Source organism: Clostridium gallinarum (assembly GCF_014836325.1).
Lineage (GTDB): Bacteria > Bacillota > Clostridia > Clostridiales > Clostridiaceae > Clostridium > Clostridium gallinarum.
In genome coordinates this window covers 1-91,813 of record NZ_JACSQZ010000006.1, presented here as the reverse complement: position 1 = coordinate 91,813, position 91,813 = coordinate 1, and the positions used below count along the sequence as shown (strand labels likewise).

The window sequence follows — 91,813 nt, the reverse complement described above, 5'->3', positions numbered from 1 at the left end:
TCTTTAATACTAATAAACTTGATAACACTCCTATTAATAATAAATTTTCTTTAACACCCATTAATGAACATATAAAAAAACCAAATAAACTCATATTATAAATATTAAATTTATTGTATTTACACATATATAAAAGAATTCCCATGCTAAAAAGAAAGCAGCTTATAGAAGTTCCTTCTTCATAAAAAGAATTATAATAAGACAAATAAGCTGTATCTGCAAATATAATATTTATAAATAAAATCATTAAAATTTTATACTTTGTATTAGAAATCTCCTTTGTAAGAGCCTTTGTTAAAAAATATATACCAAAACTAGAGATTATCATGTATATAAATCCTAATATCCTAATATCAAAAATATAATCCTTAGTTATAAGCTTATCTATAAATACTGCAATTCTTATAAATATTGATTGAGTTGATATTAAATTTTTTTCTATTTCATTATTATATTTAAATATTCCATAATCCTTATTAAAATATCCAAAATATATTTCATCTTCATTGTTAGATAAATAATATAAATCATTTTCACTAATTATATTATAAAACTCTCCATTATCAGCCATACCTATAATTGGAGGTATAAATAAAGTTGCTATACTTATTAACAAAAATAAACTTACTGATAATATATTATAATTAAAAATTTTAAATGCTTTTTTCATCATATTCCCCTAAAAAAAATTGTTTTTATTCTTTATTTTATTCAAAATACAATTATTATATACAATTTTCTTAATGATAAATATTCAATTGAAATTCTCTTAAATAAAGTATTAAATGTACTAATTAAAAATAAAATAGGAGTATCAATGATTATTATCATTGATACTCCTATTTCATATACTCTTTATTATTTTAATCTAGTTCCTTCTTTTTCTTGAACTATTATTCCTGCCTTCATTAATCCGCCTAAAGCCATTTTGAAGTAATTTTTACTTGTATTAAATGTTGCTTTAATATCCTCTGGCTTAGATTTATCATTAAAGTGCATAAATCCACCATTTTTCTTTAAATATTTTAATATATCTTCTTGAATTTTTTCTCTTTCATTTAATCTAGTTTTTCTAGGAGTTAATCCTACAATACCATCTTCATATAATCTTTTTACTCTAAGCTTCATTTCTGTTCCTGGATATATATCCATATAATATTCATTAGGTAAAATTAGTCCTTTATACATGCCATCAATTGCAACATGGACAGTTCCACCTTCTGTTCTACCATAAACTTGTGCTACTACTTCATCTCCAACTTTGTATTCTTTACCTTCTTCTAAAGCATTTAATATGTAATCATCTACTTCTGTAGTAGCTGCTAATCTATCAGTTTTATCTAAATATACATAAAATAAATATTTACTTCCTGTATGAAGTTTAAATCTTTGTTCTTTTATAGGTACAAATATATCTCTATCTAATCCAAAGTCAACAAATGCACCAAAATCTGTTTGGAAAACTACTTTTAAATATCCTACTTCTCCAACCTTTACTAAAGGCTTTTTAAAGGTTGCAATAGGTCTATCCTTTGAATCTCTGTAAACAAAGACTTCTAATTTATCACCTACACTTATGTTTTTACCTTCAGTCATGGATTTAGGTAGTAAAACGTCAAGCTTTCCACCATCACTTAAATAATATCCAAAATCCTTTTCTCTCTTTACTTCTAAAATGTTATAATTTCCTATGTTAATCATTATGCCTCCTGATTTTATAAATATTTTTTGCTAATTTCCACATAATTTTTTGAAGATTGTTCTATACTTTTAATTTCTTCCTCTGTAAGTTTTCTTACAATCTTAGCTGGACTACCCATAATAAGGACCCCATCTTCAAAGACTTTATTTTGAGTTACTAATGATCCGGCTCCTACAATACTATTTTCACCTATTTTAGCTCCATTTAATATTATTGAACCCATACCAATTAAAACATTATCTGAGATTTCGCATCCATGTATAATTGCTCTATGTCCTATAGTTACATTTTTTCCTATATTAGTTTCATAGTCAAAATCTACATGAACAACAGAATTTTCTTGAATATTAGTATTTTCTCCAATATGAATTTTACTCATATCTCCTCTTATAGTAGTTCCAAACCAAATATTAGCGTTTTTTTCAATAACAACGTCTCCTATTATATCAACACTTTCCGAAATATAGCAAGTTTTATCTATAGTTGGTTTAATTCCATTAAACTCTAAAATCATCTTAATACCCTCCAAATTAATTTACATCTAAAGTTATTTTATCACTCATTAATATTATTGTCATTATTTATACTTGTTAAATACTATATATAGATATGTAATAATTTATTAAGGAGCTTATTTTGGGTAGAAAAAGTATTAACAATATAACTAATTTTGATAAATCTAATCTAAAATATTATTATGGAATTTCTAATTATTCTACAACTTACTCTATTGGCAAAGTTTCTCCCATAGAGGCTTATGAATATGCTTATAAATCAGGATTAAATTTTTTATTTGCTACTGATTATAATTACTATCTTTCAGAAGAAATATATATTAAAGAAAATACTCATTCAAAATTTCAAGCTGAAAGAATTTATTCAGCAAGGATAAGGAAAAAATACAGTGATTTTATTCCTTTAGTTGGGTTTAAATGTAAAACAAATTATTATGGAGATTTAAACATAATAAATACAAACAATTTTTTCAGTAGCGAAATTAGAGATTTACGCATTTTAACTTTATGGATGCTTAATCATCCAGATTCTTTTATATCAATTACACATCCTCATAAAAATAAAAGCATTATACCCTATAATGAAATTTTAAATAAAATAATTACTTCAATAGAAGTAGGTGGATATTCTTATGATACTAAGAATGGAAATTACGATAAGTATTATTATAACTTACTTGATGAAGGTTGGCTTCTTGGAGCAATTAATGGAGAAAATCTAAATAAACTTGCAATTAACAATTCTGAAAATCTCACTGTATGTATTTGTAATAATCTTTCAACTGATAATATAATTTCAGCCTTTAGAGAAAGGCGTACTTACTCTACTGAATCTAGATACCTTAAATTTTATTTTACTATAAATGATGACTTTATGGGTGAAGAAATCAGTATACTATCTGATAAACTTAGATTTATGATTTTTGCTGAAGATATGAAATATAAAATAAGAGAAATCCAAATAATAAGTAATAAAGGTAAGATAATAAGAACTATTGAAAACATAAACTTAAATAGTATTAAATATTTATATGAGCATAAGAAAGATGATGATGAAAGTTGGTATACTATTAAGTTAATTCAAGATAACAACAAAATAACTTTTAGTTCTCCAATATTTATAAATCATAATCATTTTTAAAATTATATTTGCAATAAAGGGATGTCTAATGACACCCCTTTAAACATCTTTATTTCTTTTGATTTTGCATATGTTTTACTCTATTTGGTTTAGCCTTAGGTCTAATTTCAATTTTTTTCTCTTTTTTCTTAGGTCCACCTGTACTTTGAATATCAATAAACCACATAAAGAACCATACTGTAACTATTGGAAATATCATGTTTACAAGTACATTTTGACTTTTCACAATAACTTGTAGTATAAATAAAACAACTGCTATTGCTAGTGGTATCCATTTGTTTATCTTTACTTTAGAAAATATATATTTTCTACCTAATGTAAATGCAAAAAACATTACTGCTAATACTATTACAAAATATAAAATAATAGATAATATGTTGCCCATGGTACAATTCCTCCTTTTAAAGACTCTATATTATATATTAAAAGAAATAGTATATATTTTCAAGATATATAAATTTAATTATTTGTAACTTACTCTATAAACAAATTTTATTAATTCAATAGTTTAAAAATTAAAAAAACATTAATAATTTATAGTATTTTTATTAATTCTATTATATTTCCCTTCTATTTTAATTAATTATTTGATAGAATATAGTAAGAAATTATAAAATGTTAAAACGAGGTGGCCTTATGAGCTTAAATATAAGCTATCAATTAGATGAATTAGATTTACAAATATTAGAACTTTTAATAAAAGATTGTAGAACTCCTTACTTAGAAATAGCAAGAATATGCCATGTAAGTGGTGGAACTATACACGTTAGAATGAAAAAAATGGAAGAACTTGGTATAATAAAAGGCACAAGAATACTTTTAAATTTACCTAAGCTTGGTTATGATGTATGTTGCTTCGTTGGAATATATGTAGATAAAACTTCTTCCTTCGATTCAGTTTTTGAAGAATTATCAAAGATTAAAGAAGTTGTAGAAGTTCATTTAACTACTGGTAATTATTCAATTTTAGCTAAAGTTGTATGTAAAAATATTTCTAATCTTCAAGATATACTATTGAATAAAATCAATGTTATTAATGGTGTTCAAAGAACTGATACTATTATTTCTTTAGATCAACGTGTTGATAGAAATATTTCAATCTAATGAATAATTTATATCCCTTAGGTTAGACTATATTTAGAATCTTTTTTAAGGGAGGCTAAATTATGAAAGTATTAGATTCAATTGTTCTTATCTTAGTTATAGTTGGAGCTGTTAATTGGGGTTTAATTGGATTTTTCCAATACAACTTAGTTAACGGTTTATTTGGTTCTATGCCTGCACTAGAAAGAATCATTTATGCTCTAGTTGGTATAGCAGGATTATATTCAATTTCATTTTTTGCAAAAAGTAAATATGCTAGTTACAATGATTAATTTTATAGATTAACTATATTTACAATAAAAATGAAATGTGAATAATGTATAATTAATATAATTTAATTTATACATTATACAACTAAGGAGCTATTCACTAATTCTTTAGTGATGCAGCTCCTTTTAATATTTAAATATTTATTTCAAATTTTTAATTATATCAAACAATTCTATTGCTGCATTTCTAGGACCATCTTTTTCTTGTCCCTCTAACGCTAAGCAAGTTTTTATTTGTCCAACCTTCACAGTACCTTTAAACATAGCATCAAAATATCTTTCAATTAAAATATTAGTTTCTTCTTGTTTTTGAGCTGGTCCAAATGGATTTGCAAAGAAACTTTCAACTAATCCCTTTTCTGAAGTTGTACCCTTAGCCATTCTAGCTCCTGATTTAAACACTTTTATTGCATCTTTTGGATTTTTAAAGTATTCAATTGAGTTTTCACCATCTTTAACTTCAGTATAGTTATTAGCATATAAGAATAAATCAACTTCATATCCCTTAACAATTTCTTTATATGGTGCAACAGGCATAACTAATCTTGCATTTATCTTATCTGGATTCATAAATATACTTCTATCAATTTCCTTAAATGCATATCCTTGATCTAAGTCATCTAATCTTACAAAGGCACCTATTTCAGTTCCATATCCATATATTTTACCATCTACTTCTTTAAATGTACCCATATCATCAAAGATTATTGTCATATTGCTTATATAATCTTCACTTAAAGTTCTAAAGGCTTCTAAACTTTCAGATTTACCAGCACCACTATCTCCCATTATTACTACATTAGCAGTTTTTCCATCCTTAAGTTCTATATTAACCATGGCTCCATGAATAGGTAAATATCCTCTTTTTATCATAACTAAGTTATGAAGAGTTAATGTCATTTTCTTCATGTAACCAAAATAATCTATTTCCTCTGAATGATTTACATAACCAACCATTATATCATTATCTTTATCATCATAGAATACTGTCTTTTTATCTCCTTCAGAATCCTTTGCTCCAAATACATAAACTAAATCTGGTTTCTTGCCTCTATACTCTTCTAATCTTGCCATTTCAAATAAGTTACATAATGTTATTCCATGTTGCATAAAATCTCTATGGAAATAAATAAACGCAATTAATTCACCAACTTTTGCTGGATAACAGAACCAGTGATCTTTATTTAAAGATGCATGTGCTATTGGATTGCTAGTCACTTCACTAAACATACCACTTCTTGTATTCTTCTTAGGATAAGTTATAAATGGAGATTCTAATAAAATACTATCTATAAATTCTATGTCTTCTAAAGCTTCATATCCTTTTGGTAATGGCCATAAAACCTTATTAATTATTATAGAAGCATTTCCCCCAACAGGTATTTGTCTAAATACATTAGGCTTATATCCTAAAACATTCTTTTCTACTTTTCTATATAACTTTAATATTAAATTTGATAATGATGAATTTACTTGTGTAAAACTAACTGCTGATAATCCATCTTGAAGCTTATTACTATGAATAATAGTATATCTTTCTAATCTTCTCCAGAATAAATATAAATCTTCTATAAATGCAATAAACTTGTCCTTATCTGAGAATAAATCTTTATATGATGGATTAGCCTCAACAATTTCATCAACATTCATAACAGTACAATATTTAAATATTTTTGCCAATATATTTGCTATTTCATATATATCATCTGTTTTTAATTCAGCTCTTAAATATCTCCAACTTAAAGTAACTTTTCTTTTAGATTTTTTTAAGTAAGTTTGTAATACCCTTATAAATCCTTCACTCTCAACTAAAGCTTCAAATGTACTACAATATTTAGCTGTAAAATTTATTATTACCTTATCATTACTTATAGAAAATTCTTTTCTCATTAATTTGCCCCCTTTTTGAAATGCATGTTTATCAAAAATTTCATTTTCTCATATTTTTTTTATATTATAACACATATTATGCAAGTTTTTAAATAATGATTTTTCATTTTTTGCACTTTTTACAAATTCATAATATTCCCATTAAAAGTAAACGTAATCATTCTATTTTGGTTATAATATTTTACAAATTTAATAAATATATTAAATTTTATGATTTTATAAAACTAAAAAGGAATTGTAAAATATTTTTATGTTTTACAATTCCTTTTTCTTCTAATTTAAATTTTGGGCTACAATTCCTCTTATTTTTTCCATTAATTCTTTTTCTTCTTCTCTACTTAATTTATCGGTATAAATAGGTTCTCCAAATGTTACTGTTATATCTATTGGTTTAAACTTACCATCTATTTCATAGGCTCTATAAGCTCCATCTATTGAAACAGGAACTATTGGTGCCTTAGCCATAGTTGCCAGCTTTAAACTTCCTTTTTTAAAGTCTTTTATCTTTCCATCCTTGCTTCTAGTTCCTTCAGGAAAAATAGCCATACTATAACCTTTCTTTATATTTTCTGAACCTTCTCTTATAACCTTTATAGCTTCTCTTGCATTTTCCCTATCTAATGGAACACAATTATATTTTTTCATCCAATATCCTAAAATCGGAACCTTCACCATTTCCTTTTTAGCTACAAATCCCATACACTTTCCTACAGAATCTATTAATAATGGTATATCCAAAATACTTGTATGATTGCCTATATAACAACAAGGTTCATTAGGAATATTCTCTTTCCCAATTACAGTAACATTCATTTCTAAAGCTTTATGTATTGTATATCTAGCCCAATCTTCCCCAACCTTTCCACTATACTCTATAGCAGCTCTTTCACCTTTAGTTTTTTCTATATACCATCGCTTAATTGCTTTAAATTGCATGAATAACATATATAATCCATAATGAATTATTTTATAAATCTTCATACTTCTTCACCACCTATATTTATTTATATTATCTTATTATAAAGTTTATTATTTTTTTCTTCAATTATATTTTTATTATTTACTGTCTATAATTATATATATTAAATATATTTTAAGATATACTTTTAGTCTATAGGAGAGTTTATGATAAAGAAACATAAGTTAATAAAAAAACTTCAAAATTCACTTCTAATACTACTAACCTTAATCAGTATTTTTCTATTTAAATCACTTTTAAATTATAATAAATCCACTCCTAATCCAAGAGAAATAAACGTTCATTTTATAGATGTTGGCCAAGGTGATGCTATTCTAGTTCAAGTTAACTCGAAAAATTTACTTATTGATTCTGGTCCCAAAAGTGAAAAAGAAAAATTAACTGAGTATCTAGATTCATTATATATTCCACAATTTGATTATATAATTGCAACTCATCCTCATGAGGATCATATAGGAAACATGGATTATATAATCAATAATTATAAAGTATTAAGCTTTTATACTCCTAAAATTACTACTGATACCGTATCCTTTGAAAATATGGTAGAATCCCTTACAAGAAAAAACTTAAAACTAAAAATTTTAAAATCAAATAATAAAACTATAGACTTAGGGAGTAACACCTTAGTCGAAGTTTTTTCCCCTAATTTAGATAGTTATGATAATTTAAATAATTATTCACCCATAATTAAAATTACTTATGGGAATACTTCTTTTTTATTTACTGGAGATGCAGAAACGGAAATTGAAAAAGAAGTTATCTCTAGATATTCAAATTTAAAATCTGATGTATTAAAAGTAGGCCATCATGGTTCTTCCACTTCATCTAGCTTAGAATTTTTAAAGGCTGTAAATCCTAAAATTTCAGTAATTTCAGTAGGAAAAAATAATACTTATGGACATCCAACTAAAGATACATTAGAAAAATTGAAAAGTACTACCATATTTAGAACTGATAAAAATAAATCTATAATTATTTCATCAGATGGAACTTCTATAAAATATTCTAATAAATGATAGATGCTCCTAAATGATTTAGGAGCATCTATCATTTAAGAATATACTTCTTAAATTAATATAAATCTATTCAACTTCTTCTAGTAAATTTTCCTCATCATCCAAAACTATGCTATTTAACTCTTCTTTTTCAGAATTATCAGTGCTTATAAGTTCTTCATTTAACTTATCTTTTTTATTTCCTTCATGAGGTTTATTTAATCCATCCACTTCATACTTAATATATGCATTCCAAAGCATATATATATTATATAAATTTGTAACATCTTGTTCATTATATAATAATATAGTTTCTATCTTTTCTTTTGGCATTCTTAATATATAGTCTTTATCTTTTAATACTTTATTAAAGGTTTTAGCAAGATTAGATCCACTAATAACTTCACCTTCTCTATGAATATTAAAATCTTTTTCTAAATTTTTTAATCCTATTGAATGCTTCATTATTTTTTCATATTCTCTTTGAATGTCAATATCCTGAAATTCTCTTGAAAAATTAAAATCTATTCCATACTTTTTAAATAAATAATTAATTACAGTATAATCATTATTACCAGAAAAAGTAACAATAGCCTTTTTCCCCTTATTTTTCATTCTTAGAAAATACTTTTTAGCCAACTCCAATATTTGCACTGATTCATATTTATTTTCAATCATATATTGAGTTACAATTAATTTATTATTTTCAAAAATACAAGCTCCAAAAACACCTATGCATTTTGGCTTTTTATAAACATAATGTTCTAAGTCAAAAAATATAAGTTCTTCTGGTGGCCTGTTGATATCCTTGGTTTTTAACATAAATTCCCTATCTAAAGAATTTACTTCTATTATATTTTCTCTAATAATCACATTACCACTCTTTCTTCCTTATAATTATCACCTTTTAATTCCTAAAATTATCTTATAATATTATATCACCTTTTATACGAATATAGAAATAAATTAAAAATATAATTATATATACTTCTATAATATTATGTAATTATATTTATGTTCAATATTCAAAAAATTAAAATCATTGGTAATTATTCTCAACAACTCTATTGACTATTTTTTAACACTTTGTTATTATTAATATATGATAATGATTTTCAATACGAGGTGAATAAAATGAGTCTATGTGATTTAAATTTAGGTGAAAAAGCAATAATTAAAGAAATTAGTGGAGATGAAAAGCTTGCTAAAAGATTACTTGCACTTGGATGCATTGAAGGAACTGAAATAGAACTTAAAAGAGTAGCTCCTCTAGGTGATCCAATAATAATTAATCTAAGAGGATTTGATTTAGCTATTAGGAAAAAGGATGCTAAAAACATATTTTTAGCAGTTTAGGAGGAATTACAATGAAAACAGTAGCGTTACTCGGTAATCCGAATGTAGGAAAGACCACACTATTTAACTTACTAACAGGCTCCAATCAAAGAATTGGAAATTGGGCTGGGGTTACAGTTGATAAAAAAGAAGGTTTTTTTGAAGATGTAAAAATTGTTGATTTACCTGGAATATATGCAATGGATACTTTTTCTAACGAAGAAAAAATATCAAAATCATTTTTAGAAAATGAAGAAGTAGATATTATTTTAAATATAATAGACGCCTCTAATATAGATAGAAATTTATACTTAACAACTCAATTAAAACAATTTAATAAGCCTATAATTTTAGCCGTTAATATGATAGATGTAGCTGAAAAAAAAGGAATTAACTTAGATTTTAATAAACTTTCAAAACTTCTAAATGTAATTGTTATTCCAATTGTTGCATCTAAGGGTAAAGGAATAGATGAAATAAAAAATATATTAACGACTAATGAACAATTCCTAAAAGTAGATTCTAATAACTATAACTTTAAAAACGAAAAAGAAACTTACGAATATATAGAAGATATACTAAAAAAATGTAATAAGACTATGGATATTAATAAAAGTACTTTCAAAGATAAAATAGATAATATTCTTTTAAATCCTTGGTTAGCCTATCCATTATTCATATTAAGTATGGCTTTAATGTTTCAAATAACTTTTTCTTGGATAGGACAACCTATTTCTGATTGGTTAGATGGATTATTAAACGATAATTTACTACCTTTATTAACAAATTTATTATCAAATACATCACCATGGTTTCAATCACTTATTGTTGATGGTATTGTAGCAGGTGTAGGTGGAATTTTAGTACTGCTACCTATAATATTAGTACTATTTGCTTGTATATCAATTCTTGAAGATAGTGGTTACATGTCAAGAGTAGCTTTTATTATGGACAAACTAATGAGGAAAATGGGCCTTTCTGGTAAAGCCTTTATACCAATGATAGTTGGATTTGGATGTACAGTTCCTGCTATTATGTCTGCAAGAACATTAGAAAGTGAAAAAGATAGAAAGCTTACAGCTTTATTAGTTCCACTAATGAGTTGTAATGCAAGATTACCTGTTTATGCAATTTTTGCAGCAGTATTTTTTCCTAATTACACTGGACTAGTTGTTGCATTACTTTATTTACTTGGTGTAATATTAGCCTTTATTTTAGGAATAATATTTAAGAATACTTTATTTAAAAAGGATGAAGAGCCATTTATCATTGAACTTCCTGAATATAAGCTACCTTCATTTAAAAATGTATCAAAACAAATTTTAGAAAAAGCAAAAAGTTTTTTAATTAAAGCTGGAACAATTATATTTTCTATGAGCGTAGTTATTTGGTTCTTATCAAACTTTAGTTTTAGTGGAATGGTTGATGTAAATGATAGTATATTAGCTACAATAGGAAACTTTATAGCACCTATATTAAAACCATTAGGTTTTGGTAATTGGCAAAGTTCTGTTTCATTATTAACAGGTCTTTTAGCTAAAGAAACTGTTGTATCATCTATGGGAGTTATATTTGCTGGTGATCTAACTGCTACTCTTCCACTTTATTTTACAGCAGCATCTGCTATATCATTTTTAGTCTTTGTACTTTTATATACTCCTTGTATATCAGTTATTGGTGCAATGAAAAAAGAATATGGAACTAAATTCACTTTATTTTCAATAACTTATCAATTAATTTTAGCTTGGGTAGTTTCATTTGCTGTTTATCATATAGCTAATTTAATATTATAAAAAGAAGGTGTTATAATGGAAATATTAATTACACTTATTATAGTTGCTTTTGCAGCCTATGTAATTTTCAAAACTGTCCGTAAGTCTTCTAAAGGTGGCTGTAATTGCGGAAGTTGTTCTAACCATTGCCCAATGTATGAAGAAAAAGAAACTACACTTAAGATAGAAAAGAAATAAAATAAGAGATAAACATTATATTCCTTGCTCCGTCGCATGCGCTCCAAGTCGCCGTCATACAATGTTTATCTCTTTACAAACTAAAGGAAGGAAAGGATAAATAGTTAATAATAGGTGATAACTATTTATCCTTTCCTATATATTTAAAAATTAAGAAGGCTATTAAAGCCTTCTTAATTTTTTTCTGCGTTTTTTATAATATCATGATTTTTAATCATTAATCTTTCATAATATATTTTTATAGTTGCTGCTGTAGGAGAAGCTAATAGCATTCCAATTGGTCCAAAAAAACCTCCACCTATTATTACAGCTACTATTATTACTAATGCCCTAACTCCTACCTTATCCCCTATAAGTTTAGGATCTAAGTACCAACCATCAAATAATTGAAGAGCTAGTAAAACTAAAAAGACAATAATCCCCTTAGTTGGAGAAACAAAAACATTAAATAAAAATCCAATTATTTCACCTACTAACGGACCAAAGTAAGGTATCATATTAGTTACACCAACTATTATTGCTAGTAAAAAAGCATATTCAGATTTCACTATAGCTAATAATATTAATGCCATAGTTCCTATAATTGCTGAGTCTATAGCTTTTATTCCTATATATGCTCCAATCATACTATGATAAATTCTTACAGCTTCAATTATTTTTTTTGCCTTTTCTTCCTTAAGAATTAGAAAAGTTATTTTTTTACTTTCTCTTATAATTCTATCCTTGTCAATCAACACATAAATTGATATTAATAATCCTAAAAATATTTTTACTAATTGACTTGAAAAAGCAAATACATAACCTAATGCTCCTTCCAAAATGGTAACAGCCATACTTCCAAATTGGGTTATAAGCTCATTTACATTTTGCATAGTTCCTGTATTTATTATAATTTCATGAATAGCCTTATTGTTTAAAATATTATCTATCCAACCTTGAGCTTCCTTTATATAACTTGGAACATTTGATATGATATCTATGGAACTATTAATCATATTTGGCATTAAAAATATAAATGCTATTACTATTAGTGCAGTTAGTAATAAATATGAATATAAAATAGATATTCCTTCTTTAAGCTTAAACTTTTTCCTTATAAATTTCACTAACGGATTTAATATATATGCAATTACAAAACCATAAACTACAGGTAATAATAATGTCCATAATTTTTTTATAATATTAAAAAAATAATTATAATTTTCTATAAGTTTATATCCAATAATCCCAAATAAGATAACTAATAATAGAGTTATTAATATATCTTTATTTTTAATATTTTTAAAAATATTCTTCATCCTCCTTTACTTTAATCATAAAACTTTAATTTAGTAATTATAGTAAGAAAAGTATAAATAGTTAATGTAATTATAACTCTCTATACTTTCCTTTTTATTTTAATTATATTAATATTTTTATATTTTACATTTTTTCTACTACTTCAATTCCTATTAAAGATAATGAGTTCTTAATAACTTGACATGTAGCTTTTACTAAGTTAATTCTAGCTTCTTTTAAAGCTTCATCTTCTAAATTTAGAACAGAATGAGCATTGTAGAATTTATTAAATAATTTAGCTACTTCTATTGCATATCTTGTTATAATAGAAGGTTCTAACTTCTCTGTAGCTTGATGTATTTGCTTTCCAAATCCTTCTAAAGCTTTAATTAATTCAAATTCTTCTTTAGAATCTAGTTTAGAATAATCAGCAACTCCTTTTAACTCTCCTGCTCTATTTAAAATACTATTTGCTCTAGCATATGAGTATTGAACGTATGGACCTGTTTCTCCTTCAAATGAAAGCATTTCCTTCCAATCAAATACTATATCTTTTTCTCTTGAGTTCTTTAGATAAGTAAATACAATTGCACCTACGCCTATTTTCTTAGCAACTTCTTCTTTATTTTCTAATTCTGGATTCTTTTCATTTATTATTTCTAAAGTCTTATCTACAGATTCCTTTATTAAATCATCTAATAAGATAACTTCTCCCTTTCTTGTTGAAAGCTTTCTGTCTGCAAATTTAACTAATCCAAATCCTACGTGAACACAATCCTTTGCCCATTCATGTCCTGCAAGCTCTAATACCTTAAATACTTGTTTAAAATGTAGTGCTTGAGGAGTTCCAACAACATAAATGCTCTTATAGAAATCATAAGTTTTCTTTCTATACATAGCTGCTGCTAAATCTCTCGTAGCATATATAGATGCTCCATCACCTTTTAAAACTATACAAGGTGGCATATTGTATTCATCTAGCATAACAACTTGCGCACCATTACTTTCTACTAAAAGATTCTTTTCTTTTAATTCATTAACTACTACATCCATTTTATCATTGTAGAAAGCTTCTCCAGCATATGAGTCAAATTTAACATCAAATACTTCATATATTCTTTCAAATTCTTTTAAGCTTAGATCTCTAAATCTCTTCCATAAAGCCTCAACATCCTTATCGCCATCTTCTAAGGCTTTAAAGTATGCTCTTCCTTCATCTTCTAAGGCAGGATCTTTTTCTGCTTCATCATGGAATTTAACATATATTCTTAAAAGTTCATTAATAGCATTTTCTTCTAGAGCTTTTTCATTTCCCCATCTTTTATAAGCAGATATAAGCTTACCAAATTGAGTTCCCCAGTCACCTAAATGATTTATTCCTTCTACAGTATAACCTTCTTTTTTAAATAATTTATATAAAGAATTACCTATAGCAGTAGTAAATAAATGACCTACATGGAAAGGCTTTGCTATATTTGGAGATGAGTATTCTACACATACTGTTTTACCTTCTCCAATATTACTTGAGCCATAACTTTCTCCATCATTTAATACTTTTTCAATAGTATTTTTAGTAAATTCACTTTTATCAACAAAGAAATTCACATATGGTCCAACATTGATTATTTTTTCAAATCCTTCAGGATTTAATTTTCCTTTTAACTCCTCTGATATCATATTAGGGGCTTTTCTAAATGCTTTTGCTAATTGAAAGCATGGAAATGCAAAATCTCCCATTTCACTTTTAGGTGGAATTTCAATTAATTTTTCTATACTTTCAATATCCATATCAACATGTTGTTTTATTAATTCAGCAACTTTTTTCTTATAATCCATTTGTATCCTCCTCATTTATAATTTTTATATTTTTTTAATTAAATATAAAATATATTTTATTATTTTTTATAACAAAAAATCGCCTCTTAAATATAAGAGACGAATAAATCCGCGGTACCACTCTGATTGCAATAATGCCACTCAATGCTTTAACGCAGCAAACGAACTATCCTACTTAATTTCAGTAGCTATCTCCAAGGCTCTCTTCCTAATATTCTATCTTATAAGGCTCTCACCATCCCTTAATCGCTGAAAGAATCAAATACAGTACTCTTCTCTTCATAGATTTTATTTATTATTCTGTTACAATATCAACATTATACATAACTAGAAGATTTATTGTCAACCTTAAATATATAGTACAATCTATACATTATAAATTTAAATGTTATAATATTATTAATAATTATTTTTCACAAAATATATTTATTAAAGGAGTTATTATGGATAGGATTGGTGTCATTGATATAGGTCCAAGTTCCCTTAGGCTTATGTTAACTGAGGTTGATGAAAATGGATATTTTAAGATAATTGATGAATTAAAAACATCAATTAGATTATGTCACGATTTAGTTACTGATTATGGAATTTGTGATATAAACTTCAAAACTATACTTACTTCATTAAGGGCTTATAAATCTTTATGTACTGTGTCTGGAGCAAGTAAAATATTTGCTGTAGCAACAGAATCCTTAAGAGAAGCTAAAAATAAGGATTTACTTCTTCCTCTTATAAAAAAAGAACTTAATATAGATATAAGAGTTTTAAGCTGCGAAGAAGAAATATATTATAACTTCTTAGGAATAAGAAGAAGTATGTACGTAGAAAATTCCCTAATGGTAGAAGTTGCTGGAACTGATACACACTTAGCTTGGGTTCAAGGAGATAAAATAATTAAAAATGTAACTTTACCTTTAGGTAGCGTAAACTTTACATATAATTTTAATTTACAAGATAGAATATTACCTCAAGATTTAAATAACGCTTTTGATTCTCTATCATCTCTTTTAGATGATATTGACTGGCTTAAAGAAACAAAATTTGACTCTATAATAGGCATAGCTTCTATCATTAGAAATATAGGGAAAATTGATAGAGCTAGGAAAAGATATCCTTTTGAAATACCACATAACTATGAACTAACAGATATAGATGTTCAAGAAATATTTAATTTATTAAAATGTAAGAATTTTAAACAAAGAGAAAAATTAGAAGGAATTGAACCTGAAGTTTCTGATATAATAGTGGGTGGTACAGCAATATTTAAGAAAATAGTTAATACTGTTATGTGTAATAAAGTAATTATTTCATCAAGAGGATTAAGAGAAGGCTTAATATATGAATATATTAAAGAAAATCATAATATTCCTGAAGATATATTAGATTACAATATTGATGGTATACTGAATATTTTAAATTCAGATAAAAATCATGCTAAAAATGTATTTAATATCACATATAATTTATTTAATGCCTTAAAACCTCTTCATCACTTAGGAGATGAATTTTATAACATTATAAAAACATCTTCAATGTTGCACGACTGTGGTATTAGTATAAATTATTATAATCATCATAAACATTCTTTCTATGTGATTTTAAACTCAAATATAAATGGATTAACTCATAAAGAATTATTAATGAGTGCTTCTATAGCTGCCTCACATAGATTTAATAACTATCAAACTACAATAGCACCTTTTTCATCTATAATAAATCAGTTAGATTTAAAAACAATTAAGTATATTGGTGTTTTATTAAAAATAGCTGAAGGTCTAGATAGAAGTTTAGTTGGAGCTGTTAAAGATTTTAAAGTAACATTAGCTGATGAGACTGTAACTATAACGGTTTATTCTGACATAAATGTGGATTTCGAAATTAGTCAAGCTTTAAGAGCAAGTGAAAAATTCAAAGAAATCTATGGAAAAAATCTTATTATTAAATCAAATTAAAATACTTTACTATAAAGGGGATGTCTGCAGACATCCCCTTTAGCTTTTATTTACTGTATTTTTAAATAAATATTCCTAAAATTAATCCTGCTATCTTTGCAAATAAGCTAAAAATTAATACAACCGGATATTTTAATATATAACTTCCTAATAATACTATAGCTAAAAGTATTACTATTTGATATTCATATAACTTTGATCCATATCTATAAAAGTTCTTAGGACTAATTTCTCTAAATAAATCAAAACCTGCAAGACCTGGAATTGGTAATAAATTAAATACAAATAAATTTATGTTTATTAAACTAATATTCCATAACATCTCATATCCTATATTAGCAATAGAATATGGTAATACTCTAATTGAAAAGTTTCCCCATAATAAAAGTATGAACATTGTAATAAAAGCTACTAAAAGATTAACTAATATCCCAGCTAAAGTAACTTTTATTTCATCTTTATATCCTCTTTTAAAAGCACTTGGATTAGTTTCAACCGGCTTAGTCCATCCAAAACCAGTTAATATTATCATTAGAAATCCCATCAAATCTATATGATCTAATGGATTTAAACTTAATCTACCTTGAAACCTCGGTGTTTTATCTCCTAATTTATCTGCCATCTTAGCTCTTGCATACCCTTGTGCAACAAAGGCTATTAATATTGCAGGTATAATAATTATTTTCTGATATAAATATGATGACATATATATCCTCCTCTTTTCTTTTTTATGATTATATCATAACTTTCTATAAATAACTTACTTTATATTTATTTTCAAAAAAGTGGAATGCATTATACATTCCACTTTAAAACATAAAGACTTATATTTTATTACAAATTTTAAGGATTTGATGGTTTTTGAGTTGTTTGCCCTTCTTCTTTATGAACTTCAGAATTAGGATTCTGAGTTGAAGTGCTTCCATCTGTACCTGTTCCGTTAGTTTCTCCTCCATCAGTTCCGTCAGTTGCTCCATCCGGACTTGTTACTCCTTCATTTGATCCAGGTGTTGTTCCTTCTTGTTGCGTTCCTGAATTATTACTTCCACCATTATTGTTTCCACTATTAGTACCTCCATTATTTGGCGTACTGTTATTTACATCATTTTGATTATTAGAAGGTTTCTCTTCCTTAGGAGGAGTTGGTGTTATAGTTTCTTCTTGATTTTTATCATTGTAATCTTCTGGTTTTATATTATAAATCGAATTATATCTTGCTTCTTCTGCATCATACATAGCAGCAACATTTTCAACTGAAATCAAATCAAACTCCTCTGGATTTGGAAGCTTATCATTAAATATAAAATCATGCATGATTTTAGAATTTTGCTCTAAATCTATAAGTAAACACCAACCTCTATCCTTATAAAGATTATCTCTTGCTATAAGTTCAGTTTGTGGTATTTGTAATTGTTCAAAATCTAAACTCGGTAATTTGTATATAGTATAAGCTAAATTTAAAGCTTCTGGTATATCAATATTAGTTTTTACTTGTTTAGCTAAAGAATTTGCTATACTTACATATTTTAAAGGATTAACTTCCTTTAATTTTGTAGCTATTTGTAATAATACTTTATTTTGTCTTTCTCCTCTTTCAAATCCACCATTTCCAACATATCTAATTCTTGCATAGGAAAGAGCTTGTTGACCATTTAATGTTTGAAGACCAGTTTCAGTTATTGGCGGTGAATTAACACCTGTTGATTCACCAATATATTTATTAACTTCATCTATTTCATAATCTTTAATATCTGCTTCTATTCCACCAATTTCATCTATTATAGCTTCAAATCCCCAGAAATTAACTATTATATATTTATCTAAATGAATATTAAAATTTTCTTCAATAGTTTCCATAAGTAAAGAAGCTCCACCTTCTGCTCCCCTTAAGTTTCCTTTATCATCTAATTCTGAAGCGCCAAAAAAGAATGCGGAATTTATTTTATTTTCTCCATACTCCGGAATATCTACTAAAGTATCTCTAATTATAGATGTTAACTTAACCTTTTTATTATTATTATCTAAGGTAGCTATAATTATGGAATCAGATCTTGCTGGTTCATCATTAGTTCTTCCATCAGTGCCTATTAATAAAACATTGGTAATTCCTTCAACTTCTTTATAACTTACTTCTTTTTTAGTAGTTGATGGAGTTGGCTCAACATAAACTTGACTTCTTATGTAGTAATAATACCCCACTGGTATTGCAATTAATAAGGCTAGTATCCCCAAAATAGTAATTATTAAAATTTTATTTCTTTTTTTCTTCTTATTCTTTTTAGTCTTTCTCCCTTTTATTGATTGATTTTCATCCATTATAATTTTCTCCTTATCTAATAAACTATATAGATTTTTTATCTTCCATAATAATACTTATTTAATTATACACAATAATTTTGTCTTTTTCATTACAAAATTATAACATTATATATAATTTTCTTACTTTTTAATAAATTTTTAATTATATTTTATACTTCTTATGTTTTATTTGTTTATTTTCTGTAATTCTTGTCAAGAATGAAGGTAAGGAGTGATATATATGAAGAATTTTAAAAATGAGGAATCTACAAAAAGAAATTTAGTTACTAAACAAAGATTTGCTTTTTTACTATCATTAGCTACTTTATTAACAATTTCATTTTGTGCTAGTTATTTTATTACCGATTACCTTACTAATCCAACTAGAAAATCTTCTAAAGTTGATGATGAAAATAAAAATGTATATGCAGATAATAAATACTTAAGCGATGACCTTTTCATTACTTTAAAAACAAAGGATGAAGTTGATATAATTGATACACTATCTAACATAATCACAAAATATAATTTAAAAGAAAAACTTACAGAAGAAGAGCTATCAAATGAACTCTCAAAGAATGGATATAATTTATCAGAAAAAAATGAACAAAAGCTTACATTTACTAGAGAAAAAGAAGTTAATAGTACTAACCTATCTCCTAATAAATATTACCTTGGGGAAGAAAACGGATATATTTCTGTATTTAAAACCGATTCAAAGGGAGAAATTATTGAATCTGAAAAAAAAGTATATAGTGATTCTAAACCTATAAGTAATTTACCAGAAACAGATCAAAACTATATTAAGGAAAATAAATTTTCTTTTGATAGCAAAGATGAAGCATTACAAAAACTAAGTGAAATGATATCTTAAATTATACTTATAACTTTTAATAAAAGGGATTAAATAACCCTTTTATTTTTTATATTTTATCTTAAATTTTCTTTATTTTTATGGATTAATCCAAAAATACTTCATAGTACGACACCTTTTTATATAACTTAAATATAAATATAATGTAATATATTTAATTTTTATTAAATAAAAATTAAATTATAAATTTTCAAAAAAAATTTTTATTTTTTTATTTACATATTTAGTTTAACCTATTAATATATATTTATTGCCCTAATATTTAAATTAAAATTTGGAGGTTTGTTTTATGAAAATTAGTATTATAGATATGCCTTTATACTACGGATGCGATAATCCTGGAGTAGAAAAAGGTCCAAAAGTTTTAAGAGAGAACAACCTTCTAGATATCTTTAATAAAAGCCATGAAGTCTGTGATATGGGCGAAGTTCATGTAAAAAATGTTTCTTCAAATGATAAATACGCAGCAAACGCAAAAATGAAGTATTTAGATGAAGTTGTAAGATCAAATAATGGACTAGCTGATAAAGTTTATGAGTCCTTAAAAAATTCATCTCTTCCACTTATAATAGGTGGAGATCATGCATTAGCAATAGGAAGTATTGCTGGAAGTAGTAAGTTTTTTGAACAAGATCTTGCAGTTGTTTGGGTAGATGCTCACGGTGATATAAATACACCAGAGACCTCTCCATCAGGAAACATTCACGGTATGCCTTTAGCTAGTTCTATGGGAATTGGACATGAAATTTTAACAAATGTTTATTATTCTGGCCAAAAGGTTAAACCTGAAAATGTATTTTTATTAGGTTGTAGAGACTTAGATTTAGGTGAACTTGAAATAATTAAGGAATATAATCTAAATGTATGGACCATGAAAGATATTAAAACTAAGGGCATTAAAACTATATTAATAGAATTATTAGAAGCTATAAAAAAATCTAATGTTAAAAATATTCATTTTAGCTTTGACATAGACAGCTTAGACCCATCATATGTACCAGGAACAGGAACTCCTGTTGAAGATGGATTATCCTTTTCTGAAGGTAAAGAAGTTATTGAAACTATCATAAACACTTCTTTAGTAAGATCAATGGATTTTGTAGAATTTAACCCTACGTTAGATAATAATCAAAGAACTTTAGAAACTTGTCTTGAACTATTAAAAGTTGTTTCTAAGTCCTTTGAAGGCAAATAGAATTTTATAATATAAATTAAATATCTTAATATAAGGACTGTTTAAATGAAAACAGTCCTTATTTTTTAAAATCCTTTTAAATTTCCTTTCATTTTATGTTATTATATAATATATATTAATCTTAGGAGGATATAATGAAACTATTATTTTTTGATACAGAAACTACTAGTATAAAACCAGGCAACATATGTCAATTAAGTTATATAGTAATAGATGCTTCAACAAAGCCACAAAAAACTACTGGTAAAAACTTTTTCTTTACAGTCGATAGTATGGATGAAGGAGCTGAAGCTATTCATGGTTTTTCTTTGGAGAAACTTTATGAACTTTCTGATGGAAAGGAATTTTTAGAATTTGTTCATGAATTTATGCCAGACTTTTTTGATGCTGATTTTATAATTGGTCATAATGTACAATTTGATGTAAAATTCTTAAAACACGAATTACAACAATTATGGGAAGCAGGTCTTATAGATACTACTTGGGAGCCTAAACGTACTTTTTGTACAATGGCATACTATAAGCCAATCTGCAACATATTTAATCCATCTGGAACAGTTAAAAATCCTAAGCTTGCAGAGGTAATAGATTACTTAGGAATTACAGAAGAACAAATTGCTAATAAAGCAAATGAACTTTTTGAAGGTAGTGGTAATTATCACGATGCAAGATTCGATACAGCTGCAACATATCTAACAGTTATACAAGGTATGAAAAAAGGATTAATTCCAGCAGGATATTTTTCAAACTTACTTAAATAAAAAAGTGTTAAAGTATCATATCCAGGTTCCGTCGCAAGCTCCAAGTCACCTTGCTATGATACTTTAACACTTCCAAACTTAAGGATTGAAATTATAAAAATGGCTGCAATTGAATTTACAGCCATTTTTATATTATTTTTAAAACTTCCGCTAGGAGTTTATTAATAAAATTTTAATATTCTCCAAAATATTTTTCTTTTAACTTCTTACAAACTTCTTTATCCATAGCTGGAACTCCATCTAATCTATATTTCATTCCTAGATTTTCGTATTTATTTTTACCCAATAAATGGTATGGTAATAATTCTACCTTTTCAACATTATCTAAAGAGCCAACAAATTCCTTTAGTTTTTCCATATATTCATCACTATCTGTTTCTCCTGGTAAAACCACTTGTCTAATCCAAAGCTTAGTTTGATTTTTTCTCACAGCCTCTAAGAACTTATTAGTTTCATCAATTTTAAACCCAGTTAGTTCTAAATATCCTTTTTCAGTTAAGTGTTTAACATCATATAATACTAAATCAGTATATTTAAGTATTTCTTCATAATCTCCAAATCCAACACCTGATGTATCTAAGCAAGTATGTATCCCTTCAGATTTACAAGCTTTTAATACTTCTAGTAAAAATTCAGGTTGTCTAAGTGGATCTCCACCAGAAAAAGTAACTCCCCCTCCAGATGTTTGGAAATAACTTTTAAATCTTTTAATTTTACTTACTACTTCCTCAACAGTATATTCTGTACCAGTATTTTCATTCCATGTATCTGGATTATGACAATACGTACATCTTAATTTACAACCTTGAAAAAAAACTACTACTCTAATTCCTGGCCCATCTACAAGCCCCATAGTTTCAATTGAATGTATTCTACCTTTTATCATTTATTTTCACCTCTATTAATAAAACAAATTATCTAAAATTGCTTATAATAAAACAAATTATCTAAAATTGCTTAATAATTATAATTTTTATATTATAATTTGTCCACTCTCCAATATATTTTTAATATATACATCCTAGTGCCTTAGATAGTTTTATACTTATATCATCACCAGCTACTTTTTTAACTATATTTATACATAATTCAATATGACTTATTAAATTACTCGAAATCATTATTTTTCCATTATCAACAAAATTTTTATTTATTTTTATTACATTTTCTATTTCGTAATCACAGTTTGGTATAGATATTCCTTTTATATTATATAATCCATTTAAGAAGTATAATCCATTGGAAAATGTAGCTATATAATTACACTGACTATATACTTTTTCTATATATTTAAATAGAAGATTCTTATTTATAGCTTCTTTAACTCCTTCTCCTCCTGGAATAAATACTATATCTGGATAAAATTCTTCATTAATAAAATCACTTTCATCTGATACAGTATATAACTCAAAATATTTTTCATTTAAAATTTCATTTACTTTATTGAATATATAAAAAATAATAGAATATTCTGTTAAACTGATATTTTCATATTTTAAAATAGCTATGGTTTTTTTATCTTTTATTTTACAATTTAAAAATCTCTTTTTAGTTAATTTATAAGTCCCTTGATTTCTAAAATTATTTAGCTCTTCAAAGCCAATTTTCTTTAATAAAGCTTTTCCTGCACTTGTAGTTGTTGAGTCTATTATTGCCTCACCACCAAATTCAAAAAAATAATATTCTAAAAGTAATCTTAGCGCCTCTTCTCCATAACCATTACGCCTATTATCATAATGAATTTTGATATTTATCCTTGCTACCTTTGTTGCAGAATTATAACCATGAAAGCTAACTTCCCCTATGGGATTTTCATTTAAATCATAAACTAAACAATAAAAATTTTTGCCATCAGTTGGATTTATCATTTTTTTATAGAACATATCCCATTTATCCTTTGGAAAGAAATACCCCTCTCCCAAGTCATCCATATTTCTTTTATCCGCCCATAAATCTTTAACAAAAGATAATTCATTAAATTCTGGAGACTTTATATAAACCAATTGACCATTTCTTCTATATAAATTTAAATTTTTATTCATTATACCACCTATAAATATTTCCTTCTTTTAAAGTCAATATATAATTAACTATCTCATAAAATGAAAGTTTTATCAACAAGTATAAGCATTATCTAATATTTACCGTAAACAAATTACTATATTTTATTAATTATACTAATACTTATTAAAATATATCAATTTAATAAAATAAGATTATATCTACTTTCTAAAGATTCTTAATTTTTCTCATTTAATTATCTTCTTTTTAAATATTTAGTATTACTAAACTTTAAGTGTTGTTTTATTAAACAATCCAAAAACAAAATCCACCATACCTTAATAATACCAATGATTCTAAAGAATAATTTTTTTCATATTTTTTATAAAAAAACATTGATTTATTTATAATAAATCTATATAATTACTATTGTTTGTTTAGTAATTTTAAACCTAAGGTTTAGTATAAGAAAATATATAAGACGGAAGGTGTATTTGTGGAAATCGGTGAAAAGATACGTAGACTTCGTATCGAAAAACAATTAACTCAAGAGGAATTAGCTAATAGATGTGAATTATCTAAAGGCTTTATATCCCAAGTAGAAAATGATTTAACTTCCCCTTCAATAGCAACTTTAATAGATATATTAGAAATACTTGGAACCAATTTAACAGAGTTCTTTAGTGATGCTAGTGAAGAAAAGGTTACTTTTACATATGAAGATATGTTTGAAACAGAAAATGAAGACTTGAAGTATAAACTAATGTGGCTTATACCAAATGCTCAAAAAAATGAAATGGAACCTATTATGATAACTTTAGAACCTGAAGGGCAATATATAGAAGAAGAACCTCATCAAGGTGAAGAATTTGGATATGTATTATCTGGAACTATAATATTACACTTAGGAAATAAGAAATTTAAAGTTAAAAAAGGGGAAAGTTTTTATTTTAAACCTAAATCTAACCACTATATTTCAAATGCTGGGAAAACTCCAGCAAAAGTAATTTGGATTAGTACTCCACCATCATTTTAAATTTGTAGAAAGAGGTGTTTATTTTGAAACAAAATATTATAGAATTAAAAGGTGTCTCTAAAACTTTTGAAGATAACTGTGTTTTAGATAACCTTTCATTAAATATTAAAAAGAATGAATTTTTAACATTACTTGGACCTAGTGGATGTGGAAAAACCACAACACTAAAAATTATTGCTGGTTTTGAAGAAGCTGATACAGGAGAGGTTCTATTTAATGGAACTGATATCTCTTCTTTACCTCCATATAAGAGGCAAGTAAACACCGTATTCCAAAAATATGCTTTATTTCCTCATATGAATGTTTATGAAAATATAGCTTTTGGATTAAAAATAAAGAAAACCCCTAAAGATGAAATAGATAAAAAAGTAAAAGAAATGCTAAAACTAGTTGCTCTTGAAGGTTTTGAAAAAAGAAAAATTGACTCTTTAAGTGGTGGTCAACAACAAAGAGTAGCAATTGCTAGAGCTCTTGTTAATGAACCTGAAATTCTTCTACTTGATGAGCCACTTGGAGCATTAGATTTAAAACTTAGAAAAGAAATGCAAATAGAACTTAAAAGAATTCAACAAAGACTTGGAATAACTTTTATATTCGTAACTCACGATCAAGAAGAAGCATTAACTATGTCTGATACAATTATAGTTATGAATAAAGGAAAGATTCAACAAATGGGATCTCCAGAAGATATATATAACGAGCCTGCTAATGCTTTTGTAGCTGATTTTATAGGTGAAAGTAATATATTTGATGGAAAAATGCTTGATGATTTTAAAGTTGAATTTTCTAATAGAGTATTTGATTGCGTAGATAAAGGATTTAATAAAAACGAATTAATTGATGTAGTTATAAGACCTGAAGATATAAAAATGGTACCTGAAGATAAGGGTATGTTAAAAGGAATTGTAAAATCAATAATATTTAAAGGAGTTCACTACGAAATAGAAGTTGAAGAAGGAAATAATAAATGGATATTACACAATACTAAATTTGCAGAAGTTAATTCAGTAATTGGATTAGATATTTATCCAGAAGATATTCATATTATGAGAAAGGTATCTAACTAATGAATAAGTCAAAGGTATCTAGAAAGAATATTGCTTCATATCCATTTATCTTTTGGAGTATTTTATTTATTATAATTCCTTTATTAATAGTTTTATTTTTTGGTTTTACAGTATCTACCCCTGATGGCTATGCTTTTTCAGTTGAAAACTTTAAAAGATTAGTTCAACCTCAATATATTAAAGTTTTTGAAAGAAGTTTATGGCTTGCATTTTTATCTACATTTTGGTGTTTAATACTTGGTTATCCTGTAGCCTATATTATTTCTAAAATGAAACCATCAAAGGGTAATATTTTAATTATGTTATTTATAGTTCCGATGTGGATGAATTTCTTGCTTAGAACTTACGCTTGGTTACCTATACTAGGCAAAAATGGATTTATAAATAATCTTCTTGGTTATATTGGTCTTGGACCTTTTAACTTCCTATATAATGATGGTGCTGTAATCTTAGGTATGATATATAACTTTTTACCTTTTATGGTATTACCTATCTACACAGTATTAACTAAAATAGATACTAATCTATTAAATGCTGCTGCTGATTTAGGTGCAAATAGAAGTCAAATTTTCAGAAAAATAGTTTTACCTTTAAGTATGCCTGGAGTAATATCTGGAATTACAATGGTGTTTATGCCAGCTGTTTCTACTTTCGTAATTTCTAGATTATTAGGTGGTGGACAATATACACTTTTAGGAAACTTAATAGAACAACAATTCACTACTATGGGTGATTGGAACTTCGGTTCATCAATATCAATATTTATGATGGCAATTATTTTAATTTGTATGGCTATAATGAGTTTATTTGATAGCTCTGAAGCTAAAGAAGGAGGCGGACAATTATGGTAAAAGGATTTGAAAACTTTATTAAAAAGTTTTATTTAGTAATAATTTTCATATTTTTATATATGCCTATTGCTGCCTTAATAATTTTCTCATTTAATGATTCTAAAACTATGGGAAAATGGTCTGGTTTTACTTTAAGATGGTATGTTGAATTATTTAATAATGACACAATTTTAAAAGCATTATTTTATACTATTGTTATTGCAATAATTTCTTCATTAGTTGCAACAGTAATAGGAACCTTAGCTGCTATTGGCATTAATAAAATGAAGGGTCCTAAAAAAGCCCTACTATTAAATATAAATTATTTACCTGTTTTAAATCCTGATATAGTAACTGGTATTGCACTAATGAGTTTATTCATATTTATAAGACCTATTACTAAATTAGATTTTGGATTTACTACAATGTTGCTTGCTCATATTACATTTAATATTCCATATGTAATACTTGCAGTTTTACCTAAACTTAGACAACTTCCAGAAAATATAGAGGATGCTGCTCTAGACTTAGGTGCTACTCCATTTTATACTTTAAGAAAAATAATATTACCTCAAATTAAACCTGGTATTTTTGCTGGTATGCTTATGGCATTTACAATGTCTGTAGATGATTTTGTTATAAGCTTCTTTACAACAGGACCAGGAGTTACAAACCTATCAATAGAAATATTTGCAATGGCTAGAAGAGGTATTAAACCAGAAATAAATGCCCTTTCTACTCTAATGTTTGTAACAGTATTAACACTTCTATTAATAGCTAATAGAAAAGAATTTACAAGAGGTGATAAAGTTGAAAAAGCTTAAAAAATTTGTTGCTTTAATATCATCATTAGTTTTAATATCCTCATCTTTTGTTGGATGTAAAAACAATGAAGATAGCGGAAAAAGAACTTTAAATGTATTTAATTATGGTGACTATATAGATGAAGACTTAATAGATAAGTTTGAAGAAGAAACAGGTATAGAGGTTGTTTATGATACTTATGAATCAAATGAGATAATGTATCAAAAGGTAAAAAATAGTCCTGGTACCTATGATTTAATTTTCCCTTCCGACTATATGGTTGAGAAAATGTTAAAAGAAGATATGCTTGAAAAAATAGATTTTACTAATATACCCAACTATGCAAATATAGGAGAAGATTTTAAAAACTTACCTTATGACCCTAATAATGAATACTCTGTTCCATATATGTGGGGAACAATAGGAATAATATATGATGCTGATAAAGTTACTGAAAAAGTAGACAGCTGGGATATATTATGGAATTCTAAATATAAGGGTGAAATTTTTATGTTTGACTCAATAAGAGATACCTTAGCTATTTCCTTAGCAAGATTAGGTTACTCTATAAATTCTATTAATAAAGAAGAGTTAGATGAAGCAGCTAATGAGCTTATTAAACAAAAACCTTTAGTTCAATCTTATGTAATGGATGAAGTTAAAGATAAGATGATAAATGGTGAAGCTCTATTTGCTACTGTTTATTCTGGTGATGCAATCTTCATTCAAGAGGAAGCTTCTGATTTAAATCTTCAATATGTTGTTCCTAAAGAAGGTTCTAATAAATGGTTTGATGTTATGGTTATTCCAAAAGGAGCAAAACATAAAACTGAAGCAGAAGAATTTATAAATTTCTTATGCGATCCTGAAAATGCAAAACAAAATGTTGAGTATATAGGTTATGCAACACCTAATGCTGCTGCATATGAACTTTTAGATATAGAAACTCAAGAAGATGAAACAGTTTATCCATCAGAAGAAGTTTTAGATAAATGTGAAATCTTTAAGGATTTAGGAAGCGACATTAAACTATATGACGATTCCTGGTTAAAAGTAAAAATCAATTAAAAAAGGAGCTGTTAAAAACAGCTCCTTTTATTCATACGTATTAATAATTTTTCCTATTAAATTTTTATTAACTGCATATGGCTTTATAAGCACTAATGACTTTTCCATAATTGCCCTCTATTTAAAACTTTCCTTTAAATTATAGCATTGATTTATTATATTGAATAACTCTATTTAGAATATTCTTTATTTTAATACTCTATGGTATAATTTTATATATTTCTATATCCAAGGAGGATAATATGGTTAGATATTATATAGTAGTTTCTGGTAGAGTTCAAGGAGTTGGTTTTAGATACTTCTGTCAAATGAATGCTTTAAATATGAATTTAACTGGCTGGGTACATAATATGTCAAACGGTATGGTAGAAATGGAAGTTCAAGGAGATAAAAACTTAATACTAAAATTTATTAGTATTATAAATAAAGGAAACTTCTTTATTAGAGTAACCTCTATTTCGAAAAAAGAAATAAACATAATCCCAACGGAAAAGAAATTCACAATAAAATAAAAACACCTTTTATAATGAAAAATTAAGAATGAAGAATGTAGAATTTAGGAAAAAAAATCCTTCTGATTTTTACAAAAAGTGCTTCGCACCAATATATTTTAAGTTTTGCTGTGCAAAACATCCTTAATTTTACATTCTACATTATACATTATTCATTTAAAGATTGCTTCGCAATCTTATCGTAGAGCATTAAATTATTTTCTTGAATTACTCTTATAAGCTTATCTGCATATATTAAATTTCCTTCTTCATCCTTAGTTGTGCTATATCCTGCATCTTCCAAAGCTTGTGCTTGTTCCTTATAATTTTTACCTTCAAAAAGCCCATTATTTCTATATCTTTCGTTTTCGTATAAAAATTTACCGTGATCTCTAATTGATGATTTAAAGTTATCGTAAGCTCTAAATGCTCCAACTATTACATCATCATAGTTTTCTTTGGTTTCTATCTCTGCTGTATTCCCACTCCATCTATTATCAGCCTTTATTCCAAAAAGGTTGTTATATTCTTCAGATAAGGTAGAATCTCCCCACCCCGATTCTAAAATAGCTTGAGAAATAGTAATTGATGGTAAGATTCCGTAATCCTTATAATTATCAATTGCGACTTCATATATATTTTTTATGAACTCTATTTTTTCTTCATCCTTTGATAGTTTTTCATTGATATAATTATTTTCTAAAGCCTTTAAGTTATTATTTGCTAACTCTTCTTGATTAGAGTTAAATTTCAAATTTTTGATTGAAACTTTAAATGTATTTATACCAATTACCTTTCCATTTTTATCTTTCTTTATCAATGCTTCTCCTATTTTACTTATATTATCTTCTTTTATTTCAAAACTTTCATTATTTAAAACAGAATTAATTGCAGCAACTTCTTGCCAATTTATTTGATATCCTTCTTTGCTTAATTCATCTGCTAAATTTATATAACTTATAATTTGATCTTTTGATAAATGAATTTCATCCTTACTTTTCTCCTTTAAATTAAAGGTTGCTATAAAAGTTGTTCCTATAAGAACCATAATGAATATTAGAGATAAAAATAATTTATTTGTTTTACTATCTATATATGATTTTTTTATATCATTTAATCCTCTATAAGTCCCTCTATATTGCAAATTTTCACCCCACTTTACTTAATAATATCATCATATAATTCTATTCATAAATTTTATATCTTATTAATAAATTCCAATTAATATTTAATAAAATAAGAGATAAACATTATATTCCTTGCTCCGTCGCATGCGCTCCAAGTCAATCTCATACAATGTTTATCTCTTTGCAAACTGAAGGTTGGAAATTATAAAAATGTTATTCACAGGGTAACACTTTTATAATTTCCAAAAGAATAAAAAGTGTGTTATATAATTATTTTACATAACACACTAAATATTTAAATTTTAGATTCTATACAGAAATACATTCTTTATCTACTTCCTTTAATTCATAAAAATAATTTTCTGTTTCTTCTATAACTACTTTTCTTAATCCTATTAAAGCTACTAAATTTGGAATAGCCATTAATCCATTTACTATATCTGCTATAATAAAAATCATCTCTAAAGGCAAAAATGATCCTAATCCTACTAATAAAATAAATATAAATTTATATGGCTTTATTCCCTTTACTCCATATAAATATTCTATACATCTTTCACCATAATAATTCCATCCTAATATAGTTGTAAAAGCAAAAAATATAAGACCTATATTTACTATATATTTACCAATTATAGATATAGGAAGTCCTGCTTCAAAAGCTGCTGTTGTTAATGCTGCTCCTTCTAGATTTCCACTAAAACTACCTGTTATAACTATTACTATACCTGTCATTGAACAAATGATTATTGTATCTATAAAAGTTCCTGTCATTGAAATTAATCCTTGTCTTACTGGAGAATTTGTTTTAGCTGCAGCCGCTGCAATTGGAGCACTACCAAGACCTGCTTCATTAGAAAACACTCCTCTTCCAATTCCTCTTTGCATTGCTATTGATATAGTTATTCCAGCAGCACCACCTAAAGCTGCTTTAGGATTAAAAGCACTTTCTATAATAAGTGCAATAGATGATGGTATTTTATTAAAATTAAATATTAAAACTAGCATAACTCCTAATATATATAAAATTGCCATGAATGGCACTACTTTTTCTGATACCTTTGATATTCTTTGTATTCCTCCTAGCGTTACTAATGCTACTAACAATGTAACAACTATAGCTGTAACTATTATAGGTATATTAAACCCTATTTGTGCTGCATCTGCAATTGATTTTACTTGTCCAAAAGTTCCTATTCCAAGTAACGCAACTCCAACCCCAAATATTGCAAATAACTTAGCTAACCAATTTAATCCTAAACCATTTTTTATATAATACATTGGTCCACCAGACATTTGCCCATTTTCATCAACTTCTCTATATTTTATTGCAAGAACACCTTCTGCATATTTTGTTGCCATTCCAAAAAAAGCTGCAATCCACATCCAAAATAATGCTCCTGGACCTCCTGCTTTTATAGCTGTTGCTACACCTACTATATTTCCTGTTCCTATAGTTGCAGATAAAGCTGTACATAATGCTCCATAACTTGATACATCACCCTTAGCATCATCATCTTCTTCTTTTGAAAAGATATACTTAAAAGCTAATGGTAACCTAAAAATTTGAAGTAATTTAAGTCTTATGGTTAAATAAATACCTGTCCCAACCAATAATATTAATAATGGTGGTCCCCATATTATGCTGTCTACAGCACTTAGTAATAATTGAATTTTGTTTAACATAAAAAAATCCCCCTTAAAATTATTTTACGGAGGAGAATAGATAACACGAATAGGCTATATACTTATAACCTAAACTTTTACCCTATCCCCTGTCCTTTTACCTGAGAGTTTCAATAACTAAATTATTAGTTACCTTGCTCCTTCGGTGCTCTTTACGAGTCTCTCCAGAGGTTCGTCCAATAGCGGTCCTAATACCTGAAAGATTTACTTCTTCGGTGGATTTATAAAAATCACTCTCCCACTACCTTCAACCGAACGTTATTAAATTATAGAATTATTATATATTTATATTTTATTTATTTCAAGAATAATTTTAACAAAAGACTATATATAATATTATTAAATTATCAATATTAAGTATTTAATAATATTATATTTTTTCAATTCTTCATTTTTTGAATTAATTATTTCATTAATTATATTTTTTGCAAGAAATCATTGATTTTTTTCTTTATAAATATATACTATTATATATAATTAAACATAAAAAGGAGAACCATAAATGGATACTATATTAAGTAAGGAGTCTTTAAGAAAACTTTATGGTAGAATAAGCCCCTTCGAATTTAAAGATAATCTAATAAAATTAGCTAACCTAAATAAAGAACAATTTAACGGTACTGTTTTAGATGCAGGTAGAGGAAATCCTAATTGGACATCCTCAAAGCCTAGACAAGCTTTTTTTACCTTAGGACAATTTGCAGTTTCAGAATGTCAAAGAACATTTAGCATAGATAGCTTAGCTGGAATGCCAAAACAAGATGGAATTTATAATAGATTTGTAAACTACTATAACGAAAATACAACTGAGCCAGGGATAGAACTATTAAAAGATATAGTAGATTTTTGTATTGACGAGTTTAAATTTAATAAAGATAAATTCTTATTTGAATTATGTGATGGAATTATAGGTGATAACTATCCTTTTCCAGATAGGATGCTTTTACATATAGAAAAAATAGTAAACAGATACTTAATTAAAGAATTATGTGCAAATAATACATACGATAGTAGTTTTGATGTTTTTGCTGTAGAAGGCGGAACTGCTGCAATGTGTTATATTTTTGAATCATTAGTTGCGAATAATCTTCTTCATAAAGGTGATACTATTGCCCTAATGACTCCAATATTTACTCCATATTTAGAAATACCTCACTTACCTAATTATAATTTTAACGTAATTAGGATACATGCAAATGAAATAGATAACGAAAATAATCCAACTTATCAATATCCTATGGAAGAACTTGAAAAACTTAAGGATAAAAATATAAAAGCTTTATTTATTGTTAATCCAAATAATCCAGCTTCCATTGCGCTTAATGATAAATGTATAAATAATTTAGTAAATGTAGTTAAAAATTATAATCCTAATTTAATGATTATAACAGATGATGTTTATTGTACATTCATTAATGATTTTAAATCAGTAATTTCATATTTACCTTATAACACTATAGGAGTTTACTCTTTATCTAAATACTTTGGTGTTACAGGTTGGAGACTAGGAACTATATTATTAAACAAAAACAATATATTTGATGATTTAATTAAAAATCTTTCTGAGGAAGAAAAAATTAATTTAAATAATAGATATAAGCATATGAACTTAAATCCTGAGAATGTACCTTTTATTGATAGATTAGTTGCAGATAGTAGACAAGTTGCTCTAAATCATACAGCAGGCCTTTCTACTCCACAGCAAGTTCAAATGGCCTTATTCTGTGCTTCTGCTCTTGTAGATATAAATAACAATTATAAAGATTTAACAATAGAAATATGTAGAAGACGTAAGTCTCTTTTATTCCAAGGCTTAGAAATAAAACTTAAAGAAAATCCTATGGATGCTTCCTACTATACTGAAATTAATATAATTGAATGGGCTAAAAATAAATATAATGAAGATTTAGCTAACTTTATTTCTGAAAAATATACTCCATTTGATATATTATATGATTTAGCTAAAAACTATTCTGTAGTTCTACTAAATGGAGATGGCTTTGCTTCATCAGAATGGTCCTTTAGGGTTTCATTAGCAAACTTAAATGACAATTGTTATTACATTATAGGAAAAGCCCTAAAAAAGATATTAACAGATTTAATTAAAGAATACGAAAAAAATAAATTAACTCAAATAAATACTTCAAGAAAAGCACAGTAAAAGAGCTGTCATAAGACAGCTCTTTAAATGTAAAATGTAGAATTAAGAATGTAAAATTAAGGTTGTATTTCCTTCAGAAATACTTATTTTTTTATTTTCCAAAACTCCTTAAGGAGTTTTTTCCTAAATTCTTCATTCTTAATTTTTCATTCTTAATTCCCATAAAGTCTGTTTATAGCACTAAAGACGGCTTTTATTGATGCTACTGTTATATTACTATCTACACCTACTCCAAAGGTAGTTTTTTGTGTATCTACTCTCTTCATTTCAACATAGGCTGCAGCTTTTGCTTCTGAACCTTCTCCAAGTGAGTGTTCTATATAATCCATAATACTTGTTTCTACTAATTTACTCTTTACTAAGGCCTTCTTTAATGAGTCTATTGGTCCATTTCCTTTAGCCTCAACTGTTTTTTCTTCTCCATTATAGGAAATAGCAATTTTAATTTTAGTATTTTCTCTATTATCTTCTATACCATCATTATCTTCCACTTTAAATTTAATTAATTTAAATGGTCCCTTTACTTCTAAATATTCTTCAGTAAACTTGTCCATAATTACCTTTGGTGCTATTTCACCAACTTTTTCAGTTATACCTTGAATAATTTCACCAAATTCTTTATGCATTCTCTTTGGCATCTTGTAACCATAATGACTTTCTAGTACAAAGGCTACTCCGCCTTTTCCAGACTGGCTATTTATTCTAACTAAAGCTTCATATTCTCTTCCTAAATCTCTAGGGTCTATAGGTAAATACGGTACTTCCCAATGTTCACTACCTCTTTCCATATATTTTTTCATTCCCTTATTAATTGCATCTTGATGAGATCCAGAGAAAGCTGTAAATACTAATTCTCCTGCATATGGATGTCTTATATGAACTGGTATCTTACAACACCTTTCATATATATCTATAACCTTATTTATATCATCTAATTTAAGATTTGGATCTATTCCATGAGAAAACATGTTATAAGCTAAATTAATAATATCTACATTACCAGTTCTCTCACCATTTCCAAATAAAGTTCCTTCAATTCTATCTGCTCCTGCTAAAATAGCAAGTTCAGCAGTTGCTACTCCAGTTCCCCTATCATTATGTGGATGAACACTTAAAATAACTCTATTTCTATTAGAAAAATTTCTACTCATCCATTCTATTTGATCTGCAAATACATTAGGAGTATCCATTTCCACTGTAGAAGGTAAATTAATAATTGCTTTTTTATCTTCAGTTGCACCCCATGTATCTAAAACTGCTTCACATATTTCTAAAGCATATTCAACTTCAGTTCCTGTAAAACTTTCTGGAGAATATTCTAAATATATTTTCCCATTAAATTCTTCAGTATATTCCTTAACTAATTTAGTTCCCTCTACTGCAATGGCTTTAATTTCTTCCTTGCTCATATTAAATACTACATCTCTTTGTAATATAGATGTTGAATTATAAATATGAAGAACAGCTTCCTTAACACCTTCTAAAGCCTCAAAAGTTCTTTTTATTAAATGTTGTCTTGCCTGAGTTAATACTTGTATTTTAACTCCATCTGGAATTAAATTTTCATCAACTAATCTTCTTAAAAAATCAAATTCTATTTGTGAAGCTGAAGGAAATCCTACTTCTATTTCCTTAAAGCCTAATTCAACTAAAAGATTAAACATTTTAATTTTTTCATCTACTGTCATTGGATTAATTAAAGCTTGATTTCCATCTCTTAAATCCACACTACACCATATAGGTGCTTTTGCTATTTCCTTATCTGGCCAAGTTCTATCCTTTAATTTTATAGTTTGAAATTTTTTATACTTTTTATAATTCATTGTAAATGCCCCCTTTTAATTTAATAAAAAACCGCATAAACCCTCCTATATTTGGAGCGATTTACGCGGTACCATCCAAGTTTTAAACTTAATTTATTTAACGGTATAAATATACCGACAAGACCTACTTCCCCATTCAGTCTTATAGCTCCTGAGCAAGTTCAAAAGGGATTATATGTGAGCTCTCACCAAACCTCTACTCGCTTTGATTAATCTTACTTTTTACTACTCTCATTCTACGCTTTTATTTATTGATTTAATTAGTAATATACTATATTATTTATAATTTGTCAAACATTTCTAGGAATTCTTTATTAATTTTATAATTCTACTCTTCCTCTTATTTCACCATTATAAAAGGCTTTTATATTATTTATGACTTCTTTAAACAATCTATTTCTTGCTTCTACACTAGCCCAAGCAATATGAGGAGTTAAAACCAATCTATCCTTATTCTTAACTGAAACTAAAGGATTATCTAAAGCTATAGGTTCTACTTCAAAAACATCTAAAGCAGCTCCAGCAATAAGTTCTTCATCTATTGCCTTTGCAAGGTCTTTCTCCACAACTATAGGTCCTCTTCCCATATTAACTAGTATAGAATTTTTCTTCATTTTCTTAAGAGCCTCATAATTAATTAATCCCTTAGTATCATCATTTAATGGTGCATGAATAGAAATTATATCTGAAGTTTCTAAAAGCTCATTAAATTCAACTCTTTTATAGTCGCTATTTGAATTTTTTCCTGATGTAGAATAATAAATTACATTTACACCAAAAGCTTCTGCTATCTTAGCAACTCTTCTTCCAATAGCTCCAAGTCCAATTATTCCCCAAGTCTTACCTTCAAGTTCATAAAATGGATTACTTACATTTGTAAATAAAGTACTTTGTGCATATTCTCCTGATTTTACAAAATTATCATAATACGCAAGCTTATCATATAAAGATAAAACTGTAGCAAAAGTATGTTGTGCCACTGTATTAGTAGAATATCCAGCTACATTTGTTACTGCAATATTATTATTCTTTGCATAAACTATATCTATATTATTAAAGCCTGTTGCAGTTTCACATATAAGTTCTAAACTTTTAGCTTCTTTTAAGTTATTTTCATTTAATACTACCTTATTAGTTAATACTATATGAGCATCCTTAATTCTTTCTATTACTTCTTCTGGTTTTGTAGTATCATAATTAACTACATTTCCAAATTCCTTTAATGCATCAAAATCTAAATTACCTAGAGTTTGTCCATCTAAAATAACTATGTTTTTCATCTATTACCCTCCAAAATTACTATATTAATTTTAATATATCTTCTGGTCTATCTATTAAATAATCTGGCTCTGAAGCTTTTAAAGTATCTAATCCAATAAAAGTATAATTTACTCCACAAGTTTTACATCCAGCTGATTTTCCAGAATATATATCATAAATACTATCTCCAACCATCATTGCTTCATTAGGTTCTATACCTAAATCACTACAAGCCTTTAAACATGGATCTGGATTAGGCTTATGTAATTCTGTAGATTCTGGAGTAATAATTACATCCATATAATCATATATTCCAGCTACCTTCATTCCTCTAATTGCAAGCTCTGCTCTTTTTGAAGTAACTATTCCGATTTTTATATTTCTTTCCTTTAATCCATCTAATAGTTCTTTAACACCATCAAAGGCAAAACACATTGTGTCATGTATAGCTTCATTATATTCTCTATAATAAGCAACTAAATCATCAACATTATCTCTTTTAGCATATTTTTTAAAAGGCTCTCCTAATGGTCTACCAAAAAAATCTACTATTTCTTCTCTTGATAATTCCATTTGTAATTTATCCTTAAAAGTCTTTACAAAAGAACTATATATTAATTCATTTGTATCTAATAATGTTCCATCTAAATCAAATAATACTGCTTTTATCATATTTCCTCCAATTTATCTTACGCTTAAATTTTATTACTTTATTTAATAATAACATATTAAAATATACTTAGGCAAAATTACACATTCCTTCTTACAGGATGTCTAATTACAGTTTTCATTTTTTCTACACTACATCTCCTTGGATCTGATAAATATATTTCATGATGTCTTTTTATTTTTCCATCTTCATAAACTCCGCATATATCATCAATTAAGTTATTTTCTTTAATATACTCATCCATTTTAGCAGTAGTTTTATATTCCTCATCAAAAGAACCAATATGCATACATTGGACACATAATCCTTCGTTAAAAACTTCAAATCTTGCTTTACTTACATCTAAATTAGGCTTTTTCTTTTTAACTTCATTACAAGCAAGTTCAAAAATTTCCTTAGTAACGAATTCAGGTTGTCTTATCATAGATGTCCAAATATATTTATGTTTTTTACTAAAATCCATGTCATCATCTTCTAACCACCATAACCCTTCTAGAGGTGGAACAACATAATCAAAATATCCTTCTATTTCTTTTCTAATTTCCTTATTCATCTTTATTGTATATGATATAGCATATAACAACTCAATTGCCTTTGGATACTCCCCTTCTTTATCATTAGGATCTCCTTTTCCATCAACCATTATAAAGTTCATTTTAGGCACTAATATTTCCATAGGACTTGTTTTAGGTAAATATAACTCCTTATATTTCTTTTTATAATCTATTTTTTCCATAATAATTCTCCTATAACTTATTATAAATAATAATAAAAGTGTTAAAGCATCATATCCAGGATCTGCCTTCCAGCTCCAATTCACCTTACTATGATATTTCAATATTTACAACTAAATGTTGAAAATTATAAAAGTCAGAATAAAATATACTCTGACCTTTCTTTTTACTATCTATTAATTTATATTCTTAATCTAAAATCTATAAATTGGTGCAGATGGCGGGACTTGAACCCGCACGAGGATACCCCCGTCACCCCCTCAAGATGATGCGTCTGCCATTCCGCCACATCCGCATAATATAATTTTAATTTATTATAATATATTTTTCAATAATTATAAATATGTTATGATATAATCTTTAAGAAACTTATTAATATATATAAGTATTTTTATAATTTTAATATAAAAAAAGTGTTAAAGTATCATATCAGGTTCCGCCTTACAGCTCCAAGTCACCTTGCTATGATATTTTAACACTTCCAAACTGAAGGAAGGAAATTATAAGAACTCTAATTCTTACACTACGAATTTTACTATTCTGATAAAATTATCTACAATTTGTACATAGATATAATTTCCTAAGTAATAAAATAAGAGATAAACATTATATTCCTTGCTCCGTCGCATACGCTCCAAGTCAACCTCATACAATGTTTATCTCTTTGCTAACTGAAGGAATGAAATTAAAAATGTTATTCACTAGATAACATTTTTATAACTTTCTAAAAGTTATCTCATATATTATATGATGCCAAGGAGGACATATTAATGAAATGTATATCAATTTCTGGTGGTGCAGGACATGGTAAAGACACTCTTGCAAAAAAGCTTAAATTTATACTAGAAAGCAAAGGAAAAAAAGTTTTTATAATTCATTATGCTGATTACTTAAAAATGGTTGCAACTCAAGTCTATAATTGGAATGGAGTTAAAGATGATATTGGTAGAGATATTCTTCAAAAATTAGGAGATAAAATGAGAGAACAAGACGAGATGTTCTTGATTAATGAACTACTTCAAATACTGAACTTATCTAAAGATGATTTTGATATAGCTATAATACCAGATGCAAGATTTCCTAAGGAAATAGAATGTTTAAGAGCCATAGGGGAAACTATTTCTATACATATAACTAGATTAGATTATAAAAGTAATTTAACAACAGAACAAAATAACCATAAAACAGAAAGAGCATTAGACGATTACTCATATGACTATAAAATAGAAACTTACACAGACAAGGAAATAAAAGAAATAAACTCTATTATCGAACACATAATTTAAATGAAAAATTTAAAATTAAGAATGAAAAATTAAAGAAAAAAATCCTTCAGATTTTTGAAAAGAATGTGCTATGCACAATTGAAATTAAGTTTTGCTGTAGCAAAACCTCCTAAATTCTTCATTTTTCATTCTTAATTCTTAATTTATAAGATTGCTATGCAATCTTATATTAGTGTCCTATCAGTCCACTTTCATTTAATTTTTCTATAAATTTCTTACTTGCCTTATTAATAGGCCCTTTTAAGAATAATCCTATTATTATAAATATTACTCCATAGCTTAAAAGCATAAGTATATCTCTAGTTAGGTTTTCTTTAACTATACCTGCTACTGCTTCTCTCATTGCTGAAATTGCATAGGTAAAAGGTAGTAATGGATTTACTTTTTTAAAGAAACTTGGCATTACTTCTACTGGGAAGGTTCCTCCTGCTCCAGCTACTTGTATAACTAATAATATTACTGCTAGTGCCTTTCCTACATTTCCAAATATAGATACTAATGTATAGACTATAATAATAAATATTATACTACTTAATATACTGACGCCTATAAATAGCCATTTATTTAATACATAGCATTTTAATAAATACAAATCTCCTAAGGTAAGAATTATTGTTTGACACATTCCTATAACTCCAAAGGTTAATAACTTTCCAAAGTATTTTTCATAAGGTTTAAATTTAATTTTTTCTTTAAATCCATGGGGTTCAGTAGTTAAAAGTGAAACTAATATTAGGGATCCTACCCATAAAGCTAAAGTTGAATAAAATGGTGACATAGCTGATCCATAGTTAGGAATAGAAAATAATATTTCTTCTTCAATTTCTACAGGACTTGCTAAAAACTCACTTACAGCTTCCCAATCATTTTTTAAAAGAGATAATAATTTATCTATTTCACCTTCGTTATTTATTGTTGATAATTTCCTTGATATTTCTCCTAAGCTACTCTTTATAGTTGGCATTTCATTTCTTAGTTTTTCTATATCTTCCATTCCTAAATTTAATGCTTTATCTAAAGTATCAAGCAAACTATTTATATCTGGAATAGCTTCTCTTGCTTCTCCTATAAGCTTAATACTATTATCACTAATATTAGTTAGTTCATCTATTGCGTTATTTATAGCTGGAATATATGTAGAATCATAATTATTTAAAATATTGTTTATTATACTTTTATTACTTTCTATTAAAGTTTTAATTTCTTGAAGTTTAGTTTTATCTATAGGTTTTGCATTATTAATTTCACTTTGTATGTTTCCAATAATGTCTATTGCTGAATTTATTTTAGAACTTGCTAAATTTAAATCATTAACTATTTCTTTTATATTTTCATTAAACTTAGATAATGGCTCTAATGCTTTTAAAACACTATTAATCTTACTATTTATTTCTCCAAATTTAATACTAATATTATCAAGTCCATTTATAATAGCATTTTTATCTATAGTAGTATTTATAAGTGAGTTAATAATACCTTCTAAATTATTAAGTTCTCTATTTACTAATTCTAAATCAGATTTTACTACTGGTGCTACTTCTTTTAATGCTCCTTTTGACTTTTCTAAAGCATTTTTAGTATCAACTAATAAACTATCACTTGAAGACAAAGTCTCATCTAATAATGGAAGATTTTCTTTTGCTTTTTCTACTAAACCTTCTGCTTTTAAGCTTCCATCTGCTGCCTCATTTATTATATTTTCAATTTCAGGTATTCTTTCATTTAAGCTAATAATTCCATTCATAAGCTTTAATATTTTATCCTTAGACCCTTCTAAACTAACTCCTGCTTCATTTAGTATCTTAAATATTACCCCATCTACAGTTTCAATTATATTACTATCAACCTGCGACTTTATTGTAGTAACTCCCTTATCAGTTATTTTTGGTGCAATAGCATTGCTCTTTTCATTAACCTTATATATTAATATTGGCCTTTTAATTGGCCTATTAACTATTGATAAGGTTTCTTCTGTAAACTCTTCAGGAATTATTATAGTTGCATAATATTTTCCTCTTTCAACTCCAATATTCCCTTCTTCTTCAGAAACAAACTGCCATCCTAAACTCGTATTTTCTCTAAGTTTTTCTACAAGCTCATCTCCAATACTTATAAACTTATCTTGAAGATTTCCCCCCTTATCATTATTAACAATAGCAACCTTTATACCACCAGTATTCCCATAAGGGTCCCAACTTGCTCTTATATTAAACCAAGCATATAAAGACGGTAGTACAATAAGTCCTAATATAATTATTAATGCAACCCAATTTTTTAAAACACTTTTTAAATCTCTAATAAATATTTTAAATATATTTTTCATTTTTCCCTCCATATAAGGCTTATCTTTAGTAATAACTTTATTTTTCACCTAAATCAATAAAATTATTAAAACTTTTTAAATATACCTTACATAAAAAAGATAAACATTATATTCCTCGTTCCCTCCCATGCGCTCCAAGTCAACCTCACACAATGTTTATCCCTTTGCAAACTGAAGGATTTAAGTTATTTATTAAAATCTCTTCTAAAAGCTAATAATGCATTTAAATTATCATAAGAATACACTTCATTAGAAGTTTCATAGCCAAAAGCTCCATAAATATCACTTTCTATATTTAGAACTTGAAAGTTTTTCATTTTCTTTATTGATAAATCATACAGCTCTTTATCATTTATAACTTTTCCTATTAAAGCTAGGTTTGCATAAATAGATGTTGATTCTACTCTACTTTCTTCCATTGTATTAATATCATAAGTTGTTGAAATATAACCATACCATTTTAATCTACTTTTTAGCCAATTCACACTTTCACTTACATCTTCATGTACTTCTGCCTTATTTAAAATAACTAATATAGATAATAATGTATCTGCTTTTTCTTCATTATCATAAGCTTCCTTATCTCCATCATAGAACTTTCTATATAAAGGTAGCTCATTACTTATAAAACCATTATTAATAATTTCAAAAGATTTATTATATATATTCTTCCAATCTTCATCAAATAAAGATAGTATATCCATTGCATATAAATCTAAATAACATAAAGTAGTTACATTACTTTTGCCATATCCATCTTCAAAATCTATTAACCTATTATCTATAACTAAATTTTCCTTAATTCCATTTGCAATTTTAAGACCATAATATCTATATTTTAAACTATTAAATTCATTACTTGCTAAAATTAAAGATCTTGCTATTCTTAAATCATCTATAGTTGCTGAAACATTAGAAGGCTGATTTTCTTCAATCCTCCAACTTATTAGTCCATTTTTTAATATCATATTTTCTTTAATATATTTAAAAATATTTTCATATTCTATTTCATCATTATTATATAAATAGTAATTTAAGATAATACCTTGTGATTCAGATAGTATATCATGTCCCTTAGTTAAATCACCCTCTGTTTTTTTATTGCTATAGTTAGTATATATTCCCCCCTTATCATTCATTAATTTATTATTAATAAAATTTAATAATAAGCCCTCTTCTCTTGAAATTTCCTCAGTAGATATAACTGAAGGTAAATCCACCTTTTTTATATACTTATATAAATTTACATAACCTATGTATGATGCACTTAATATTATAATTAAGCCAATAACTATAATTTTAATTCTATTTTTCATAATATTTTATATTCTATCCTTTCTTATTTTCTCTTAAAACCCTTAAGGTTTTGTATATATTATCTAACTCTTCGTCTGAAATATTATCTAAATTATCTATTCTGTATTTAATAAATTCTATGGTTTCATCTCTAAAATTTCTTTTTTTATCCCTTCTTATATCTTTATTCACAATATAAGCAGCTATAGTGCTTGTTGTTATTCCTATAAAACCTATTCCAAAAATCATAAGAATTATAGCAACTAATCTTCCTAAACTAGTTGTCAATAATACATCCCCATATCCAACAGTAGTAAAAGTAACAAAGCTCCACCAAATTGCATCCCCAAAGGTCATATCCTCAAGTAATGAAATTATAACTGCTCCTAACACTATTATAATTGTCGTTACAATTAATAAGTAGTTAAATTTATTAACTTTGACTGTTTCTTTAATTTTATTCTTAAACTTAATAATTAAAATAATTAACAATATTACTTTTACTATTTCTATCCTTACTTTTAAATTTATAAAGTTTAATATATCTAATCTCAAAATTGCAATTCCAATAACTATAAAAGGAATTGTAGAAAGAAAATCTACAATGTTATTAATGATAAAATTTATCTTTTTCTTAGAAATAATTATTCTTATTATATAATCACATAAGAATAAGATACTTACAATAAAATTAATATAATAAAAGCTTTTTACAACCATTAAGGGAAGCTTATACATTAAATCTAAAATAAGCATAACAGAAAGCATTAATGCTAATAACCCTATAAACAATTCATATAAAGTTTTTCCTTTCATATAAGCACCTCTCAATTTATTATCTACTTATATTTTATATAGTAAATTCAATAAAAATGATAAAACCCTACGTTCTATATAAATATTTTATATTTTAGGTTGCAATATACAGTATAACTATATATAATAAAACTATACAGTTTAACTGTATAAAGTTTAACTATATAGAGGTGTATATGAAAAGAAATAAGAATTTACCACTTACTGAAACTACTTTCTATATTCTTCTTGCTTTACTAGAACCTGCTCACGGATACCTTATAATGCAAAAAGTCGAAGACTTAAGTAATGGTGAAGTAAGGCTAGCTGCTGGTACATTATATGGTGCTATAGAAAATTTAATTAAACTTAGTTTCATAAAGCCAGTTCCTAGTGATGATAAAAGAAGAAAAGTATATCAAATTACTGAAAAAGGTCGCGAAATATTAATACTTGACTTAGAAAGAATCAAGCATATGACAAGAATTACTGAAAAATCTTTAAATAATTAGGGGGATACATCTATGAAGGTTTTCAAATGCTTTATTGATTTTACTAAAGAAGAAAAATGGCTTAATGAAATGTCTCATAAAGGATATAAATTTACTAATAAATCTTTGGGATATAAGTTCAAAAGAATAACTCCTAAAGATGTTATTTATAAAATTGATTATAGAAACTTTAAATCTAATAAGGATTTTATTGATTATTGTACTTTATTTGAAGACTCTGGCTGGAAACATATTTATGGTTCCAAATCTAGCGGAAAGCAATATTTTGAAAAAACATCTCCTAATAGCCAAGAAGATATTTTTTCTGATAACTTATCAAAGGCTTCTAGATATAAAAGAGCCTCTAATATATGGCTTTCTTCTTCTATGAGCTATTTAGCACTATTATTTATATTTATTAATACGGGTGCTATAAATTTTGAAGCTTTTATAAACCCAAAATCTCTATACTATACTCCAGGATTATGGAATAAAACCGGAATAAATTTTTGGAAAAGCTTTTTGTTTGAAACTCCTTTTGCCTTATCAAGAGGTTTTATATGGCTTATTTTCCCTATATTTATATCATTTTATTTTTATTTTATATATAAATCAAATAAATTATATAAAAAAACTATAAATCAAAACTAAATTTTAAAAATAAAAGCCTCAGGAACTTCCTGAGGCTTTTTTCTTCTACTTTATTGTTGAAAATTTATATATGGTTTCCTTACTATATTCTTCTCCCTTTTTAAGAAGTGAATATTTTGCAAATACATTATCTCTACCAATTGGCGGACTTTGAGTTTCTATTGCTATAGCATCTCTTCTATTCGGCTTTTTATTACAATCTAAAAGTTCTTCATCTGGAAAGTTTTGAGTGTATAGTACAACACCATTTTGATTAGTATATACATCCATTTGTCTACCAGAATCTTTATGATAAAGTCTCATTTTAACATCATTTCCACTATTTAAAATCCAACAATGATCGTAGCCTTGTCCAATTTCCAATTGATAATCTTCTTCATTAATATCTCTACCAATAGTTTTAGGATTTGTAAAATCAAAAGGAGTTCCTCCAATTTCTATAATATTCCCAGTAGGCACTGAGTTTTCATTAAGCTCTACTAGAAAATCACTATCTATATATAAATGATGATTTAATATATTATCTTTACAATTACCACTTAAATTAAAGTAACTATGATTTGTTAAATTTACTAATGTATCTTCATCACTAATAGCTCTATAGGATATCTTTAATTCATTTTCTTCTGTTATTGTATATCTAACTTTAAGTTCTAAATTTCCTGGATAACCTTCTTCTCCTGATGGGCTTAAATAATCAAACTCAACATATGCTTCACTTTCATTTGCACTAGTTTTAGCATTTAAAAACTTTTTACTAAACCCTATATCTCCACCATGTCCTTGATTAACTCCATAATTTTTATTTAGCTTTAAAGTAGTATTGTTAACAGTCACTTCTCCATCAGCTATTCTTCCTGAAGTTCTACCAATTAAAGCTCCATAGTAAGAAGGATTTTCCTTATAAACATTAATATCCTTATACTTCATAACAACATTTTCTATTATTCCATTTTTATCTGGTACTAATACATCTGTTATTATTCCACCATAATTTAATACATTTATTCCAAAACCTTTTGAATTTCTTAAGCTATAACTTTCAACTTCTTTATTATTAAATTCTCCAATTAAAATTTTCAATATCTCCATAGTTTCACTCCTAAAATCTAATGTATGATAGTATATAAAACGTTACCATTATATTCATAATATATACTTTAAAAGTTAAAGAGTCAATTATTTTACTATAATTTTTAAAGGTTTTACTAAAATTTTATCAACGTATAAAAAAGATATGGAATTTATTGGTTGTTTGCACCAATAAACTTCATATCTTCTATAGCTAATAAAAATTTATATTACTAATTCAAATCTATATTTTTGTTCTATATCTGGATATTTTTCCTTATCTACTTCGCTTAGAAACATATCTATAGGTCTAGCATAGATTCCCTTGTCATCATATAAAGCTTTATATAAAACTAAAGTATCCTCTAAATTTTCATCATGATAATACAAATCACCTAATTTATAAATATCTATATTTCTATTTAGCTCTGTATGATATCCTTGCAATATTTTTGCTTCTTTATCAATATTTTCATCTCCATTAGCTTTACTTATAGACATTACAGCATAATACTTATCTTTAAAATGTTTATAAATAGCAGGATATTTTATATCTCTCATTTTTATAACTTACTCCTCCTGTATGCTTCTAGTAAATCCTCTTCCATATTGTTTTGGTACATGAGTTTTTTTATTTAATTTAGTTGCTGCTTCAAATGGCCAGTATGGATTTCTAAACATAGCTCTTCCTATAGCTACTAAATCAACCTCTTCATTTCCTATAATAGCATTTGCTAATTCTGGTTCATCTAGCTTACCTACAGCTATTACATCTACATCTAACTGTTCCTTTATTGCTCTTGCAAATGGAACTTGATATCCTGCATGAGATCCAATATTTCCACCTCCGGCAATTGGGCCTTCTCCTCCTGAACTAATATGGAATATATCTACTCCAGCTTCTTTATAAGCTCTTGCAAGTTCTATTCCTCTTTCTATTCCATATCCACCATCTACATATTCAGAAGCAGAAATTCTCATAATTAATGGCATATCTTCAGGCATTTCGCTTTTTGCAGCCCTTAAAACCTCTACTCCAAACTTAGTTAAATCTTTTCCATATTCATCATTTCTCTTATTCGTTAATGGTGAATGGAATTGATGAATTAAGTATCCATGAGCTCCATGTATTTCGATGGCATCAAATCCAGCCTTTACAGCACGTTTAACAGCTATTTTAAACTTATCAACCATTTCTTTAACTTCAGCTGTAGTTAATTCTCTTGGAGTCTTGCTATTTTTATCAAAGGCTATTGGTGAAGGTGCAACTGGCACTTCTGCATCTTCTGCCTTTCTTCCAGCATGGGCAATTTGTATTGCTACCTTTGCACCATATTTATGACATTCATCTACTATTCTTTTTAATGGTTCTATCTGCGCATCACACCATAGCCCCAAATCATAATCACTTATCCTACCATCTGGTTCAACATCTGTCATTTCAATAATAATTAAACCAGTTCCACCAACTGCTCTACTTACATAATGAACAAAATGCCAATCTGTAGCAATTCCATCCTTTTTCTCAACTGAGTATTGACACATTGGTGGTAAAACTATTCTATTCTTTAACTTAAGACCTTTTATCTCATATGTAGTAAATAAATCCTTCTTCATTATAAACCACCTTCCTTATATTGCTATTTATATTTAAGTATAAGTATTGTGATTTTATAAATCAAGTGCTATTGATTCTTAATTATAAAAATAAATTATATCAAAATTACCAAAATATTTATTTGACATAAAACTTGTCTTTACTTTATCATATATTTCAGTAGTTAATTATTTTGCTAGGTAGATATTATACATACTGCTTTTCTACCTAGCATTACTTTTTAAATAATATATTAAATTAATTATTTTTTAATATTAGTTGCTTTTAGGTTGTCCTAATTTCACTATTAAGTCATGTATAAAATTAGATCCTCTAGATATTAGTATGGCAGTTAACATTATTCCTACAAAAGGCCAGCTTGTATTAATTCCTAACAAGTTTAAAATATCCATTTCAACATCTATACAAATAACTAAAGATACAACCATTGCCCCTATCCTATCTATGGATATTCTTCCCTGTTGCCATACCATCTTTAATGTTTCCCAAACACTTTCAGATATTAAAGCTAAAACAAATATGCTAAATATTTTTTCCACAATCTCATCCTCCGTTTTATAAAATAACCTTATTACATCATATTTATCTTAGCTTTTAGTTGTACATTATTATTTTTATTATTTATCTTCTTCTCCTAAAAATTCTACTCCAATTTCCATATTATTTCCTTTTTCAGTTGCGCCTTTGAAAAATATTAATATTAAAACAATACTTATTAACCATATTGTTGCAATAAAAAATAGCATTTATATCACCTCTTCTATAAATGCTATTATCCCTAATTTTTTCAAATATATTTATGTTTTATTTAATAATTAATTTAGCTCCACCAAACATACCCGCTTCATTTCCTAGCTCCGCTAAAGCAAATTTAGTGTTTCTTGCTGCATGGAATGCATATTGTTTATAATATTTTGAAACTGTATTAATTATAATCTCTCCTGCTTTAGATACTCCACCACCTATTACTATTACTTCTGGATCACATACACAAGTAATGTAAGATAATGCTTTTCCTAATTTCTTTCCAAAGAATTCAATTATTTCTAAAGATAATAAATCTCCTTCTTTTGCTCCTTCAAAAATTGCTTTTGCTGATATATATTCAATTTTTCTAAGTACTGAAGGTGTATCTACTTCATCCATTAATTTATTAGCATACTTTACAATTCCTGTAGCTGATGCATATTGTTCAAGACATCCTCTTTTTCCACATCCACAAGTTTCTGATTCATCATCATTCATATGGATATGTCCAATTTCTCCTCCTGCACCATTTGCACCTGAAACTATTTTTTCATCAATAATAATTCCTCCGCCTACGCCAGTTCCTAAAGTAACCATTACAACATTTTTGTAACCTTTACCTCCACCTTTCCACATTTCACCTAATGCAGCAACATTAGCATCGTTTCCAGCCTTAACTTTTAATCCAGTAAGTTCTTCTAATTTTTTCTCTACATTTATAACTCCCCATCCTAGATTAACACATTTAAATACTGTTCCATCTTCACTAACAGGCCCTGGAACTCCAAGTCCAATTCCTTCTATTTCATCCTTTGATATTCCTTTTTCATTTAATTTATTAGATATCCCATTTGCAATATCAGTTAAAATTAAGCTTCCTCCATCTTGTGTTCTAGTTGGAATTTCCCATGTTTCTTCTAATATTCCCTCTGATTTAAATAACCCCATTTTAATAGTTGTCCCACCTATATCAATTCCAAATACATACTTCTTCATAACTTACTCTTCAACCTCTTTCTTTAAAAACTTTTTAAGTTTATAGTCTCTTAATATAAAATTTATTCTCTTTATAAATTTTATATTATTTTTTAATTGTGTTTTTTTTATTTGCTACAAATACTATTATATTTTATCATTTAATAAATTAAAATATAATACATAAAAAATAGTTAAAATTTATATATATAAGTTTTAACTATTTTTTCCCTTCTATTTTTACTATTTAATATAAATTTGTATTTTATCACATTAATCCATCTACTACATTATTAAGAATTAAAGAATACTTTTCATTTTTCACTCTAAAAACATGTAATAGTTTTTATTTTAATAAAATAAAAACACTAGACGTTAGCCTAGTGTTTTTCATGTACGAGATAAGCCGTAAGCGGAGTTCTGTATTAAGCAATCATCTATCTAGGCTTACTGTTACCAATAAGCTCAAGCGGTACACCCGGAAACGGAGCGGGCAACTCCAATATGTTTCCCTATTCGACCTTGCTCCAGGTGGGGTTTACATAGCCATCATGTCACCATGATGCTGGTGAGCTCTTACCTCGCCTTTCCACCCTTACCTAAGCAATATATCTTAATAAATTAAAATATATAATTACACATCTAAATCATACCTTTAGAGTGTCTTTTAACTTAGGCGGTATCTCTCTGTTGCACTTTCCTTCAAGTCGCCTTGACTGGACGTTATCCAGCACCCTGCCCTATGGAGCTCCGACTTTCCTCTCCTAGATCTAAGTCTAGCAGCGATTGCATGTCTTACTCGCAAAACTTATATTATCATAACTTCATAAATAATACAAATGAAAAATTTTACATTTTAAACAAATTGCAGTATTAAAATTAACATACACAATATTACCCAAGAGTAAAATCCTATACCAGAAAGTAATAAAGTAAGTATTATAAGAATAAAAATTACTAACCTAGCTGCAGGGTTAAGACATTTTCTGAAAAATATAGGACCTCCAGAACTAATATTTTTTCCTATTCCATCGAATATATCTTTAATACCATCTTGAAATACCTTTGACCATGAGTTTTTCTTTTTTTTATAATAAGACTTTCCCATACAATCTCTCCTAAATTGTTATCTTATTACTATACTATGCACAAAGATATAAAAATGCTTACATTTTCATAATGAAAAATTAAAAATTAAGAATGTAGAATTAAGGAAAAAAATCCTCCGGATTTTAAACAAATAGTACTTAGCACCAATATATTTCAAGTTTTGCTGTGCAAAACCTCCTTAATTTTACATTCTTCATTCTACATTATACATTCAAAGATTGCTTTGCAATCTTAAGCAAAAGTGTATGGGTCTTTACTGTGTTCTGAAATAATTACTTCCACATCTTCAAATTGATTTTTTATCTTATTTATAACTTGTAAAAATACTAACCATTCTGATAAGAAATGTCCTGTATCTATTATAGATACTCCCATTTCTTTATAATCGCTTGCAAAGTGATATGTTGTATCTCCTGTTATTATACAGTCAGCCCCTTTTCTATGTGCTATATCAAAGAAGCTACTTCCACTTCCGTTAATTACAGCTATATTTTGAACTTCTTCTGATGCTTTTACTACTTTTAAATTATCTATATTTAATTTTTCTTTAACTTCATTTATTAAAGTTTCTAATTTAATCTTCTTATCTAATCTAATAATTCTACCTAAACCTTCATTAGAATTTCTTGCATTTTTGTTTACTTCTATTAATTCCTTTGAATCATATCCTAGAATATTTACTATTGTTTCATTTAATCCGCCGCTAGCTGAATCTAAATTTGTATGACTAGAATAAAGGCTTATATCATTTTTTATAAGTTCTATTATCTTTTTACCAACTAATGTATCTGTTGTTATACTTTTGGGTTTTATAAAAAGTAATGGATGATGGGTAATTATTAGATTAGCACCTTTTTCTTTTGCTTCTTCAATTACTTCTAAAGTACAATCTAATGATAATAATATTTTTTTAACTTCATTATCTTTATTTCCAACCATTAATCCAACATTATCAAAATCTTCTTTTAATCTTATTGGAGCAAAGTCTTCCATTGCCTTAATTATATCTTTAATTTTTTTCATAACTATTCTTCCTTATAAAAAATTAATCATATTTGTTATTATATTTATTTTATCTTCAATTGCTGTTTTTCTTTCTTTAGCATTTATTGTACTATCTGTTATAAAACTAAGTATTTTTTTATAATTTTCTACTTTTGAATTTAAGAATTCCTTCATTAAAGGATGTCTTTGCATTAATAACTTAGGACTTACTTCATAATAAATAGAATCTAATTTAACTGACTCTCCAGACTTTTTTCTTACTTTAAATAATTCATAGTATATTCCATCTTCTTCACAAAGATCTTCACATATTATTTCATAATCATTATTATAAAGATACTCTCTTAAAACCTCTGGGTTTTGTGCAGGTACAAGTATTAAATATCCTATTGAACTTACTTTTTCTATATCATCCTCTAAGATATCTCTTATTAAATTTCCTCCCATTCCTGCAATAACTGCTACTTCAACTTCTCCATTTTCTAGAGGTTTAAGACCACTTCCTAATCTAAATTCTAATTCATCTCCAGCCCCTTCTAAAATAGCATTAAGCTTAGCCTTATCTAAAGGATCCTTATTTATATCAATTGCTATAGCCTTGCTACATAATCCGTTTTGAACAGCATATAAAGGAATGTAACCATGATCTGTTCCTATATCTGCTAAAACAGATGTATTATCAATATTTTCAATTATAAAATTTAATCTTTTGCTTAGTTCCATAAATTTCTTCTCCTTGCTAAATTAAAATTAGCACCAGTAGGTGCTAATCTAAATAATCTTTTAATTTTTTACTTCTTGAAGGGTGTCTTAGTTTTCTAAGGGCCTTTGCTTCAATTTGTCTTATTCTTTCTCTTGTTACATTAAACTCTTTTCCTACTTCTTCAAGAGTTCTTGCTCTACCATCATCTAATCCAAATCTTAGTCTTAATACTTTTTCTTCTCTTGGAGTTAAAGTATCTAAAACATTTATTAATTGCTCTTTAAGCATTGTAAATGCAGCTGCTTCTGCTGGAGCTAATGCATCATCATCTGGTATGAAATCACCTAAATGAGAATCTTCTTCTTCACCTATTGGAGTTTCTAATGACACTGGCTCTTGAGCAATTTTTTGAATTTCTCTAACTTTATCTACTGGTAAATCCATAACTTTTGAAATTTCTTCTGGGAAAGGATCTCTACCAAGTTCTTGTAATAATTGTCTTTGAACTCTTATTAACTTATTTATAGTTTCAACCATATGAACAGGTATTCTTATAGTTCTTGCTTGGTCAGCAATTGCTCTTGTAATCGCCTGTCTTATCCACCATGTAGCATAAGTTGAGAATTTAAAGCCTTTTCTATAATCAAATTTTTCAACTGCTTTAATAAGTCCTAAATTTCCTTCTTGTATAAGATCTAGAAATAACATTCCTCTACCAACATATCTTTTTGCAATACTTACAACAAGTCTTAGGTTAGCTTCTGCTAACTTCTTCTTAGCTCTTTGATCACCTTGTTCTATTCTATTTGCTAATTCTATTTCTTCTTCTGAAGATAATAGAGGAACTTTTCCTATTTCTTTTAAGTACATTCTAACTGGGTCATCAATAGCAATACCTTCTGGAATAGTTAAATCTAAGTCTAATTCTTCTTCTACTTCTTCTTCACCACTTGGTTCACCTATAACTTCTATTCCCATGGATTCTAATACTTCGTAAATTTTCTCTATTTGTTCAGGACTTAAGTCGATGTGCTCCACTTCATCCATTATATCTTTATATGTTAACGTACCATTTTTCTTTCCTTTATCAAGCAAGTTCTTAACGATAGCCATTTTATTAGATCTATCATCATTTTCCTTTTTACCTTGCTTAGCTTTTGTTTTTTCATCTAACATATTTTTACCTCCTTCCGTTATTGCCAACTGTACTTACACCTCTCTTTAGCTACTCATTAATTTTTTTAATTCAATTGCAATTTGTATAGATTCTTCAATTTTCCCCTGTGACTCCAAAATCTTTTGCTTTTGTTTTAACTCTTTTAGCTTTTCATTCAATTTATAGCTATCTATTTGTTTTATTAAATCCTGTATTAACTTTTTATTATCTTTTCCAATTAATACTTGTTGATCTTTTATTTTTACAATTTCCTCAATAGTTTTTAAATCTGTACATTTAGATTCTAAAAATGTGATTATATTATTTATATTACCCCTTTTAGCCTCTTTAATGATAGAAAATATCTCTTTATGTTCTGGAAGAATTAACTCTTCTTGGCTTATTAAATTAGAAATATAATTAAAGTATTCTTCTTCTAAACATAATTTCAATAAAGCTCTCTCTGCTTTCACATAAGCAGGTTCTTTATATAATTTTGTTCCATTATCTTCCTTGTTATTCATAAATTCTTCATTTTGTGTATTTTTTGTCATTTCTTTTGATAATAAATCATATAATGCTTGCTCTCTTATACCTGTATCTTCTGATATTTTCTTTATATAAATATCTTTTTCAATAGGATTTACTTTAGCTAATATTTCAGTAACTTTTTTTCCATACTTTATTAGATCATTATTATCTCTAAAGTTTAGGCCTTCTCCTGCCTTCTTAATCCTATATTCAACTAATCCTTCTGCCTGATTTATTAATTTTATAAATGCATCTTTACCATTCACTCTTACATACTCATCAGGATCTTTTCCTTGTGGAATACTTAATACTCTTACATCAAAACCTGCATCTTTTAATATTTCTAGTCCTCTCATAGTTGCTGTTTGACCAGCTACATCTGCATCATAAGAAATTATCACCTTATCTGCATATCTCTTTAGGAGTCTAGCTTGATTAACAGTTAATGCTGTTCCTAACGAAGCTACTACATTTGTAATTCCATACTGATGCAAAGTTATAAGATCCATGTATCCTTCAACAATAATGAAATATCTTTCCTTCATATTACTTTTTATTGCAAAATTTAACCCATATAAATTAGTTCCTTTTTGGAAGACTAAAGTTTCTGGAGAATTTAAATATTTAGGTTTAGAATCGTCTAAAACTCTACCTCCAAATCCTATTACCTTACCCCTATAATCAAAAACTGGAAACATAACTCTATTTCTAAACCTGTCATATTTATTTCCTGTTTTCTCTGAAGTTAGGACTAATCCCGCTTCTAAAAGTAAGTTCTCATTGAATCCTAATTTTCTTAAATGAAACAATAAACTGTTCCAACTATCCTTTGCATACCCTAAACCAAACCTATTTATAGTTTCCTGCCTTATTCCTCTGTTTATAAAGTAGTCCTTTGCTATTTTATTATTTTTTAAATTGGAATAAAAAAACCTACCTGCTTCTACATTTACTTTATAAAGTAATTCTTTTTTCTTTACAGTTGGATTTACTCTTTTATCCTCTTCTAAAATAATATTAGCTCGATCTGCTAGGTACTTTACAGCATCTATAAATGTCATGTTTTTATTTTTCATAACAAAAGTAATAACATTACCAGATTCTCCACAGCCAAAACACTTATATATTTGTTTTTCTTGAGAAACTGAAAATGAAGGAGATTTTTCATTATGAAATGGACATAATCCTGAAAAGCTTCTTCCGGCTTTTTTAAGCCTAACTGACTCAGATATTATATCTACTATGTCATTTTCTTCTTTAATTTTTTCTAGAATCTCTTCAGAAATCTGCAAGGAGATTCACCTCCTTACTATTAATTTTCGTCAACTTATATTGATTTCGACATTTTTTATAAAATTCCTTCTTAAATTTAAAAAAATTATGTTTTTTTATAAAATCTTCTTTATTTATATTCTTTATCAAGTCAAAAAATCCTTCATAATTTATATTTTATTTTACCTAAAATTTAATATATTACCATTTTAGGTACAAATAATGTATTAAACATATTTAAACAATAATCATCACTCATACCAGATATATAATCTGATACTGCTCTTTTTAATCCTTCTTCCTTTGCTATTTCCTTATATATTCCTGGAAGCTCATTTTCATGAGTATAAAAATAATTTATTAAGTTTTCCAATACAAATTTAGCCTTGTTTCTCTCTATCTTTAAAATATCTCCTAAATATACATTTTTAAACATAAATCTTCTAAGTTCAGTCATAGCCTCCCAAACTTCTTCACTAAATGCTATATCAAAGACTCCATTATTTAAAGTTTCAGTCGTATTTATAATTACATCTTTAACCAAAGTATCTATTCTTTGTGAGTGTGTTTTACCAAGTACTTTTATTACTTCCTTAGGTAATTCTTCTTCACTCAAAAGTCCAGCTCTTATTGAATCATCTATATCATGATTTAAGTAAGCTATTTTATCACTAACTTTAACTACTCTTCCTTCTAATGTTTTAGCTTTATTTTTACTATTTTTACTTAATCCACTATGATTTAAAATTCCATCTATAACTTCTTCTGATAAATTTAAGCCTCTACCATTTTTCTCAAGTTTTTCAACTACTCTAACACTTTGTTCATTATGCCTAAATCCTTCATCTAAAAACTTATTCAATACTTCTTCACCATTATGTGCAAAAGCTGCATGACCTAAATCATGGCCTAAGGATATAGCTTCTATTAATTGTTCATTTAAACCAATTCCAATTCCAATTGTTCTTGCTACTTGTGATACTTCCAATGTATGAGTTAATCTTGTTCTATAATGATCTCCAAATGTTTTTATATAAACTTGTGTTTTATGTTTTAAACGTCTAAAAGATTTACAATGTAGTATTCTATCTCTATCAATCATAAAACAAGTTCTCATAGAATCTTTTTCTTCATTATTTTTTCTCCCTAAGGTTTCACTACTAAATTGAGCTTGTTTAATCAATGTCAACCTTTCAAAACCTTCCATTTTTTCTCTTACATTCATATTTCACACCTCTATATAACATATTCTATATTTTTCTCTATTTTCCTCTATTTAAACATATTTTATAATAATATATTTAATACCTAGTATATTTTCTTTTTTTTACTAATATCCTAATAATAAGTAATTATTAAGGAGATAATAATGGAAAAATCATTGTCTAATTTAAAAGATGAACTTCTTCCTATAGAGGAAATTAAAAATAAAATTTTAATTCATTATAATTTAGAAAACGCTTCTATAATTAATATAAAATTTAAAGATACAGAAAAACAAAGAGCAGTATATAGAATAAATTCTTATAATGAAAGTTTCTGTTTGAAGAAGGTATATTATAACGAGGAAAATCTTTTATATGTATATTCAGCAATGGAATGGTGTTTTATAAGTGGAATAGATGTTCCAAAACTTTTGCCAACTATTAATGGAAATAGATATGTTAATTATAAAAAAATGCTATTTATCTTAACTCCTTGGCTTGATGGAGATAAATGTGATTTTGATAATCTACATCATGTTTTATTATCTTCTAGAACACTTGGAAAATTACATAGAACATCGACTAATTTTACACCTATAGAAGGAAGCTGTAAAAGAGAAGGATTTGAAAATTATAGTGATTCTATAGCTAAGCATTTTAATCAATTGTTAATAAGCATCAATAATGCTCATAAATATAATGATAGATTTTCTAAAATTTTTTTAGATAATCTAGATAAAAATTTAGAACTTGCAAAACTTTCCTTCGAGATATCTTCATCAATAAATTCTAATGAATTATCACGTTCTCTTTGTCACGGAGATTACGTGAATAAAAACATTTTAGTTAATGGAAATAAAATTTCATTAATAGATTTTGATAAATGTAAAGATGATTACTGCGCAAGAGATTTATCCTACTTTTTAAGAAGATTATTAAAAAGAGAAAACACTAATTGGCAAATTAATTTAACTATGAAAATATTAGATTCATACAAAGAAGAAAATAATTTGACAGACTCTGATTTAAAATATATTCTAGCTTATATCGCATTTCCACAAAAGTTTTGGAAATTATCTAGAGATTATTATAAAAATATAAGAAAGTGTAATAAAAACTCCTTTATTTCTTTATTAGAAAAAGGACTTAATAAAAGTGAAAATCAGTTAGACTTTACTTATGAACTCCTAAATACTTTTAGAAGACACTACAACGTTAAAATGTAAAATGAAGAAGGTAGAATGTAGAATTAAGGTTAAAACTCCTTCGGGAGTTTTTTTCATTAGATTTAAAATTAATAATGTTAAATAAAAAATCATCAAGGATTTTTTTAAATTGGGATTTAGTAATTTGGCACAAATTACATCAATAATTTTACATTTTTAATTCTTCATTTTACATTAAAATAAGGCTGCTTTTGGGCAGCCTTATTTATTATCTATCTTTTATTTTTTACTTGAGCTTGTGCAGCTGCTAACCTAGCAAGTGGCACTCTAAATGGTGAACATGAAACATAATCTAAACCAATATTATGGCAGAATTCTACCGATGATGGATCTCCACCATGTTCTCCACATATTCCAACCTTAAGATTACTCTTAACAGATCTACCCTTTTCAGTAGCTATCTTAACTAAAGCACCAACACCCTTTTGGTCAAGTTTAGCAAATGGATCTTGTTCGTAAATTTTCTTATCATAATAGCTAGTTAAGAATTTAGCAGCATCATCTCTTGAGAATCCAAATGTCATTTGAGTTAAATCATTTGTTCCAAATGAGAAGAAATCAGCTTCTTTAGCTATTTCATCCGCTGTTAATGTAGCTCTTGGAATTTCAATCATAGTACCTACTTTGTAGTCTAATTTAACTCCTTTTTCTTCCATTACAGCTTCTGCAGTATTCACAACTACATCTTTAACATATTTTAATTCTTTAATTTCTCCAATAAGTGGAATCATTATTTCTGGAACTATCTCATATCCTTTTCTTGTCTTAACATCTATAGCTGCTTCTATAACTGCTCTAGTTTGCATTTCAGCTATTTCAGGATAAGATACAGCTAATCTACATCCTCTATGTCCCATCATAGGATTAAACTCATGTAGTTCATTAATTGTCGCCTTTAATTCTTCAACAGTGATGTCTAAATCATTAGCTAACTCTTTAATATCTTCTTCATTATGTGGTAGGAATTCATGTAATGGTGGATCTAAGAATCTTATAGTTGCTGGCAGTCCTTCTAAAACTTCATAGATTCCAATAAAATCTTCTCTTTGCATCGGAAGTAATTTTTCAAGAGCTTTTCTTCTTTGTTCTTCATTTTTAGCAACTATCATTTCTCTAACTGCCATAATTCTATCTTCTGCAAAGAACATATGCTCAGTTCTACATAATCCGATACCTTCTGCACCAAATCCTAATGCTTGTTTAGCATCTCTTGGCGAGTCAGCATTAGCTCTAACCTTTAATGCTCTAATTTCATCTGCCCATGCCATAAATGTAGCAAAGTGACCTGATATTTCTGGTGTTACTGTATTTACAGCTTCGCCATATACATTACCAGTTGATCCATCTATAGAAATATAATCTTCAGCAGTATAAACTTTTCCATTAACCTCTACAGTCTTAGACTCTTCATTAACCTTTAAGGTTCCACATCCTGCTACACAGCAAGTCCCCATTCCTCTTGCAACAACTGCTGCGTGAGAAGTCATTCCTCCTCTTACAGTTAAAATCCCCTTGGCTGCTATCATACCTTCTATATCCTCTGGTGAAGTTTCAAGTCTTACTAAAACTACACTTTCACCTTTTTCATTTCTCTCCTTAGCTTCTTCAGCAGTAAATGCAATTTTACCACAAGCAGCTCCTGGTGATGCAGCAAGTCCTTTTGCTATTGGGTTAGCTTTCTTTAAATCATCTGAATGGAAAGTTGGATGAAGTAAAGAATCAAGTTGAGATGGTTCAACCTTTAAAATTGCTTGTTCCTTAGTTAACATACCATCTTCTACTAAATCAACCGCTATCTTTAATGCTGCTTGAGCAGTTCTCTTACCATTTCTTGTTTGTAAGAAGTATAACTTACCTTCTTCAATAGTTATTTCCATATCTTGCATATCTTTGTAGTGATTTTCTAATGTATGGACTATATCAGTAAATTGTTTATATATTACTGGATTTTGCTCTTCTAATTTTGAAATTGGAAGTGGTGTTCTAATTCCTGCAACAACATCTTCACCTTGAGCATTCATTAAATATTCACCGTATATTTTATTTTCACCAGTTGCAGGATCTCTTGAGAATACAACTCCTGTTCCTGAAGTTTCACCCTTATTACCAAATACCATTTCTTGAACGTTAACTGCAGTTCCCCATTCCCCAGGAATATCATTTAATCTTCTATACACAATAGCTCTTGGATTATTCCATGATCTAAATACAGCTGTTATAGACTCTATTAATTGAGTTTTAGGATCTTGAGGGAAATCTTCTCCTCTTTCCTTCTTGTAAAGTTCCTTATATCTACCAACTAATACTTTTAAATCCTCAGCAGTTAAATCAGTGTCAACTTCAACACCCTTTTCTTCTTTTATTTCATCTATTAGATTTTCAAATAATCTCTTTTCAATACCCATAACCACATCAGAGAACATTTGAATAAATCTTCTATATGAATCATATGCAAATCTTGGATTATTAGTTAAGTTTGCCATAGCAACTACTGATTCATCATTCAATCCAAGATTTAAAACTGTATCCATCATACCAGGCATAGAAACTCTAGCCCCTGATCTTACAGATACTAAAAGTGGCTTAGTTAAACTACCAAATTCTTTACCTGTTAGTTTTTCTAATTCAGATATTTTTTCATGAATTTCTTCAATAATTTCTGGTGCAATTACTTTACCATCCTCATAATATTTATTACAAGCTTCAGTAGTAACTGTGAATCCTTGTGGTACAGGAATTCCTAGTAGAATCATTTCTGATAAATTTGCCCCTTTACCTCCTAGAAGGTTTTTCATTGACCCATTCCCCTCATTAAAAAGGTAAACATACTTCTTTTTCTCCATCTCAATACTCCTCCGTTCAATCGATTTGTAATATATACTAACAGTACTTTAATACTGTAGATACCCTTTAAAAATTACCCTTATTTTTAATTTCCCTCACCCAATTTAACGAATAGTTTAGTTATGTTAGTTTTTGATATTTTACCAATAATTTTATATAACACTTTATCTTTTGGAGAATTTTCTATCTTTTCAACTATAGGAATACTGTCTATCTCATGCTCAATAATTTTTTTTGCTAAATCATAAGCACTATCTTCAGCATTACCACAAATTATATTAGGCATTCTTGTCATAATGACCCCAACTGGAACTTTATGAATATCCGTCCCACCTATAGCATTTTTTAAGAAGTCTTTTCTTGAAACAGCACCTACTAAAAATCCATCACTTTCTATAAATAATGTTCCTACATCATTTAAAAACAAGAATACGATTGCATCATATACTGTCGTTTCTTCACTTACTGTAACCGGTTTTGACATAATTTCACCAGCTAAAACTTTAGATATATTTTCCAAAACTCTTGTATTTTGAGCTTCTCCTAAATATACATAACCAACCTTAGGTCTAGCATCTAATATTCCTATCATAGTTAAAATAGCTAAATCAGCTCTTAAAGCAGCCCTAGTTACTCCTAGCTTTTCAGCTATAGCTTCACTAGTTACAGGCTGTCCTTTTTTAACTATCTTTGCTATTTCTTCTTGCCTTTGCGATAGTTTCAAATTTATCCCTCTTTCTAACTTAACAGAAATATTCAGATAATTTTGATTAGTCTGATATTTACATACTAATTATAACATTTTATATCCATTTGACTATACTTAATTTTCTGAAAAATAAACCATATTATCCGAATATTTCCATTTCCTTTATTTTATCTTATTGATTTCCTGTTTCTCTCTCTTTTACTCTTAATTACTCTTCGTCATCAAACTTAACAGTATATGTAAAAGAATTTTCATTTAACTCATCATCTTTGTTTACTTTCTTTTTATAAATCTTGTAATCATCTCCACCAAATTTATCATTTTTTACTTCATTAACTTTATTTTTTATTTTACTTGCAACATCAGTTGCTGTATCCTTAATATCTACAACTGTTTTACTTATATATTTGTTAACTACCTCAACACTTCCATCTGCCTTAGTTATTTCTATAGTTATTTGTGTAACTACTGCTGCAATTATAACAAAAGCTAAAACTGGAGGAATAATAATTGCAATTACACCAGCTGCTATTCCTGCATTAACAGGAACATCAACTATTTCTTTTCCATCTTTACTAATTCTTATTCTAGTAACATTTCCTTTATTTATTAATTCTTTAAGCCAACTTTTTAATTCATCAATACTTTCAGACTTAATTTGGCTATTTGCTTCTGCATCGGCTTCTTTTCTATTTTCAATATAGATAATAGCTTCTAAAACATCACCATTATTTATTTCTAGCGCACTTTTAGCTTCTGCATATGTTACACCTGTTCTCTCTATAACTTGATCTACTTTTTCTAAAGTTATTTCCATAAATAATCACTCCTTTATATAATTTAACATTTCTAAACTTTTTGGTTTTTTGGAATAATTTGAAGATATAATAAATGTAGTTATTTTTCTTATATCTCTTCTAACATCGTCATTTATATTCAACTTATATATTTTATCCATTGGTGTCTTAAGTAAAAACTTTATAGAATTATATGCTGGTTTAGAGATATAAATACCATGCTCTCTAGGACATTCTTCACATACTCCTCCATAATTAGAAAGAGAAATATAATTTGATACACCTATATTCTTTTTACATATAGAACAACTATCTAAATTTAATCCATATCCTGTTTCTTTTAGTAGTTTTATTTCAAAAGATCTTATTAGTAACTCATAATCAAGAGCATCAGTGTTAAGTAAATACATACAAGTTAAAAAACTCTTAAATAAATTTTGATTAGTTTCTCCTTCTTCTACACATATATCTATAAGCTCACATATATAAGATGAATAAGTTAATTTATCTAAGTTGTTTAATAATCCTTGAAATGAATTAATTATTTTTCCTTCTTGAAGGTTATATAAGTTTTTTCCCTTAAATAAAACATATTCTCCATAGCATAGAGGCAAAGTAATAGAAAGATATTTACTTTTACTTTTTCTAGCCCCTTTTGCTATAGCTGTTATTTTTCCAAACTTATCCGTATATAACCAAACCAATTTATCATTTTCTTTAAATTCCATAGTTTTAATAACTACAGCATTCACTTTATGTAATGACAGAAAAATCATCCCCTTATTTATTTACCTTTTTATATCCTAACTCCTTTAATAGGTTTTGATTATCTCTCCATTCTTTTCTAACCTTTACCCATATTTTAAGATTTACTTTAGCTTGTAAAAATCTTTCTATTTCATATCTAGCGCTTTCGCCTATTCTCTTTAAAGATTGACCATTTTTACCTATTATAATTCCTTTATGAGAGTCTTTTTCACAAAGCATATCTACTTCTATGTGCCAAGTTCCATTAGGACTTTGTTTCATTTGAATTATATCTACAGCTATCCCATGCGGAATTTCTTCTCTTAATGTTCTTAAAGCTTTTTCTCTTATTATTTCTGAAATAACAAATCTTTCTTGAACATCAGTTATCATATCATCTGGATAATATTTAGGACCTTCTGGCATAGCTTCTATCATAAGTTCTACTAATTTATCTACATTCTTTCCCTTTAAAGCAGATATTGGAATTATTTCTTTAAATTCTAACTCTTGTGAATACATTTGAAGAGTTTTTGCTACTCTTTCTTGAGTAAATTCATCTATTTTATTTACTACTAAGAATATAGGAGCCTTTTGATTCTTTAATGTTTCTATTATAAACTTATCTCCTCTTCCTATCTCTTCTTCAGGGTTTATTAAGAATAATACAAGATCAACTTCCTTTATAGAATCTTTTGCAGCGTTAACCATGTATTCTCCTAATTTATGCTTAGGTTTATGAATTCCTGGTGTATCTACGAATACAATTTGATGATTATCACCCGTTAATATTGTTTGTATATTATTTCTTGTTGTTTGTGGTTTATTTGATACTATTGAAAGTTTTTCTCCCATTATTTCATTTAATAAAGTAGACTTCCCAACATTTGGTCTACCTACTATCGTTACAAATCCTGATTTAAACATTTTTCCTCCTAATTTTAACCCAAAATAAATAATTTAACCTTAGGTTATATTTTAAATAACTCTTTTGTTATTATTGCTTTTTTAAATTATAGCATTCTTAAAGATTTTTATCATCTTTTTAAGTAAATTAAATTTTAAAAATAGTAAATATAAATAAAGTAAGTAAAGTCCCAAATAATGCACCTACTACAACTTCAAAAATAGAATGTACATTTGAGTCAACTCTACTTTGTGCAGTTATAAGAGCCATTAAATAACTTAGCATTATACATATTGGTTCTTCTGTTATTAATGATATTGCAGTAGCCAATGAAAAAGATAATGCACTATGTCCACTAGGCATTCCACCTCTTAAAGGTGTGCCTTCTCCATATATTGACTTTACTATTAATGTTGCAATTGTTACTACTACTAAGGCTATTAAAACCATATAAGGATCAGATTCCTTCATTTTATGAATTACATCATCAGAAATCAATGAAATCTTATCCCAAAATATAATATACCCTACTACTAAAGCATTTACTGCAGTAATTAAAACAGCTCCAGCAGCTGCATTCTTCGCAATTTTAGCTAATGGATGATAATGATTAGTAGACATATCTATAGTAGCCTCTATAGCTGTATTTATCACTTCCGCAGCTAGTACCATAGTAATTGTTATAGCTAAAATAAGAAATTCAGCTTTTGATATATCTATTACAAAACAAGCTAATAGAACACATAAAGATGCAAATAAATGAATTTTCATATTTCTTTGTGTTCTAACAGTTTGTATAATTCCTGTTATTGCATAATTAAAGCTCTCTACAAGCTTTTTTATTTTCATAAACTCCCCCCAAATATAGTATTATCTCGTAATATCTAATTTATTTAATATTTCTTCTTCTCTTTTTCTCATTATTATTTTATCTTCATCAATCATATGATCGTAACCAAGTAAATGTAAAATAGAGTGAACAACTAAATAACTTACCTCTCTTTCATATGAATGACCATATTCTATACTTTGTTCTTTAGCCTTTTCTAAAGATAAAACCATATCACCTAGTATTAATTCATCTCCATCTTTAAAAGTTTCATCAAAATCGAAATTTAAATACATATCCTTATAAACTTTACCTTCTTCAAAATCTAACATTGGAAATGATAATACGTCTGTTTCTCTATCAATATTTCTTGTTTCATTATTTATCTCTTTTATTTCTTCATTATCTACAAATAATAATGATATTTGGTAGTTTATATTTACTCCTTCTTCCTTTAGAGCAAATTCACATACTTTTGTTATTTTATCAATAAATTCATCTGTTACTTCTAACTTATTTTGTCTATTTTCTGTATATAACATAACTTTCTCCTTTATATCATAAATTTATAATTTAAAGTTAAAAACTAATAAAAAACTCCCAAAGGAGTTTTTTATATTGCTAATAATTTAACTTTTCATCTTCTTTTCAGTCGGATATTCTACTCTATGATGATATATTCCTTCTAAAGTCTTTAAAAAGCTTTTTCTTATTATTTCAATATCTTTTAATGTTAAATCACAATCTATTAATTGCTTACTATTTAATTTATCCTTTATTATATTGTTGACCATTTCTTCAATTTTACCTTTAGTAGGCTCAGGTATTGATCTTACAGAAGCCTCTACACTATCTGCTAGCATTAATATTCCTGATTCCTTCGTATTAGGTATAGGTCCTGAATATCTAAAATCCTCTTCCTTTATCTCTTCTGGCTTTTCCGATTCATTTTTACTCTTATAATAAAAATACTTAACCAATGTTGTTCCATGATGTTGTACTATTATATCTTGGATAACTTGAGGAATATTATGTTCTTTAGCTAATTCTATTCCGTCCTTAGTATGAGATAAAATAATTAACGCACTTAAATTTGGAGTTATTTTATCATGAGGATTTTCTCTTCCTATTTGATTTTCTCCAAAGAAATAAGGCCTCTTAGTTTTACCTATATCATGATAATATGCTCCTACTCTAGCTATTACAGGATTGCCACCAACAGCTTCTGCTGCAGCCTCAGCTAAATTTGCTACCATCATACTATGATGATATGTACCTGGAGCTTCCATTAATAATTTCTTCATAAGTGGTTGATTAGGATTAGACAACTCTAATAATTTTATATTGGTAACAACATCAAATATAGATTCAAAAAATGGTAATAATCCTACAGCAAGTATTCCGGAAAGTAATACTGCAATAATTGTATAACCTGTTTGTATTAAGTTTTCCTTTAGATTATTTGATGAAATCATTCCTATAGTTAAAGTAATTATTAATAATATAACAGTCATATATAAAGTAGAATATATAATATCATTTCTTTGTTGTACTTTTTTAAGTGCAGTAGCTCCTAGTACAATGCCAATTATAGATATAACTATAACAGATGGATTGAATCCAACAATTATAGAAACAAATACTAAATTTAATAAATTTACGACTAAAGAAACTTTGTGATTTATTAGTATTGTCATAAGCATGGCCCCACAAGCTATAGGAATTAAATAGGAAGAAATTATATTAAACCCTATAGAAAGTAATAAAGTTATAATATTTATACTATTAATCAATATCATAAATTTATCATTATTAAATATACTTGGACTTTCTTTAGATATATATCTATATTGAATATATAATATCAATGCTACTAGTATTGCTAAAGAAATAAATGAGGCTACATAGCTTTTAGTTAAACCGTTATTTAACAATCCTAATTCTTTTAATAACTCTATTTGTCTTTCAGTTACAGGTTCTCCTTCTTTAACTATAATTTGATTTTTCTTTATTATTTCTTTTTGTACATTTCTTTCTGCTTCTTTTATATTCTCTTCCATTTTTTCAGTGTCAATAAATAAATTAGGATTTATTTGTGAATAAACTATAGTCTTTAATGTATCTTCTAAATTTCTTTCAAGATTATAAACTTCAATTTCATCATTAGCATATTCTTTTGCTTTTTGTATAGCTTCATAATCATTTTCACCTATATTATTTTTATATGCCTTTTCTAAAGCTTGTAATGTTATATTTTTTATTTCTGAAACATTTGAAGATCCTAAACCTAGCAATATATTATACTCATCATCTGTTAATCTAAAAATATCTATTTTTTTAATTTCTGATAATTTCTCACTATCATCCTTATTAGTTGATAATTCAGTAGCTAATTTATTGAATAATTTATTTATATTATCAACAGCCTGCGTTTTAACTTCACTTTTAGCAGTATATTGAATATCTTCTTTTGCCTTTGCTACAGCCTCTTCTATCTTCTCTTTAGTTGCAATTTCGTCAACAGTGTCAATAGGTGCCTTTATGTCAACAGTTGCAATATCTCCCACAGATAAATTATGCTTTTTAGGTGCAATAGTACTTAATAGAATTGTATATATAACTATAAATACTGTTATATATATTATTCCTTTTTTATATCCTTTGTTTTCTCTTTTTTCATCCTTCTTTAAAAACAAGTTCATCCCCCTTTACCAAAAGTATTAATAATCTATAGGTTCACTATTTACTATATTTTGCTCTACAATGAAAACTACATTAACTATAATATCTTCACTTGAATCTTCTTTAGTTGTAATTATTCTATCTACAATCTTTGCTTCTCTTGTTAGATTGTTATAAAGAGATTCCTCTAGCTCCTTAACTGAATTATTAATTATTTCTTCTTTAGTTAACTCTACCACAACCTCTTTCTTTTCATAATAATTTACCTTAGTAAATATTTTCCCACTTTCCTCTATTTTATCATAATCTTTAAAATCTTTTATAGCTTTTTTGATATAAATTTTCTTTCCTGATATATTTAAATAAATATCACTATCCTTTTCTCCACTTCTTTTTAATTCTGAACCATTTATTTTGGCAACCATATTTTTTTCATAGAATGTATTAGCCATAACAACTCCGTCTGGAATAACCTCATAAGGTTCCTCTTCCTTACCATTTATCCCCTCTATTATAATATCTCCTGCATGTACATATTCACCTTGATGTACTGCGGATCTTCCTGAAAAAGTATAAATTCTACTAATTTCTCCATCCATTTTTGCAACTAAATTTCCATACTTACCTTCCTTAATTTCTGGTGGATTAACCTTTTCCTCAATAAGAATTTTTAAAGTTGATCCCTCTACCCTAGCTCTAAGCCATAAAATGTCTGAATTCATATTTTCAAGCTGCTTCTCTACTTCCTTAAAATCTATTTCTTTCTTACTGATTCCAGGTTTTATTCCTATAGAATATAATTGTTGTCTAACTTCGTAAGGAGATACATTTTGTTTAGTAACAATCTCTATACTCCAAACAAACGTAGATATATATAGTAAAAGTATTACAAATAATCCTCCACCTATACTCAAGAAAAATTTACTTTTTAGTTTTCCAACAAAAAATAATATTCCTTTACTTCCTATAACCTTCCCCTTCCCATTTAATTTCTTAATTAACTTCATTACTTCTTCATAATCACTAAATTCTATTACTATTCTAATAGTAGCTGCATCTATTCTTTTCACATTAACAACACGAATATTTTCATTCCATAATATGTTTAAAAGTCTTTCTGGTTTTAATATGTTAATTTCAACTATAACCTTTCCACTATCAAAAACTCCCCCACTCATATTACACCTCATAAGAAATCAATTTAAATTTTCCACTTATAGTTATAGTAGAATCACCAATATAAAGTATTTCGAAATTTTCTCCCTCAATATTTATAATTTTAACCTTTGTATTTATCTTAATAATATTTCTTTCAAAAAGTATTATCCCTTTGTGATTTTCTATAGTAATTTCTTCATTACCTACAATCGTAATCTTTGGAAGATTTAAAATCACATCTTTTGGTAAATCAAGCTTTTCTGATATTATTTCTCTACTTCTTTCTATCTTATCTTTCATTTTCTTTTCTCCTTATATTTTTCCTCATAGTAATTTATGATTAAGAAATATAGAAAATTACTTATAGAAAGCAAAAAGCAAAAGGAATAAATCCTTTTGCTTTTATTTATCAGTTAATAATACTCTATAAAATTGTCTTTTCATATAACTTTTAAAGTTACAAATGTTATTAACACCAATGGTGTAGCCGTTTCTTTAATAATTTTATTTTTCTCTTTATTAACTGCTGAGGAAGGTAATATAATAAGATTTGATAACAAATCTCATCTATTCCCTTTATTCAAGTATAATTATTTTACACTTTTGATAAATATATAAACTGTGTCCTCAACCTTAATGTATTAAAAATACACTTAGTCTTATTGGAAATATATTTTCCAATAATAGCTTACTTAATTAATTAAGTTACATTGAAATTAAATCAAAATATTTCTACTTGAATTTTCTCTTTCTAGCAGCTTCTGATTTTTTCTTTCTCTTCACGCTTGGCTTTTCATAGTGTTCTCTCTTTCTAACTTCTGAAAGAACTCCCGCTCTAGCACATTTTCTCTTGAATCTTCTTAATGCACTTTCAAGTGTTTCGTTTTCTCCAACTTTTATTTCTGACATCTATTATCCCTCCCTCCGCTAGCTCAAATTAATTAATTTAACTCAGCTACGGGCTTAATAACACACGCTATATTATACAATAGGCATACTCTAAAGTCAACTATTTCATATAAAGTATTTAACCTGGTGACCATTTTAAATCCCTTTGACCTAATACATGAAAGTGTATATGATCTACAGTTTGACCTCCATCTTTTCCACAGTTATTTACTATTCTATAACCAGTTTCAGCGATATTAAGTTCCCTTACTAGTTTATTAATAACTAAGAAAATATGTGAAATGATATGTGAATTATTTTCATTTATATCATTAGCACTCTTTATATGCTCCTTAGGTATAACTAAAAAATGAATAGGAGCTTCAGGACTAATATCATGAAAAGCCAATACCTTATCATCTTCATATATCTTATTACTTGGGATATCCCCTTTTACTATTTTACAAAATATACAATCCATAAATTAACACCCCCTTCTTGCAATTGATAATTGGTAATTGATAATTGATAATTATTGAGGAAACTCAGCAAGCTGAGTTTCTTAAATTAAATTTTCATAATTCAGCTACGCTGAATTATCTCCCAAATTATGCATTATCCATTATGCATTATTATAATAGTTTTGCTATTCCATATTCATTTTCTGCTTCTGTTATTTCTACATCTACTATTTTACCAGTTACATCAGCACAAGTGCAAGGAACGTGTACTTTTATATAGTTTCTTGTATATCCTTCGTACATACCTTCTTGACCCTTAACTTGTGTTTCTATAAGAACATCCATTTCTTTACCTATGAATTTTTCTATAAATTCTTTTTCATTTTTATTGCTTAATTCTATTAATATTTTACTTCTCTTTTCTTTAATACTTCCGTCTATTTGGTCTCCCATTTCAGCAGCTCTAGTTCCTTTTCTAGGACTATATTTAAATACATGAGTTTTTGTAAGCTTTATTTTCTTTAAAAACTCATAAGTTTCATTAAATTCTTCTTCTGTTTCTCCTGGGAAACCTACTATTACATCTGTTGTAATAGATACATCTGGTAAAGTTTTTCTTAAAAGCTCTACTGAAGCTGCATATTCCTCAGCTGTATACCTTCTATTCATCCTCTTAAGAGTAGCATCACAGCCACTTTGTAATGATAAATGGAAGTGAGGACAAAGCTTTTTAAAGCTTTTTATCTTTTCTATTACTTCTGGAGTAAAGAAAGCTGGTTCTATAGATCCTATTCTTATTCTTTCTATACCTTCAACCTTTTCTATTTCTTCAATAATATCTATAAGGTTAACACTTTCCTCTAAATCCAGTCCATAAGAGGCTGTATGAATTCCTGATAGTATAATTTCCTTAAAGCCATGCTCTGCTAATTTTTTAACTTCCTCTAATACCTTCTTTGGATCCTTTGAACAAACTGATCCTCTTGAATATGGTATTATACAATATGTGCAAAATCTATTACATCCATCTTGTATTTTTAAGAAAGCTCTAGTCTTATCTTGGTACTCTTCAATATTTAATTCTTCAAACTTTTTATTTTTAAGCACACCTTCAACATGAACTTGTGGTTTACCTTCTTCTCTTGCTTTATTTACATAATAAACTACATCACCTTTATTTCTTGTTCCTAAAACTACATCCACCCCAGGAATTTCAGAAACTTCTTTTGGTGCCATTTGAGAATAACAACCTACAACTGCAATTATAGATTTTTCATTAAGTCTTCTTGCTCTACTTATAATTTGTCTAGATTTTTTATCTCCCATATTAGTAACAGTACATGTATTAATTACATATACATCTGCTACTTCATTAGCTTCTACAACTTCATAGCCTTCTCTTATAAATTTTTCAGCCATTGCTTCTGATTCATATACGTTAACTCTACATCCAAGAGTAGAAAATGCAACTTTCATTATTTACTTCCTCCTAAATCTCCAAGCTCATACTGAATTAATGAAGTAGCTACAAAACCTGCTGTTTCTGTTCTAAGAATTCTACTTCCTAAAGTTACAATATAAGCCCCATTTTCTTTCAGTTTATTTATTTCACTTAATTCAAATCCACCTTCTGGACCAACTAATATTCCAACAGTTTTTATTTTAGATGTATCAATTTTTTCATCGCTAAATAATGTTTTTATTCCAAAGTTTTCAGCATTTTCATAAGGAACTACAGCTAAATCTAATTCTTTTAATCTATTTAAAGCATCATCAAAGGAAATAGGCTCTGTAACCTTAGGTATAACTGTTCTTTTGCTTTGCTTCGCAGCTTCTAAAGCTATTCTATTTAATCTATCTAGCTTTTTAAAATCACCTTTTAATTTTATATCTACTCTTTCTGTTAAAGTAGGTATAAATTCAGTTATTCCAAGTTCTGTTCCCTTTTGAACTATTAAATCCATCTTTTGAGCCTTTGGCAACCCTTGAAATAAATAAATCTTAACTTCACTTTCATTATTTATATCAAGTTTTTCCTCTATATCGACAATAACTTCTTGCTTACTTATAGTTCTTATATTTGCTAAAAATTCTTCTCCATCACAATTATTTAAGATTATTTTATCCCCTTCATTTAACCTTAATACTTTATATAAGTGTTTTACGTCATCACCTAAAATTTTTGCTGTTTTTTCTATAAAATTTTCTTTAGGAGTAAAAAATTTATGCATCCCTCGATCTCCTTAAAACTATTTTAATTTTGCAACTATACAGTTCCATTCCCCATCTTTATTTATCTCTACTACTTCAAAACCTGTTTCTTCAAGTTTTTTAGTAACCATATCTACCCTATCATGAATAATTCCAGACGTTATAAAGTATCCATCTTCTTTTAAAACTCTCTTAACATCTTCTGTTAATATACAAATTACTTCTGCAATAATATTAGCAACTACAATATCTGCTTTTCCATCTATTACTTCAACCAAGTTTCCATATAATATTTCTATATTATTTAAGTTGTTAAATCCTACATTTTCTTTTGCAGATTCAACAGCAACTGGATCTAAATCAACTCCAACAGCTTTTTTAGCACCTAATTTTGCAGCTGCAATAGCAAGTATTCCTGATCCACATCCAACATCAAAAACAGTACTTTCAGCTTCTACATATTTATCTAAAGCTTGAATACACATTCTTGTTGTTTCATGTGTTCCAGTTCCAAAAGCCATACCTGGATCTAATTCTAAAACTAATTCATCATTCTTTGCTTCATATTCTTCCCATGTTGGCTTTACTACTATTCTTTCCCCAATCTTAGTTGGTTTATAATACTTTTTCCAGTTATTTGCCCAATCTTCTTCATACATTTTTTCACTTTGAACTTCATAATCTCCTGTATCAATTCCAAGTGATTTAATTTCTTCCATTTTCTCATTAACATATTTTAAAATTTCTTCTATATTATCTTCTTCTGAAAAATATGCTTTAACAACTGCTACTTTTCCTTTATGCTCTAATACATTTATATCAGCAAAATCCCAAGTTAATGGTCCTTGCTCTCTTTCTAATATGTCATTTGGATCTTCAATTGCAACCCCTTTGCAATCTAATCCATAAAAAATTCCTGAAACTGGTTCTAGAGCTTCACTTTTTGTTATTACTCTTACTTCAATCCATGTTCCTTCCATTAAAATCAGTCCTTTCAAAGATATTTGACTAATTTATTATTTTACACTTATGTTAAGTTTCTGTCTAGGTTTAAAGGCAAAAAGTTTATATATCACTTTTATTTTTCAAAAAAATAAAGCATCGAAAAAAATCGATACTTTATTTAAAATTATAATTACTTTACTGATTTTACAGCTTCTAAGATCTTATCATAACTTGGTTCACTTGTTATTTCTTCTAAGTACTCAACAAAAGTAACATTATCATTTGAATCTACTACAAATGATGCTCTTGTTAATAATCCAAGTTCCTTAGCATAAGTTCCTGTAGCTTGTGCAAAGCTCCTATCTTTATAATCTGAAAGTGTTTTAACATTTTCTACACCTTCTAAAGCACACCATCTACTTTGAGCAAAAGGTAAATCCATTGATATAGTATAGCAAGTAACTCCTTCTAATTTATCAATTTCTTCATTAAATTTTTTAACTTCCATATTGCATACTGGTGTATCAATTGATGGTACTGTTAAAAATACTCTAACACCTTTTGTATCTTTTTCTGTAAATTCTCCTAAATCATTAGTTGTAACTTTGAAACTAGGTAGCTTATCACCAACTGAAACTCTATTTCCTTCTAAAGTAATTGGTGCACCTTGAAATTTTACCATATTCATTATATATTCCTCCTAAATTTATGTCCATTTTGTTATTTCCAAAATAATCTATATATCTATTATACATCTAATAATTATTATTTGTAAATATCTATTATTCTGAAAATTTATTATTTTTTCTCAAAAGGAGTTATGTAACTGTTTAAACATTATATTTATTAACTAATTCTTTAAATTCACTTTCATTTTTTAATATGTATTCCTTAAAATTTAAATTGCTCTTTTCAACATTTTTTGATAATTCAAATAAGAATTCAGGAATCTTAACAGCTTGAATTTCTCCATAAGATTCACCTATTTTAGTTTCGCCTATTCCATAAGTTCCTCCGATAAATAAAGTAAAGCATTCATCTACTTTATCGCCAACTCTCTTTTTCTTTCCTGTAAAACCAATAGCTCCTATTTGATGAACTCCACAAGAGTTTTGACATCCTGAGAAATGAACTGTTGGTAATACATTCATATTTCCATTATTAGCTTTAAAATAGTCCATAACGTCATTTAAAGCCCCTTGGCTATTACATAAACCTATTTGACAAATCGGAACTCCTATACAAGATACACTTTGCTCAAATTTAGTTTTAGCACTCATATCTTCAGTTAAATCTAATAATTTCTTAGCTTCTTCTCCATTTAAATTTCTAAAATATACGCCTTCAGCCATTGCTAATCTTATTTCAATATCTTCAAAATTATTTACTAAATCTAAAACTGATTTTAAATCCTTAATTGCAAATTGTCCTCCTGTTGGATGTATATAAACACTGTATAATCCTTTTTGCTTTTGCTCAAATAATCTTGAATCTTCTATTTGGATTTCTATTCCCTTTTTATCATAAGACTTAGCTTTAACATCTATTTCAAAATTTTCTTTTTCAATAACTTCATTTACATGCTTTTTATAACATTCTAAGAAATCTTTTTCACCCATTCTATCTAATATGTATCTTACACGTGCTCTATTTCTATTTTCATAATCACCTTCTGCCATGAACATTCTAACCATAGCTTCAACATAGTATAAAACATCTTTGGGTTCTATTAATTCACCATATTTTACAGCTAATTTAGGATTTTGTCCTAATCCTCCACCTAAATAAACTTCAAAATACTCTTTTCCATCCTTGTTTACTGCAACAAATCCTAAATCTTGAACTGTACAATGTGCAGCATCATCACTTCCACCAGAAACTGAAACCTTAAGTTTTCTCGGTAGCTTATATGTATAAATTCTCTCTAAAAAATAATTTCCTATTGCTATTGCATATGGTGTAACATCAAAGGCTTCTTTAGGATCAACACCTGCTAAAGGAGACATTGCTACATTTCTTGGATAGTTACCACCTGCACCTCTTGTATATATATCATTATCTAATGCTTCCTTCATTAAATCACAAATCTCATCTATGCTTAATCCATGTAATTGTATAGCTTGACGAGTTGTTAAATGTATTTTTTCTAATCCATACCTTTCAGCAAAATCATATACCTTATACATCTCAGAAACATTAGTTATACCTGAAGGAATTCTAAGTCTTATCATAAAATCCTTCCCACCTTTATGAGCGTATACACCAAAACCACCTGAGGAGTGTTTAAATTGCATTAGGTTTAATTCTCCATCAACAAATTTATGTCCAGTTTCTCTAAATTCCTCTATTTCTCCATATAAAACTTTTTTTAATTCTTCCATTTTTTCCACCTCTTCTTAAATTTATTTACAATGTAAATTATAGCACTAAAAACATTATTTTCTTATTAAATATTATTATTATAATTATAAAAATTACTTATATTATAATTTAATTAACCTATATTTTAGTTTGCACATATTTTATTTTTTTATAAAAAAATAAAAAGAATTAGCAAAGAGCTAATTCTTTTTATTTAAATAAATCTTTTAAACCCTTTTTATGTGGAGTAGTTTCTCCAACATTTTCTCCACAAGCTTCCATAAATGCCTTTAATGCATCTTTTTGCTTTTCATTTAAGTTCTTAGGAATATCTACTATTACTTTAACGTATTGATCTCCTCTTCCTGAGGAATTTACTCTTGGTACACCTTTTCCTTTTAATCTAAATAATGTACCTGATTGTGTTCCTGCTGGAATAGTATATTTCACATCACCATCTACTGTTGCTACTGTTATTTCTGTTCCTAAAGCAGCTTTCCCCATAGATATATGTGAATCTATATAAATATCATTTCCTTTTCTTACAAACTTCTTAGAAGGAGCTACATTTATTCTTACATATAAATCTCCTGGTGGACCATCATTAGTACCATGATTTCCTTGTCCTCTTAAAGGCATTACATTTCCAGTATCAACACCAGCTGGAATATTAACTTTTATTTTTCTTGTCTTTCTTACATGCCCTCTTCCATGACAAGATGTGCATGGTTCTTCAATAACACTTCCAGTTCCATTACAAGTATTACATGTTGAAGTACTTACAAAACTTCCTAATGGAGTTTGTCTTTGTACCCTTACTTGCCCTTGACCATTACATGTTGGACAAGTCTTTTTGGAAGTTCCTTCCTTTGCTCCACTACCTTTACAAGTTTCACAATTTTCACTTCTATCTATTGATATTTCTCTTTCAACTCCAAAAACAGCTTCTTCAAAAGTTAGACTAACTGTATATTCTAAATCTGATCCTCTTTGAGGGCCATTTCTTCTTCTTCCGCTGCCTCCGCCGCCAAAGAAACTTTCAAATATATCACCAAATCCACCCATTTCTGAGAAATCAAAGCCGCCGAATCCACCTGCTCCAAAACCACTTCCATCAAAATCAACTGTTCCATATCTATCATAAGTTGCTTTCTTCTCTGGATCTGAAAGCACTTGATAAGCTTCATTTATTTCTTTGAATTTATTTTCAGCCTCTTTATTACCTTGATTTTTATCTGGATGATATTTTATAGCTAGCTTTCTAAAGGCTTTTTTAATTTCTTCATCAGAAGCACCTTTTTCAAGTCCAAGGGTTGCATAATAGTCCTTATTTGCCATCTATTTTCACCACCATTTTTAAACTTTATAAAAGGGAAGACGACTTTTGCCTTCCCTTAAATATTATATCTATAAAACTAATAGGTTACAACTATTTGTCGTCTTTAACTTCAAAATCTGCATCTACTACATTTTCATCATTTGGTGCATTTCCTGCTCCACCCATATTGTTTGGATCAAAACCTGCTCCTCCCATGTTGTTTGGATCAAAGCCTTCAGCTCCACCAGCTGCTTGATACATTTTTGAAGATAATGCATAGAACTCTTTATTTAATTCTTCCATTGCATTTTTAATAGCTTCTATATCTTCTCCATCTTTTACTTTATTTAATTCATCTAATTTAGCTTGAACTGTAGCCTTTTCATCAGCTGATACTTTATCGCCTAATTCTTCTAAAGCTTTAGCTGTTTGATAAGAAACTTGATCTGCATTGTTCTTAACTTCTATTTTTTCTTTTCTCTTCTTATCTTCTTCAGCAAATTTTTCAGCTTCTTTTACTGCTCTTTCTACTTCATCATCGCTTAAGTTAGTTGATGCTGTAATTGTAATGTTTGCTTCTTTATTTGTTGCCTTATCTAAAGCTGATACTTTAACTAATCCGTTAGCATCTATATCAAATGTAACTTCGATTTGAGGAATTCCTCTTGGTGCTGGAGCTATTCCAGATAGAGTAAATCTTCCTAATGTCTTATTATCAGCTGCCATTTGTCTTTCACCTTGAACTACGTGAATTTCAACTGATGTTTGACCATCTGCTGCTGTTGAGAATGTTTGGCTCTTCTTAGTAGGAATTGTAGTATTTCTTTCGATAAGTGGTGTAGCAACTCCACCTAATGTTTCAATTCCTAATGTTAATGGTGTAACGTCTAATAATAATACATCTTTAACTTCTCCAGTTAATACACCTGCTTGAATTGCTGCTCCAACTGCAACACATTCATCTGGGTTTACTCCCTTTGAAGGTTCTTTTCCAGTAAAGTTCTTAACAGCTTCTACTACTGCAGGAATTCTTGTAGATCCTCCAACTAATATTACCTTGTCTATATCGCTTAATGAAAGTCCTGCATCTGATAATGCTTTTTTCATTGGCTCTATTGATCTTTGAACTAAATCATGAGTTATTTCATTGAACTTAGCTCTACTTAAGTTCATATCTATGTGTTTTGGACCTGTTGCATCTGCTGTTATAAATGGTAAGTTTATATTTGTTTGCATTGATGAAGATAATTCAATCTTAGCTTTTTCAGCAGCTTCTTTTAATCTTTGAAGTGCCATCTTATCATTTCTTAAATCTATTCCATTTTCAGCTTTGAATGTTTCTGCTATGAAGTCCATGATTCTTTCATCGAAGTCATCTCCTCCAAGCTTAGTGTCTCCATTTGTTGATAAAACTTCGAATACACCATCACCAAGTTCTAGGATAGATACGTCAAATGTACCACCACCTAAGTCATAAACAAATATCTTTTGGTTAGTATCCATTTTATCTAATCCATATGCTAAAGCAGCTGCTGTTGGTTCGTTTATAATTCTTAAAACTTCTAATCCAGCTATTCTACCAGCATCTTTAGTTGCTTGTCTTTCTGAGTCATTGAAGTATGCAGGTACTGTGATAACAGCTTGAGTTACAGATTCTCCTAAATAAGCTTCTGCATCTGCTTTAATTTTTTGAAGTACCATTGCTGATATTTCTTGTGGTGAATGATCTTTTCCATCTATATTAACTTTGTAGTTTGTTCCCATATGTCTCTTAATAGAGATTACAGTTTTATCTGGATTAGTAATTGCTTGTCTTTTAGCGATTTGTCCTACTAATCTTTCTCCATTTGCTTGGAATGAAACTACTGATGGAGTAGTTCTTGCTCCTTCTGAGTTACTGATAACTACTGGTTCTCCACCTTCCATTACAGCTACACATGAGTTAGTTGTTCCTAAATCGATTCCTATAATTTTTCCCATAATCTATTTCCTCCTAAAAACTATCTTATATATAAATTTTAGTTGTTATGTCTTAACCTAATTAGCTACTTTTACTACAGTATATCTAATTATTTTTTCTCCTCTTTTATATCCCTTTTGGAATACTTCTGCTATTGAATTTGCCCCTAAGCTTTCATCTTCAATATGCATTACTGCTTGATGATAATTAGGATCAAATTCTCCTGTTGCATCTATTTCTTCAACTCCTAATTTTTCAAAGGAATTTTTAAAACCTTTTATAGTCATTTCTATTCCAGTTTTAATATCTTCTGCACTTCCATCTACAGCTATTGCTCTTTCTAAATTATCAAGAACAGGTATCATTTCTTTTAATACATCTGTACATGCATCAGTGTATATTCCTTCTTTTTCTTTAGTAGTTCTTTTTCTATAGTTTTCATACTCTGCTGTTATTCTGACTAATCTTTCTTTTAAAGCCTCAACTTCATTAGTTAGTTTATTATTCTCATCTTTTAATTTACGCATACTATCTAATTCATTTTCCTTATCATTATTTTCAAAAGCTGTATCTTCTGAAGAGTCTCCATTATTTGAAGGTTCAGCCTTTTCTGATTCGATAGTTTCATTAAATTCCTCTTTGTTATCAGTTTCAGCCTTATTATCAACCTCTGTATTATTTTCTAGTTCTTCTTGGTTTTCTAATCTTTCCTTCATGTCTTCCACAAAAACACCTCATCTCTTTATTCTATAATTTGATTTCTTAAACTTTTATTTAGCTCTTTCATAACTTGATTCATAATTGCAATAACCTTTGAATAATTTATTCTCTTAGGCCCAATTAAACCAATTTTACCTATAGGTCTACCATCTAGAGAATACTCTGCAGATATAATAGAACAATCTTTTGCTTCCGGAAAGAAATTTTCCTCTCCAATTCTAATTGTTATATCATTTCCAGGCTCAATTAAATCTAATAAATTATCCTTATCATTTATTAAAGATAAAATTTCTTTTGCCTTTTCAATGTTGTTATATTCAGGATAATTAAAAATATTAGTTGTTCCTTCTACAAATACTTCTGTATTATTTGATTCCTTTAAAGTTTCATATAAAGCTGGAAGAATTCCATTAAAAACTTCTTCATAACCAAACAATTCATGTTTAAGATTATTTATTACTTCCAAGTTAATTTCTTCAATAGTTAAATTTTTTAAGTGTAAATTTAACACTTTATTTATCATTTGAATAGTTTCAGGCCTTGGCATATTATTTACTCTTATTCTATGATTCTTAATAACTCCACTGTCCGCTACTATTACTGAAACCAAATTATGACTATCTATAGAAAGCAATTGTATAGATTTAATGTAACTACTTCTAACAGATGGTGTTTGAACCACTGTAGTTAAATTAGTAAGTTCTGATAATAATGAACAAGCTTGCTTTACTATTTTATCAACTTCATACATTGCAGAATTTATTAAATATTCCTTAATCTTAAGTTCTTCATCTTTAGTTAAGCTTTCTGTATCCATTAATTTATCCACATATAATCTATAACCTTTATTGGAAGGTATCCTTCCTGCTGAAGTATGAGGTTGTTCTAAATAACCCATTTCTTCTAAATCAGCCATTTCATTTCTAATAGTTGCTGATCCAACCCCTAAGTCATATCTCTTAGCTATTGTCCTTGAGCCTACTGGCTCTCCTGTTAAGATATAGTCATTAATGATAGCCTGAAGTATTTTTATTTTTCTTTCATCAATAGCCATTATATCACCTCTACCTGTTAGCACTCAACATCATCGAGTGCTAATGACTACAATATCAATATATTCCTTATTGACTTTTTTGTCAATTCCAATAACTGATAAATTAAATAATCTCATTTAATTTTATTAAAATATTTTTGTTTTTCTTTATTTTTCTAACATAATCTTTAATTTACTATATAAGTTATTTTAGAATAATAAAGTCACTCATTACCGAATTAGATAGCTCTATACCTTTATCTGTAAGTCTTAATTTTTTATTTTCTAAAGTTAAAAGCTTACTTTTTATATTTTTATCAATAACCTCTTTATATATACTGTATATATCAATTCCAAATCTTTCATTAAATTCATCTATACTTATTCCTTCTATCATTCTTAATCCCATAAATACAAATTCCTCCATATTATCTTCTTTTGTATTTATAGTTATATCCTCTATGATATCTTCATTATTATTTATTTTATCTATATACACTTTTACATTCTCTATATTTTTTATTCTCTTTCCATCTATAAAAGATGTGGATGCAGAACCAAGACCTAAATATTCTTCATTTCTCCAATAAACCTTGTTATGATAGCACTCATATCCTTCTTTTGAAAAATTAGATATTTCATATTGTGTATATCCATATTTACTTAATATCTCTTTAGTTATAGAGTACATTTCTCTTTCTTCTTCTTCAGAAGGCAATATTAATTTATTTCTTTCCCAAAGCTTATAAAATGCAGTTCCTTCTTCAATAATTAAACTATACGCAGAAATATGTTCAGGATTTAATTTTGCTATGCATTCTAATGATTCTATCCATTCTTCTACCTTTTGATTTGGAAGTCCAAACATTAAATCAACATTTATATTTTTAAATCCAACATTTCTTGCTAATTTAAAATTTTCTTCAAATTGTTTAAAGCTATGAATTCTACCTATATCTTTAAGCAATGAGTTTTGAACTGCTTGAAGGCCCATGCTAATCCTATTAACACCACCATTTAACATAGTCTTAAGCTTCTCTTCTTCTAATGCACCAGGATTACATTCCATTGTAAATTCCATATCTTCACTTAAGTCAAGTTTGTTTATAGCCTCTAAGATTTTTCTTATTTCTTTTGTATCTAAATAAGAAGGTGTTCCGCCACCTATAAAAATACTCTTTATTTTATAATTAGTTCCCTTTTCATTTATCTCCTTACATAAAGCTTCTACATAATCTTCTCTTAAATGATCAATAGATGCATAAGAAGGGAAATCGCAATAAAAACACTTCTGTTTACAAAATGGTATATGTATATAAAGTGATAATTCTTTTTTATTTTTCATATAATCAACTCTTTCTAAAATATTTATTCTTATCCTTATTATACAAAAGCAAATTAAAATAAAAAGCTTAAAAGCTTATCCCAAGAAAAATTTTTATGAATATTCTATATTAAACAATTCTGTTTAGGAGATCTATTTTGAAAAAGTTTAAAATTCTTTCCTTTGATGGAGGCGGAGTTAAAGGAGCTTTAAGTATTGAAATTTTAAAAAGAATTATTATTAAATATCCAGACTTCTTAGAGGATATTGACCTATTTGCTGGAACTTCCACAGGTGCTATAATATCAGCATTTTTAGCAAAAGGTCTTCCTTTAGATTCTTTAAATTCTTTATATACTCAAAAAAATGCTAAGACTATATTTTCTCCTTCTAAATTAAATCTAATAAAACCCAAATTTAATAATAAAATTCTTAAAAATATGATTTCAAATTATTTTGATGATAATTTTAAAATTTCAGACTTTAAAAAATATATATTTATGCCTTCTTTTTATTTAGGTGATAAAGAGAAAAAATCTTGGGAACCTGTTTTTTTCAATAATCTTAGTATAAATGAGACAAGTAATACTTTAGTTAAAGATGCTCTATTAGCTAGTTCTGCTGCTCCTACATATTTTCCTTCATATAGAAATTATATTGATGGAGGAGTTATAGCTAATTCTCCAACAGCAATTTCATTAATGTCTACTCTATCTTCCATGCCTAAATATACTATAAATGACATTGTAATTTTATCTATAGGTACAGGCAATAGTCCTGAAAAAATTATAGGAAAAACAGAAAAATGGGGTATTGCTCAATGGTCATTCAATCCTTTTTCTAAGATGAAATCACCATTACTAGCATTACTTATGGATGGGATGTCTGATTTAGAAGATATGTATTGTAAAATTTTTTTAAAATCTAACTATTTTAGAATAAATCCTACAGTTCCTAAGTTTATAGATATTGATGATTATAACTTTATCCCTTACTTAAAATTAATAGGTAGAAACTGTGATTTATCTAATTTATTTAAGTTTTTAGATGAAATTTATTTAAAATAAATTTCTGTCACACTTTTTTTAGTATTTTGTATAATAAAGTATAATATCATTTATTGTTTAATAATATTACCACCTTACTCTTATAGTTATCTATCAAAAAGGGGCTGTCTTTACGACAGCCCCTTTTGAGATTAACCTTATTTATCTACTTTTAAAACTGCCATAAATGCTTCTTGTGGAATTTCAACTGAGCCTACTTGTCTCATTCTCTTCTTTCCTTCTTTTTGTTTCTCTAGAAGTTTCTTCTTTCTTGAAATATCTCCACCATAACATTTTGCAAGTACGTCTTTTCTCATAGCCTTAACAGTTTCTCTTGCTATTATCTTAGAACCTACAGCAGCTTGAATTGGCACTTCAAACATCTGTCTTGGGATTATTTCTTTTAGCTTTTCAGCTATTCCTCTTCCCTTTTCATAAGCTTTTTCTCTTGGAACTATCATAGATAATGCATCTACTACATCTCCATTTAACATAATATCAAGCTTAACTAATTCAGTTTGAGTATATCCCTTAAATTCATAATCTAATGATGCATATCCTCTTGTTCTAGATTTTAATGTATCAAAGAAATCATAAACTATTTCATTTAATGGAATATCATAATTTATTGAAACTCTTGTTTCTTCTAAATATTGCATATCAATGAAAGTTCCTCTTCTTTCTTGACATAGTTCCATTACAGCTCCTACATAATCAGAAGGTGCTATTATACTTGCTTTAACTATCGGCTCTTCCATATACTCTATTTCTGTTGCTTCTGGAAGGTTTGTTGGATTAGTTAACTCAATAGTTTCACCATTAGTCTTTATAACTTTATAAATAACTGATGGCGCAGTTGTAATAATATCTAGATTAAATTCTCTTTCTATTCTTTCTTGAATTATTTCCATATGTAATAATCCTAAGAATCCACATCTAAATCCAAATCCTAAGGCTATTGATGTTTCTGGTTCAAAACTTAATGCTGCATCGTTAATTTGTAATTTTTCTAAAGCATCTTTAAGTTCTTGATATTTTGCTCCATCTACTGGATAAATACCAGAGTAAACCATAGGAACAGCTGGCTTATATCCTGGTAATGCTTCAGTTATAGGTCTATCTGCTTCAGTTATAGTATCCCCTACTCTTGCATCTCTAACATTTTTTATAGATGCTGCAATATATCCAACATCACCTGCTCTTAATTCGCCTATTGGTAAAGTCTTAGGTGTAAATACACCAACCTCAGTTACTTCATAAACCTTATTAGTTGCCATAAGCTTAATCTTAGTTCCTGGTTTTACAACTCCATCAATAATTCTTACGTAAGAAACAACACCTTTATAGCTATCGTAATAAGAGTCGAAAATTAATGCCTTAAGCGGTGCATCTTCATCTCCATTTGGTGCTGGTATCTTTTCTACCACTGTTTCTAATACATCTTGAATGTTTAAACCAGTTTTTGCTGAAATCATTGGCGCATCTTCTGCTTCTATACCAATAATATCTTCTATTTCTTGCTTAACTTCATCTGGTCTTGCTGATTGTAGATCAACCTTATTAATAACAGGCGCTATTTCTAAATCATTATTTAAAGCTAAATAGCAGTTTGCTAAAGTTTGTGCTTGAACCCCTTGAGTTGCATCTACTACTAAAATTGCTCCTTCACATGCAGCTAAGCTTCTTGAAACTTCATATGTAAAATCTACGTGTCCTGGAGTATCAATTAAATTTAATATATATTCTTCTCCATCAGGTCTTCTATAAACAAGTCTTGCTGCTTGTGACTTTATAGTTATTCCTCTTTCTCTTTCTATTTCCATATTATCAAGGATTTGTTCTTCCATTTCCCTTTGAGTAAGAGTTCCTGTGGCTTCTAATAATCTATCAGCTAGGGTTGATTTCCCATGATCTATATGGGCTACTATAGAAAAATTTCTAATGCGTTCTTGTCTATTACTACTCATATATAAAACTACCAGCTAATTATGCTAATAGTCACTTCACCCCCATTTTAAATTTCAAGGTAAATTATATCATAATGTCTAGGTTATGTGTCAATATAAATATAAAGTGTTCATATTTATATTTTTAGTTATTATTTTGTTTCAAAAAATCATTAATGATATTATCTAAATCTTGATTTAAATTTTCCTCTTTTTTATCTTTTTTAATTTTTCCACTTATCTTATTTATTATACTGTCAAAACCATTATATATAAATCCACCCATATTATAAAAACCTTCTGTGATTTTATTATTCATATTTATTATATATTCTTTGCTTTTAACCTTTACAGTTGTGTTCTCATTATTATCATTAGGTATATATATTTTTATTTCAGCATCATCTTTTATAAACTCTTCAAAATCCTCTCCAAATTCCTCCTTAACTAATTCATAATTATCTTCACCATTTCCTACAGGTGATAAAGCCTTAGTATTAGTAACATTAATTTGAATAAATCCTAATAAGGTTATTATGAAGAAAATAGCTGTTCCAATTAAAACTTTTTTATTAATCAAAAAAGCACCCCCTAGTATTTTTACTATCTAAAGGATGCTCATAAAGAGTAAATTTTATTCAATTTTATCTATTTAAATATTCAGCTATTATTCTTGCAATATACTTACTTGTTAACTTAGCCTCTTGAGCTGTATTTACATTTGCTCCAACTTCAATCAATATAAAATTATCACTTAAACTATAATTAATAGCAGTAGCAGCTGGATTTATTTCGTGAATATCCCTTATTAACCCTGGAAATAGTCTATCCCCAATATTATATAAATTCTCTACAAAAGCTTTGTTTGCTTCATACCTACTACTATTTGGTGCTGTAACAAACATCATTTTAGCTAGATTTTGATCATTTAAATTTGTTGTATAAACACTTTTTAATTGCTCAGCTTTAGCACCATCAACACCATCTCTATGAAGATCAATTATCACCTTAAAATCTCCATATTCATTTAAAATCTTTTTTAATGTTTCATTGGATCTAGCATAACTTTCATTATATGTTTCACTATGATTAGTTTTATTATGCATTACTGAAATGCCATACCCCTCTTCTAATTCTTTAGATAATACCTCTCCAACACCAACAACATTAAAATCAGTATCCATAGATAGACCATCTCTTTCAGCATAATTTTCAGTTGTATGTGTATGAAAAATTAAAACCTCTGTTTTTGAATTATCTAGTACTTTCTTTAAGCTTGGATCATATGATGCACTTACTTTATTAAGTTCAGCAATTTCTGACTCTGTCATTTTAGCAATACTTTCATTTTTTAGTGAAAAGGGGGTTAATTTTTTTATTGAAGATGTTATATTTGAATCTCCAAGTATACCACTAAATAACGCTATTTCCTTTCCAACTATGTTATAAGTATTTATTCCGCTTATCCCTAAAGCTTCTAATGCTACTTTTTTTAAAGAAAGATTATTATCTGCATATACCCCCTCATCATATATTGCCTCTTTTACTATTGGCATTGAAAAATTAAGCATTTGAACATAAGCATATCCCCCTGCTTCTTCATAATTTTTAATAACTATCATTCCTCTTATTAAAAATATTATAAAAGCCAATATTATAATTAAGTACCCAAAATTAAATCTATTATTTACACCTAAATTTTTACCTTTTTTCAAATTTTGCTTACCTGATAAGTTTTGTCTCATTGAATACATGCAACTCCCCCTTTCTTTAATAAGTATATTGAGAGAGTTACATAATTATTAATAAATTTATAAAAAAATTTTCTAATTCATAAATTTATTTATATCTTCCATATCCATGTTAGGTTGTATTGCCATATTAATTCCATTTGCAATTATTTTAGCTAAAGATTCAATTACTGCATCTACATCTTTAGGTGTAACCATTAAATCTCCAACAAAAGGATCTAAAACTTCTTTAATTAACTGACTTTTCTCTAATTTATCTACTGACTTTAACATATTATAAAAATCTTTTCCCTTTTCAGCTTTACTTATAAGACCATCTAAAACAAGGTCTATAGTGTCATTAGCTATAGTTGCTGCATGAACAACAGTTGGAACTCCTATTGCAACTACTTTAACCCCTAAAGACTCTTCATTTATTTTCATTCTATGATTTCCAACTCCAGCCCCTGGTGATATACCAGTATCGCTTATTTGAATAGTTCTATTTACTCTTTCAAGCTTTCTTGAACCTAAAGCATCAATGCAAATTACTATATCCGGTTTAATTTTATCTACTAAAGATTTTATTATTTCTCCTGTTTCAATACCTGTTATACCAAGCACACCTGGCGATATACAACAAACAGGTCTTACTGAATCATCTATTGCCTCTGGCATAACTTGCTTTAAATGTCTAGTTACCATTATTTTTTCTGTAACTTTTGGCCCAAGAGAGTCTGGAGTAACATTCCAGTTTCCAAGTCCTACAACTAAAGCAGTTTTTTCTTCTGGCATATTTACAAGCCTACTTAACACATTATCAACAACCTTTGAAACATTATCCATAGATTCGCCATCATAATGTGTAAATTCAGGAAAATCTATAGTAATATAATTTCCTTTTGGTTTCCCAAGTTCTTTTCCAGCTTCATCACTTTCTATAGTTACTGTAGTTATTTTTATATCTCCTTCTTTTTCTTCCTCTACAATAACACCATCAAGCTCTCTTTTATTTTCCTTTGTATACATGTCACGTGCTTCAATGGCTAAATCTGTTCTAACACTAATCATGAAAAAACCTCCCAAAAATATATTATCTCTTTTATTTTTCCTTAATGTTTCAATTTAATACTTGAACTTATAAAGTTTCAATGATATAATCTAGTATGTTAAAAACGAACTCGAACGCAGATTTCCCCAAAACTGCAAAAGAGGCCCTATAAAATTATTAAGGGGGTGAATTTAGAATGGCAAACATTAAATCAGCAAAAAAGAGAATTAAGGTTACTGAAGCTAAAACTGCTCAAAACAGAATGATCAAATCAGCTTTAAAAACTGCTGTAAAGAAGTTTGAAGTAGCTGTTGCTGCAAACAACGTAGAAGAAGCTAAGGTTCTTTTCCCTAAAGCTGTTAAGGCTTTAGACATGGCTGCTCAAAAAGGAGTATGTCACAAGAACATGGTAGCTAGAAAGAAATCAAGATTAGCTGCAAAGTTAAACGCTATGGCGTAATCAAATAAGAAGCCGATCCACTTTGGATCGGCTATTATTTTACTCTTTAGATATTATGAAATTATAAAATTTAAAAATTTTTTCATATCTTTTTAAATTTTATAATAATTTTTTTATTCTTTAGGAAATTATATTTATAGACAAGTTTATAGATAATTTTATTGTAGTAGTAAATTTCGTCGGTTAATAATTAGAGTCTTTATAATTTCCATCCTTCAGTTTGTAAGTGTTAAAATATCATAGCAAGGTGACTTGGAGCTTGCGACGGAACCTGGATATGATACTTTAACACTTTTTATTATTTAGTCATAAATATATTAAATATCATAAGTTCCATTTCCATATTTTTATCTACACCGCTAGTTTTTAATTTATTTTCAGTTTCTAAACAAATCTCCATTATTTTTTGAAGTTGCTTTAAAGAAAATTTATTGCATTGATTAATTAATTTTTCAACTATAAATGATGGTAGCCTAAATTTACTAGCAATCCCATCTACTCTTTCTCCACTTTGAATAAATAATTTTATTTCATATAATCTTTTAAAATTATTTTCTATATTTGAAATTATAAGCATATGTTGATCACTTTTTGATAATAATTCATAAAGCAAATCTAGTGTTTTCTCTACTTTCTTTTGTGATATAAAATCAATTAAATCAAAAATATCATCCTCACTAGAATTAGCTATTAGTTTATCTATATCATTTTTAGTTATTTCTCTATCCTTAGTATAAGCTATTATTTTATCTGCTTCTCTTATAATTATATTAAAATTATTTTGTACTTTTTCAGAAAAATACCTTACTTCTACTTTCCCTATATTTTTACCTTTTTCCTTAAATACTTCTTCTACCTTTTTATAATATCTATCTTTTTTAAGCTTATCAAAATGAACTACCTTTGAAACCTTATCTAAAGCTTTTACCTTATTACTTTTCTTAGGAGTATCTCTCTTATCATTAAATAAGTAGTACATTATTAAAATAGTATATGGAGGTAAATCCTTTAAGTATTTTAAAGTTTCATTATATAATTTAGTTCCTGCCGAATCTGTTTTATCCTTTAAAAAGCTTGCTCTATATACTATAACCACCTTTTTATCTCCCATAAAAGGCATGGTCTCACAAGCATTCATAATATCATCAAAGGTTGTAGTTAACCCATCTAGTCTTATACAGTTTAAATCTAACAAAGAATCCTCAATATTTTTTTTTACTATTAAATCTATTCCCTCTTTTATAAGTTCTTCATCTAATCCACAAAATATATAAGAATTTTCAAATTTGCCCTTCTTAACTTCGCCTTCTAATACATCAAAATCTATCAAAATAATCTACCTTTCCTAATTAAAAACTAAAATTCTCTCATCCAAAATAATAATTTTAAAATAATTACTATATTTGCAGTCTATTATATCATAATTGTAGTTATTTTTCTTCTTACTTAGTTGTATTAAATAAGTCTTATATTTACTTTTTATTAATATATCTTTATTTATTTTCTCTATTTCAAATTTATCATTTATTATAACTTTTTTAAAATCTTCATATTCTTTTTCTGCAAATGAAATTATCTTATATTTATCTAAATCTACCCCATCCTTTATAGCCACTACACTTCGCTCACCTTTAAAACTAATAGACATTACTCCATCTTTATAATATTCAATCTTAGGAAAAGGACTATAAAAAATAAAGTATGCATATACAAATATTGTTAAATTAAAGTAAATAATATTCTTATATCCCTTTTTATAAAAATAAAATGTAATTAATAAAATTATATAACTAATTGCTATTATTTCGTTTAAATAAAGAATCTTAGGAAGTATATAAATTAATTTTTCTGAAACTAAATCTAATACCACTGTAAAGTAATAACATATAAAAGCTAGATAGTTAAATATAATTTTAATATTAAATGTTAAAGCCATTATATTCCCTAAAATTACAATAGCATTAATAAAAGGCATTAAAATTAAGTTTCCTAAAAGAAATCCTAATGAAAATTCTCTAAAATATAAAATTAAAAATGGGAATGTAAATACTTGAGAAGATAAACTTATTGAAGTTCCCTCTCTTATGCTTTTAGGTAACTTATAAAGATATTTATTAATTTTTTTATTAAATAATATAATACCTAATGTAGATAAGAAACTTAGTTGAAAGCCTATTTCAAAAATACTATAAGGCTTATATAATATAATAATTATTCCAGCTAAAGATAATCCCGATAATGGATTATAGCTCCTCCTAAATGGCACTGCTAAACTTAAACATAAAAGCATTATATATGATCTAAGAGTTGATGTAGCACATCCAGTAAAAATAACATACACTATAGCCACAATAGGGGCCATCTTATCTCCACATATCTTTTTCAATAAAGAGTATATTAAAACCATATGAAGACCTGAAACTGAAACAGCATGTAATACTCCTAAGTTCTTCATATTACTTGTATCTTCTCTATCTAAAAATTCTGTATATCCAAAAGCCATTGATGTAATTAATGCTGCTCTTCTACTTCCTAACTTTTCTTTTATATTATTAAAAATATCTTCTCTCAGTCTATAAACTTTACTTCTAATATCTCCTTTTAGCTTTTCATAATTGTCAACTTTTACTTCTCCTATTATTCCTTTTTCTATATTAATATCCTTATTTAATTCTATATTAGCTAATATTTTATCTCCTAACTTAAGGTCATTAAATTCTCCTGATAAATAAAATTTTCTACCTTTAATTTCTCCCGTACCACCATAATTAGTTAATGAAATTATCCTTACTTCTTCTAAATTACTTAAATTTATATTATAGTAAAAAATATTATTTATTATTGGTATCAAAAAGAATAGTGTTAATATAATAAATAAATCTATCTTTCTTTTTAAAATAAGATAAATAAAAAAACAGCTAACAAGTATTATTGCTAGCCATTTATCTTTAAAATAAAGTAAAAATATACAACTTGATAGTATAAAAACTACAAATATATAAAGTACTATATTGATATTTTCTTTATATTTCAAATGGCAACACCTCAACTAAAATTATTACCATTTTTTTATAATTAAATCTCCCAAAATGAAAATAAATAAAATCCAACCTTCAATTACTATATCTATTAAATTAAATTTATATCTAGTTAAAAATATCAATGACGCTATTGATATCAAATATATAAAAATAGATATTAAAAATAACTTTACAGCTTTTATATTTCCCTTACTAAATATTCTACAGTTTATAAGTAAATCTAAAATTGCAATTCCACCTATTGAAACAAAACCTATTAATCCTAAATTTTCTTTAGAAAATGAAATTGAAATTATAGGTAATAATATAAATAAAATACCTCTTAATAT

87 protein-coding genes, 1 tRNA gene, 1 other RNA gene, 2 riboswitches and 2 other annotated features are annotated in these 91,813 nt (G+C 27.4%); of the genes, 24 read left to right on the top strand and 65 right to left on the bottom strand.

Going from position 1 to position 91,813, the window contains the following annotated elements; all coding sequences use genetic code 11:
- The 3 genes from wsfD to H9660_RS02820 all read right to left on the bottom strand — a co-directional run.
- Window positions 1–670: glycan biosynthesis hexose transferase WsfD (gene wsfD / locus H9660_RS02830; RefSeq protein ID WP_479927579.1), on the bottom strand; the 670-nt coding region annotated here is incomplete at its 3' end.
- A 188-nt stretch (window positions 671–858) separates the two neighbouring features.
- Entirely contained in the window at window positions 859–1,701 is an 843-nt protein-coding gene (locus H9660_RS02825) for a CvfB family protein (RefSeq protein WP_191748343.1), read from the bottom strand.
- A gap of 14 nt (window positions 1,702–1,715) precedes the next feature.
- Window positions 1,716–2,216 (bottom strand): gamma carbonic anhydrase family protein, encoded by a 501-nt coding sequence (locus tag H9660_RS02820; protein ID WP_191748342.1) that lies wholly within the window; start codon window positions 2,214–2,216, stop codon window positions 1,716–1,718.
- Window positions 2,217–2,338: 122 nt separating this feature from the next.
- Between H9660_RS02820 and H9660_RS02815 the strand changes: the two genes are divergently transcribed.
- Window positions 2,339–3,358: a histidinol phosphatase gene (locus H9660_RS02815; RefSeq protein WP_191748340.1), complete on the top strand. Its 1,020-nt coding sequence runs from the start codon at window positions 2,339–2,341 to the stop codon at window positions 3,356–3,358.
- Window positions 3,359–3,407: 49 nt separating this feature from the next.
- Here H9660_RS02815 and H9660_RS02810 read toward each other — a convergent pair whose 3' ends face one another.
- Complete coding sequence (locus H9660_RS02810; RefSeq protein ID WP_191748338.1) at window positions 3,408–3,743, bottom strand: hypothetical protein; 336 nt, start codon at window positions 3,741–3,743, stop codon at window positions 3,408–3,410.
- Window positions 3,744–3,994: 251 nt separating this feature from the next.
- On the opposite strand from H9660_RS02810, the gene H9660_RS02805 reads away from it, so the two are divergent.
- Window positions 3,995–4,462: an Lrp/AsnC ligand binding domain-containing protein gene (locus H9660_RS02805; RefSeq protein WP_191748336.1), complete on the top strand. Its 468-nt coding sequence runs from the start codon at window positions 3,995–3,997 to the stop codon at window positions 4,460–4,462.
- A 62-nt stretch (window positions 4,463–4,524) separates the two neighbouring features.
- The gene (locus tag H9660_RS02800; RefSeq protein ID WP_191748334.1) at window positions 4,525–4,734 is read left to right on the top strand and encodes a DUF378 domain-containing protein; all 210 of its coding nucleotides are present in this window, start codon (window positions 4,525–4,527) and stop codon (window positions 4,732–4,734) included.
- A 138-nt stretch (window positions 4,735–4,872) separates the two neighbouring features.
- Here H9660_RS02800 and H9660_RS02795 read toward each other — a convergent pair whose 3' ends face one another.
- Together H9660_RS02795 and H9660_RS02790 are read right to left on the bottom strand one after the other, a co-directional pair.
- The gene (locus H9660_RS02795; protein WP_191748332.1) at window positions 4,873–6,621 is read right to left on the bottom strand and encodes a phosphoenolpyruvate carboxykinase; all 1,749 of its coding nucleotides are present in this window, start codon (window positions 6,619–6,621) and stop codon (window positions 4,873–4,875) included.
- 273 nt (window positions 6,622–6,894) lie between these two features.
- Window positions 6,895–7,602 (bottom strand): lysophospholipid acyltransferase family protein, encoded by a 708-nt coding sequence (locus H9660_RS02790; protein ID WP_191748330.1) that lies wholly within the window; start codon window positions 7,600–7,602, stop codon window positions 6,895–6,897.
- A 144-nt stretch (window positions 7,603–7,746) separates the two neighbouring features.
- Between H9660_RS02790 and H9660_RS02785 the strand changes: the two genes are divergently transcribed.
- Entirely contained in the window at window positions 7,747–8,619 is an 873-nt protein-coding gene (locus tag H9660_RS02785; RefSeq protein ID WP_191748328.1) for a ComEC/Rec2 family competence protein, read from the top strand.
- A 66-nt stretch (window positions 8,620–8,685) separates the two neighbouring features.
- Here H9660_RS02785 and H9660_RS02780 read toward each other — a convergent pair whose 3' ends face one another.
- The gene (locus tag H9660_RS02780) at window positions 8,686–9,471 is read right to left on the bottom strand and encodes a ribonuclease H-like domain-containing protein (protein WP_191748327.1); all 786 of its coding nucleotides are present in this window, start codon (window positions 9,469–9,471) and stop codon (window positions 8,686–8,688) included.
- A 261-nt stretch (window positions 9,472–9,732) separates the two neighbouring features.
- On the opposite strand from H9660_RS02780, the gene H9660_RS02775 reads away from it, so the two are divergent.
- Genes H9660_RS02775 through H9660_RS02765 form a run of 3 tightly spaced genes read left to right on the top strand, consistent with a single transcriptional unit; the run spans window position 9,733 to window position 11,903 of the window.
- The gene (locus H9660_RS02775) at window positions 9,733–9,954 is read left to right on the top strand and encodes a FeoA family protein (protein ID WP_191748325.1); all 222 of its coding nucleotides are present in this window, start codon (window positions 9,733–9,735) and stop codon (window positions 9,952–9,954) included.
- A gap of 11 nt (window positions 9,955–9,965) precedes the next feature.
- Window positions 9,966–11,726, top strand: coding sequence for a ferrous iron transport protein B (gene feoB / locus H9660_RS02770; protein WP_191748323.1), 1,761 nt, complete (start codon window positions 9,966–9,968; stop codon window positions 11,724–11,726).
- Window positions 11,727–11,741: 15 nt separating this feature from the next.
- Window positions 11,742–11,903, top strand: coding sequence for a FeoB-associated Cys-rich membrane protein (locus tag H9660_RS02765; protein WP_191748321.1), 162 nt, complete (start codon window positions 11,742–11,744; stop codon window positions 11,901–11,903).
- Window positions 11,904–12,076: 173 nt separating this feature from the next.
- Here H9660_RS02765 and H9660_RS02760 read toward each other — a convergent pair whose 3' ends face one another.
- Window positions 12,077–13,201: an AI-2E family transporter gene (locus H9660_RS02760; protein WP_191748319.1), complete on the bottom strand. Its 1,125-nt coding sequence runs from the start codon at window positions 13,199–13,201 to the stop codon at window positions 12,077–12,079.
- Window positions 13,202–13,325: 124 nt separating this feature from the next.
- Window positions 13,326–15,017 (bottom strand): arginine--tRNA ligase, encoded by a 1,692-nt coding sequence (gene argS, locus H9660_RS02755; protein ID WP_191748318.1) that lies wholly within the window; start codon window positions 15,015–15,017, stop codon window positions 13,326–13,328.
- 92 nt (window positions 15,018–15,109) lie between these two features.
- Window positions 15,110–15,309, bottom strand: a binding site (T-box leader).
- 151 nt (window positions 15,310–15,460) lie between these two features.
- Here argS and H9660_RS02750 point away from each other — a divergent pair.
- The gene (locus H9660_RS02750) at window positions 15,461–16,969 is read left to right on the top strand and encodes a Ppx/GppA phosphatase family protein (protein ID WP_191748316.1); all 1,509 of its coding nucleotides are present in this window, start codon (window positions 15,461–15,463) and stop codon (window positions 16,967–16,969) included.
- Between the two features lie 61 nt (window positions 16,970–17,030).
- On the opposite strand, the gene H9660_RS02745 is transcribed toward H9660_RS02750, so the two are convergent.
- Both H9660_RS02745 and H9660_RS02740 read right to left on the bottom strand, forming a co-directional pair.
- The gene (locus H9660_RS02745; protein ID WP_191748314.1) at window positions 17,031–17,675 is read right to left on the bottom strand and encodes a site-2 protease family protein; all 645 of its coding nucleotides are present in this window, start codon (window positions 17,673–17,675) and stop codon (window positions 17,031–17,033) included.
- A 137-nt stretch (window positions 17,676–17,812) separates the two neighbouring features.
- Window positions 17,813–19,285: an LCP family protein gene (locus H9660_RS02740; protein ID WP_191748312.1), complete on the bottom strand. Its 1,473-nt coding sequence runs from the start codon at window positions 19,283–19,285 to the stop codon at window positions 17,813–17,815.
- A gap of 223 nt (window positions 19,286–19,508) precedes the next feature.
- Between H9660_RS02740 and H9660_RS02735 the strand changes: the two genes are divergently transcribed.
- The 3 genes from H9660_RS02735 to H9660_RS02725 all read left to right on the top strand — a co-directional run bounded on the left by H9660_RS02735 (window position 19,509) and on the right by H9660_RS02725 (window position 22,097).
- Window positions 19,509–20,141, top strand: a complete 633-nt coding sequence (locus tag H9660_RS02735; protein WP_191748310.1) for a hypothetical protein — start codon at window positions 19,509–19,511, stop codon at window positions 20,139–20,141.
- 289 nt (window positions 20,142–20,430) lie between these two features.
- Window positions 20,431–21,336, top strand: a complete 906-nt coding sequence (gene rocF, locus H9660_RS02730) for an arginase (protein WP_191748308.1) — start codon at window positions 20,431–20,433, stop codon at window positions 21,334–21,336.
- Between the two features lie 134 nt (window positions 21,337–21,470).
- Window positions 21,471–22,097 carry a 3'-5' exonuclease gene (locus H9660_RS02725; protein ID WP_191748306.1) on the top strand — a complete coding sequence of 209 codons (627 nt, stop codon included), beginning with the start codon at window positions 21,471–21,473 and terminating at the stop codon, window positions 22,095–22,097.
- Window positions 22,098–22,269: 172 nt separating this feature from the next.
- Here the strand turns inward: H9660_RS02725 and pflA are convergent, their stop codons facing one another.
- Window positions 22,270–22,983, bottom strand: a complete 714-nt coding sequence (pflA, locus tag H9660_RS02720; protein WP_191748304.1) for a pyruvate formate-lyase-activating protein — start codon at window positions 22,981–22,983, stop codon at window positions 22,270–22,272.
- Between the two features lie 121 nt (window positions 22,984–23,104).
- Window positions 23,105–24,139 carry a GNAT family N-acetyltransferase gene (locus tag H9660_RS02715; RefSeq protein WP_191748302.1) on the bottom strand — a complete coding sequence of 345 codons (1,035 nt, stop codon included), beginning with the start codon at window positions 24,137–24,139 and terminating at the stop codon, window positions 23,105–23,107.
- A 455-nt stretch (window positions 24,140–24,594) separates the two neighbouring features.
- On the opposite strand from H9660_RS02715, the gene H9660_RS02710 reads away from it, so the two are divergent.
- From H9660_RS02710 to H9660_RS02680, 6 genes are all read left to right on the top strand, one after another.
- Window positions 24,595–25,134, top strand: coding sequence for a cupin domain-containing protein (locus tag H9660_RS02710; protein WP_191748300.1), 540 nt, complete (start codon window positions 24,595–24,597; stop codon window positions 25,132–25,134).
- Window positions 25,135–25,157: 23 nt separating this feature from the next.
- Window positions 25,158–26,201, top strand: coding sequence for a spermidine/putrescine ABC transporter ATP-binding protein (gene potA / locus H9660_RS02705; RefSeq protein WP_191748298.1), 1,044 nt, complete (start codon window positions 25,158–25,160; stop codon window positions 26,199–26,201).
- Entirely contained in the window at window positions 26,201–27,052 is an 852-nt protein-coding gene (locus H9660_RS02700; RefSeq protein ID WP_191748296.1) for an ABC transporter permease, read from the top strand. Before potA ends, H9660_RS02700 begins: the two co-directional genes overlap by 1 nt.
- Window positions 27,046–27,855 (top strand): ABC transporter permease, encoded by an 810-nt coding sequence (locus tag H9660_RS02695; RefSeq protein ID WP_191748294.1) that lies wholly within the window; start codon window positions 27,046–27,048, stop codon window positions 27,853–27,855. The genes H9660_RS02700 and H9660_RS02695 overlap by 7 nt, the downstream gene beginning before the upstream one ends.
- On the top strand, window positions 27,842–28,903 hold the full coding sequence (locus tag H9660_RS02690; protein ID WP_191748292.1) for an ABC transporter substrate-binding protein: 1,062 nt from the start codon (window positions 27,842–27,844) through the stop codon (window positions 28,901–28,903). Before H9660_RS02695 ends, H9660_RS02690 begins: the two co-directional genes overlap by 14 nt.
- A 242-nt stretch (window positions 28,904–29,145) precedes the next feature.
- The gene (locus H9660_RS02680; RefSeq protein WP_191748289.1) at window positions 29,146–29,415 is read left to right on the top strand and encodes an acylphosphatase; all 270 of its coding nucleotides are present in this window, start codon (window positions 29,146–29,148) and stop codon (window positions 29,413–29,415) included.
- Window positions 29,416–29,563: 148 nt separating this feature from the next.
- On the opposite strand, the gene H9660_RS02675 is transcribed toward H9660_RS02680, so the two are convergent.
- The gene (locus H9660_RS02675) at window positions 29,564–30,538 is read right to left on the bottom strand and encodes a glycoside hydrolase family 73 protein (RefSeq protein WP_191748287.1); all 975 of its coding nucleotides are present in this window, start codon (window positions 30,536–30,538) and stop codon (window positions 29,564–29,566) included.
- A gap of 292 nt (window positions 30,539–30,830) precedes the next feature.
- The gene (locus H9660_RS02670; RefSeq protein ID WP_191748285.1) at window positions 30,831–32,207 is read right to left on the bottom strand and encodes an alanine/glycine:cation symporter family protein; all 1,377 of its coding nucleotides are present in this window, start codon (window positions 32,205–32,207) and stop codon (window positions 30,831–30,833) included.
- An 86-nt stretch (window positions 32,208–32,293) separates the two neighbouring features.
- Window positions 32,294–32,378, bottom strand: a riboswitch (glycine riboswitch).
- 2 nt (window positions 32,379–32,380) lie between these two features.
- Window positions 32,381–32,458: riboswitch (glycine riboswitch) on the bottom strand.
- A gap of 251 nt (window positions 32,459–32,709) precedes the next feature.
- Here H9660_RS02670 and aspD point away from each other — a divergent pair.
- The gene (aspD, locus tag H9660_RS02665) at window positions 32,710–34,368 is read left to right on the top strand and encodes an aspartate 4-decarboxylase (protein WP_191748283.1); all 1,659 of its coding nucleotides are present in this window, start codon (window positions 32,710–32,712) and stop codon (window positions 34,366–34,368) included.
- Window positions 34,369–34,520: 152 nt separating this feature from the next.
- Here the strand turns inward: aspD and leuA are convergent, their stop codons facing one another.
- From leuA to H9660_RS02640, 5 genes are all read right to left on the bottom strand, one after another.
- Window positions 34,521–36,191: a 2-isopropylmalate synthase gene (gene leuA, locus H9660_RS02660; protein ID WP_191748281.1), complete on the bottom strand. Its 1,671-nt coding sequence runs from the start codon at window positions 36,189–36,191 to the stop codon at window positions 34,521–34,523.
- A gap of 49 nt (window positions 36,192–36,240) precedes the next feature.
- Window positions 36,241–36,439 (bottom strand) — a binding site (T-box leader).
- A gap of 72 nt (window positions 36,440–36,511) precedes the next feature.
- Window positions 36,512–37,471 (bottom strand): D-2-hydroxyacid dehydrogenase, encoded by a 960-nt coding sequence (locus H9660_RS02655; protein ID WP_191748279.1) that lies wholly within the window; start codon window positions 37,469–37,471, stop codon window positions 36,512–36,514.
- 19 nt (window positions 37,472–37,490) lie between these two features.
- Window positions 37,491–38,123, bottom strand: a complete 633-nt coding sequence (gene ppaX / locus H9660_RS02650) for a pyrophosphatase PpaX (protein ID WP_191748277.1) — start codon at window positions 38,121–38,123, stop codon at window positions 37,491–37,493.
- Between the two features lie 77 nt (window positions 38,124–38,200).
- Window positions 38,201–38,857, bottom strand: a complete 657-nt coding sequence (locus tag H9660_RS02645) for a GyrI-like domain-containing protein (protein ID WP_191748275.1) — start codon at window positions 38,855–38,857, stop codon at window positions 38,201–38,203.
- Window positions 38,858–39,064: 207 nt separating this feature from the next.
- Window positions 39,065–39,150, bottom strand: a tRNA-Leu gene (locus H9660_RS02640).
- 475 nt (window positions 39,151–39,625) lie between these two features.
- On the opposite strand from H9660_RS02640, the gene H9660_RS02635 reads away from it, so the two are divergent.
- A complete protein-coding gene (locus H9660_RS02635; RefSeq protein WP_191748273.1) occupies window positions 39,626–40,141 on the top strand; it encodes a deoxynucleotide monophosphate kinase family protein in 516 nt (171 codons plus the stop codon).
- 169 nt (window positions 40,142–40,310) lie between these two features.
- Here H9660_RS02635 and H9660_RS02630 read toward each other — a convergent pair whose 3' ends face one another.
- The 3 genes from H9660_RS02630 to H9660_RS02620 form a co-directional block, all read right to left on the bottom strand.
- Window positions 40,311–42,464, bottom strand: coding sequence for a YhgE/Pip domain-containing protein (locus H9660_RS02630; RefSeq protein ID WP_191748271.1), 2,154 nt, complete (start codon window positions 42,462–42,464; stop codon window positions 40,311–40,313).
- A 185-nt stretch (window positions 42,465–42,649) separates the two neighbouring features.
- The gene (locus tag H9660_RS02625) at window positions 42,650–43,780 is read right to left on the bottom strand and encodes a glycosyl hydrolase family 8 (protein ID WP_191748270.1); all 1,131 of its coding nucleotides are present in this window, start codon (window positions 43,778–43,780) and stop codon (window positions 42,650–42,652) included.
- Between the two features lie 13 nt (window positions 43,781–43,793).
- Window positions 43,794–44,576, bottom strand: a complete 783-nt coding sequence (locus H9660_RS02620) for a potassium channel family protein (protein ID WP_191748268.1) — start codon at window positions 44,574–44,576, stop codon at window positions 43,794–43,796.
- Between the two features lie 176 nt (window positions 44,577–44,752).
- Between H9660_RS02620 and H9660_RS02615 the strand changes: the two genes are divergently transcribed.
- A complete protein-coding gene (locus H9660_RS02615) occupies window positions 44,753–45,067 on the top strand; it encodes a PadR family transcriptional regulator (RefSeq protein ID WP_191748266.1) in 315 nt (104 codons plus the stop codon).
- Window positions 45,068–45,079: 12 nt separating this feature from the next.
- Window positions 45,080–45,697, top strand: coding sequence for a DUF2812 domain-containing protein (locus H9660_RS02610; RefSeq protein WP_191748264.1), 618 nt, complete (start codon window positions 45,080–45,082; stop codon window positions 45,695–45,697).
- A 45-nt stretch (window positions 45,698–45,742) separates the two neighbouring features.
- Here H9660_RS02610 and H9660_RS02605 read toward each other — a convergent pair whose 3' ends face one another.
- From H9660_RS02605 to H9660_RS02550, 13 genes are all read right to left on the bottom strand, one after another.
- Window positions 45,743–46,789, bottom strand: a complete 1,047-nt coding sequence (locus H9660_RS02605) for an aldose epimerase family protein (RefSeq protein ID WP_191748262.1) — start codon at window positions 46,787–46,789, stop codon at window positions 45,743–45,745.
- 204 nt (window positions 46,790–46,993) lie between these two features.
- The gene (locus H9660_RS02600) at window positions 46,994–47,329 is read right to left on the bottom strand and encodes a DUF1653 domain-containing protein (RefSeq protein WP_191748260.1); all 336 of its coding nucleotides are present in this window, start codon (window positions 47,327–47,329) and stop codon (window positions 46,994–46,996) included.
- A 9-nt stretch (window positions 47,330–47,338) separates the two neighbouring features.
- Window positions 47,339–48,385, bottom strand: coding sequence for an NADH:flavin oxidoreductase/NADH oxidase (locus H9660_RS02595; RefSeq protein ID WP_191748258.1), 1,047 nt, complete (start codon window positions 48,383–48,385; stop codon window positions 47,339–47,341).
- Window positions 48,386–48,640: 255 nt separating this feature from the next.
- The gene (locus H9660_RS02590; RefSeq protein ID WP_341479562.1) at window positions 48,641–48,925 is read right to left on the bottom strand and encodes a hypothetical protein; all 285 of its coding nucleotides are present in this window, start codon (window positions 48,923–48,925) and stop codon (window positions 48,641–48,643) included.
- 78 nt (window positions 48,926–49,003) lie between these two features.
- The gene (locus H9660_RS16445) at window positions 49,004–49,132 is read right to left on the bottom strand and encodes a hypothetical protein (RefSeq protein WP_279289566.1); all 129 of its coding nucleotides are present in this window, start codon (window positions 49,130–49,132) and stop codon (window positions 49,004–49,006) included.
- Between the two features lie 58 nt (window positions 49,133–49,190).
- A complete protein-coding gene (locus H9660_RS02585; RefSeq protein ID WP_191748256.1) occupies window positions 49,191–50,129 on the bottom strand; it encodes an ROK family glucokinase in 939 nt (312 codons plus the stop codon).
- Window positions 50,130–50,501: 372 nt separating this feature from the next.
- An RNA gene (gene rnpB / locus H9660_RS02580) (RNase P RNA component class A) lies at window positions 50,502–50,910 on the bottom strand.
- Window positions 50,911–50,964: 54 nt separating this feature from the next.
- Window positions 50,965–51,216 (bottom strand): hypothetical protein, encoded by a 252-nt coding sequence (locus H9660_RS02575; protein WP_191748254.1) that lies wholly within the window; start codon window positions 51,214–51,216, stop codon window positions 50,965–50,967.
- A gap of 233 nt (window positions 51,217–51,449) precedes the next feature.
- Complete coding sequence (locus H9660_RS02570; protein WP_191748252.1) at window positions 51,450–52,241, bottom strand: Nif3-like dinuclear metal center hexameric protein; 792 nt, start codon at window positions 52,239–52,241, stop codon at window positions 51,450–51,452.
- A gap of 12 nt (window positions 52,242–52,253) precedes the next feature.
- Complete coding sequence (locus H9660_RS02565; RefSeq protein ID WP_191748250.1) at window positions 52,254–52,946, bottom strand: tRNA (adenine(22)-N(1))-methyltransferase; 693 nt, start codon at window positions 52,944–52,946, stop codon at window positions 52,254–52,256.
- 43 nt (window positions 52,947–52,989) lie between these two features.
- Window positions 52,990–54,102 carry an RNA polymerase sigma factor RpoD gene (rpoD, locus tag H9660_RS02560; protein ID WP_191748248.1) on the bottom strand — a complete coding sequence of 371 codons (1,113 nt, stop codon included), beginning with the start codon at window positions 54,100–54,102 and terminating at the stop codon, window positions 52,990–52,992.
- A 45-nt stretch (window positions 54,103–54,147) separates the two neighbouring features.
- Window positions 54,148–55,905, bottom strand: a complete 1,758-nt coding sequence (dnaG, locus tag H9660_RS02555; protein ID WP_191748246.1) for a DNA primase — start codon at window positions 55,903–55,905, stop codon at window positions 54,148–54,150.
- A 173-nt stretch (window positions 55,906–56,078) separates the two neighbouring features.
- Window positions 56,079–57,110 carry a deoxyguanosinetriphosphate triphosphohydrolase gene (locus H9660_RS02550; protein ID WP_191748244.1) on the bottom strand — a complete coding sequence of 344 codons (1,032 nt, stop codon included), beginning with the start codon at window positions 57,108–57,110 and terminating at the stop codon, window positions 56,079–56,081.
- A gap of 144 nt (window positions 57,111–57,254) precedes the next feature.
- Here H9660_RS02550 and H9660_RS02545 point away from each other — a divergent pair, with 144 nt between their 5' ends.
- Window positions 57,255–58,316: a CotS family spore coat protein gene (locus tag H9660_RS02545; RefSeq protein WP_191748242.1), complete on the top strand. Its 1,062-nt coding sequence runs from the start codon at window positions 57,255–57,257 to the stop codon at window positions 58,314–58,316.
- A gap of 212 nt (window positions 58,317–58,528) precedes the next feature.
- On the opposite strand, the gene ppdK is transcribed toward H9660_RS02545, so the two are convergent.
- From ppdK to hemW, 22 genes are all read right to left on the bottom strand, one after another.
- Window positions 58,529–61,159: a pyruvate, phosphate dikinase gene (ppdK, locus tag H9660_RS02540; RefSeq protein ID WP_191748240.1), complete on the bottom strand. Its 2,631-nt coding sequence runs from the start codon at window positions 61,157–61,159 to the stop codon at window positions 58,529–58,531.
- Window positions 61,160–61,245: 86 nt separating this feature from the next.
- The gene (gene ccpN / locus H9660_RS02535; RefSeq protein ID WP_191748238.1) at window positions 61,246–61,884 is read right to left on the bottom strand and encodes a transcriptional regulator CcpN; all 639 of its coding nucleotides are present in this window, start codon (window positions 61,882–61,884) and stop codon (window positions 61,246–61,248) included.
- Between the two features lie 193 nt (window positions 61,885–62,077).
- Window positions 62,078–62,686, bottom strand: a complete 609-nt coding sequence (locus H9660_RS02530; RefSeq protein WP_191748236.1) for a DUF4342 domain-containing protein — start codon at window positions 62,684–62,686, stop codon at window positions 62,078–62,080.
- 6 nt (window positions 62,687–62,692) lie between these two features.
- On the bottom strand, window positions 62,693–63,442 hold the full coding sequence (gene recO / locus H9660_RS02525; RefSeq protein WP_191748234.1) for a DNA repair protein RecO: 750 nt from the start codon (window positions 63,440–63,442) through the stop codon (window positions 62,693–62,695).
- A gap of 4 nt (window positions 63,443–63,446) precedes the next feature.
- Window positions 63,447–64,340 carry a GTPase Era gene (gene era, locus H9660_RS02520; protein WP_191748232.1) on the bottom strand — a complete coding sequence of 298 codons (894 nt, stop codon included), beginning with the start codon at window positions 64,338–64,340 and terminating at the stop codon, window positions 63,447–63,449.
- A 127-nt stretch (window positions 64,341–64,467) separates the two neighbouring features.
- Window positions 64,468–65,169 carry a diacylglycerol kinase gene (locus H9660_RS02515; protein ID WP_191748230.1) on the bottom strand — a complete coding sequence of 234 codons (702 nt, stop codon included), beginning with the start codon at window positions 65,167–65,169 and terminating at the stop codon, window positions 64,468–64,470.
- Window positions 65,170–65,190: 21 nt separating this feature from the next.
- The gene (ybeY, locus tag H9660_RS02510; RefSeq protein WP_191748228.1) at window positions 65,191–65,691 is read right to left on the bottom strand and encodes an rRNA maturation RNase YbeY; all 501 of its coding nucleotides are present in this window, start codon (window positions 65,689–65,691) and stop codon (window positions 65,191–65,193) included.
- Between the two features lie 87 nt (window positions 65,692–65,778).
- A complete protein-coding gene (locus H9660_RS02505) occupies window positions 65,779–67,845 on the bottom strand; it encodes an HD family phosphohydrolase (RefSeq protein ID WP_191748226.1) in 2,067 nt (688 codons plus the stop codon).
- Between the two features lie 24 nt (window positions 67,846–67,869).
- Window positions 67,870–69,009 (bottom strand): sporulation protein YqfD, encoded by a 1,140-nt coding sequence (gene yqfD / locus H9660_RS02500; RefSeq protein WP_191748224.1) that lies wholly within the window; start codon window positions 69,007–69,009, stop codon window positions 67,870–67,872.
- Window position 69,010: 1 nt separating this feature from the next.
- Complete coding sequence (gene yqfC, locus H9660_RS02495; RefSeq protein ID WP_191748222.1) at window positions 69,011–69,289, bottom strand: sporulation protein YqfC; 279 nt, start codon at window positions 69,287–69,289, stop codon at window positions 69,011–69,013.
- A gap of 432 nt (window positions 69,290–69,721) precedes the next feature.
- On the bottom strand, window positions 69,722–69,898 hold the full coding sequence (rpsU, locus tag H9660_RS02490) for a 30S ribosomal protein S21 (RefSeq protein ID WP_003441547.1): 177 nt from the start codon (window positions 69,896–69,898) through the stop codon (window positions 69,722–69,724).
- A gap of 118 nt (window positions 69,899–70,016) precedes the next feature.
- The gene (locus tag H9660_RS02485; protein ID WP_191748220.1) at window positions 70,017–70,358 is read right to left on the bottom strand and encodes a histidine triad nucleotide-binding protein; all 342 of its coding nucleotides are present in this window, start codon (window positions 70,356–70,358) and stop codon (window positions 70,017–70,019) included.
- Between the two features lie 151 nt (window positions 70,359–70,509).
- On the bottom strand, window positions 70,510–71,814 hold the full coding sequence (gene mtaB, locus H9660_RS02480) for a tRNA (N(6)-L-threonylcarbamoyladenosine(37)-C(2))-methylthiotransferase MtaB (RefSeq protein ID WP_191748219.1): 1,305 nt from the start codon (window positions 71,812–71,814) through the stop codon (window positions 70,510–70,512).
- Window positions 71,814–72,569 carry an RsmE family RNA methyltransferase gene (locus H9660_RS02475; RefSeq protein ID WP_191748218.1) on the bottom strand — a complete coding sequence of 252 codons (756 nt, stop codon included), beginning with the start codon at window positions 72,567–72,569 and terminating at the stop codon, window positions 71,814–71,816. Before H9660_RS02475 ends, mtaB begins: the two co-directional genes overlap by 1 nt.
- Window positions 72,570–72,587: 18 nt before the next feature.
- The gene (gene prmA, locus H9660_RS02470; RefSeq protein ID WP_191748217.1) at window positions 72,588–73,529 is read right to left on the bottom strand and encodes a 50S ribosomal protein L11 methyltransferase; all 942 of its coding nucleotides are present in this window, start codon (window positions 73,527–73,529) and stop codon (window positions 72,588–72,590) included.
- Between the two features lie 155 nt (window positions 73,530–73,684).
- A complete protein-coding gene (gene tpx, locus H9660_RS02465; RefSeq protein ID WP_191748216.1) occupies window positions 73,685–74,182 on the bottom strand; it encodes a thiol peroxidase in 498 nt (165 codons plus the stop codon).
- A 142-nt stretch (window positions 74,183–74,324) separates the two neighbouring features.
- A complete protein-coding gene (locus tag H9660_RS02460) occupies window positions 74,325–75,875 on the bottom strand; it encodes a nitrite/sulfite reductase (protein WP_191748215.1) in 1,551 nt (516 codons plus the stop codon).
- 190 nt (window positions 75,876–76,065) lie between these two features.
- Complete coding sequence (dnaJ, locus tag H9660_RS02455; protein ID WP_191748214.1) at window positions 76,066–77,193, bottom strand: molecular chaperone DnaJ; 1,128 nt, start codon at window positions 77,191–77,193, stop codon at window positions 76,066–76,068.
- Between the two features lie 91 nt (window positions 77,194–77,284).
- Window positions 77,285–79,153, bottom strand: coding sequence for a molecular chaperone DnaK (dnaK, locus tag H9660_RS02450; RefSeq protein ID WP_191748212.1), 1,869 nt, complete (start codon window positions 79,151–79,153; stop codon window positions 77,285–77,287).
- Between the two features lie 57 nt (window positions 79,154–79,210).
- Window positions 79,211–79,849 (bottom strand): nucleotide exchange factor GrpE, encoded by a 639-nt coding sequence (grpE, locus tag H9660_RS02445; protein WP_191748345.1) that lies wholly within the window; start codon window positions 79,847–79,849, stop codon window positions 79,211–79,213.
- A 26-nt stretch (window positions 79,850–79,875) separates the two neighbouring features.
- Window positions 79,876–80,907 (bottom strand): heat-inducible transcriptional repressor HrcA, encoded by a 1,032-nt coding sequence (gene hrcA, locus H9660_RS02440; RefSeq protein ID WP_191748210.1) that lies wholly within the window; start codon window positions 80,905–80,907, stop codon window positions 79,876–79,878.
- A 184-nt stretch (window positions 80,908–81,091) separates the two neighbouring features.
- Complete coding sequence (gene hemW / locus H9660_RS02435) at window positions 81,092–82,231, bottom strand: radical SAM family heme chaperone HemW (RefSeq protein ID WP_191748208.1); 1,140 nt, start codon at window positions 82,229–82,231, stop codon at window positions 81,092–81,094.
- Window positions 82,232–82,368: 137 nt separating this feature from the next.
- Here hemW and H9660_RS02430 point away from each other — a divergent pair, with 137 nt between their 5' ends.
- Complete coding sequence (locus H9660_RS02430) at window positions 82,369–83,277, top strand: patatin-like phospholipase family protein (protein WP_191748206.1); 909 nt, start codon at window positions 82,369–82,371, stop codon at window positions 83,275–83,277.
- A 137-nt stretch (window positions 83,278–83,414) separates the two neighbouring features.
- Here H9660_RS02430 and lepA read toward each other — a convergent pair whose 3' ends face one another.
- From lepA to gpr, 4 genes are all read right to left on the bottom strand, one after another.
- On the bottom strand, window positions 83,415–85,223 hold the full coding sequence (lepA, locus tag H9660_RS02425) for a translation elongation factor 4 (protein ID WP_191748204.1): 1,809 nt from the start codon (window positions 85,221–85,223) through the stop codon (window positions 83,415–83,417).
- 124 nt (window positions 85,224–85,347) lie between these two features.
- Window positions 85,348–85,782 carry a hypothetical protein gene (locus H9660_RS02420; RefSeq protein WP_191748202.1) on the bottom strand — a complete coding sequence of 145 codons (435 nt, stop codon included), beginning with the start codon at window positions 85,780–85,782 and terminating at the stop codon, window positions 85,348–85,350.
- Between the two features lie 64 nt (window positions 85,783–85,846).
- Window positions 85,847–86,956: a stage II sporulation protein P gene (locus H9660_RS02415; RefSeq protein ID WP_191748200.1), complete on the bottom strand. Its 1,110-nt coding sequence runs from the start codon at window positions 86,954–86,956 to the stop codon at window positions 85,847–85,849.
- 72 nt (window positions 86,957–87,028) lie between these two features.
- Complete coding sequence (gene gpr / locus H9660_RS02410; RefSeq protein WP_191748198.1) at window positions 87,029–88,003, bottom strand: GPR endopeptidase; 975 nt, start codon at window positions 88,001–88,003, stop codon at window positions 87,029–87,031.
- Window positions 88,004–88,179: 176 nt separating this feature from the next.
- Between gpr and rpsT the strand changes: the two genes are divergently transcribed.
- The gene (gene rpsT, locus H9660_RS02405) at window positions 88,180–88,443 is read left to right on the top strand and encodes a 30S ribosomal protein S20 (RefSeq protein ID WP_191748197.1); all 264 of its coding nucleotides are present in this window, start codon (window positions 88,180–88,182) and stop codon (window positions 88,441–88,443) included.
- A 298-nt stretch (window positions 88,444–88,741) separates the two neighbouring features.
- On the opposite strand, the gene holA is transcribed toward rpsT, so the two are convergent.
- The 3 genes from holA to H9660_RS02390 all read right to left on the bottom strand — a co-directional run.
- Complete coding sequence (gene holA, locus H9660_RS02400) at window positions 88,742–89,773, bottom strand: DNA polymerase III subunit delta (RefSeq protein ID WP_191748194.1); 1,032 nt, start codon at window positions 89,771–89,773, stop codon at window positions 88,742–88,744.
- A 15-nt stretch (window positions 89,774–89,788) separates the two neighbouring features.
- On the bottom strand, window positions 89,789–91,477 hold the full coding sequence (locus H9660_RS02395) for a ComEC/Rec2 family competence protein (RefSeq protein WP_191748192.1): 1,689 nt from the start codon (window positions 91,475–91,477) through the stop codon (window positions 89,789–89,791).
- 24 nt (window positions 91,478–91,501) lie between these two features.
- The coding region (locus H9660_RS02390) for a hypothetical protein (RefSeq protein ID WP_191748190.1) at window positions 91,502–91,813 on the bottom strand (312 nt) is incomplete at its 5' end.

Bases quoted from the DNA above. Each gene is read 5' to 3' on its own strand.
- gpr (WP_191748198.1), bottom strand. From the start codon at position 88,003: ATGATTAGTGTTAGAACAGATTTAGCCATTGAAGCACGTGACATGTAT.
- ppaX (WP_191748277.1), bottom strand. From the start codon at position 38,123: ATGATAAAAGCAGTATTATTTGATTTAGATGGAACATTATTAGATACA.
- H9660_RS02485 (WP_191748220.1), bottom strand. From the start codon at position 70,358: ATGGATTGTATATTTTGTAAAATAGTAAAAGGGGATATCCCAAGTAAT.
- H9660_RS02570 (WP_191748252.1), bottom strand. From the start codon at position 52,241: ATGAAAAAAATTAAAGATATAATTAAGGCAATGGAAGACTTTGCTCCA.
- H9660_RS02745 (WP_191748314.1), bottom strand. From the start codon at position 17,675: ATGTCATCATATTTATATCAGAAAATAATTATTATACCTGCAATATTA.
- H9660_RS02605 (WP_191748262.1), bottom strand. From the start codon at position 46,789: ATGGAGATATTGAAAATTTTAATTGGAGAATTTAATAATAAAGAAGTT.
- ppdK (WP_191748240.1), bottom strand. From the start codon at position 61,159: ATGGAGAAAAAGAAGTATGTTTACCTTTTTAATGAGGGGAATGGGTCA.
- H9660_RS02810 (WP_191748338.1), bottom strand. From the start codon at position 3,743: ATGGGCAACATATTATCTATTATTTTATATTTTGTAATAGTATTAGCA.
- H9660_RS02610 (WP_191748264.1), top strand. From the start codon at position 45,080: ATGAAGGTTTTCAAATGCTTTATTGATTTTACTAAAGAAGAAAAATGG.
- mtaB (WP_191748219.1), bottom strand. From the start codon at position 71,814: ATGAAAGTTGCATTTTCTACTCTTGGATGTAGAGTTAACGTATATGAA.
- H9660_RS02415 (WP_191748200.1), bottom strand. From the start codon at position 86,956: ATGTATTCAATGAGACAAAACTTATCAGGTAAGCAAAATTTGAAAAAA.
- era (WP_191748232.1), bottom strand. From the start codon at position 64,340: ATGTTTAAATCAGGATTTGTAACGATAGTAGGTAGACCAAATGTTGGG.
- H9660_RS02700 (WP_191748296.1), top strand. From the start codon at position 26,201: ATGAATAAGTCAAAGGTATCTAGAAAGAATATTGCTTCATATCCATTT.
- leuA (WP_191748281.1), bottom strand. From the start codon at position 36,191: ATGAATTATAAAAAGTATAAAAAATTTCAAACTATAAAATTAAAGGAT.
- H9660_RS02750 (WP_191748316.1), top strand. From the start codon at position 15,461: ATGGATAGGATTGGTGTCATTGATATAGGTCCAAGTTCCCTTAGGCTT.
- H9660_RS02790 (WP_191748330.1), bottom strand. From the start codon at position 7,602: ATGAAGATTTATAAAATAATTCATTATGGATTATATATGTTATTCATG.
- H9660_RS02550 (WP_191748244.1), bottom strand. From the start codon at position 57,110: ATGAATGTAAGAGAAAAAATGGAAGGTTTTGAAAGGTTGACATTGATT.
- H9660_RS02600 (WP_191748260.1), bottom strand. From the start codon at position 47,329: ATGAGAGATATAAAATATCCTGCTATTTATAAACATTTTAAAGATAAG.
- H9660_RS02680 (WP_191748289.1), top strand. From the start codon at position 29,146: ATGGTTAGATATTATATAGTAGTTTCTGGTAGAGTTCAAGGAGTTGGT.
- rpsU (WP_003441547.1), bottom strand. From the start codon at position 69,898: ATGTCAGAAATAAAAGTTGGAGAAAACGAAACACTTGAAAGTGCATTA.
- H9660_RS02695 (WP_191748294.1), top strand. From the start codon at position 27,046: ATGGTAAAAGGATTTGAAAACTTTATTAAAAAGTTTTATTTAGTAATA.
- H9660_RS02725 (WP_191748306.1), top strand. From the start codon at position 21,471: ATGAAACTATTATTTTTTGATACAGAAACTACTAGTATAAAACCAGGC.
- H9660_RS02785 (WP_191748328.1), top strand. From the start codon at position 7,747: ATGATAAAGAAACATAAGTTAATAAAAAAACTTCAAAATTCACTTCTA.
- H9660_RS02620 (WP_191748268.1), bottom strand. From the start codon at position 44,576: ATGAAAGGAAAAACTTTATATGAATTGTTTATAGGGTTATTAGCATTA.
- H9660_RS02475 (WP_191748218.1), bottom strand. From the start codon at position 72,569: ATGCATAAATTTTTTACTCCTAAAGAAAATTTTATAGAAAAAACAGCA.
- rpoD (WP_191748248.1), bottom strand. From the start codon at position 54,102: ATGTTAGATGAAAAAACAAAAGCTAAGCAAGGTAAAAAGGAAAATGAT.
- H9660_RS02735 (WP_191748310.1), top strand. From the start codon at position 19,509: ATGAAGAATTTTAAAAATGAGGAATCTACAAAAAGAAATTTAGTTACT.
- H9660_RS02800 (WP_191748334.1), top strand. From the start codon at position 4,525: ATGAAAGTATTAGATTCAATTGTTCTTATCTTAGTTATAGTTGGAGCT.
- dnaJ (WP_191748214.1), bottom strand. From the start codon at position 77,193: ATGGCAAATAAGGACTATTATGCAACCCTTGGACTTGAAAAAGGTGCT.
- yqfC (WP_191748222.1), bottom strand. From the start codon at position 69,289: ATGAAAGATAAGATAGAAAGAAGTAGAGAAATAATATCAGAAAAGCTT.
- yqfD (WP_191748224.1), bottom strand. From the start codon at position 69,009: ATGAGTGGGGGAGTTTTTGATAGTGGAAAGGTTATAGTTGAAATTAAC.
- H9660_RS02655 (WP_191748279.1), bottom strand. From the start codon at position 37,471: ATGAAAAACATAGTTATTTTAGATGGACAAACTCTAGGTAATTTAGAT.
- H9660_RS02635 (WP_191748273.1), top strand. From the start codon at position 39,626: ATGAAATGTATATCAATTTCTGGTGGTGCAGGACATGGTAAAGACACT.
- H9660_RS02575 (WP_191748254.1), bottom strand. From the start codon at position 51,216: ATGGGAAAGTCTTATTATAAAAAAAAGAAAAACTCATGGTCAAAGGTA.
- hrcA (WP_191748210.1), bottom strand. From the start codon at position 80,907: ATGGCTATTGATGAAAGAAAAATAAAAATACTTCAGGCTATCATTAAT.
- H9660_RS02545 (WP_191748242.1), top strand. From the start codon at position 57,255: ATGGAAAAATCATTGTCTAATTTAAAAGATGAACTTCTTCCTATAGAG.
- H9660_RS02565 (WP_191748250.1), bottom strand. From the start codon at position 52,946: ATGGAACTAAGCAAAAGATTAAATTTTATAATTGAAAATATTGATAAT.
- H9660_RS02595 (WP_191748258.1), bottom strand. From the start codon at position 48,385: ATGAAGAAGGATTTATTTACTACATATGAGATAAAAGGTCTTAAGTTA.
- rpsT (WP_191748197.1), top strand. From the start codon at position 88,180: ATGGCAAACATTAAATCAGCAAAAAAGAGAATTAAGGTTACTGAAGCT.
- H9660_RS02825 (WP_191748343.1), bottom strand. From the start codon at position 1,701: ATGATTAACATAGGAAATTATAACATTTTAGAAGTAAAGAGAGAAAAG.
- H9660_RS02460 (WP_191748215.1), bottom strand. From the start codon at position 75,875: ATGGAAGAATTAAAAAAAGTTTTATATGGAGAAATAGAGGAATTTAGA.
- H9660_RS02585 (WP_191748256.1), bottom strand. From the start codon at position 50,129: ATGAAGAAGTATGTATTTGGAATTGATATAGGTGGGACAACTATTAAA.
- aspD (WP_191748283.1), top strand. From the start codon at position 32,710: ATGGATACTATATTAAGTAAGGAGTCTTTAAGAAAACTTTATGGTAGA.
- H9660_RS02530 (WP_191748236.1), bottom strand. From the start codon at position 62,686: ATGGAAATAACTTTAGAAAAAGTAGATCAAGTTATAGAGAGAACAGGT.
- H9660_RS02760 (WP_191748319.1), bottom strand. From the start codon at position 13,201: ATGAAGAATATTTTTAAAAATATTAAAAATAAAGATATATTAATAACT.
- recO (WP_191748234.1), bottom strand. From the start codon at position 63,442: ATGATTTTTCTGTCATTACATAAAGTGAATGCTGTAGTTATTAAAACT.
- grpE (WP_191748345.1), bottom strand. From the start codon at position 79,849: ATGAAGGAAAGATTAGAAAACCAAGAAGAACTAGAAAATAATACAGAG.
- H9660_RS02805 (WP_191748336.1), top strand. From the start codon at position 3,995: ATGAGCTTAAATATAAGCTATCAATTAGATGAATTAGATTTACAAATA.
- H9660_RS02775 (WP_191748325.1), top strand. From the start codon at position 9,733: ATGAGTCTATGTGATTTAAATTTAGGTGAAAAAGCAATAATTAAAGAA.
- argS (WP_191748318.1), bottom strand. From the start codon at position 15,017: ATGGATTATAAGAAAAAAGTTGCTGAATTAATAAAACAACATGTTGAT.
- H9660_RS02820 (WP_191748342.1), bottom strand. From the start codon at position 2,216: ATGATTTTAGAGTTTAATGGAATTAAACCAACTATAGATAAAACTTGC.
- pflA (WP_191748304.1), bottom strand. From the start codon at position 22,983: ATGATAAAAGGTAGAATACATTCAATTGAAACTATGGGGCTTGTAGAT.
- H9660_RS02645 (WP_191748275.1), bottom strand. From the start codon at position 38,857: ATGGAAAAAATAGATTATAAAAAGAAATATAAGGAGTTATATTTACCT.
- H9660_RS02795 (WP_191748332.1), bottom strand. From the start codon at position 6,621: ATGAGAAAAGAATTTTCTATAAGTAATGATAAGGTAATAATAAATTTT.
- lepA (WP_191748204.1), bottom strand. From the start codon at position 85,223: ATGAGTAGTAATAGACAAGAACGCATTAGAAATTTTTCTATAGTAGCC.
- H9660_RS02740 (WP_191748312.1), bottom strand. From the start codon at position 19,285: ATGGATGAAAATCAATCAATAAAAGGGAGAAAGACTAAAAAGAATAAG.
- H9660_RS02630 (WP_191748271.1), bottom strand. From the start codon at position 42,464: ATGAAAAATATATTTAAAATATTTATTAGAGATTTAAAAAGTGTTTTA.
- H9660_RS16445 (WP_279289566.1), bottom strand. From the start codon at position 49,132: ATGCTATTTTTTATTGCAACAATATGGTTAATAAGTATTGTTTTAATA.
- feoB (WP_191748323.1), top strand. From the start codon at position 9,966: ATGAAAACAGTAGCGTTACTCGGTAATCCGAATGTAGGAAAGACCACA.
- hemW (WP_191748208.1), bottom strand. From the start codon at position 82,231: ATGAAAAATAAAAAAGAATTATCACTTTATATACATATACCATTTTGT.
- prmA (WP_191748217.1), bottom strand. From the start codon at position 73,529: ATGGAAGGAACATGGATTGAAGTAAGAGTAATAACAAAAAGTGAAGCT.
- H9660_RS02670 (WP_191748285.1), bottom strand. From the start codon at position 32,207: ATGTTAAACAAAATTCAATTATTACTAAGTGCTGTAGACAGCATAATA.
- H9660_RS02515 (WP_191748230.1), bottom strand. From the start codon at position 65,169: ATGAAAATAAAAAAGCTTGTAGAGAGCTTTAATTATGCAATAACAGGA.
- rocF (WP_191748308.1), top strand. From the start codon at position 20,431: ATGAAAATTAGTATTATAGATATGCCTTTATACTACGGATGCGATAAT.
- H9660_RS02625 (WP_191748270.1), bottom strand. From the start codon at position 43,780: ATGAAAAATAGAATTAAAATTATAGTTATTGGCTTAATTATAATATTA.
- tpx (WP_191748216.1), bottom strand. From the start codon at position 74,182: ATGAATATGGTAAAATTTCAAGGTGCACCAATTACTTTAGAAGGAAAT.
- dnaK (WP_191748212.1), bottom strand. From the start codon at position 79,153: ATGGGAAAAATTATAGGAATCGATTTAGGAACAACTAACTCATGTGTA.
- ybeY (WP_191748228.1), bottom strand. From the start codon at position 65,691: ATGTTATATACAGAAAATAGACAAAATAAGTTAGAAGTAACAGATGAA.
- H9660_RS02765 (WP_191748321.1), top strand. From the start codon at position 11,742: ATGGAAATATTAATTACACTTATTATAGTTGCTTTTGCAGCCTATGTA.
- H9660_RS02715 (WP_191748302.1), bottom strand. From the start codon at position 24,139: ATGAATAAAAATTTAAATTTATATAGAAGAAATGGTCAATTGGTTTAT.
- H9660_RS02615 (WP_191748266.1), top strand. From the start codon at position 44,753: ATGAAAAGAAATAAGAATTTACCACTTACTGAAACTACTTTCTATATT.